Annotated in this window: 99 protein-coding genes and 1 tRNA gene (1 of these 100 only partly in view); 40 read left to right on the plus strand and 60 right to left on the minus strand. The window is 63.0% G+C overall.

Annotated elements, in window-relative coordinates; translation table 11 throughout:
* The 10 genes from HNE_RS17155 to HNE_RS17200 form a co-directional block, all read right to left on the minus strand.
* Positions 1-143, minus strand: the 5' portion of a protein-coding gene (locus tag HNE_RS17155; RefSeq protein WP_011648435.1) for a 3-hydroxybutyryl-CoA dehydrogenase. 736 nt of this gene lie to the left of the window's left edge; only the first 143 of its 879 coding nucleotides appear in the window; it begins with the start codon at positions 141-143; its stop codon lies beyond the left edge, outside the window.
* Between the two features lie 153 nt (positions 144-296).
* Positions 297-1,226, minus strand: a complete 930-nt coding sequence (locus tag HNE_RS17160; protein ID WP_011648436.1) for an electron transfer flavoprotein subunit alpha/FixB family protein — start codon at positions 1,224-1,226, stop codon at positions 297-299.
* The gene (locus HNE_RS17165) at positions 1,226-1,972 is read right to left on the minus strand and encodes an electron transfer flavoprotein subunit beta/FixA family protein (RefSeq protein WP_011648437.1); all 747 of its coding nucleotides are present in this window, start codon (positions 1,970-1,972) and stop codon (positions 1,226-1,228) included. The genes HNE_RS17160 and HNE_RS17165 overlap by 1 nt, the downstream gene beginning before the upstream one ends.
* Positions 1,973-2,100: 128 nt before the next feature.
* The gene (locus HNE_RS17170; protein WP_011648438.1) at positions 2,101-3,354 is read right to left on the minus strand and encodes a bifunctional folylpolyglutamate synthase/dihydrofolate synthase; all 1,254 of its coding nucleotides are present in this window, start codon (positions 3,352-3,354) and stop codon (positions 2,101-2,103) included.
* Positions 3,351-4,331, minus strand: coding sequence for an acetyl-CoA carboxylase carboxyl transferase subunit beta (locus HNE_RS17175; protein ID WP_011648439.1), 981 nt, complete (start codon positions 4,329-4,331; stop codon positions 3,351-3,353). The genes HNE_RS17170 and HNE_RS17175 overlap by 4 nt, the downstream gene beginning before the upstream one ends.
* A 30-nt stretch (positions 4,332-4,361) precedes the next feature.
* Entirely contained in the window at positions 4,362-5,189 is an 828-nt protein-coding gene (trpA, locus tag HNE_RS17180) for a tryptophan synthase subunit alpha (RefSeq protein WP_011648440.1), read from the minus strand.
* 2 nt (positions 5,190-5,191) lie between these two features.
* Positions 5,192-5,512, minus strand: coding sequence for a divalent-cation tolerance protein CutA (cutA, locus tag HNE_RS17185; protein WP_011648441.1), 321 nt, complete (start codon positions 5,510-5,512; stop codon positions 5,192-5,194).
* Complete coding sequence (trpB, locus tag HNE_RS17190) at positions 5,509-6,720, minus strand: tryptophan synthase subunit beta (RefSeq protein WP_011648442.1); 1,212 nt, start codon at positions 6,718-6,720, stop codon at positions 5,509-5,511. Before trpB ends, cutA begins: the two co-directional genes overlap by 4 nt.
* Before the next feature lie 38 nt (positions 6,721-6,758).
* The gene (locus HNE_RS17195; protein WP_011648443.1) at positions 6,759-7,394 is read right to left on the minus strand and encodes a phosphoribosylanthranilate isomerase; all 636 of its coding nucleotides are present in this window, start codon (positions 7,392-7,394) and stop codon (positions 6,759-6,761) included.
* A gap of 56 nt (positions 7,395-7,450) precedes the next feature.
* Positions 7,451-7,538 (minus strand) — tRNA-Ser (locus tag HNE_RS17200).
* A 118-nt stretch (positions 7,539-7,656) separates the two neighbouring features.
* Here HNE_RS17200 and msrA (HNE_RS17205) point away from each other — a divergent pair.
* Positions 7,657-8,307, plus strand: coding sequence for a peptide-methionine (S)-S-oxide reductase MsrA (gene msrA, locus HNE_RS17205; protein ID WP_011648444.1), 651 nt, complete (start codon positions 7,657-7,659; stop codon positions 8,305-8,307).
* 15 nt (positions 8,308-8,322) lie between these two features.
* On the opposite strand, the gene HNE_RS17210 is transcribed toward msrA (HNE_RS17205), so the two are convergent.
* Positions 8,323-9,384, minus strand: coding sequence for a hypothetical protein (locus HNE_RS17210; protein ID WP_035591300.1), 1,062 nt, complete (start codon positions 9,382-9,384; stop codon positions 8,323-8,325).
* Positions 9,385-9,464: 80 nt separating this feature from the next.
* On the opposite strand from HNE_RS17210, the gene gluQRS reads away from it, so the two are divergent.
* The 3 genes from gluQRS to HNE_RS17225 all read left to right on the plus strand — a co-directional run bounded on the left by gluQRS (position 9,465) and on the right by HNE_RS17225 (position 12,896).
* Entirely contained in the window at positions 9,465-10,310 is an 846-nt protein-coding gene (gene gluQRS / locus HNE_RS17215; RefSeq protein WP_011648446.1) for a tRNA glutamyl-Q(34) synthetase GluQRS, read from the plus strand.
* Positions 10,307-11,239: a DMT family transporter gene (locus HNE_RS17220; RefSeq protein WP_011648447.1), complete on the plus strand. Its 933-nt coding sequence runs from the start codon at positions 10,307-10,309 to the stop codon at positions 11,237-11,239. Before gluQRS ends, HNE_RS17220 begins: the two co-directional genes overlap by 4 nt.
* A 67-nt stretch (positions 11,240-11,306) precedes the next feature.
* Positions 11,307-12,896 carry an alkaline phosphatase gene (locus HNE_RS17225; protein ID WP_011648448.1) on the plus strand — a complete coding sequence of 530 codons (1,590 nt, stop codon included), beginning with the start codon at positions 11,307-11,309 and terminating at the stop codon, positions 12,894-12,896.
* A gap of 8 nt (positions 12,897-12,904) precedes the next feature.
* On the opposite strand, the gene HNE_RS17230 is transcribed toward HNE_RS17225, so the two are convergent.
* Positions 12,905-13,348, minus strand: coding sequence for a hypothetical protein (locus HNE_RS17230; protein WP_035591303.1), 444 nt, complete (start codon positions 13,346-13,348; stop codon positions 12,905-12,907).
* 99 nt (positions 13,349-13,447) lie between these two features.
* Here HNE_RS17230 and HNE_RS17235 point away from each other — a divergent pair, with 99 nt between their 5' ends.
* The 3 genes from HNE_RS17235 to HNE_RS17245 all read left to right on the plus strand — a co-directional run bounded on the left by HNE_RS17235 (position 13,448) and on the right by HNE_RS17245 (position 16,219).
* Positions 13,448-14,263 carry a helix-turn-helix domain-containing protein gene (locus HNE_RS17235; protein ID WP_011648450.1) on the plus strand — a complete coding sequence of 272 codons (816 nt, stop codon included), beginning with the start codon at positions 13,448-13,450 and terminating at the stop codon, positions 14,261-14,263.
* Between the two features lie 85 nt (positions 14,264-14,348).
* Positions 14,349-15,449: a Zn-dependent alcohol dehydrogenase gene (locus HNE_RS17240; protein WP_011648451.1), complete on the plus strand. Its 1,101-nt coding sequence runs from the start codon at positions 14,349-14,351 to the stop codon at positions 15,447-15,449.
* A 59-nt stretch (positions 15,450-15,508) separates the two neighbouring features.
* The gene (locus tag HNE_RS17245) at positions 15,509-16,219 is read left to right on the plus strand and encodes a class I SAM-dependent methyltransferase (RefSeq protein WP_011648452.1); all 711 of its coding nucleotides are present in this window, start codon (positions 15,509-15,511) and stop codon (positions 16,217-16,219) included.
* On the opposite strand, the gene HNE_RS17250 is transcribed toward HNE_RS17245, so the two are convergent.
* Genes HNE_RS17250 through HNE_RS18250 form a run of 3 tightly spaced genes read right to left on the minus strand, consistent with a single transcriptional unit; the run spans position 16,216 to position 19,609 of the window.
* The gene (locus HNE_RS17250) at positions 16,216-17,265 is read right to left on the minus strand and encodes a quinone-dependent dihydroorotate dehydrogenase (protein WP_011648453.1); all 1,050 of its coding nucleotides are present in this window, start codon (positions 17,263-17,265) and stop codon (positions 16,216-16,218) included. The two genes, HNE_RS17245 and HNE_RS17250, sit on opposite strands and share 4 nt — an antisense overlap.
* A complete protein-coding gene (locus tag HNE_RS17255; RefSeq protein ID WP_011648454.1) occupies positions 17,262-17,606 on the minus strand; it encodes a DUF952 domain-containing protein in 345 nt (114 codons plus the stop codon). The genes HNE_RS17250 and HNE_RS17255 overlap by 4 nt, the downstream gene beginning before the upstream one ends.
* A gap of 44 nt (positions 17,607-17,650) precedes the next feature.
* Positions 17,651-19,609: a hypothetical protein gene (locus tag HNE_RS18250; RefSeq protein ID WP_011648455.1), complete on the minus strand. Its 1,959-nt coding sequence runs from the start codon at positions 19,607-19,609 to the stop codon at positions 17,651-17,653.
* 174 nt (positions 19,610-19,783) lie between these two features.
* On the opposite strand from HNE_RS18250, the gene HNE_RS17265 reads away from it, so the two are divergent.
* A complete protein-coding gene (locus HNE_RS17265; RefSeq protein WP_011648456.1) occupies positions 19,784-21,025 on the plus strand; it encodes an argininosuccinate synthase in 1,242 nt (413 codons plus the stop codon).
* Between the two features lie 80 nt (positions 21,026-21,105).
* Here the strand turns inward: HNE_RS17265 and HNE_RS17270 are convergent, their stop codons facing one another.
* The 3 genes from HNE_RS17270 to cobS all read right to left on the minus strand — a co-directional run bounded on the left by HNE_RS17270 (position 21,106) and on the right by cobS (position 25,045).
* Positions 21,106-21,669: a hypothetical protein gene (locus HNE_RS17270; RefSeq protein ID WP_011648457.1), complete on the minus strand. Its 564-nt coding sequence runs from the start codon at positions 21,667-21,669 to the stop codon at positions 21,106-21,108.
* A 370-nt stretch (positions 21,670-22,039) separates the two neighbouring features.
* A complete protein-coding gene (cobT, locus tag HNE_RS17275) occupies positions 22,040-24,031 on the minus strand; it encodes a cobaltochelatase subunit CobT (RefSeq protein WP_011648458.1) in 1,992 nt (663 codons plus the stop codon).
* Between the two features lie 30 nt (positions 24,032-24,061).
* Positions 24,062-25,045: a cobaltochelatase subunit CobS gene (cobS, locus tag HNE_RS17280; RefSeq protein ID WP_011648459.1), complete on the minus strand. Its 984-nt coding sequence runs from the start codon at positions 25,043-25,045 to the stop codon at positions 24,062-24,064.
* A 156-nt stretch (positions 25,046-25,201) separates the two neighbouring features.
* On the opposite strand from cobS, the gene HNE_RS18255 reads away from it, so the two are divergent.
* Positions 25,202-26,485, plus strand: coding sequence for a sel1 repeat family protein (locus HNE_RS18255; protein WP_011648460.1), 1,284 nt, complete (start codon positions 25,202-25,204; stop codon positions 26,483-26,485).
* A gap of 12 nt (positions 26,486-26,497) precedes the next feature.
* Here HNE_RS18255 and msrA (HNE_RS17290) read toward each other — a convergent pair whose 3' ends face one another.
* From msrA (HNE_RS17290) to rpmB, 3 genes are all read right to left on the minus strand, one after another.
* On the minus strand, positions 26,498-27,115 hold the full coding sequence (gene msrA, locus HNE_RS17290) for a peptide-methionine (S)-S-oxide reductase MsrA (RefSeq protein WP_011648461.1): 618 nt from the start codon (positions 27,113-27,115) through the stop codon (positions 26,498-26,500).
* 116 nt (positions 27,116-27,231) lie between these two features.
* Positions 27,232-28,887, minus strand: coding sequence for an amidohydrolase (locus HNE_RS17295; protein ID WP_011648462.1), 1,656 nt, complete (start codon positions 28,885-28,887; stop codon positions 27,232-27,234).
* 231 nt (positions 28,888-29,118) lie between these two features.
* Positions 29,119-29,403 carry a 50S ribosomal protein L28 gene (gene rpmB, locus HNE_RS17300; protein ID WP_011648463.1) on the minus strand — a complete coding sequence of 95 codons (285 nt, stop codon included), beginning with the start codon at positions 29,401-29,403 and terminating at the stop codon, positions 29,119-29,121.
* Between the two features lie 278 nt (positions 29,404-29,681).
* On the opposite strand from rpmB, the gene HNE_RS17305 reads away from it, so the two are divergent.
* A complete protein-coding gene (locus HNE_RS17305) occupies positions 29,682-30,575 on the plus strand; it encodes a DUF3108 domain-containing protein (protein ID WP_011648464.1) in 894 nt (297 codons plus the stop codon).
* Between the two features lie 21 nt (positions 30,576-30,596).
* Here HNE_RS17305 and HNE_RS17310 read toward each other — a convergent pair whose 3' ends face one another.
* Positions 30,597-31,622, minus strand: coding sequence for an RluA family pseudouridine synthase (locus tag HNE_RS17310; RefSeq protein WP_011648465.1), 1,026 nt, complete (start codon positions 31,620-31,622; stop codon positions 30,597-30,599).
* Between the two features lie 93 nt (positions 31,623-31,715).
* Between HNE_RS17310 and HNE_RS17315 the strand changes: the two genes are divergently transcribed.
* Positions 31,716-33,401: an alkaline phosphatase D family protein gene (locus HNE_RS17315; protein ID WP_011648466.1), complete on the plus strand. Its 1,686-nt coding sequence runs from the start codon at positions 31,716-31,718 to the stop codon at positions 33,399-33,401.
* Here HNE_RS17315 and HNE_RS17320 read toward each other — a convergent pair.
* From HNE_RS17320 to HNE_RS17330, 3 genes are all read right to left on the minus strand, one after another.
* Positions 33,398-34,156, minus strand: coding sequence for an SDR family NAD(P)-dependent oxidoreductase (locus HNE_RS17320; protein ID WP_011648467.1), 759 nt, complete (start codon positions 34,154-34,156; stop codon positions 33,398-33,400). The genes HNE_RS17315 and HNE_RS17320 overlap by 4 nt on opposite strands.
* Positions 34,157-34,263: 107 nt before the next feature.
* The gene (locus HNE_RS17325) at positions 34,264-34,431 is read right to left on the minus strand and encodes a YdcH family protein (protein ID WP_035591309.1); all 168 of its coding nucleotides are present in this window, start codon (positions 34,429-34,431) and stop codon (positions 34,264-34,266) included.
* 101 nt (positions 34,432-34,532) lie between these two features.
* The gene (locus HNE_RS17330) at positions 34,533-35,219 is read right to left on the minus strand and encodes a GGDEF domain-containing protein (protein ID WP_011648469.1); all 687 of its coding nucleotides are present in this window, start codon (positions 35,217-35,219) and stop codon (positions 34,533-34,535) included.
* Positions 35,220-35,352: 133 nt separating this feature from the next.
* On the opposite strand from HNE_RS17330, the gene purE reads away from it, so the two are divergent.
* From purE to HNE_RS17365, 7 genes are all read left to right on the plus strand, one after another.
* On the plus strand, positions 35,353-35,847 hold the full coding sequence (purE, locus tag HNE_RS17335; protein WP_011648471.1) for a 5-(carboxyamino)imidazole ribonucleotide mutase: 495 nt from the start codon (positions 35,353-35,355) through the stop codon (positions 35,845-35,847).
* Positions 35,844-36,923 carry a 5-(carboxyamino)imidazole ribonucleotide synthase gene (locus HNE_RS17340; RefSeq protein WP_011648472.1) on the plus strand — a complete coding sequence of 360 codons (1,080 nt, stop codon included), beginning with the start codon at positions 35,844-35,846 and terminating at the stop codon, positions 36,921-36,923. The genes purE and HNE_RS17340 overlap by 4 nt, the downstream gene beginning before the upstream one ends.
* A gap of 4 nt (positions 36,924-36,927) precedes the next feature.
* A complete protein-coding gene (locus HNE_RS17345) occupies positions 36,928-37,683 on the plus strand; it encodes a creatininase family protein (RefSeq protein ID WP_011648473.1) in 756 nt (251 codons plus the stop codon).
* Positions 37,684-37,781: 98 nt separating this feature from the next.
* Positions 37,782-38,513 carry an ABC transporter ATP-binding protein gene (locus HNE_RS17350; protein WP_011648474.1) on the plus strand — a complete coding sequence of 244 codons (732 nt, stop codon included), beginning with the start codon at positions 37,782-37,784 and terminating at the stop codon, positions 38,511-38,513.
* Positions 38,510-39,268 (plus strand): ABC transporter permease subunit, encoded by a 759-nt coding sequence (locus HNE_RS17355; RefSeq protein ID WP_233351949.1) that lies wholly within the window; start codon positions 38,510-38,512, stop codon positions 39,266-39,268. Before HNE_RS17350 ends, HNE_RS17355 begins: the two co-directional genes overlap by 4 nt.
* Before the next feature lie 3 nt (positions 39,269-39,271).
* Complete coding sequence (locus tag HNE_RS17360; RefSeq protein ID WP_035591312.1) at positions 39,272-41,167, plus strand: Gldg family protein; 1,896 nt, start codon at positions 39,272-39,274, stop codon at positions 41,165-41,167.
* Positions 41,164-42,216 carry a DUF4340 domain-containing protein gene (locus HNE_RS17365; RefSeq protein WP_011648477.1) on the plus strand — a complete coding sequence of 351 codons (1,053 nt, stop codon included), beginning with the start codon at positions 41,164-41,166 and terminating at the stop codon, positions 42,214-42,216. Before HNE_RS17360 ends, HNE_RS17365 begins: the two co-directional genes overlap by 4 nt.
* Here the strand turns inward: HNE_RS17365 and HNE_RS18260 are convergent, their stop codons facing one another.
* Together HNE_RS18260 and acnA are read right to left on the minus strand one after the other, a co-directional pair.
* A complete protein-coding gene (locus HNE_RS18260) occupies positions 42,217-42,867 on the minus strand; it encodes a DUF1223 domain-containing protein (protein ID WP_049755208.1) in 651 nt (216 codons plus the stop codon). It abuts the gene before it with no gap.
* 104 nt (positions 42,868-42,971) lie between these two features.
* Entirely contained in the window at positions 42,972-45,734 is a 2,763-nt protein-coding gene (gene acnA / locus HNE_RS17375; protein ID WP_011648479.1) for an aconitate hydratase AcnA, read from the minus strand.
* A gap of 171 nt (positions 45,735-45,905) precedes the next feature.
* Between acnA and ccmA the strand changes: the two genes are divergently transcribed.
* The 5 genes from ccmA (at position 45,906) to HNE_RS17395 (ending at position 48,584) form a co-directional block, all read left to right on the plus strand.
* Positions 45,906-46,487 carry a heme ABC exporter ATP-binding protein CcmA gene (gene ccmA / locus HNE_RS17380; protein ID WP_011648480.1) on the plus strand — a complete coding sequence of 194 codons (582 nt, stop codon included), beginning with the start codon at positions 45,906-45,908 and terminating at the stop codon, positions 46,485-46,487.
* A complete protein-coding gene (ccmB, locus tag HNE_RS17385) occupies positions 46,484-47,149 on the plus strand; it encodes a heme exporter protein CcmB (RefSeq protein WP_011648481.1) in 666 nt (221 codons plus the stop codon). Before ccmA ends, ccmB begins: the two co-directional genes overlap by 4 nt.
* 101 nt (positions 47,150-47,250) lie before the next feature.
* Positions 47,251-47,901 carry a heme ABC transporter permease CcmC gene (gene ccmC, locus HNE_RS17390; RefSeq protein ID WP_407637693.1) on the plus strand — a complete coding sequence of 217 codons (651 nt, stop codon included), beginning with the start codon at positions 47,251-47,253 and terminating at the stop codon, positions 47,899-47,901.
* A gap of 3 nt (positions 47,902-47,904) precedes the next feature.
* Entirely contained in the window at positions 47,905-48,063 is a 159-nt protein-coding gene (locus tag HNE_RS18480; protein WP_011648483.1) for a heme exporter protein CcmD, read from the plus strand.
* Positions 48,060-48,584, plus strand: a complete 525-nt coding sequence (locus HNE_RS17395; RefSeq protein WP_011648484.1) for a redoxin family protein — start codon at positions 48,060-48,062, stop codon at positions 48,582-48,584. Before HNE_RS18480 ends, HNE_RS17395 begins: the two co-directional genes overlap by 4 nt.
* A gap of 22 nt (positions 48,585-48,606) precedes the next feature.
* Here the strand turns inward: HNE_RS17395 and HNE_RS17400 are convergent, their stop codons facing one another.
* Positions 48,607-49,245: a MarR family winged helix-turn-helix transcriptional regulator gene (locus HNE_RS17400; protein ID WP_011648485.1), complete on the minus strand. Its 639-nt coding sequence runs from the start codon at positions 49,243-49,245 to the stop codon at positions 48,607-48,609.
* Between the two features lie 140 nt (positions 49,246-49,385).
* On the opposite strand from HNE_RS17400, the gene HNE_RS17405 reads away from it, so the two are divergent.
* On the plus strand, positions 49,386-49,952 hold the full coding sequence (locus HNE_RS17405) for an NUDIX hydrolase (RefSeq protein ID WP_035591317.1): 567 nt from the start codon (positions 49,386-49,388) through the stop codon (positions 49,950-49,952).
* Here the strand turns inward: HNE_RS17405 and HNE_RS17410 are convergent.
* Positions 49,942-50,712, minus strand: a complete 771-nt coding sequence (locus HNE_RS17410; protein WP_233351950.1) for an inner membrane-spanning protein YciB — start codon at positions 50,710-50,712, stop codon at positions 49,942-49,944. The genes HNE_RS17405 and HNE_RS17410 overlap by 11 nt on opposite strands.
* Before the next feature lie 70 nt (positions 50,713-50,782).
* A complete protein-coding gene (locus HNE_RS17415; RefSeq protein ID WP_011648488.1) occupies positions 50,783-51,643 on the minus strand; it encodes a DMT family transporter in 861 nt (286 codons plus the stop codon).
* 289 nt (positions 51,644-51,932) lie between these two features.
* Here HNE_RS17415 and HNE_RS17420 point away from each other — a divergent pair, with 289 nt between their 5' ends.
* Positions 51,933-52,796 (plus strand): hypothetical protein, encoded by an 864-nt coding sequence (locus HNE_RS17420; protein WP_011648489.1) that lies wholly within the window; start codon positions 51,933-51,935, stop codon positions 52,794-52,796.
* A 100-nt stretch (positions 52,797-52,896) separates the two neighbouring features.
* Entirely contained in the window at positions 52,897-54,636 is a 1,740-nt protein-coding gene (locus HNE_RS17425) for an N-acyl-D-amino-acid deacylase family protein (RefSeq protein WP_011648490.1), read from the plus strand.
* 3 nt (positions 54,637-54,639) lie between these two features.
* Here the strand turns inward: HNE_RS17425 and ftsY are convergent, their stop codons facing one another.
* The 9 genes from ftsY to HNE_RS17470 form a co-directional block, all read right to left on the minus strand.
* Complete coding sequence (gene ftsY / locus HNE_RS17430; protein WP_011648491.1) at positions 54,640-55,884, minus strand: signal recognition particle-docking protein FtsY; 1,245 nt, start codon at positions 55,882-55,884, stop codon at positions 54,640-54,642.
* Positions 55,881-57,158 carry a tRNA (N(6)-L-threonylcarbamoyladenosine(37)-C(2))-methylthiotransferase MtaB gene (gene mtaB, locus HNE_RS17435; protein ID WP_011648492.1) on the minus strand — a complete coding sequence of 426 codons (1,278 nt, stop codon included), beginning with the start codon at positions 57,156-57,158 and terminating at the stop codon, positions 55,881-55,883. The genes ftsY and mtaB overlap by 4 nt, the downstream gene beginning before the upstream one ends.
* A gap of 71 nt (positions 57,159-57,229) precedes the next feature.
* Entirely contained in the window at positions 57,230-57,688 is a 459-nt protein-coding gene (locus HNE_RS17440; protein WP_011648493.1) for a DUF3617 domain-containing protein, read from the minus strand.
* 78 nt (positions 57,689-57,766) lie between these two features.
* Entirely contained in the window at positions 57,767-58,576 is an 810-nt protein-coding gene (gene dapF, locus HNE_RS17445) for a diaminopimelate epimerase (RefSeq protein WP_011648494.1), read from the minus strand.
* Between the two features lie 54 nt (positions 58,577-58,630).
* Positions 58,631-59,047: a hypothetical protein gene (locus HNE_RS17450; RefSeq protein ID WP_011648495.1), complete on the minus strand. Its 417-nt coding sequence runs from the start codon at positions 59,045-59,047 to the stop codon at positions 58,631-58,633.
* Positions 59,048-59,078: 31 nt separating this feature from the next.
* Entirely contained in the window at positions 59,079-60,131 is a 1,053-nt protein-coding gene (locus HNE_RS17455) for a MaoC family dehydratase (protein ID WP_011648496.1), read from the minus strand.
* Between the two features lie 47 nt (positions 60,132-60,178).
* Positions 60,179-60,448 carry a hypothetical protein gene (locus tag HNE_RS17460; RefSeq protein ID WP_011648497.1) on the minus strand — a complete coding sequence of 90 codons (270 nt, stop codon included), beginning with the start codon at positions 60,446-60,448 and terminating at the stop codon, positions 60,179-60,181.
* An 85-nt stretch (positions 60,449-60,533) separates the two neighbouring features.
* Complete coding sequence (locus tag HNE_RS17465; RefSeq protein WP_011648498.1) at positions 60,534-60,881, minus strand: ArsC/Spx/MgsR family protein; 348 nt, start codon at positions 60,879-60,881, stop codon at positions 60,534-60,536.
* Between the two features lie 63 nt (positions 60,882-60,944).
* Positions 60,945-61,823: an HpcH/HpaI aldolase/citrate lyase family protein gene (locus HNE_RS17470; protein ID WP_011648499.1), complete on the minus strand. Its 879-nt coding sequence runs from the start codon at positions 61,821-61,823 to the stop codon at positions 60,945-60,947.
* A gap of 53 nt (positions 61,824-61,876) precedes the next feature.
* Between HNE_RS17470 and HNE_RS18265 the strand changes: the two genes are divergently transcribed.
* The gene (locus tag HNE_RS18265; protein WP_011648500.1) at positions 61,877-62,353 is read left to right on the plus strand and encodes a GNAT family N-acetyltransferase; all 477 of its coding nucleotides are present in this window, start codon (positions 61,877-61,879) and stop codon (positions 62,351-62,353) included.
* Positions 62,346-63,479, plus strand: coding sequence for a serine hydrolase domain-containing protein (locus HNE_RS17480; protein ID WP_011648501.1), 1,134 nt, complete (start codon positions 62,346-62,348; stop codon positions 63,477-63,479). Before HNE_RS18265 ends, HNE_RS17480 begins: the two co-directional genes overlap by 8 nt.
* A 118-nt stretch (positions 63,480-63,597) precedes the next feature.
* Here HNE_RS17480 and rarD read toward each other — a convergent pair whose 3' ends face one another.
* The gene (gene rarD / locus HNE_RS17485; RefSeq protein ID WP_011648502.1) at positions 63,598-64,509 is read right to left on the minus strand and encodes an EamA family transporter RarD; all 912 of its coding nucleotides are present in this window, start codon (positions 64,507-64,509) and stop codon (positions 63,598-63,600) included.
* Positions 64,510-64,641: 132 nt separating this feature from the next.
* Complete coding sequence (locus HNE_RS17490; protein ID WP_233351951.1) at positions 64,642-67,116, minus strand: TonB-dependent receptor; 2,475 nt, start codon at positions 67,114-67,116, stop codon at positions 64,642-64,644.
* Positions 67,117-67,371: 255 nt separating this feature from the next.
* Here HNE_RS17490 and HNE_RS17495 point away from each other — a divergent pair, with 255 nt between their 5' ends.
* The 3 genes from HNE_RS17495 (at position 67,372) to HNE_RS18800 (ending at position 70,333) form a co-directional block, all read left to right on the plus strand.
* A complete protein-coding gene (locus HNE_RS17495) occupies positions 67,372-68,916 on the plus strand; it encodes a tetratricopeptide repeat-containing sulfotransferase family protein (RefSeq protein WP_011648504.1) in 1,545 nt (514 codons plus the stop codon).
* A gap of 61 nt (positions 68,917-68,977) precedes the next feature.
* A complete protein-coding gene (locus tag HNE_RS17500) occupies positions 68,978-69,994 on the plus strand; it encodes an aldo/keto reductase (protein WP_011648505.1) in 1,017 nt (338 codons plus the stop codon).
* A 165-nt stretch (positions 69,995-70,159) separates the two neighbouring features.
* On the plus strand, positions 70,160-70,333 hold the full coding sequence (locus tag HNE_RS18800) for a hypothetical protein (protein ID WP_156950308.1): 174 nt from the start codon (positions 70,160-70,162) through the stop codon (positions 70,331-70,333).
* Between the two features lie 660 nt (positions 70,334-70,993).
* On the opposite strand, the gene HNE_RS17505 is transcribed toward HNE_RS18800, so the two are convergent.
* Both HNE_RS17505 and HNE_RS17510 read right to left on the minus strand, forming a co-directional pair.
* Positions 70,994-73,507 (minus strand): DNA translocase FtsK, encoded by a 2,514-nt coding sequence (locus tag HNE_RS17505; protein WP_011648506.1) that lies wholly within the window; start codon positions 73,505-73,507, stop codon positions 70,994-70,996.
* 215 nt (positions 73,508-73,722) lie between these two features.
* Entirely contained in the window at positions 73,723-75,084 is a 1,362-nt protein-coding gene (locus HNE_RS17510) for an ammonium transporter (protein WP_011648507.1), read from the minus strand.
* A 219-nt stretch (positions 75,085-75,303) separates the two neighbouring features.
* Between HNE_RS17510 and HNE_RS17515 the strand changes: the two genes are divergently transcribed.
* Positions 75,304-76,539, plus strand: coding sequence for an FAD-dependent monooxygenase (locus HNE_RS17515; RefSeq protein WP_233351952.1), 1,236 nt, complete (start codon positions 75,304-75,306; stop codon positions 76,537-76,539).
* On the opposite strand, the gene HNE_RS17520 is transcribed toward HNE_RS17515, so the two are convergent.
* From HNE_RS17520 to HNE_RS17535, 4 genes are read right to left on the minus strand one after another with little or no spacing between them, the layout of a single operon-like run.
* Positions 76,536-76,841: a gamma-butyrobetaine hydroxylase-like domain-containing protein gene (locus HNE_RS17520; RefSeq protein WP_011648509.1), complete on the minus strand. Its 306-nt coding sequence runs from the start codon at positions 76,839-76,841 to the stop codon at positions 76,536-76,538. The genes HNE_RS17515 and HNE_RS17520 overlap by 4 nt on opposite strands.
* Positions 76,838-77,095: a Trm112 family protein gene (locus tag HNE_RS17525; protein ID WP_011648510.1), complete on the minus strand. Its 258-nt coding sequence runs from the start codon at positions 77,093-77,095 to the stop codon at positions 76,838-76,840. The genes HNE_RS17520 and HNE_RS17525 overlap by 4 nt, the downstream gene beginning before the upstream one ends.
* A 19-nt stretch (positions 77,096-77,114) precedes the next feature.
* The gene (locus HNE_RS17530) at positions 77,115-77,759 is read right to left on the minus strand and encodes an LON peptidase substrate-binding domain-containing protein (protein WP_011648511.1); all 645 of its coding nucleotides are present in this window, start codon (positions 77,757-77,759) and stop codon (positions 77,115-77,117) included.
* A 40-nt stretch (positions 77,760-77,799) separates the two neighbouring features.
* Positions 77,800-78,687, minus strand: coding sequence for a thioredoxin family protein (locus HNE_RS17535; protein ID WP_011648512.1), 888 nt, complete (start codon positions 78,685-78,687; stop codon positions 77,800-77,802).
* Between the two features lie 176 nt (positions 78,688-78,863).
* Here HNE_RS17535 and HNE_RS17540 point away from each other — a divergent pair, with 176 nt between their 5' ends.
* Both HNE_RS17540 and HNE_RS17545 read left to right on the plus strand, forming a co-directional pair.
* On the plus strand, positions 78,864-79,526 hold the full coding sequence (locus tag HNE_RS17540) for a LolA family protein (protein WP_011648513.1): 663 nt from the start codon (positions 78,864-78,866) through the stop codon (positions 79,524-79,526).
* Positions 79,527-79,766: 240 nt separating this feature from the next.
* Positions 79,767-80,576 (plus strand): exodeoxyribonuclease III, encoded by an 810-nt coding sequence (locus HNE_RS17545; RefSeq protein WP_011648514.1) that lies wholly within the window; start codon positions 79,767-79,769, stop codon positions 80,574-80,576.
* Here the strand turns inward: HNE_RS17545 and HNE_RS17550 are convergent, their stop codons facing one another.
* A complete protein-coding gene (locus HNE_RS17550; protein WP_011648515.1) occupies positions 80,577-81,263 on the minus strand; it encodes a response regulator transcription factor in 687 nt (228 codons plus the stop codon).
* 100 nt (positions 81,264-81,363) lie between these two features.
* Here HNE_RS17550 and HNE_RS17555 point away from each other — a divergent pair, with 100 nt between their 5' ends.
* Positions 81,364-81,870 carry a L,D-transpeptidase family protein gene (locus HNE_RS17555; RefSeq protein WP_011648516.1) on the plus strand — a complete coding sequence of 169 codons (507 nt, stop codon included), beginning with the start codon at positions 81,364-81,366 and terminating at the stop codon, positions 81,868-81,870.
* On the opposite strand, the gene HNE_RS17560 is transcribed toward HNE_RS17555, so the two are convergent.
* Positions 81,867-82,535, minus strand: a complete 669-nt coding sequence (locus HNE_RS17560; RefSeq protein WP_011648517.1) for a YggS family pyridoxal phosphate-dependent enzyme — start codon at positions 82,533-82,535, stop codon at positions 81,867-81,869. The two genes, HNE_RS17555 and HNE_RS17560, sit on opposite strands and share 4 nt — an antisense overlap.
* A gap of 4 nt (positions 82,536-82,539) precedes the next feature.
* Here HNE_RS17560 and HNE_RS17565 point away from each other — a divergent pair, with 4 nt between their 5' ends.
* On the plus strand, positions 82,540-83,178 hold the full coding sequence (locus HNE_RS17565) for a thiamine phosphate synthase (protein ID WP_160162635.1): 639 nt from the start codon (positions 82,540-82,542) through the stop codon (positions 83,176-83,178).
* 52 nt (positions 83,179-83,230) lie between these two features.
* Here the strand turns inward: HNE_RS17565 and HNE_RS18270 are convergent, their stop codons facing one another.
* Together HNE_RS18270 and HNE_RS17575 are read right to left on the minus strand one after the other, a co-directional pair.
* Complete coding sequence (locus tag HNE_RS18270; protein ID WP_011648519.1) at positions 83,231-83,683, minus strand: NtrZ family periplasmic regulatory protein; 453 nt, start codon at positions 83,681-83,683, stop codon at positions 83,231-83,233.
* 73 nt (positions 83,684-83,756) lie between these two features.
* Positions 83,757-84,950, minus strand: a complete 1,194-nt coding sequence (locus tag HNE_RS17575; protein ID WP_160162636.1) for a porin — start codon at positions 84,948-84,950, stop codon at positions 83,757-83,759.
* 122 nt (positions 84,951-85,072) lie between these two features.
* Here HNE_RS17575 and HNE_RS17580 point away from each other — a divergent pair, with 122 nt between their 5' ends.
* The 4 genes from HNE_RS17580 to holA are packed head-to-tail and all read left to right on the plus strand — an operon-like array spanning position 85,073 to position 89,614.
* Complete coding sequence (locus HNE_RS17580; protein ID WP_233351954.1) at positions 85,073-85,495, plus strand: DUF3576 domain-containing protein; 423 nt, start codon at positions 85,073-85,075, stop codon at positions 85,493-85,495.
* 50 nt (positions 85,496-85,545) lie between these two features.
* Positions 85,546-88,113 (plus strand): leucine--tRNA ligase, encoded by a 2,568-nt coding sequence (leuS, locus tag HNE_RS17585; protein WP_011648522.1) that lies wholly within the window; start codon positions 85,546-85,548, stop codon positions 88,111-88,113.
* Entirely contained in the window at positions 88,110-88,583 is a 474-nt protein-coding gene (locus tag HNE_RS17590; RefSeq protein WP_011648523.1) for an LPS assembly lipoprotein LptE, read from the plus strand. Before leuS ends, HNE_RS17590 begins: the two co-directional genes overlap by 4 nt.
* A complete protein-coding gene (gene holA / locus HNE_RS17595; RefSeq protein WP_011648524.1) occupies positions 88,583-89,614 on the plus strand; it encodes a DNA polymerase III subunit delta in 1,032 nt (343 codons plus the stop codon). Before HNE_RS17590 ends, holA begins: the two co-directional genes overlap by 1 nt.
* Positions 89,615-89,621: 7 nt before the next feature.
* Here the strand turns inward: holA and HNE_RS17600 are convergent, their stop codons facing one another.
* The 9 genes from HNE_RS17600 to hemE form a co-directional block, all read right to left on the minus strand.
* Complete coding sequence (locus tag HNE_RS17600) at positions 89,622-90,587, minus strand: ParB/RepB/Spo0J family partition protein (protein WP_011648525.1); 966 nt, start codon at positions 90,585-90,587, stop codon at positions 89,622-89,624.
* Entirely contained in the window at positions 90,584-91,390 is an 807-nt protein-coding gene (locus HNE_RS17605; protein ID WP_011648526.1) for a ParA family protein, read from the minus strand. Before HNE_RS17605 ends, HNE_RS17600 begins: the two co-directional genes overlap by 4 nt.
* Positions 91,383-92,006 carry a 16S rRNA (guanine(527)-N(7))-methyltransferase RsmG gene (gene rsmG, locus HNE_RS17610; protein ID WP_011648527.1) on the minus strand — a complete coding sequence of 208 codons (624 nt, stop codon included), beginning with the start codon at positions 92,004-92,006 and terminating at the stop codon, positions 91,383-91,385. Before rsmG ends, HNE_RS17605 begins: the two co-directional genes overlap by 8 nt.
* A gap of 3 nt (positions 92,007-92,009) precedes the next feature.
* The gene (gene mnmG, locus HNE_RS17615) at positions 92,010-93,875 is read right to left on the minus strand and encodes a tRNA uridine-5-carboxymethylaminomethyl(34) synthesis enzyme MnmG (RefSeq protein ID WP_011648528.1); all 1,866 of its coding nucleotides are present in this window, start codon (positions 93,873-93,875) and stop codon (positions 92,010-92,012) included.
* A 64-nt stretch (positions 93,876-93,939) separates the two neighbouring features.
* Complete coding sequence (gene mnmE, locus HNE_RS17620) at positions 93,940-95,265, minus strand: tRNA uridine-5-carboxymethylaminomethyl(34) synthesis GTPase MnmE (protein WP_011648529.1); 1,326 nt, start codon at positions 95,263-95,265, stop codon at positions 93,940-93,942.
* 12 nt (positions 95,266-95,277) lie between these two features.
* Positions 95,278-96,567, minus strand: coding sequence for a transcription termination factor Rho (rho, locus tag HNE_RS17625; protein WP_035591326.1), 1,290 nt, complete (start codon positions 96,565-96,567; stop codon positions 95,278-95,280).
* A gap of 142 nt (positions 96,568-96,709) precedes the next feature.
* Positions 96,710-97,153: a CopD family protein gene (locus HNE_RS17630; protein WP_011648531.1), complete on the minus strand. Its 444-nt coding sequence runs from the start codon at positions 97,151-97,153 to the stop codon at positions 96,710-96,712.
* 13 nt (positions 97,154-97,166) lie between these two features.
* The gene (hemH, locus tag HNE_RS17635) at positions 97,167-98,240 is read right to left on the minus strand and encodes a ferrochelatase (protein ID WP_011648532.1); all 1,074 of its coding nucleotides are present in this window, start codon (positions 98,238-98,240) and stop codon (positions 97,167-97,169) included.
* Positions 98,241-98,256: 16 nt separating this feature from the next.
* Positions 98,257-99,291: a uroporphyrinogen decarboxylase gene (gene hemE, locus HNE_RS17640; RefSeq protein WP_011648533.1), complete on the minus strand. Its 1,035-nt coding sequence runs from the start codon at positions 99,289-99,291 to the stop codon at positions 98,257-98,259.
* Positions 99,292-99,375: the final 84 nt, after the last annotated feature.

Consider the following 99,375-nt stretch of genomic DNA (forward strand, 5'->3'; position numbering starts at 1 on the left):
TCGATCGAGTCCATGCCCGCCTTGAGCGCCGCTTCAGACACATCGCTGAGGATTACATCATAGCCTGCCAGCGCGCTCACATGCGCAATGCCGTTGCCCATCTGGCCGGCACCAATGACGCCGACGGTCTTGATCGCTGTCATGCCCATCACTTCCCTGATTTCCAATGCTGGGGGTTGGATATACCTCATTGTGCACTGCGTCAAAGTCCGGCTGGCAGGTGCGGGGCAGCCCCAAAGAAAAAGCCCGGCACCCCAAGGGCACCGGGCTTTTTTGTTCGTTACCGTGGCTCCGGATCAGAGCGCTTTGGTCAGTTCCGGAACGATGTTGAAGAGATCGCCGACCAGGCCGTAATCGGCCACCTGGAAGATCGGGGCTTCTTCGTCCTTGTTGATCGCTACGATGATCTTGGAATCCTTCATGCCGGCAAGGTGCTGGATGGCGCCCGAGATGCCGATGGCGATGTAGAGTTCCGGCGCAACGATCTTGCCGGTCTGGCCGACCTGATAGTCGTTCGGAGCATACCCTGCGTCCACAGCAGCGCGCGAAGCGCCCACAGCGGCGCCAAGCTTGTCGGCGAGCGGGAAGATGACTTCCTGGAACTTCTCAGACGAGCCGAGCGCGCGGCCACCCGAGACGACGCGCTTGGCGCCGGCGAGTTCGGGACGATCCGACTTCACCATCTCTTCCGACACAAACTCCGATTTGAACGGACCGGCAGGCGCCGCCACGTCTTCCACCGAAGCCGAGCCACCCATCTCTGCGGCGCCGAAAGCCGTACCGCGAACGGTGATGACTTTCTTGGCATCAGACGATTTGACGGTCTGGATGGCGTTACCGGCATAGATCGGACGCACAAAGGTCGACGCGTCTTCAATACCGATGATTTCAGAGATCTGCATCACGTCGAGCTTGGCCGCGATGCGCGGGGCAACGTTCTTGCCCGTGGTGGTGGCGGCAAAGAACACCGCGTCATAGCCTGACATAAGCGGCACAACGAGCGCTTCCATGGCTTCGGCAGTCTGCTTGCGCAGGCTCTCGCCTTCGGCTTTCAGCACTTTACGAACGCCGGTGATCTTGGCCGCTTCAGGCGCAACCGTACCGGCATTCTCACCGGCGACCAGCACGTCCACATCGCCGCCAAACTTGATTGCTGCGGTGACGACCTTGTGGGTCGCATCCGACAGGGCGCCGTGATGATGTTCTGCAATTACGAGGACGGCCATTAAACAGCTCCCGCAGTCTTGAGTTTCGAAACCAGCGTCGCGACGTCTTCAACCTTGATACCGGCGCTGCGTGTCGGCGGCTCGGTGACCTTCACAACCGTGAGGCGCGGCGAAATGTCAACACCGTAAGCGTCAGGCGCTTTCTCGTCGATCGGCTTCTTCTTCGCCTTCATGATGTTGGGCAGCGAAGCGTAGCGCGGCTCGTTGAGGCGCAGGTCAACAGTGACAACCGCCGGCAGGGCAAGTTTCACAGTCTGCAGACCGCCATCGACTTCGCGGGTCACCTTCAGCGCGTCGCCGTCTTTCTCGACCTTGAACGCGAAGGTGCCCTGCGGCCAATCCAGCAGCGCGGCCAGCATCTGGCCGGTCTGGTTGGAATCGTCGTCAATCGCCTGCTTGCCGACCAGAACCAGGTCAGGCTTTTCTTCTTCGGCGACCTTGGCGAGCAGCTTGGCAACCGCCAGCGGCTCAACCGTCGCGTCAGTCTTGATCAGGATGCCGCGATCGGCACCCATGGCGAGGGCGGTGCGGATCGTTTCCTGCGCCTGTTGCGGCCCGATGGAGACAACCACGATCTCGGTGGCAACGCCTGCTTCTTTCAGGCGAACGGCCTCCTCGACGGAGATTTCGTCGAAGGGGTTCATGGACATCTTGACGTTGGCGAGATCGACGCCGGTCTGGTCCGGCTTGACGCGGACCTTCACGTTATAATCGATGACGCGCTTGACGGGCACGAGGACCTTCATGCGGGCGCTCCCAGGTTGGCTACGGTTTTTGGCACTTTAAAGTGCGCTGTCCCTACATATAGGGCGCCCCGCGCGCAAGGCTTGACGCTTACGTGAGGGTCAAATTGGCGCGGTTTATGCGCCCTCCCCTACTCCGGCGCTTCTCCGTTCATGGCCAACACTTCACCTGCCAGGTAGAGCGAGCCGCAGATCAGTAACCGGTCCGGGCGGCTGGCAGCGGCGGCCCGCATGGCGTCCTGAAAGCTAGTACAGGCCGTCACACGCAGGCCAGCCCGCGAGGCCGCCTGCGCAAGTTCAGCGGGCGGCATGGCCTGATGGCCCGGCGCATTTGGGCAGGTGAACACCTCGACGCCCAGCGGCGCAAACGGCACGAAAAACCCCGCCGAATCCTTGCTCGCCAGCATCGCCGAGACCAGCGCCGTCTTCCCGCCGAGCCCATCGAGATGCAGCGCAATTGCCCGCGCCGCATGGGGATTGTGTCCGCCATCGAGCCAGACCGGCAATCCGCCCGCCAGCGCCGTCACCGGCCCGTCCTTCAGCCGCTGCATCCGCGCCGGCCACACAGCCTCACGCGCGCCCTTGAAGATCGCCGCCTGATCAATCCGCACAGACTGCCCGAACAGCTGCATTGCCATCGCCGCCAGCGCGGCATTGGCCCGCTGATGGCGCCCACTCAGCGCAACCTCCTCAGGCATTGCCTCGATGAAATGCGGTTTCAGCCGGTAAAGTGGCGCGCCCACTTCTGCCGCCCGCGCTGTAATCACGGCGTCGGCCACATCCTGCTGGATAGATGTCAGCGCCGGGCGCCCGGCCTTGATGATGCCCGCCTTCTCCGCCGCGATCCCGGCAAGATCAGTCCCAAGAAATTGCGCATGATCGTAGTCCACCGGCGTAATCACCGAGAGCGCTGGCGCGCCGATCACATTCGTCGCGTCATATTTCCCGCCAAGGCCCACTTCCAGGATCAGCACATCCGCTGGCACTTCCGAGAAGGCCAGCAACGCAGCCGCTGTCGTCGCCTCGAAATGCGTGATCTGCCCGCCCCCGATGGCCTCAAACGTCCGGTCAAGCCAGCCGATCAGCGCCGCGTCTTCCACAAGCTTCCCGGCGAGCCGGATACGTTCATTGAACCGCACCAGATGCGGGCTGGTGAACACATGCACTTTCAGCCCCGCCGCTTCGGCCATCGCACGCATGAAGGCGCAGGTAGACCCCTTCCCGTTCGTGCCCGCTACATGGATTACCGGCGGCAGACGGTCCTGCGGACGGCCCAGCGCGTCGAGCGCATGCTCGATGCGCCCGAGCGAAAGCTCGATAGTATCGGGATAGAGGCCTTCAAACCGCTTCAGCGCGGCATCAACGGCCGGTGAATTGCCGCTCAATCAGGCTTGACCTTCGGCTCGGGCGGCTTGGGCGCATGCGTTTTTGGCGGCGTCAGCTGCAGCGTCGAGCGATCATCCCGCCGGCGCGACATCGGCAGCAGATGGCCCAGCACACGCGCAACCGTTGCTTTCAGTTTGCGCCGGTCAACGACAATATCCACCTGGCCTTTTTCGCGCAGGAATTCAGACCGCTGAAAGCCCTTAGGCAGGCTCTCGCGGATCGTCTGCTCAATCACGCGCGGCCCGGAAAACGCAATCATCGCGCCCGGCTCGGCAATGTGAACATCGCCCAGCATCGCATAAGAGGCCGACACCCCGCCCGAAGTCGGGTCCGTCAGCACCACCACATAGGGCAGCTTCGCGTCGGCCAGATCATTGATCGCCAGCGTGGTGCGCGGCATCTGCATCAGGCTCAGCGTGCCCTCCTGCATCCGCGCTCCGCCCGAAGCGGTGCAGACCACAAAAGCAGATTTCCGCGCCAGGGCGAGCTGCGCGGCGGTAATGAACGCCTCGCCCGCTGCCATGCCGAGCGATCCGCCCATGAATTCGAAATCCTGCACCAGCACGACCGCGGGAACCCCGCCAATCTTGCCATACGCGGCCACCATGCAGTCTTCCTGCAAAAGCGGCGCGCCGCCGTCTTCGGTTTCCTTGATGTCGCGATTGAGGATCTTCGCCTTGGCCGCCTTCAGGCGCGCCGGATAAGGCTTGTCATCCTTGAATTTCAGCGGGTCGAGCGGCACCTGCGGCAGCGAAATCGGCTCCCAGCGCTCGTCATCAAACAGAATGCGGAACCGCATGCGGGGCGAGATGCGAAGATGCGCGCCCGCCGGCGTCACATACCAGCTCTGCTCAAGATCATTGCGATAGATCAGCTCGCCCGAAGCAGGACATTTCACCCACAGATCGTCCGGCGTGTCCTTCTTGGACATCATCGTCTTGAGGCCGGGCGGCGTTACCTTGTTGATCCAGTTCATCTGAAGATGTCTCCCGATTTCCCGGCGGTATCAGCCTTTGGACACGCCTGCGAGCGCGCGGCGCAGTTCTCCTGCAAGCTCGCCCATTGCGGGTGCCGCCGTCTCAAACTTCCCAGATTCATGCGCATCCTGCGCCTTTTCCACAAAAGCCGAACCAACCACCACCCCGTCGGCAATCTTAGCCATTTCTACGGCTTGTGCACCATTTTTTACACCAAAACCGACACAAACCGGCAAACCGGACACCTTCCGGACCATCGCCACTTTCCCAGCAATGGCTGCAGGATCAGCGCTTCCCGACCCCGTCACACCCGTCACCGCTACAAAGTAGATAAAGCCCGACGCCCCATCGGCAACCTTTGCAGCGCGCGCCTCGTCGGTCGTTGGCGTCGCCAGGCGGATCACCGAAAGACCGCGCTTGCTGTAGATCTCGCGCAGACCCGCATCTTCCTCGGGCGGAAGGTCCACGATGATCGAGCCATCAATCCCGGCGTCCGCGGCGGCCTCGGCAAAAACCTCATACCCCATGGAATGGATCGGATTGGCATAGCCCATCAGGATCAGCGGCGTCGTCTGATCATCCTTCCGGAAACGCGCAGCCAGCGCCAGCACATCGGTCAGCTTCGTGCCGTTGGCCAGCGCGCGAAGGCCCGCCCGCTGGATGGCCGGGCCATCCGCCATCGGATCGGTGAACGGCGCGCCCAGCTCGATAATGTCAGCGCCATTGTCACGCAGCGCGCACATCGCCGTATAGCTCTCTTCAAGGCTCGGATCGCCCGCCATCAGATAGGTGACAAGCGCAGCCCGGTTTTCGCCCTTCGCTTTGGCGAAGGCGGCTTCAATTCTTTCCCGGCCCATTTTCAGCTTTCCGTATTCTCGATCGCCCACGCTTCGTAGGCGGAACTTACATGTGTGAGCGGCATCGCCACGATCGCCGGCACATCATAGGGGTGAACGCGCTGGACCAGCGCATCGATCTTGCCCCAGTTTGCCTCGGGCGCCTTGAGCCAGAGAATGAACTCGAAAGACTGCTCGATCACACCCTTCCAGCGATAGGTGGACGAAACCGGCCCCTCCAGATTGGCGCAGGCCGCCAGGCGATGCTCAAGGGCCACTTCTGCAATATCTTCAGCCACGCGGCGCGAAGGGCATGTAATGCGCACAAGGATGAGATTGCTCATACATCCACTCCCAGCGCCTTGGCGACGGAGAACACATCCTTGTCCCCGCGCCCGCACATGTTGAGGATCAGCAGGCCGTCCTTGCCCAGATCCTTTGCCACCTCGCCGACCCGCGCGATCGCGTGCGAAGGCTCCAGCGCCGGAATGATGCCTTCAAGCCGCGTGCAGAGCTGGAACGCATCAAGCGCCTCCTTGTCCGTACACGACAGATATTCAGCCCTTCCCGCATCGCGCAGGAAGGCGTGCTCCGGGCCAATGCCGGGATAATCCAGGCCTGCCGAAATCGAATGCGCGTCAATGATCTGACCATCATCGGTCTGCAGCAGATATGTCCGGTTGCCATGCAGGATGCCGGGCTTGCCACCGTTCAGCGCAGCGGCATGCTCTCCGGTCTCGATGCCATGCCCGGCCGCTTCCACGCCAATCAGGCGCACGCCCTCATCCTCGATGAAAGGATGGAAGAGGCCAATCGCGTTGGAGCCGCCCCCGATGCACGCCATCACAGCGTCCGGCAGGCGCCCTTCCCGCTCGAGAATCTGCGCGCGCGCTTCCTTGCCGATGATGGACTGGAAATCACGCACCATCTCCGGATAGGGGTGCGGGCCGGCCGCCGTGCCGATGCAATAGAAGGTGTCATCCACATTCGTCACCCAGTCGCGCAGGGCTTCGTTCATCGCATCTTTCAGCGTGCCCGTGCCTGAGGAAACCGGAACAATCTGCGCGCCCAGAAGGCGCATCCGGAACACGTTGGGTTTCTGGCGCTCCACATCGGTCTCGCCCATGAACACCACGCAATCGAGGCCAAAGCGGGCACAGATCGTGGCTGTTGCCACGCCGTGCTGGCCCGCGCCGGTTTCGGCAATGATACGCTTCTTGCCCATCCGCCGCGCCAGCAGCACCTGACCCAGGCAGTTGTTGATCTTGTGCGCGCCGGTGTGATTGAGCTCATCGCGTTTGAAATAGATTTTCGCTCCGCCGAAATGCTCGGTCAGGCGCTCAGCGAAATACAGCGGCGACGGGCGGCCCACATAATGGGCCCACAAATCGTCCATCTCCGCCTTGAAAGCCGGGTCCTGCTTGGCCGCGCGATATTCACGCTCCAGATCCAGGATCAGCGGCATCAGCGTCTCGGCCACATACCGTCCGCCAAATTCACCAAACCGGCCATTTGCGTCCGGCCATTGATCCCAGGTATTGCGCAGGTCCATCACTTTTCCTCTGATTCCCGCTGCGCGATGAATCGCGCTCAGGGCTGCTCACTTGCCTTCGCAGCGCGGATGAACGCGCGGACGAGTTCCCTGTCCTTTAGCCCCCGGATACGCTCGACGCCAGAGGACACATCCACGCCGGGCGCACCCGTCGCAGCAATGGCTTCCGCCACATTCTCCGGTGTCAGACCGCCTGCCAGCAGCCAGGGCTTGGGCGCCGTCCAACCCTTGAGGATCGACCAGTCAAACGCCGCGCCATGCCCGCCGGCAATGGTGGCGCCTTCTGGCGGCTTGGCGTCCAGAAGAAGTCCGTCGATGTCCGGAAATGTCCCGATTTGTCCCAGATTGTCACGGGTTTGTACGCCGATGGCCTTCCAGATGGCGCATCCTGTCAGGCTTTTGAGCTCTGCAGCGCGGGCCGGCGTTTCCTGCCCGTGCAACTGAAGAATGGGGAACCCCAGGGCGGCAACCGCCTGCGCCTCAGCGTCAGACGGGTCAACCATCAACGCGACAGGGGTGGCCTTCCCCACTGAAAGTAAAAGGGTTTCTGCCGCCGCCAGCGTCACCTGCCGCACACTCGGCGCAAACACAAAGCCGACCCAGTCCGCCCCCTCACGGGCAGCAAACGCCACCATATCCGGATCTTTGAGCCCGCAGATCTTAACCTTCGCCATAACAGCCCGTTACGCCAGAGCCCGGCGGCCGTCCACGTGCATTTCAGCAGAATGACTGGCGGAGAGACAGGGATTCGAACCCTGGAGACGTTGCCGTCTACACACTTTCCAGGCGTGCGCCTTCGACCACTCGGCCACCTCTCCATTCCAGCCCGCGAGCAGGAAGCGAGCGAGATACCGGATGACCCGCCGCCCCGCAAGCGTGTGATTGCCATAAAACTCATCAATCCCCATATCCTGGGTCAGAGAAGGAACCCCGCCCATGCTCTTCATGAAGAAAAACCTCGACCTGCCGACCGCCGAAACCGCCCTGAAAGGCCGCAGCATTGCGATTCCGACGGCAGACACCCACTTCGTATTTGGCCGGCCGCTGAATGCGCCCCCACCCGAAGGGATTGAGACGGCGATCTTTGGCCTCGGCTGTTTTTGGGGCGCCGAGCGCATTTTCTGGAAAACGCCCGGCGTCTGGCTCACCCGCGTTGGCTATGCTGGCGGCATCACGCCCAACCCCACCTATGAAGAAGTCTGCTCCGGCCGCACTGGCCATACCGAGATTGTGGAGGTCCAGTTCGACCCCAAAGAGGTCAGCTTTGCGGCCCTGGTCAAACTCTTCCTCGAAAGCCATGACCCGACCCAGGGCATGCGTCAGGGCAATGACATCGGCACCCAATACCGCTCCGCGATCTATTTCCGCTCCCCTGAGCAAGAAGCCACTGCAAGGCAGATGATCACCGAGTATGAAAAGGCGCTCGCCGCCTCCGGCCACCGGGAAAAGGTCACCAGCGAAGTCAAACCGCTCGATACGCTGTATCTGGCCGAAGATTACCACCAGCAATATCTGGCGAAGAACCCCAACGGCTATTGCGGCATCGGCGGCACAGGCGTCAGCTGCCCCCTGCCCCAGACCGCTTAGGGGCGGCCTGAAGTATCAGGAGCCGAAGTTAAGCGAAAACCGCTTGCGGGACTCAATCATCGACTGCGCCTTGAACAGGGCGTCGGATGCGGATTGGGCCCGCAGGATCATCGGATCAGCGCGCAGACCTTCAACAGCCTGGGAAAGCTGTGTGATCGCTTCACGCACCACATTCTGATCGAACTGCTTCTCCGCGCGCACAATCAGCGCACGGCCCAGCTCCAGCCGCGCCTGCAGCACGCGGCCTGTGTCCGCCGCCTCACTGGCAGCCTCCAGATGCTTGCGGCGCATCACGATCACCTTGTCGAGCGCGGAGACATCGCCAAGCTCCTCGGCAACCCGCACGCCCGAAGCGCAGAAATCGGCCTCGATCTCGGCGCGAAGCGCTTGAGAAATGGCCGGATCGCCCGCCAGCAGGGAATCCAGGTCATTCGCCAGCAGCCGGATTTTCTCCGCCCGGAAGGCCTGAGGATCGCTGAGCGCGGGCTGAAGCTGCTTGGTCACGAGGTAGGCCACAGCGCGGGCGAGGTCATCGGTGCGCACTTTGCGGGAGCCAGGAAGCGCCAGGGTAAACAGGCGCGCCTCGCTCGCTGTAAGCCCGCCGCCCCGGCTGAGACCATGCAGTTCAAGGCCGCGCTCACCATTACCGGTCCGGCTTGCCCAGAGGAACATGTCTGCGTCCGCTGTCGCCATCCGCTTGCGCGCGCGGACGATGGCGCGGCTTTCAAGCCCGCCCTTCATCGTACCCATAGGCACAAGGCTGAATGGCGCGCCAAAGCTGAAGATGGGAAGATATTGCGACAGCGCGCTTTCAAGCCATTTACCGGCTGCGCGGTCCTTTGGCGGCGATGAAATCAGGATGCGGAAACCCGGCGCATTGCGCCGGCGCGCGCCACGCGCCTTGCCTTCGTTGGCAAGCGAGCCGACGGCGCGGATTACCAGCCGCAGCAACCAGATCAGCAGCGCCAGACCGGTGAGCACAACCATGGCCGCGCCAAACAGCATGAGCCAGTCGGCGCCCGGCACGTGCGTCATCAGCCAGGTTTCTGCGGTTTTCGCCCATCCTGAGATCGACATCAGAGTTTACCTTATCTGGTTCAAGGCGATACGTTTCCTGCCAGTTCCTTGCAACAGGGAAACGCCGCTAAAGGACGCCGATGTCTGACTATATCACGCGTTTCGCGCCGTCACCCACCGGCCGCCTTCATCTTGGGCATGCCGTGTCGGCTTTCAATGTCTGGGCTGCGGCCGCCGAGGCAGGCGGCAAGGTTTACCTTCGAATTGAAGACATCGACCAGACCCGCTGCAAAATCGAGTTTGAGGCCGGAATTCTGGAAGACCTCGCCTGGATGGGGCTCTCCTGGGACGGTCCGGTCCGGCGTCAATCAGAGCATTTTTCAGAGTATAGTGCCGTTCTGGACACACTCCGTGCCAGGGGGTTGATCTATCGCTGCTTTCGGACACGGCGTGAAATTGCCTCCAGCCTGCCCGCCGGGGCTGATCCCGACGAGACGGGCTTTGTCAGCCGCCCGCTTTCACCCACCGAAGAGGCCGCACGCCTAGCCCACAATGCCGCCTTTGCCTGGCGCCTGTCTCTCGCCGCTGCCCGCGCGGCGCTCGGCGATGCCTGGCGCGCCCTCCACTATACGGAAGAAACGCCGATAGGCCTGCGCCGCGTCCCGGCTGACCCCTCCCGCTTCGGAGATGTCGTGCTGGCGCGCAAGGACACCCCTGCCAGCTATCATCTGGCCTGCTGCCATGATGATGCCTTGCAGGGCATTACCCATGTCGTGCGCGGCGAAGACCTGCGCGCCGTCACCGCCATCCACGCCCTTCTTCAGACGCTCATGGGCTGGCCCCAGCCCGTCTATCGTTTTCATCCGCTGTTGCTGGGGCCGGACGGAAAGAAACTTTCCAAACGCAATGCTGACAAAAGTCTGGCTGCCTGGCGCGCAGAGGGGATGACGCCGGAAGATATTCGGGCCATGACAGCGCCCGCATGACCCAGACACCCCCGGCCACAGCGCCCCTCCCAGTTTCCCTGCCCCCGGCCCGCAGCTGGATTGGCCCGCTTATGGTGCTGGGCGGCGGCGTTGCCATAGGCTTTGCGCCAATCGGTCTGCGCATCGGCCTCCAGGAATATGGCGGCGAGCTTGGTCCGCAGGCCATCGCCATGTGGCGCTATATCTTTGCCACCCCGATCCTCTTCGGGCTGGTGCTTCTGATCCATCGCCGCCTGCCCCGGCCGCCCAACCGGTTCATCATCCTGGCGGGCACCTTCTTCGCCATCGACATTGCCCTCTGGCACTGGGCGCTGACCATGACGAGCGTTTCCAACGCCACCTTCATCGTCAATCTCGGCAATGTCGGCGTCGGCATCGTTGCGTGGCTGTTCCTGAAGGAACGCCCCGGCATGCACTGGTTTGTCGCCGCCAGCCTCGCCATCTGCGGCGCCGCTGCCCTGTCCCTGGGTGGCGCGGCGCTGCACACCGGCGGCCTGAAAGGCGACCTCTTTGCCTTGGCGGCGGCCGGTTTCGTGGCCGGATACATGATGTTCTCAAAGCTCGGGCGGCGGAACCTCAGCGGCATTGAAGCCATCTTCTGGCTCAGCGTGGTGGAATCCCTCGTGGCCTTCCTCATCGTTCTCCTTGCCGGGGAGCGGGTGCTGCCAATGACCGCCAATGGCTTCATTGTGCCGGTGTTCCTTGCCATCGTCGCCCATGTGATGGGACAGGGGCTTATCGTTTCCGGCCTTGGATGGACGAATACCGCCGTGGCAGGAATCCTGGTTCTGGCCCAACCGGTCGTCGCCGCTGCCATTGCCTGGAAACTGTTTGAGGAACCCCTCACCGCCCTACAGGCGGCGGGCGCTGCCACCATTCTGGTCGCGGTCTGGCTGGCTCAGCGCCAAACCGTCCCGCCAGCGGGATAAATTCTCGCAACTGTCACAGGATTGAGTTAAGCGCGGGAGACGTAATCATCGCCTGAAGGAGGCTCTCATGCGCCTGGCTGTTGCTGCCCTTGTTTCCACGCTAGCCCTTGCCGCCGCCTGCGCCGCAGCCGTTGCCACAAGCGCAGCGCCCTCGACAAGCACAGCGCCACGCCACGAGCCTATCCTCCCGGTTCAAGCCGAAGATACCTACTATAAATCTGCCGCTGAAGCGGTCGACATTCGCATCGCGGAACGCGGCATCAAACCGGCCAAGAACGTCATCCTGTTCGTCGGCGACGGGATGGGCGTTTCCACCATCACCGCTTCGCGCATCTATGCCGGCCAGTCTGCTGGCGTCGACGGCGAGAGCTTCCGCCTCGCCATGGAATCCCTGCCCTGGTCAGCCCTCTCCAAGACCTACAGCCACGACTATCAGGTCTCCGACTCGGCGGCGACCGCCACAGCCATGACCGCCGGCCTCAAGACCAAATCGGGCTTCCTCGGTGTCTCCAGCGCTGCTAATTTCGGCAACTGCGCCAGCGCTCAGGGAACCGAAGCCGATACGCTGTTCGAGATCGCCCAGCGCGCGGGCCTCGCCACCGGCGTCATTTCTACCGCGCGCATCACCCATGCCACGCCGGGCGCCACCTATGCCAAGGTTCCCCACCGCAACTGGGAGGCCGACGCTGACATGCGCGGGGCCTCATCCGACACGTGCAAGGACATTGCCCGCCAGCTGATCGAAGGCCCCTCCAGCGACTTCGACGTGATCCTTGGCGGCGGCCGCGCGAAATTCCTGCCTGCCGAAACGCCTGACCCGGAATATCCCGATCAGACCGGCGAGCGCGCTGATGGCCGCAACCTGATGGAAGAATGGGCCGCCAAGGACGGGACGCGCAAGACCGTGTTCGATCGCGCAGGCTTTGCCGCGATCGACTTTGCCTCTGATGTGAAGGTCTTCGGCCTCTTCGAACCCTCCCACATGCAATACGAACTCGACCGGGAGGCCGACACCGCGGGCGAGCCTTCACTGGAAGAGATGACCCGCGCCGCCATCACCCGCCTCTCGCGCAATGAAGATGGCTTTGTACTGATGGTGGAAGGTGGCCGGATCGACCATGCCCACCACGCTGGCAACGCCATCCGCGCGCTGGAAGATACCCTCGCCTTTGACGCGGCCATCGCGGCGGCGCTGGAAATGACGAACGCGGAAGACACGCTGATCATCGTCACCGCCGACCATTCCCATAGCCTGACGATCAATGGTTATCCCCAGCGCGGTAATCCGATCCTCGGCCTTGTCACCGCCGGCGCCTCATCCGAAGGCGGATCACTCGGCGCCGACGGCCTGCCCTACACCACGCTGTCTTACGCCAACGGCCCCGGTGCCTGCCGCGAAACCGACAAGGACGCCGAGGGTAAGCCGGAATATGACTGCAAGCGCTACGACCTGACAGGGATCGACACCGGCGCGCCGGATTTCCGCCAGCAATCCCTCGTTCCGCTCTATTCGGAAACGCATGGCGGCGAAGACGTTGCCGCCTTCGCCTCCGGGCCGGGCGCCAACCTCATCTCCGGCGTGATCGAGCAGAACGAGATCTTCCACGTCATGGGCCGGGCCGTTGGTCTGATCCCTGCCCCAGCCGCCGAAGAATGAGCTGACAGTTATCGGCCAGCCGGGCGCAAAACCCCGCTGGCCATGACGGGCACGAAATAGGCAATCGCCAGCGCTGTGTTCGGCACAATGTTCAGCGCAAAGCCTGTCGCCGCCGACAAGGCGCCGTCGATCACATACCAAATGACCAGCGCTGCCGTCAGTCCGCGCCAGGCCGATGCCCCGGCCGCGTGGATGGCCGGCAGCAGAAACAGGATCGTCAGACCCCAGCCGATCGTCACCGCGCCCATCAGCGCAATCGAAAAGCGCATCCCGGGCGCGCCCAGCTGAAGCGCATCAACACTGAGATTGCCGAGCAGGCTGTAAAGAAAGGTCACGGCACCATCTGTTCCCGGCAAGCCGCCCGCCGCCAGCACGGCGCCAAAGAGGATTACGCCCCAGCACCAGACGGTCATCCATGTTTTCCAGAAGCCCTGCATCGTCATCTCCATCATCAGGGGGTTGATGCGGCCATCATGAGCGCTGAGAGGTAGGCGCCTCAATTACCTCAGAGGTCATGGACCCCGGATTTGCGAAATGGCAGGATCGCGCCGATGCCAGCGCGTGATGTGACCCCTTTACCCGAGGCCGGAAGCTTTCCCGGACTTCTGCGCCGCTACCGGACGGCAAGGCGTCTCAGCCAGCTCGACCTGGCCCTCACCTGCGAAATCTCCGCCCGCCACCTCTCCTTCCTCGAAACAGGCCGCGCGAGCCCCAGCCGGGAGATGGTGCAGCAGCTTTCCGAAGGCCTCCTCCTGCCGCTCGGCGCGCGCAACGCGCTGTTACAGGCGGCCGGCTTTGCGCCGGTCTATCCTGCTTCACCGCTCAGCTCTCAGGCTCTCGGCCCGTTCCGCCAGATCCTCACTGAAATGATGGACCGGCACGCGCCTTATCCAGCCTTGCTCTGTGACCGGCACTGGAATGTGCTGGACGCCAGCCCTGTGGCGAGGCGCCTCCTCGCCGCCCTTCAGGACGATCCCGGCGAGACAAACCTCATCCGGATGCTGACAAGCAGTCGCGCCGCTGAAGCGGCCATCGCCAATCTGGCGGAGATGCTCGCCGAAATGCAAGGCCGGATACATCTTGAGGCGCTGGAGGCGGCCGATGATGATGTGCTCTCTGGCCTCCTGTCAGCCCTGGAAGAAGCCATGGCCCGCCATCCCCTGCCCGGTGGCCAGAGCGCCCGCAGCCCGCTTGTACCCCTCACGCTCCGCACGCCCGGCGGCGAACTGCGCTTCCTCTCCACGGTCGCCCATTTCGGCACCAGCGAAGACGTAACCATCCGCGACCTGCGCCTGGAACTCCTCTTCCCGGCCGATGACGCGACCCGAACCGCCATTGCAGAAATTGCCGCCAGCCTCGGCACCTGACACTTCCCCTCGCGTCACACTGGCCAAAGCCCGCGCGCTGCGTAACACTTCGCGCAAAATACATACCGGGAGGAAAGAGACCGCCATGAAAGCTGCTGTGATGCGGGCGCCCAAGGCGCCGCTGTCGATCGAAGACGTCACCATCTCCAAGCCAGGCCCGCGCGAAGTGCTCGTCCGGCTCAAAGCCATCGGCGTTTGCCATTCGGACGTTCACTTCTGGGACGGCGCGTTCCCGGCTGAGCTTCCCGTGATCCTCGGCCATGAAAGCGCCGGCGTGGTCGAACAGGTCGGCTCGATGGTCTCGGCGGTGAAGCCCGGCGACCATGTGATCTCGATCCTTTCGCCCTTCTGCGGCACCTGCGAATATTGCCTCACGGGCCATATGTCGGTCTGCCATACGGTGAACCGGGAGCTTTTCCAGCGCGATCTGACCGAGGCGCCGCGCCTCTCGATCGGCAAGGAAAAGGTCGGCCAGTTCTTGAACCTCTCTTCCTTTGCCGAGCAGATTCTCGTGCACGAAAACGCGCTCTGCGTTGTCGACAAGGACATGCCGATGGACCGCGCCTGCCTCATCGGCTGCGGCGTGATCACCGGCGTCGGCTCGGTGTTCCATTCCGCGCAGGTGGAACCGGGCTCGACCGTCGCCGTGCTCGGCTGTGGCGGCGTGGGCCTTGCCGCGATCAACGGCGCCGCGATTGCCGGGGCAAGCCGCGTCATCGCCGTCGACCTCTCTGACGAGAAGCTGCAACTTGCCAAGCGCTTCGGGGCGACCGATCTGGTCAATCCCGGCAAGGTCAACGCCATTGAAGCGGTCAAGGAGCTGACCAAAGGCGGGGTGCATTATTCCTTCGAATGCGTCGGCCTGAAACAGACCGCCGAGCAGGCCTATCACATGCTCCGCCCGCGCGGCGTGGCGACGATCATCGGCATGATCCCGCCCGGCGTGAACATCGAGATTCCCGGCATCGAACTGCTCGTCACCGAGAAGCGCCTACAAGGCGCCGTGATGGGCTCCAACCGCTTCCGGGTGGATTTCCCGCGCCTTGTCGAACTCTACAAGCAGGGCCGCCTGCACCTGGACGATCTGATCTCTGACCGGATTGGCCTGGATGGCATCACCGCTGCCATGCAGAACCTCAAGGACAACAAGGGCACCGTTGCCCGCCAGGTGGTTGTACTCGACTGATTGCGGCCCCGCCCGCACCCCGCTAGACAGGGCGCTTCGCATCATAACGGAGCGCCCTGATGGCCCGCACCTCGCCCGCCAAACCCAAACGCTCGCTTGTCCAGCGCCTGCTCCGCCGGGTGGTGTACAAGAATTATGGCCGCAACCTGCTCTACCAGCTGCAGCTGCGCGCGTTGAATGAAGCGGCCGATTACGTTCAGGCGAACATGCCTGAGGCGATGATCTTCGAGAACTATCCCGCCTATATCGCCTTCCTGATGGAGAAGGCGCCGGCAGACGGTCTCGTCATGGAATTTGGCGTGGCGGGCGGCAATTCCATCCGCCAGATTGCGTCGCGCACCTCAAAGACCGTTCACGGCTTTGACAGCTTTGAGGGGCTGCCCGAAGACTGGGCCGGGCATCTGGAACGCCGCGGCGCCTTCACTCAGAAGCGCCAGCTTCCTGAGGTTCCGGCAAATGTGAAGCTGCATGTCGGCTGGTTCGACGCGACCCTTCCCGGCATGCTGGCGGAAAATGCCGGCCCCGTCAGCCTGCTGCATATCGACTGCGATCTTTATGGCGGCACAAAGTACATTCTCGATACGGCCGGCGACCGGCTTCAGCCCGGTTCCATCGTGATGTTCGACGAGTATTTCAATTACCCCAGCTGGCGCCATCACGAGTACAAAGCCTGGCAGGAATTCGTCAGCGCCCGGAGCGTGAAATACACCTATCTTGCCTTTACGGCGATGGATGGCTGTGTTGCCGTCCGCATCGACGCAATCGGCTAGAGGTCCTTGCCTACCGCGTCCGCGATGGAAGAAAACCCATCTTCGGCCAGGCAATGGGAGAGCTCGCGCGCGACACGCGCCGCAATGCCGGGGCCATCATACACCATCAGCGAATAAAGCTGCACGGCCGAGGCGCCTGCGCGGATCTTGGCATAGGCATCCCTCCCCGTACCAATCCCGCCTGCTCCGATCAGATCGAACGCGCCATCCAGCTTCCTTGCAAACTGACGCAAGACTTCCGTAGACGGCTGAAGCAGCGGCACGCCAGAGAGGCCGCCGGCTTCGGATTTGTCATCACTGCGAAGGCTTGGCGGCCGGGCCAGCGTGGTGTTTGACACGATCAAGCCCGAAAGCCACGCGCCTTGTGCGCCGACCACGCCGCAGATGTCGGCAATTGCATCTTCATCAAGATCCGGCGCCACCTTCAGGAACACCGGCAGGTCTTTCCGGTCCGCCTCGCCGCAGCGGGAAAGCAACTCGGTGAGCGACGCCTTGTCCTGAAGACCGCGCAGGCCCGGCGTATTTGGCGATGAGATATTGATGGTTATATAGTTGGCATACGGCGCAACGGCTTCGATACCGGTTACGTAATCAGCGATACGGTCTTCGGTATCCTTGTTGGCGCCGACATTGGCGCCGATCGGAACATCATGAGAATATTTCTCCAGCCGGCGGACGAAATAATCGAGCCCGAAATTGTTGAATCCCATCCGGTTGATCACCGCGCGGTCTTCACTGAGGCGGAAAAGGCGCGGCTTGGGGTTTCCCGGTTGGGGCTTCGGCGTCACCGTTCCGCATTCGACAAAGCCGAAGCCAAACCGCGCCATGGCCTCTGGCACTTCGCAATTCTTGTCAAAGCCCGCGGCAAGCCCGACCGGCGAGCAAAGCCGGAGACCGGACCGGGGCAGCTCAACCCGCGTCGAGACCGGAAGCTGCGGCGCATGGGCGGGTACACCCGCGCCATATGTCAGCATACGAAGCGTCAATGTATGGGCTGCTTCGGGTGGCAGCATACGGACGAGCCTTGCGCCGGCAGCAGCAATCATTGCAAATCCTCCGGCAGGCCCGGCGCGCCATCTTTGTCAGGCTCCAGCCACCAGCCCGCCTGCGCCTTGCCGATTTCCAGCGGTCCGTAGAGATGTGGAAAGATATCGCCTCCCCGGCTCGGTTCCCAGCGCAACGGCGCCAGCACCGCGCTGTCGAATTCCAGCAGCCTGATCCGGCCCCGGCCCGAGAAATGGCGCCGCGCCGTTTCTGCCAGCTGCGCGCGCGTGGAGAGATGGATATAGCCATCGGCCTGATCCAACGCGCTGGCGGCATGGCCGACCGATTCGGCAGCCTGCCATTCTTCTTCCGTCAGCAGCTTATAGACAAAGGCGCGTTCCATGATGTCTGCTTTTGCAGGCTTTCCGCCGGCAGGCAACCACTGCCTCAAATCGCGCCCTGAGAGAGCGCTTCTGTCTGGCGCGCCAGCATCCATTGTCCGTCTGCGCCCTGGCAAGCCGAGAACCGTCCCCGCTCCTGCCCCGGAATGGCATAGGCCACATCCCGGCACATGACCGAGACATTTACCACCGGCTGCTCTGCGTATCCGCGGGTTATGGGCGCCGGCGCATCGGCTGAATAACCAACCGTCCGCACATTGGCCTCACCGGCGGCGACAAGCTGCGTCCGCTCGAAGCTGACTTCAACGCTGCGGCCATCCGGGGTCGTCAGGGCATGGCGCGTGCCGTCCGGGCTGGTGGCGACCAGGCGGATGAATTCTTTTTGCAGGCTGGCCATCGCGTCGGCGCTGATCGCATCGCCGGAAGTAAGCGCCACACGCTCCCCGAGGAACACGTCTGCGCCGCGCATTGCCGCGGCAGGACCAACCCTGAACGGACGAACTTCAGGCGGGCGCGCCGTGAGGATGGTTGGGGCCGCGCGCGTAACGGGCGCCGGATCGGCGCTGACGACCGGCTGCACGCGAGGCTTGAGTGACGCAGCGCTTGGCGGCGCGGCAGGTTTGAGGGCTGGAGGCGCAGGCGCAACTGTCGCCGCAGCGAGCGTCAACGTGCCCGGTTCGGGTTTCTGTACGGCTTGAGTCCGGGCTTCGAGATTTGCCAGACGTTTGGCCTCAAGGTCGGCCAACCGGCGCGCCTCGGCGGCATCGCCAGCACGCCTTGCGTCCAGCGCCGCAAGGCGGCGGGCCTCATCTTCGGCGGCGCGCTTGGCGGCCAGGTCAGCAAGGCGTTGTTGCTCCGCCTGAGCGGCGGCTTTCCGAGCCTCAATTTCTGCAAGCCGCTTGGCTTCCGCTTCAGCGGCAACCCGGCGCGATTCGATTTCGGCGAGCCGCTTGGCTTCAGCGGTGGCAGCACGCTCGGCTTCAAGTTCGGCAACGCGGCGCTGATCGGCGAGCGCGGCAGCGGCGCGGTCTGCTTCCATCCGGGCCAGACGGTCTGCCTCTGCGCGCGCGGCGGCGTCTGCTTCCGCTTGAGCGGCCAGACGAGCGGCTTCTTCATTCGCTATCCGCTCAGCCTCCTGCCGCGCCAGGCGCTGGCGTTCGGCGTCAATCGCCGCGTCGCGGGCGGCCAGCGCATCCGCTTCAGCCTGGGCCGCCGCTGCGAGACGGCCGGCTTCAGCGTCAGCAATCGCGGTCGAAGCAAGGCGCTGGGCCTCTGCCTGCTGACGGCGGGCGGCATCGCGCTCTGACGCCTCGAAGGCATCCACGCGCGATTTGAGATAATCGGCCACGCCGCGATAGTCGAACCAGGGCTGAACGTCCGCGCCCGCCGGCATAGCCGCTTCCTGAACCGCAACGGCTGAAACCGAGGCGGGCAACACAGCGGGACCAGGGTCAGCGGCGGTGCGGCGGTTGGCGTCTTCGCCATCATCCGGAAGCGTGCCAGGCTTGCCCTTCAGCGCGCTGTCAATCGCCAGCAGCGAAAGGCCCGCCAGACCGAGCACAGCGAGTCCCGCAAAAGCGAGCTGGGAATATTCGCCGAACCGGCCAAGACCGGTGGCGCGTTCATCTTCCTCTGCGTCCGTTTCCGGGGCTTCTTCAACCGGCGGGACGATGACGACCGGCGCCTTGCGGATTTCCTCGCGCGGGCGGATCGGTTCCGGGCGCAGTTCTGGCTTTGCTGGGGGAGCCCAGGCCTCAGGCCGGCCGGCGGGCGGAATGCGCCGGGGCTCAGGGCGGGCCTGGGGGACGGCCGCAGCGCTGGATATGGCGGCGATCGGGCGGGCCGGACGCTCGCGGGCCAGCACATCGGCCCCTTCCCCGTCCTTTGGCTCGTACCCGGCGAGAATAGCCAGCGTGGATTGGGGCCGCATGCCGTCACGGGCGCGCAGTCGGGCGCGGAACGGGGCATCGCCCCTCTCGGCTGGTTTCAGCGGCTCCTGCAGCATCCGCCCATCTCCTGAACGCAAAAGGTTAACACGCGTCTATCTGGCATTTACTATAAAGGAGCTAACAGAATGAAACCATAAAATTCCCTGTAAGCCGCCGCCTTGTCAGGGCGGGTGCGGGACTTTAAGGCAACAGGTCTCCGTTTCCGCCCCAGAAAGACGACAGAAAATCCCATGTCCAACGCTGCTTCCGCCCCGAAAAAGGTCGTTCTCGCCTATTCCGGAGGTCTCGACACCTCGATCATCCTCAAATGGCTGCAGGTTGAGTTTGGCTGTGAGGTTGTCACCTTCACCGCCGACCTTGGCCAGGGCGAGGAACTGGAACCGGCCCGCAAGAAGGCGCTGGCCGCCGGGGTGAAGCCGGAAAACATCTTCATCGAGGATGTGCGCGAGGAATTCGTGCGCGATTTCGTCTTCCCGATGTTCCGCGCCAACGCCGTGTATGAAGGCGTCTATCTGCTGGGCACCTCGATTGCCCGGCCGCTGATCGCCAAGCGCCAGATCGAGATTGCCGACATGGTCGGCGCGGACGCAGTCTGTCATGGCGCCACCGGCAAGGGGAATGATCAGGTCCGGTTTGAGCTGGGCTATTATGGCCTTAATCCGGACATCAAGGTGATCGCGCCGTGGCGCGACTGGGCGTTCAAATCCCGGACCGACCTTTTGAAGTTCGCCGAGGAACACGGCATCGAGATCGCCAAGGACAAGCGCGGCGAAGCGCCGTTCTCGGTGGACGCTAACCTGCTGCACTCTTCCTCCGAGGGCAAAGTGCTGGAAAACCCGGCCGAGCCTGCGCCGGAATTCGTGCACATGCGCACGGTCAGCCCGGAAGATGCGCCTGACCAGGCCGAGGTGATCACCATCAGCTTTGAAAAAGGCGACGCGGTGGCGATCAATGGCGAGGCGATGAGCCCGGCGACGCTGCTCACCGCGCTCAACGCTTACGGCAAGAAGCACGGCATTGGCCGGCTCGACTTGTTGGAAAACCGCTTCGTCGGCATGAAGTCGCGCGGTATTTACGAGACGCCGGGCGGGACGATCCTGCTGGTGGCCCACCGGGGCATCGAGCAGGCGACGCTCGACCGGGGCGCGGCCCACCTTAAAGACGAGCTGATGCCGAAATATGCCGAGCTGATCTATAACGGCTTCTGGTGGAGCCCGGAGCGCGAGATGCTGCAGGCGGCCATCGACCATTCGCAGCGCTGGGTGACCGGCGATGTGACGATGAAGCTCTACAAGGGCAACGCCTATCTGATCGGCCGTTCGTCTCCCTACAGTCTGTACTCGGAGAAGATCGTGACCTTCGAGGACGACCACGGCGCTTACGACCAGAAGGATGCGGCCGGCTTCATCAAGCTCAACGCGCTGCGTTTGCGCCTTCTGGCGGGCCGCGACCGGAAGTTCGGCAAGAACTGATCGCTTTCACGCCAACACAAACACCGGCGCCCTCCCCTGACCTTCAGGGGAGGCGCTTTTTTATGGTCCGGCGTTCAGCATCAGGACGTGTTGATCCCGGCCCACGCCTCTGGTCTTGCCTCTTCATCCAGCCGGCAGAGCAGCGCGTCGGTCCAGGGGGGTAGACGGCGGAGAATGTGGCCGGGGACGGGCATGGGTTTGAGCGTTTCGCCTTTACGCTTGCGCAAGAGGCGGGCGAGGCGGAGGGCGTGTTTCTGGGGGGTGGCCAGGACGGCATTCAGGCGCCGGGCTGCTTCGAACATCAGAGCCCATTGGATGAACGGGGTGTCGGTGCCTTCGCTGGCGGATGAGCCTTTGGGCGGGCTGATCAGTTCCGTGAGGCGGAACGGGGCTTCGCGGCGCGGTTGGAGTTTTTCAGAATTACTCTTGGAGTTTTCTTTGGGAACTCCAACCGCGAGCGGCGGAAGGCTCAGCTCAGCGGCAAGCACGTGGATGTAGCGGCGCACCAGCGATGTGACGGCCACGAGCTGGGCGCGGGCGTCGCCTGCGATGGTACCGAAGAGTTCGGGGACGGCCTCGCGCAGGAGGGTCCGCAGCGCGCCGAGGAGGGCGAAGATGCGGGTCCAGAGTTCCGGGCGGGGCATGTGATCGAACATGGCGCTAGGATGACGGCGCGGGGGACCCCGGCGGATAAGTTTTGTTATTCCGTGTCATCCCGGACGGCCCCATGGGCCGATCCGGGACCTTGGTGAGGGTCGGGCGAGAGCGGAGGGAAGGTCCCGGCTCTACAGCCGCTGCGCGGCTTTGGCCGGGATGACACGGGAGTGAGGAGGGGTAACTGATTTCCGCATAGTTGCTCTCGCAAATTCCCAGATGATGTGTTGAGGGAGTGTGCGGAACAGGGATAGGGCAGCACTTGTCCGCAGGTTCCCTGTAGGGTGCATTAAGGCCGGAGGCCGCAATGCACCGATGGGGCGGCGGCAGGATGGTGCATTGCGCTGCGCTTAATGCACCCTACGATTTTTTCTTCACCGCCTGCAGCGTCGTGGTTTTCACGTCCCTGCCCGTTCCTACCTTCCGGCCGTAGCTCGGCGCGCCGGCGGCGGCGCCGGTGATGGCGGAGCTGCCGCGGACGGTTTTGTCCGAGAGCGGAGGGATGGACATGGCGCGGGGGTTGGGTTCGTTTTCGTCGAACAGCGAGGCGAGCTGTTCGGTCATGGCGCCGCCGAGCTGTTCGGCGTCCACGATGGTGACCGCGCGCTTGTAATAGCGCGTCACATCATGGCCGATGCCGATGGCGATAAGTTCGACCGGCGAGCGGGTTTCGATTTCCTCGATCACCTGGCGCAGATGGCGTTCGAGATAATTGCCGACGTTTACATTCAGCGTGGAATCGTCGACCGGGGCGCCGTCTGAGATCACCATCAGGATCTTGCGCTGCTCGGGCCGGGCGAGCAGACGGTCATGCGCCCAGAGGAGGGCTTCGCCGTCGATATTCTCCTTGAGCAGACCTTCGCGCATCATCAGGCCGAGATTGCGGCGCGCGCGGCGATAGGGCGCGTCGGCCTGCTTGTAGAGGATGTGGCGGATGTCATTCAGGCGGCCGGGCGCCTGGGGCTTGCCCGCTTTCACCCAGTCTTCCCGCGCCATACCGCCCTTCCAGGCTTTGGTGGTGAAGCCGAGGATTTCGGTTTTCACCGCGCAGCGCTCCAGCGTGCGGGCGAGAATGTCCGCGCACAGAGCGGCGACCATGATCGGGCGCCCGCGCATGGAGCCGGAATTGTCGAGCAGCAGCGTGACAACCGTATCGCGGAATTTGGTGTCGTCTTCCTGCTTGAAGGAGAGCGGCGCGGTGGGGTCTGTGATCACGCGGGTGAGGCGGGCGGTGTCGAGCACGCCCTCTTCCAGATCGAAAGACCAGGTGCGGTTTTGCTGGGCCATCAGGCGCCGTTGCAGCTTGTTGGCGAGCTTGGAGACCGCCCCCTGCAAGCCCTGAAGCTGGTGGTCGAGATAGGCGCGCAGGCGCGTCAGTTCTTCAGCGTCGCAAAGGTCCTGCGCGTTGGCGATCTCGTCATGCGCGCGGCTGAAGACCTTGTAATTGAAGCGGTCCCGGTCGTCCCCGTCCTGGAAATTCGGGCGCAGCGGCTTGGTGCCGTCTTCGGTCTCGTCGGGCGTATCGTCCGCATCGAGATCAGCGTCCTGATCGACCGAGACATTGGCTTCTTCGCCTTCCAGGTCTTCGGTCTCGCCCGCTTCCAGCTGCTCGGCAGAGGCGCCCATCTGTTCTTCTGTCTGGGTGTCGTCATCCCCGGACTGGTTTTGCTGCTCATCGGTTTCTTCCGAAGGCGCATCGTCTTCGGATTCGGCCTCATCGCCGGGCAGGTCCGAGGCTGTCAGATCGCGGATGATCGAGCGGATGGTGCGGGCAAATTCGGCCTGGTCGTGAAGCTGGCCGGTGAGGGCGTCGAGCGCCTTGCCGGCATTCGCTTCGACCTTTTCGCGCCACACATCGGCCACGCGCTTTGCGCTCTCGGGCAACGGGCGGCCGGTGAGCTTTTCGCGCAGCAGGAATTCGAGCGCCGGGGCGAGGACAGCGTCAGGATCTTCCGCGCCCATTCCGAAATTGGTCGACCGGCAACGGAAATCGAGCACGGCTTCGAGATTTCCGGCGGTGCCCGCCATGGCATTGGCGCCGAGGCTTTCGATGCGCGCGGTTTCGGCCGCTTCATAGACGCGGCGGGGAATGTCTCCCTGCGGACGGTTTGCCAGATGGGCGTCGGCGTCGTGATGGGCGCGGCGCAGGGCGAGGGCGTCGGCCTCACCGCGGATGCGGGCGGCAAGCTCGGGCGCCAGCTCGACCGGCGGCGTGCGCAGGACGAGGCGCGTGCCCTGATCGCCGACATCGGGGCCGAAGCCGACCTCGATGTCACGCTCCGCGCTCATCGCCTTGGTGGTGGCGGCGAGCGCTTGCTTGAACAGCTCCTGGGGGCTCGTGTCCTTTGCCATTGCGTTATCCCGCGCGGGGAAAAGCCTTCCTTATGCGACCTTCACCATCAGCGGGCTCTCGGGCAGTTCCACCCCGAAGCAGCGCTGATACATTTCCGCCACCAGCGGACGCTCAAGCTCGTCGCACTTGTTGAGGAAGGTCATGCGGAAGGCGTGGCCGAGATCGCCGAAGATGGCGAAGTTTTCCGCCCAGGTGATGACGGTTCTGGGGCTCATGACGGTTGAGAGGTCGCCCGACATGAAGGCGTTGCGGGTGAGGTCTGCCATGGTGACCATCTTGGAAACCGTGGGCTCGTCCACGCCGGTGGATTTCGACTGGATGATCTCCACCTCGGCGTCATGGGTGAGATAGTTCAGTGTGGTGACGATGCTCCAGCGGTCCATCTGGCCCTGGTTGAGCTGCTGGGTGCCGTGATAGAGGCCGGTCGTGTCGCCGAGGCCGACGGTGTTGGTGGTGGCGAACAGGCGGAAGAACGGGTTGGGCGCGATCACGCGGTTCTGGTCGAGCAGGGTGAGTTTGCCGCTGGCCTCGAGCACGCGCTGGATCACGAACATCACGTCCGGGCGGCCGGCATCGTATTCGTCGAACACGATGGCGACGGGGCGTTGCAGCGCCCAGGGGAGAATGCCTTCGCGGAATTCGGTGACCTGAACGCCTTCCTTCAGGACGATGGCGTCCTTGCCGACCATGTCGATCCGGCTGACATGGCTGTCGAGGTTCACACGGATCATCGGCCAGTTGAGGCGGGCGGCGACCTGTTCGATATGGGTGGATTTGCCCGTGCCGTGATAGCCTTGCACCATGACGCGGCGATTGTGCTCGAAGCCGGCGAGGATGGCGAGCGTGGTCTGCGGATCAAACCGATAAGCGGGATCGATCTCGGGCACATATTCGGTGCGCGTCTTGAAGCCGTGGACGACCATGCTGGTGTCGAGGCCGAACACCTTTTTGACGTTCACTTTTTCGGTCGGCTTCATGCCTTCCAGGGCATTGGTGTCGGACATAACGGTCATGGGTTATCAGGCTCGCCAGCGGGAGGATTTAATTGAGACTCCGGGTTCTAGCACGGGATGGCCGCGCGCCTAGTGCGACGCAACGTAAAGTCTGCAGCTGGCCTGAACAGGGGGGTGACAGGCGCGGGGCCCGGCCATAGCCTTCCGGGGCAGGATATGAAGGGTGAAATCATGCTGTCAGTTGCCGCAAGGGCTATCGGCGCCGGGTGTTTCCTGTTGCTCGGTGTCTTCACGATGCCGGGCGCCCTGGCGCAGGGCAGTGGCGCGGAAACCGCCGCCGCAGCTCAAATCTCTGGCCTCGACCATCTCCGTCTCGGCCGGGACGCCAAGGCGGGCGGCCGGAGCGCCGAGGATTATGAAGCCGCCTATGTCCACTTCCTGGAGGCTGCCGATGCGGGCGTGCCTGAAGGATACGCCGAAGCCGCCGCGATGAAGGAGGCCGGGCTCGCCACAACGGGCGAGACGGCGCAGGACAATCTGGACGCCAGCTGGCTCTACACCATGGGCGCCGAGGCAGGCTGTTTCAGCTGCATGCTGTCGGCGGCGCGAATGTATGAGACCGCGCCCATCGGGGTTCAGCAGGACCTGGCGCTGGCGCTGACCTGGTATTCCAAAGCGTATGAGCGCAGCCCGCTGAAATCGGATGCCGAATTTGAAAACATCAAGCGCGTCTCCGCCCAGGCCTATGACAGGGCCGTCGCCCTGATGAATGCGGGCGAGCATTGGGATGCCTATCACCAGTTTGAAACGCTGTGCGAATTCAAAGGGCCCGCCGCCTGTTACAGGCTGGGTCTCTATCGGGGCGCGTTCAATTCCCCCTATGGCAAGGATGAGCCGGCGGCGCTCGCCCCGCTGGCCTTTGCCTGCGACCATCAGGTGCCCGGTGCCTGCAAGTCGCATGCAGAACTCACCGGCTTTGTCGGGCCAAGCGCAGGTTATTCCAATGGGTCGCGCGCCGAGCGGTATTTCAAATCGATGTGCGGCGCCGCCACCCCCGACTATGAAGCCTGCTTCAATGTCGCCTGGCTGAACTATTACACCGATTACGGGCTGAACAATTGGGAGACGATCCGCACCTACGCCACCACGGCATGCTTCCAGGGCGGCCACAGCACCTCGTGCAATCTCGCCATGAAGATGGCGCAGATGATGGGGCCGCCCCCCGGTTCGGTGCGCACCGAGTCCGGCGGAAACTGGGGCCGTAGTGTGGACAATGCCATCGGCGGCATCTTTGCGGCGCTGGCGAGCGGCGCGAGCACCTATGCGCAGACGGGCAGTGTCGGAGGCCCAGGCAATTACTCTTCGGGCAATGCGGGCAGCTCTACCGGCAATGTCGCCGCCTGGCAGGACAATCGCGACTGGAACGAAGCGCGCCGGGCCACCGCTAATATAGGCACGGCCTATTCCTCCTCCTGCAGGCCTGGGAATACCTACTGCTGAGGCAGCCCTGCCCTATTCGGTTTGCCAGACCTCTTTGAGGGTCTCTTCGCGGCGGCTGCCTTTCTTATAGGCTTCGTAGCGGTCGGGTTCTTTCAGGTAATAGTCCTGATGATATTCCTCGGCGGGATAGAATTCGGTGGCGGGAATAACTGCCGTGGCGATGGGCTGGTTGAGGCGCTTGGCGTTCGCCTCCAGCGAGGCGCGGGCGGCGGCGGCCTGGGCATCGTCCAGAACATAGATGGCGGTGCGATACTGGCTGCCGCGGTCATAGAATTGACCGCCTTCATCGGTCGGGTCGATATTCGACCAGAAGACTTCCAGTAGCTGGTCATAGGTGACTTCGGCTGGGTCGTAGATCACTTCGACCGCTTCGGCATGATCGCCCATGCGCTCATAGGTCGGGTCTGGCGTCGTGCCGCCGGTATATCCGGAGACGACCGTGCGCACGCCGGGCACTTCTTCCAGCTCCGCCTCGATGCACCAGAAACACCCGCCCGCGAATACGGCGATGGCTTCATTTTCGGCGGCCTGGGCGCGGGCAGCCGGCTCCGCGCTGGCAGCCTGAGGGAGGGCGGCATTGCTACAGGCTGTAAGACAGGCGGCAGCTGCCGCGAGAAGGAGAGTGCGCATAAGAGACCTTTCTAGCCCGCCGGAAGTACCGCGCGGTTACGAGGTCAAAGGTATGGGGCGCCGGGGCCACGTCCAGCCCGGCGCCTTTCACAATAGAGAGAGGCGCCGGCCCCTCCCTAGCGCCCGTCAAACACAATTTCGCCAGCCACAACCGTCATCACGGGTTTGGCTTCGAGAATCTCGGCTTCCGGAATTGTCATGAGATCGCGGTCAAATACGGTGAAATCGGCGATTTTCCCGGTTTCGATGGTGCCGAGATCATTTTCCTGGAAGCTGGCAAAGGCAGGGCCTGTAGTGAACAGCTTCAGCGCCTGCTGGCGGGTGACAGCCTCTTCAGGGTGCCAGCCTTCGCCGGAGAAACCCTTCAAATCCTTGCGCGCGACAGCGGCATAGAACTCGATGGTCGGGGAGCCGACTTCAACCGGCGCGTCTGAGCCGCCCGCGATAACAGCGCCCGCTTTCAGGAGGCTTGCCCAGGCATAGGCCCCGCGCAGCCGGTCGATGCCCACGCGGGCGGGGGCAAAATGCAGGTCGCCGATGGCATGGCTTGGCTGCATCGAAGGGATGAGGCCACTGGTTGCCAGCCGGTCGATGTCATCCGGGTGCAGCATCTGGGCGTGTTCGATGCGCCAGCGCAGATCGGCGCCGTAGCCCAGCTCCTCGAATTTATCGAGAATGTTGCGGTTGGCGAGATCACCGATGGCATGGATGGACAGCTGAACGTCGTTTTCCTGGGCATCCATCATCTCATTGTGCAGGCCGTAAATGTCTAGAATTTCCAGGCCGCTGGTTTCGGGCCGGTCTGAATAGGGCTCGATCAGCAGGGCGCCCCGGCTGCCGAGCGCGCCGTCGATATAGAGCTTCACCGCCCGGTTGGTGATCCTGGCGGTCTCATATTGGCGGCCTTCGGTGATTTCGGAGCCGTTGGGTTCAAAGGCGTTGTAGACGCGCAAGGGAAGGCGGCCGCTATCGTCCAGTTCTTTCAGTAGCCGGCCATGCTCGCGGTCAGCGCTCATATTGTGCACGCCTGTCCAGCCGCGCGACGCATAGGTCTTGGCGCCGATTTCCAGCGCCTGCTGCATCTGGTCATAAGTTGGCTGCTCGACGAGGGCCATCACAGGGTACATCGACTCGTCGATGACGATGCCTGTGGCTTTGAAATTCTCGTCACGCTCGGTGAAGCCACCGGGGGAATCCGCGCCAATATCGTAGATATTGGCGGCTTTCAGCGCCAGGGTGTTGGCAACAAGGGCGTGGCCGTCCGAGCGGACGAGGATTACCGGGTTATCCGGGCTGACCGCGTCAAGGTCTGCCGCCGATGGCATGCGCCCTTCCGGCCAGCCGGTTTCGATCCAGCCGCGCCCCAACAGAATCTCCCCGGGCGGTTTCCCCTGCAGCTCCGCTTCGACGCGGGTGACGAGTTCGTCGATGGAGGCCGTGCCCTCCAGCGTGAATCGCAATTCGCGCTCGCCAATGCCCTGAAGGTGGGCGTGGGCATCGGTGAAGCCGGGGAACATGACGGCGCCGGAAAGATCAATCGTTTCAACCTCTTCCTCGCTCCAGTCTTTGGAGAGCGGCGGGGTGGTGCCCAGGATGCGGCCGTCGGGGCCGACGACGATGGCGTCGACCGTGGCAGGGTCTTCCAGGCCGGTATAGATCGTGCCGCCGGTGAAGATGCGGATCTTGCCGTCTGCGCCGGGTGTGGCGGGCGACGGCTCTACGCAGGCCGCGAGGGCTATGGCGGCGAGCGCGGCGAGGGCGATGAAGCGCATGGAGGTCCCCTTCCCTGAGATTGCCTGAAATTCATGAACCGGTTCCGGACGTGGCGCCAGCCCCCTGAACGGGGCAGAACCGTGCCACCACGTGTCAATTCACGGACACTCCGGGTCAAATCAGCGACAGTTCGGGACAAACCGGGACACTTCAGGACAACAGAAAACGCCGGACCTGTGGAGGTCCGGCGTTTTGATTGGGTCAGCGGAAACCGCCGCAGAAGAAGCGTCTTAAGCGACGGCTTTCTTCGCGATGTCGCGCTTGATCTTGAGGGCCTTGGTGGACAGACCCTCTTCCTTCGCCTTGGCGAGGAAAGCGTCGAGGCCGCCGAGCTTGTCGACCGTGCGCAGGGCTTTCGCCGCGATGCGCATGCGGAAATTCTGGTCCAGAGCTTCCGAGCGGAGCGTAACCTGCACAAGGTTTGGCAGGTAGCGACGCTTGGTCTTGATCTGGGAGTGGCTGACAATATTGCCAACCATCGGCTTGGTGCCTGTAAGTTCACATTCGCGGGACATGGGCCTCGCTCCGAAAAAGAGGTGTTCTTTGATCTGAAGGCGCGCGTCTACAGTCTGCGGGGGCGCCCTGTCAACCGCCGCGATCAGGCTTGAGGACTGAGAAATGCGCTCCCATGTCATCCCCTGTCACTTTATGTCAGTGGGCAGGGCCGGGAGAATGCGGCAAGTTCGGGGCCGGAATGGGGACGCTTCGTTCAGGCAGCGTTGGGACAGGGCGACTATATAGACGCAAATGGCTGGCTTTTTGCCGGCCCGACCAAGAAGGACGACCCACCCTCATGAAGCGCCTCCTCCTCGCTGCTGCTGCAACCCTTGCCCTGGCCGGTCTCTCGACGGCCGACACCGCGCCCACGCCTGCCAAAGGCAGCCTGATGGCGAATGTGAAGGCGGGTGAGCCCATGCGCATGATCTACGAGCTGGACGCGCGGGCGATGATCCTGATCATTCCGGCGACCGGCCGGGCGAGCTTCAATGTGGAGCTCAAGCCCAACACCTACACGATCAAGTCGAAGGTGCGCACGACGGGGCTGGCCGACATCTTCGTGAACTATGACATGGAGTTGGCCGCCTCTGGCCATGTGCGCGGCGGGACGCTGAAAACCTCCGGCTATGTGTCTCAGAACCGCGACGGGAAGAAAAACCGGCGCGTCGAGCTGTCTATGAAGAAAGACGGGTTCACGATGAATGCGACGCCTCGCTTCGGAAATCTGGGCGAGCCGCCAGCGACGCAGGAACAGGCGATCCTGGCCAATGATCCGCTGACCGCGCTGATCACCTTCGCGCTGGAGCCGCGTGCCAAGGGCGCCGACCCCTGCGGCGGGCCGATCCGCGTGTTTGACGGGCGCCAGCTGACCTATCTGCATATGAAGAATGCCGGACGGGCAAATGTGAAAAGCCCCGCCTGGAGCGGCGAGGCGATCGAGTGCCATGTGACCATGGACAAGATTGCCGGCTATGACGCCGATGAGCTGGACAAGAATGACACGCTGACCGGAATTTCCGGGCCGCTGCGGATGTATCTGGCACCGCTGGAAAATGGCAGCCACGTGCCGGTGCGCATCGTCGCCGATACCGACAAGGTGGGTAAGGTGACCCTGCAGGCGCGCACCTTGCGGTTTGAACCGCTGGAGACGGCCGCCGCGCAGACCGGCGGCGCGGGCGGGGCGCGGTAGAGGGCGGCCAGCTGGCCTACCTTAATCTACGGGAAGTTTTCGCAGGGCGGCGATCAGTCCCGTCATATCCTCCGGCAGGGGCGCTTCATAGCGCAGGGTCTCGCCGGTGATGGGGTGGACGAAGCCGAGGACGGCGGCGTGCAGGGCCTGGCGGGAGAAGGCGCGGGCGGCGGCGAGGGCTTTGTCGTAGCGCGCTTCGCTGCCCGGCGCTTTCCAGGCCATGATGCCGGCCTGGCGGCCATAGACCGGATCACCGATCAGCGGGGCGCCGGAATGGGCCATGTGAACCCGGATCTGGTGGGTGCGGCCGGTTTCGAGGCGGCATTCGAGCAGCGCTGCGGCGGGGAGCCGGGTGGCGCGGTCCTTATAGCCGAAGGTTTCGACCGCTTTGTAATGGGTGACCGCGTGACGGGCGGCCGGGCTGTCAGGGTTCCGGTGAACCGACATTTTCTTCCGGTCGCTTTCCGAGCGGGCGATGGCGGCTTCGATGGTGCCGGAGAGAGGCCGCGGGGCGCCGCGTGTGACGGCGCGGTAGACGCGATCAATATCGTGACGCTCAAACAGGGCAGCGAGGCCGGTATGGGCGCTTTCGGTCTTGGCGGCGACCATGACGCCGCTGGTGAGCTTGTCGAGCCGGTGGACGATGCCGGGACGCTCGACCCCGCCAATGCCGGATAGCTGACCCTGGCAATGATGGAGGAGCGCGTTGACCAGCGTGCCGGTCTGGCTGCCGGGCGCGGGGTGGACCGCCATGCCAGCCGCCTTGTTGAGGATGACGAGGTGGGCGTCTTCAAAGAGGATTTCGAGCGGGATCGCCTCGGCCTCCGGCATGGCGGGCACCGGCGGCGGCATATTTACCGCATAGACGAGGCCTTTCTTCACCGGCGCGCGGGGATTTGTCTCCACCGCGCCGCCAACGGTAACGGCGCCTTCCTCGATCAGCGTTTTGGCCCGTGAACGGGAAATACCCTCGGCGCGGGCGCCAAGGAACGCATCGAGACGCTGGCCGGCATCGGCTGCCTCGGAAGTGATCACAATCTGGTTCATCGCCGCCTTATAGACGAGGGTTTCACTCCGCGTCATGCTGGTGTCGCAAATTCACGCCATGAGAGCGGCACGCAACCGGGGAGTCCTTGAGAGATGGTACAGGTAACACGTCGCAGCCTTCTGGGCGGAGCAGCATTGGGCACGGTGGCGCTGGCCGCTTGCGGCACAACGGGCCCGCAGACTTATAAAGGCGAAGCCGCCTTCAATCACGGGGTGGCCTCTGGCGACCCCCTGCCCGACCGGATGATCCTCTGGACCCGCGTGACGCCGCTATCGGGCGCCGGGCCGATCCCTGTGCGCTGGGAAGTGCTGCGCGCCGGGCAGGACACGCCCGTTTCCACCGGCGTGACCGAGGCGACCGAAGCAAAGGATTACTGCGTCAAGGTGGACGCTGCCGGCCTGCAGCCGGGCTCTGACTATACCTATCGCTTCACCGCAATGACCGATCACGGCAATGTGGTCTCACCCGAAGGGCGCCTGCGCACCCCGGCGGCAAGTGGCACGACCGCGGTGAACCTGGCGGTTGTCTCCTGCTCCAACTGGCAGTTCGGCCTGTTCAACGCCTATAAGGCGATTGCCGCCGAACCCGGTCTCGACGCGGTCGTCCATCTGGGCGACTATATCTACGAGTATGGCATTGACGGCTATGGCGGAGACATCGCCCAGAAGATCGGCCGCCTGCATGAACCGTCCACGGAGATTGTATCGCTGGCCGATTACCGCCGCCGGCATGCTCAGTACAAGACCGATCCCGACCTTCAGGCCGCCCACGCCGCCGCGCCCTGGATCTGCACCTGGGACGACCATGAAAGCACCAACAACGCCTATCGCACCGGCGCAGAAAACCACAATCCGGAGAATGGCGAAGGCGAATGGAGCGACCGGAAGATGGCCGCCGTGCAGGCCTATTTCGAATGGATGCCGATCCGCGACATCAAGCCGGGCGAAGTGACGTCTGCGGCCTGGCGCAGCTTCCGCTTTGGCGATGTGGCGACGCTGCACGCGCTGGAATCGCGTCTGACCGGACGCTCCGACGAGCTGAGCTGGGGCGACGCGCTGGCTGGCGCGGCTTCTCCGCAGGACGCCATGGCGAAGGCCCAGCAGACGATGCAGGCAGCCGCCGACCCGTCGCGCACGATGCTGGGCGCCGAGCAGGAAGCCTGGCTGAACGGCGAGTTGGCAAACTCGGTAGCCTCGGGCGCGGCCTGGCAGGTTCTGGCCAATCAGGTGATCATGGCGCGCGTGAAACTGCCGGATTTCTCCAAGCTTCTGACGCCTGAGCAGATGGCGGCGCAGGACAATCCGCAGGTTAACGCGTTCCTCGCCTTCACGGCGCTGGGCCTGCCGTTCAACCTGGACGCCTGGGACGGCTTCCCGGCGGCGCGCGAGCGGCTGTATGAGAGCGTGAGCAGCGCGGGCGCGCGGCTTGTGACGCTGACGGGCGACACGCACACTGCCTGGGCGAACGAGCTGTTTGATGCGAGCGAGCAGCGCCGGGGCATCGAGATCGGCTGCACGTCGATCTCCTCGCCCGGCATGGGCGCTTATGTGAAGGATGTGCCGGATCTGGGCGAGCAGATTGCAGACGCCAACAAGGACGTCGTCTGGCACGATCCGTTCGGGCACGGATATACGATGGTGACGCTGACGCCGTCGACCGCGCGCGCCGTGTTCCGCAAGGTGTCGGACATCCTTGCCGGTACATTCAGCACAGAGACGGTTGCCACCTTCGAGGCCAGTGCTGAAGCGGGCGGGGTCTCGGCGCTGAAGGCAGTCTAGTCGAGCACGCCTGACAGCGTGGCGCGGCCACCGTCCATGATCAGGCTTTGCCCGGTCATGAAGGCCGCGTCGCGAGAGGCGAGGAAGAAGGCGGCGCCGGCAATCTCATCGGCAAGCACCGCGCGGCCCAGCGGCACGCGGCCGAGGGACCAGGGCGTCGCCCGTTCCTCGCTGGGGCGCAGGGAGACGATGGCGTTCACACGGATCGTGTGCTCCGCCAGTTCCAGCGCGCCGGCGCGCATGACGCCCTGAATGGCGGCCTGGCTGACGGTATCGGTGAAGCGGCCCGGCATGGAGGCGGCAGCGGCGTAACGCAGCACGAAGGTGATGGAGCCTTTCTGCCGCTTTCGCTCCACCCCGGTTTCCGGGAGGTCTTCCTGTTCCAGAAGGCGCTCGGCGATGACGCGCAAGGCCATGGCGGCGCCGCGGGCGGATTTGCCGAGGGCTTTTTCAAACTTCTCCTGGGCAAAATCGAGCAGCGTGTCAGGGTCTTCATAGGCGGGCACGATGACCGCGTGATCGACGCGGCCGAAGGCTTCGACCGCGGCAGTCACCGCATTGCGCAGGCCGAGGCGGGAATGCAGCTCGCCATGATAGAACTGGACCGCGTCATCGAGCGTATCGCGCGCGGTGTCTATGCGTTCCTGGGAGGGGTCGGCGACAAGGACCTTGTGGCCTTCGTCTTCGAAGCGGCGGGCAATCGCCTCACCCACTTCGCGGCCGAGGCCGAGCACGAGCGTAACTGGCTGGCCCATGGCTCAGACCGCCTCTGAAAAGCGGCTGGATTGGTAGAGCGGCATATGTCCCGTTCCTCTTTTGAGACCTGTTGCGGCCTCCCGAGAAACGGGACTGCCGGAAAGGGCTAGCTGACCTTGAGGTGTCGCAGCTGCTCCTTAACCTTGAGTTTCTGTCGCTTCAAATCCTTGAGGACGAGGCCGTCGGCAGAGGGTCGTTTCTGTTCGTCGGAAATCTTCTCGTCCAGATTGCGGTGCTTCGCAGAGAGTTCACTGATGCGACCGTTGAGCGACATAGGCAGTCTCCTTTCGTCCCCGGCCCGGATTGACCGGTGATGCAAGAATGCCACACTCGTGTAGGGGTGTCATGGGCAGAACTACCTATCTTGCCGCATTTTCACCTTAATGCGCGTCCTTCGGCCTTCCGGCGCGATTTTTCGGCAAACATTGCCTGATCTGCGCGCGCGATGAGCGCGGCCGGGCTCTGGCCGGCATGCCATTCGACAATGCCGCAGGATGCGCCGATCTGGACGGGGGCGAGACCGCCCCCCTCTTCGCCGCGCACTTCCAGCGCATCAATGGCGGCGGCGAGCTGGGCCGCTTTGCGCCGGCTGTCTTCGAGGCTCGCATGGGCGAGCACGATGCCGAATTCGTCCCCGCCGAGGCGGCCGACAATGTCGGTTTCGCGGGTGCGGGCCAGGAGAATGTCGGAAATCTTCAGGAGAACGCTGTCCCCGGCGGCGTGGCCGTAGACGTCGTTCACCTGCTTGAAATTGTCCAGATCGATGAAAATCAGCGTCAAAGGCGTCTGGAAGCGGCCCGACAGCGCAATTTCGCGGCGCACTTCCCGCTCGAAAGCCCGGCGGTTGAAGACCGGGCAGAGCGCGTCATTATCGGCCAGCAGCGCGGCGTCCGCCAAGCTGGCCCGTAGCGTGTCGGCCTCTTCGCGCAGAACGATGACTTCTTCGGCGAGCGCCTCGATGGCCGCGCGGGCGCGCAGGTCCAGACGGGCAAGGTCAACCCCCAGCGCGTCCAGCAGGGCGCGCTTTTCAGCTTCGGTGAGCTCCGGGGTGTCAGTTGCCATGTGTTAACACTAACTTTGTTCGCTTCGCTTGTAGAGAGCCCGTTCACGGGGCGCGCCAACTTTCCCCTCACAGGAGCGGTTGACGGTCAGCAGCGCGCTCTTATGGTGCGCGCTTTCCAGCGGCGAGGCAGGCATGAACAAGGCGCGCTCTCCGGTCGTGGGCATCATCATGGGCAGCCAGTCGGACTGGCCGGTGATGCGCGAGGCCGCGAAGATACTCGAAGATATGGGCGTCGCTTTCGAAGCGAAGATCGTTTCGGCGCACCGCACGCCCCAGCGGCTGGTCGAATATGCGACCACTGCCAAGGATCGCGGGTTGAAGGTGATCATCGCCGGCGCGGGCGGGGCAGCCCACCTGCCGGGCATGGCCGCTTCGATGACGCCCCTGCCCGTTCTGGGCGTGCCGGTTCAGTCCAAGGCGCTTAAAGGCCTCGATAGTCTTCTCTCTATTGTGCAGATGCCCAAGGGCGTTCCGGTGGGCACGCTGGCCATTGGCGAAGCGGGCGCGGCCAATGCGGGCATTCTGGCGGCCTCGATCATTGCGCTGCAGGACGACGCGGTGGCCGCAAAGCTGGACGCGTTCCGCACGGCGCAGACCGAGAGCGTGAAAGAGGTTCCCGAGGAATGAGCCCGCTTCGCCCCGGCGCGACGATCGGGATATTGGGCGGCGGGCAGCTTGGCCGGATGCTGGCGAGCGCGGCCGCGCAGCTTGGCTTTGATGTGCTGATCTATTCGCCCGAAGATGATCCGCCGGCAGGTCGTGTCGCGGCGGGGGCCTTTCAGGCCGACTGGGACGACGCCGAGGCGCTGACCGAGTTTGCCCAGGCCTGCGATGTGATCACGCTGGAATTTGAAAATGTGGCGGTCGCGAGCGTTGAGGTGATCGAGAAGACCGGAAAGCGCGTGCTGCCGGGGGCGAAGTCTCTCTCCGTGTCTCAGGACCGGATGACCGAGAAGACCTTTCTCAACGCGCACGGCATCCCCACAGCGCCGTTCCGCGAGATTAATTCGGCGGCTGATATTTCCGCCGCTTTGGCGAGCCTCGGCGGCAAAGGCGTGTTGAAGACGCGCCGCGAAGGCTATGACGGCAAGGGGCAGGCCTGGGTTTACGATGCGGCCGAAGCCGAAAAGGCCTGGGCGAAGATTGGCGCGATGCCGGCGATCCTGGAAGGCGCCATCGCATTTGAGTGCGAAATCTCGGTGCTGGTGGCGCGCAGCGTTACAGGCGAAACGACCAGCTGGGCGCCGCCGCGCAACAGCCATGAGAACGGGATTCTCGCGCGCTCGGTTGTGCCGTCTGGCCTCAGCAAAGCGGTGGAAGACGAAGCGCGCGCCAAGGCGATGCATCTGGCCGATGAGCTGGGCCATGTGGGCGTTCTGGCGCTGGAGTTTTTTGTTTTGCCGGATGGCACGCTGCTGGCCAACGAATTTGCGCCCCGCGTGCACAATTCCGGCCATTGGACGCCTGAAGCCTGCCAGACCGGGCAGTTCGAGCAGCATATCCGCTGCGTGGCCGGTTGGCCGCTGGGGGATACGCACCGGCTGTTTGATGCCGAGATGGCGAACCTGATCGGTGACGAGGGGCTGGTTGACCCGGCAACGCTCAAGGCGAATGATGTTTTGACCCTTTACGGCAAGCGCGAAGCCCGGCCCGGACGCAAGATGGGCCATATCACGCGCCGCCTTGGCCCACGAAAGGACTAGACCCATGCGCCTTCCCGTTTCCACCTGGCCCGACATTGAAGCCTGGCTGACCAAATCAAAGACCATCGTGATCCCCATCGGCTCTTTCGAGCAGCATGGACCCAACGGCTTCATCGGCACCGATGCTCTGTGCCCGGAAATCATTGCCAATCATGCCGAAAGCCTGGCGCCCGATGACATTCTCATCGGGCCGACCTTTGCCGTGGGCTGCGCGCAGCACCACCTTGGCTTTCCCGGCACGGTGACCCTTCGCCCCTCGACCATGATCGCTTCAATGGTGGACTGGACCGAGAGCCTGATGCGGCATGGCTTTGAGCGGCTCTACTGGCTGAACGGGCATGGCGGCAACATTGCGACCATCGAGGCGGCGTTCTCCGAGATCCATGCGCGGCGCAGCTTTGATCCGCGCGGGGCGGACAATCGCCCCGGCCTGACGCTGAAGCGGCGGGACTGGTGGGATTTTCGCGACGTGATGAGCACGGTGAACCAGCTCTACCCCACAGGCCATGGCAGCCACGCGACGGCGTCGGAAGTCTCCGTCACCTATTGGGGATACCCGGAGCGGGAACGCAGCAGCACGAAGATGACCCCGAAGATTGCCCCGACAGGGACGATTGGCGACGCGGTGCAGTATCGCCGCGACTTTCCCGATGGCCGCATCGGCTCTGACCCGACCCAGTCGAACATCGAGGATGGCGGGAAGATCGTGGCCGTGGCGGCCAAATGCGTGCTGGAAGAGGTCGCGCGGTTTTCGGCGTGAGCGCCGCTGACATGAAACGCCCGTAATCTCTGAGGCTTCGGCTTTGACCTTGGCGCGATGCCCGCTATCAGGGGGAGACGTGAACGCGCGGGACATTCATGCTGGACGTCAGATCGCTCGAAAAAGCCTATGGCAGCAAACAGGCCGTGCGCGGCATATCCTTTGCCGTGGAGAAAGGCACCGTGCTGGGCTTTCTAGGGCCTAACGGCGCGGGCAAATCGACCACGATGCGGATGATTGCCGGGGTGCTGGAGCCGGATGTCGGCGACGTGCTGATCGACGGGAAATCCATCATTTCGGATCGCCGCGCCGCGCAGGCCGCGCTGGGATACCTGCCCGAAGGCGCGCCGCTGTATAATGACATGACGCCCCCCGAGTTTCTGGCCTTCCTGGCCAGCGCGCGGCAGATTCCCAAAGGCCAGCGCAAGAACGCCATTGAGCGCACGATTGCCGATGCGCGGATTTCCGGCGTGCTGGGCCAACGCATCGGCGCGCTTTCCAAAGGCTATCGCCGCCGCGTGGGACTGGCCGGCGCTATCCTGCACGATCCGCCCGTGCTGGTGCTGGACGAGCCGACCGATGGCCTCGACCCCAACCAGAAACGCGCCGTGCGTGCGCTGATCGCCCGGATGGCACCCACCAAGGCCATCATCATTTCCACCCACACCCTGACCGAAGTGCCCGCGATGTGTCACCGCGCCGTGCTGGTGGACCGGGGACAGCTTGTGGCCGATGACACGCCCGAAGGCCTTGCCCGGCGCTCTGATGAAGGCTCGCTGGAAAGCGCCTTTGCCCGCCTGACCGATCAGGTGGAGGAGGCAACGCTGTGATCAGCATCCTCCGCCAACAGATGAGCGGATTTACCGCCACCTATCGCCGTGAACTGAACGCCTATTTCGCCACGCCCATGGCATATGTGTTTCTTGCCGTGTTCCTGCTGGCGCTGGGCCTCTTCACCTGGGAAGCCGCGCGGTTTTTTGATTCGGGCGTGGCAGACCTGCAGCCCTTCTTTGCCTGGCATCCCTGGCTTTACATGATTTTCCTGCCCGCGCTCGCCATGCGCCTCTGGGCGGATGAACGCGCGGCCGGGACAGATGAGCTTCTCCTTTCCCTGCCCCTGGGTTTGCCGGGGCTGGTGCTGGGAAAACTCTGCGCGGCCTGGACTGTGGCGGGGACGGGCCTGCTGCTGACGCTGCCGATGTGGCTGTCTGTGAACTATCTGGGCAATCCGGACAATGCCGCGATCGCGCTGACCTATTTGGTCAGCCTGCTGATGGCGGGGGCGTATCTCTCCATCGGGGCGGCGGTGTCGGCCCTGACGGGCAGTCAGGTGACAGCGTTCGTGATCTCGGTGGTGATCGCCTTTGTGTTCACCGCAGCGGGCTGGCCGCTGGTGCTCTCCACGGTGCAGGCATTGTTCGGGACCGGCTTTGCCGATCTGATCGCGCGGTTCTCCTTCATCACGCAGTTTGAGAGCGCCCAGCGGGGCGTATTGGAGCTGCGTGTGGTGGCATACTTTCTGGGCTTTACGGCGACCTTCGCGTTTCTCAACTGCCTCTGGGCATCGCGCCGGAGGCTTGGCTGAAAGATGAAGGCGCGCCGCTATCTGGTTTTGATGACGCTGCTGGCGGGGATTGTCCTGCTGGCCGGGAACATTGCGGCGCAAAGACTGCTGGCGGGCGCGCGGCTCGATTTCACCGAGGGCAAGCTCTACACGCTTTCTGATGCGACCCGCGTGACGCTGCGCGATCTGGCCGAGCCGGTGGAGATCACCTACGTTTACTCCCGGCGCGTGGGACAGGACTATCCGGCGATCCAGGCCCATGCGGCGCGCGTGCGGGAGCTGCTGGCGACCTATGCAGCGGCTTCCGGCGGAAATGTCCGCGTGCGGGAGATTGATCCCAAGCCGTTTTCCGAAGCCGAGGACGAAGCCCTTGCCGCTGGCATCAGCGCCATTCCCGCCTCGGGCAATGATCCGCTCTATTTCGGCATCATCGGGCGCAACGCAATTGACGATCTGCGCCTCATCCCGTTCCTGGCGCCCGAGCGGGAAACGACGCTGGAATATGACCTGACACGGATGATTGCGCGGCTGGACAATCCCGAACCACCGCGTGTGGGCATCATCAGCTCCCTGCCCGGCATGAAGGCGCTGGACGGGGAAAGCGGCTATGTCGTTTTGCAGGACATCGGGCGCAGCTTTAGCGTGGAGCAGATCCCGGATGATTTCGGGTCGTTGCCAGAAATGGATGTGCTGCTTGTGGCCCATCCCGGCACGCTCACGGCGCGGCAGGAATGGCTGATCGACCAGTTCATTCTGCGGCAGGGGCGCGCGATCTTCGTGGTCGACCCCGCAGCGAAGACGGCGCTGTCCGGTGCGATGTTTTCGGCGACCGACTCGCTGGCGCGCTCCAGCCTCGGGCGGCTCGGCGCGGTCTGGGGTGTGGAACTTGCGCCGCAGGCGGTGGCAGACGCGGCCAACGCGCTTACCGTACCGGTGGAGTCGTTTACCGGGCGCGTGGATGAGGTTGCCCACCCGCTGTTTGTCGGCGTGCCCGCCGAAACGATGAGCCGGAACGATCCGATCACGGCAGACCTGATGCGCGTGGTGAATTTTGGCGCGCCGGGGGCGTTGATCCAGGGAAGCCTTCCTGAGGGCGTAATATTGGCGCCGCTGATCACGACCGGGCCGAGCCCCTCCTTCATCGATCCGGCACGCGCCGCGCGCGACATGGCGGCAGATGAGGTCTTACAAAGCTACATGACCGAAGCGGCGCCGCTGGTGATGGCGGCGCGCCTGTCGGGCCGCTTGCCGAGCGCCTTTCCCAATGGGGCGCCTGCGATGGACGAACCCTCCGACGCAAGCGACCTTGAGGCTGCAAAGGCCGAGGCCGCGAGCCTGCCCCCGCATATTGCCGCCAGCGAGACACCGGCCGAAGTGGTGATGATTGCTGACGCGGACTTTCTGGCGGATGATTTCTATGTGGTGCCGGGCTCGGGCATGGTGGTGGCGGACAATGGCGCGCTGCTGCTGAATGCCATCGACGCGCTGGCGGGCCGGGGCGAGCTGTCGCGGCTTCGCTCCCGCGCGGCAAGCCTGCGGCCGATGGTGCGTATCGAGACGATGCGTGACGCGGCAGAGACGCAATACTTCCGCCAGCAATCGGAGCTGGAAGCGCGCCTCTCCACGGCGCAGGCACGCTTGAGCGAGCTGCAGTCGAGCGCTTCAGGCGACGGTTTCTTCGCAGGCGATCCCGAAGCCGAGCTCACGGCCGATGAACGGGCGGAGCTGTCTACCCTGCGCGAAGACATTCTGACCATTCGCGCGAGCCTGCGCGATATTGAACGCGACTATCGCCGGGACATCGATGCGCTGGAGGCCACCCTCAAGGCGATCAATATCTGGGGCGGGCCTTTGCTGGTGACGCTGGCGGGCATTCTGGTCTGGCGCCGTCAGGCCAAAAAGCGGCGGGGCGCCGCATGACCGCGCTGAGAAACCAGCACAGGGCCTTCCGGGTCAAGGTGATGGGCGCGGTTGCCGGCGCGCTCGTGCTCGCCGCCATTGGCAGCCAGTTTCTGGGCGCGCCCGCGGCGCCACGCAGTGATCTCCAAGGCGAGCCCGTACTGCCAGGATTTGCCGCAACGCGTGCGGCAGCGGCAGAAATCCGCATCACGCTGGCTGACGAGAGCTATACCCTGTTTTCAACGCCGGGCGGCTGGCGCCTTGAGGGGACCGATGGCTATCCCATCCGCGCCGACCGGCTGGACGAGCTGGCCGGGGGCCTGGAAACGCTGGCCTGGGACGTGCCCCGCACGCGCGATCCCGGCAAGATGAACGCCATTGGTCTTGGCGACCCACGCGAAGGCGGCAATGGCGCCCTGGTGGAAGTGATCGGCGCCGACGGGAACGTCTCCGCAGCGCTTCTGACCGGCCGCAAGGATGAGTACATCTATGTGCGCCGTCCCGGTGAGATGCAGGCCTACCGGGTGACCGGCACGCTGCCACCGCTCTACACGGCTGAAGCCTGGCTCGATCTCGACATCATTGATCTCAATGCGGACGCAGTCTCTGCCGTGCGCCTGACGGATGCGACCGGCGCGTCGATGTTCCTTCAGCGGACAATCGGATCGGATGACCGGGCTTTCCTCCCTGCCCCGCCCTATGAGAATTACGAGCTGGTGAACCGGCTGGCGACAACCGGGCCTGCGCTGGCGCTCACGCGGTTTCAGCCGGTTGGCGTGCGCCCGGCAGGTGAGCTGAAGACGCGGCCGCGCGGCCGGCATATCACGCAGACGCATGACGGGCTGGAAGTGGAGGCGCGGCCCTATCGCGAGGCGGATGGCTATTATGTGACTCTGCGCGCGATCGAAGCCGGCGAAGGCGCCCATCGCGGCGCCGCCATCAATGAACGGGCCAAGGGCTGGGCGTTTCAGGTGTCAGAGATCGACTGGATGGATTTTGCCCCGGCCGTGTCGGAGATTGCGCGCCCGCCTGAAGATGTCACACCGGACGGCGAAACGCCCGAAGAGTGATCAGCGCACGTCCATGACGGTGAGGACCGGGCCAAAGCCGGCTTCCTGAACGATCAGCATGCAGCCCGATTCGCAGGCCGGCAGGTCGATGTCAGCGCGGCCGCCGAGCCAGGGGCCGATCTGACGGGCAGAGGTCACGGGATTTGGCATCTTGGTGGGATTGTCTTCGTCGGTCAGATAGGTGACCCACCAGAGATCAGTGAGGCTGGCGGTTTCCCCTTTCAGCGAGACCTTGCCGGTCTTGCTGACAAGGCGGATGCCGGATTCAGGAAGGGTCATCGCCTTTCCCAGCGCCGCGCCTACCTTGCTTGCCTTGTTGCCGGGCGCCTGCTCGGCGCCGTTGAAGACGGCCTGCGGCGTATAGGGCCCGCGCAGGGAGAACCGCTCGACATACCCGCGCTGGCGGTCTTTCGACTCCGGCAAGGCCATCTTTTCCTTGCTGCCGAGATAGTCCCAGTAATCGACCGGCCAGGTCAGCACCAGCACGTCATCGCGCTGCGCTTCCAGCTCGTCCATCGCCCGGTAGGCCGCCGGGCAGGACCGGCAGTTCTTGGAGGCAAAAAGTTCAACCAGAACCGGGCCGTCTGCATGCGCCGAAGGCGCCGCAAACGCAGCCAGTAGCAGGACGAACAGGGCGGGCAGTCGCATCATCACAGGCCGCTTATATGCTCTGGGGCAACATGCCGACAGTCACAGCCGCGTGAGAGGCTGTAAAAAGCCCGCCGCGGGCTGATCCTGCGGCGGGCCAATGTGTCTTACGAGGCGCGGACAAGGTCGCGCAGCACATAGTGCAGAACGCCGCCATGCTTGACGTAATCGACTTCGATCTCGGTATCGATCCGGCATTTGATCTGGATCGTCTTCACGGTGCCGTCGGCATAGGTGATCTTGCAGGGCACGGTGGAGAGCGGGCGAATGTCGTTGCCGAGGCCTTCGATATCGAAGGTTTCGGTGCCTTTGAGGTCCAGAGATTTGCGGCCCTCACCGATGAACTCGAACGGGATGACGCCCATGCCGACAAGGTTTGAGCGGTGGATACGCTCGAAGCTTTCAGCGATGACGGCCTTCACGCCGAGAAGGTTGGTGCCTTTGGCGGCCCAGTCACGGCTGGAGCCGGCGCCGTATTCGATGCCGCCGATGATGACGAGGGGCACGCCCTTGTCGATCCAGGCCATCGCCGCGTCATAGATCGAGGTCTGCTCGCCATCCGGGCCGAGGGTGTAGCCGCCCTCAACGCCGTCGAGCATCTCGTTCTTGATACGGATGTTGGCGAAGGTACCACGCATCATGATCTCATGGTTGCCCCGGCGCGAGCCGTAGGAGTTGAAATCCTTCACCGGCACCTGACGCTCGGTCAGATATTTGCCAGCCGGGCTGTTGGCCTTGAAGGAACCGGCCGGGGAGATGTGGTCGGTGGTGATCATGTCGCCCAGGAGGGCGAGCACACGCGCGCCCTTGATCGGGTGGATGTCGCCCTTCTCGGCCGACATGCCGCGGAAGTAAGGCGGGTTCTGAATGTAGGTCGAGCTGACCGGCCAGTCATAGGTCTCAGCGTCCGTGGTCTGAACGCCCTGCCATTTCTCGTCGCCTTTGAACACGTCGGCATATTTCGACATGAACATCTGCCGGGTCACCGTCGCGTGGACCATGTCGGCGATTTCCTTGGTCGTCGGCCAGATGTCCTTCAGATAGACAGGCTTGCCGTCTTTCGAGGTGCCAATGGCGTCCTTGGTGATGTCGATGTTCATGTCGCCGGCGATGGCATAGGCGACAACCAGCGGCGGAGACGCGAGATAGTTGGCGCGTACGTCCGGGCTGATGCGGCCTTCGAAGTTGCGGTTACCCGAAAGAACCGAGACGGCCACGAGATCATTCTCGTTGATCGACTTGGAAATCTCGGGCGCCAGCGGGCCGGAGTTGCCGATACAGGTGGTGCAGCCATAGCCGACGAGGTTGAAGCCGAGCGCGTCGAGGTCTTCCTGCAGGCCGGCAGCGTTCAGATACTCTGAAACCACCTGCGATCCGGGCGCCAGCGATGTCTTCACCCAGGGCTTGCGGGTGAGGCCGAGGGCGCGCGCCTTGCGGGCAACGAGACCGGCGCCGATCAGAACATACGGGTTGGAGGTGTTGGTGCAGGAGGTGATCGAGGCGATCACGACCGAGCCGTCGTTGAGAATATAGTCCTGGCCGTCCACGCGGCCGCGGCCGGGGCCCATCTCGTCACCCGGAATGCTGGCCGGCGCAGGCGCGCCGCCCTCTTCCGTCATCTCTGACTTCTGCAGCTCAGGCGCCTTGGCGGGCTTGCGCAGGCCGTGGATGTATTCGCCGAAAACCTGGGCGGCCGCGTCGAGCGCGACGTGGTCCTGCGGGCGTTTTGGGCCCGAGATCGCCGGAACGACATCGCCGAGATCAAGGTGAAGCGTCGAGGTGTAGACGGGCGCATAGTCCGCGCCGCGCCAGAAACCGTTCTGCTTGGCATAGGCTTCAACCAGCGCGATGCGGTCTTCATCGCGACCGGTCTGGCGAAGGTAACGGATCGTCTCGTCGTCGATCGGGAAGAAGCCGCAGGTCGCGCCATATTCAGGCGCCATGTTGGCGATGGTGGCGCGGTCTGCGAGCGGCATGTTGTCGAGGCCGGGGCCATAGAATTCGACGAATTTGTTCACGACGCCGTGCTTGCGGAGCATCTGCACCACTTTGAGCACCAGGTCTGTCGCGGTGACGCCTTCGGTCATCGCGCCGGTGACCTTGAAGCCAACGACTTCCGGGATGAGCATCGAGACGGGCTGGCCGAGCATCGCCGCTTCAGCTTCGATGCCGCCAACGCCCCAGCCGAGTACGGCCAGGCCATTGACCATGGTGGTGTGGCTGTCCGTGCCGACCAGCGTGTCCGGATAGGCGACGAGTTCGCCTGCCTCATTCGGGGCGGACCAGATAGTCTGGGCGAGGTATTCGAGGTTTACCTGGTGGCAGATGCCGGTGCCGGGCGGAACGACGCGGAAATTGTTGAACGCCTTCTGACCCCATTTGAGGAAGGTGTAGCGCTCCATGTTGCGCTCATATTCCAGGTCTACGTTGGCCTGGAAGGCGCGGGGCGTGCCGAATTCGTCGATCATGACCGAGTGGTCGATCACGAGATCGACCGGGACCAGCGGGTTGATTTTCTTGGCGCTGCCGCCCAGTGCCTTGATGCCGTCGCGCATGGCGGCGAGGTCGACCACGGCGGGCACGCCGGTGAAGTCCTGCATTAGGACGCGGGCGGGGCGGTAGGCGATCTCACGCGGGTTCTGGCCGCCTTTATCTGCCCATTCACCGAAGGCGCGGATGTCGTCTTCATTGACGGTCAGCCCGTCCTCGAAGCGCAGCATGTTCTCGAGGAGAACCTTCAGCGCGGCGGGCAAACGGGATACATCGCCCAGACCGCCGTTCTTCGCCGCTGCTTCCAGCGAATAATAGGTGTAGGTCTTGCCAGCTGCTGTGAGCGTGCTTTTCGATTTAAAGCTGTCCTTTGACGGCATGTCCGAGCCTTGCCTCCTGGTAAAGGGCCTCTCCTGCGGAGGCCCGCTTTCGTCGCTGGGGCCCTCATATAGGCCCTGCCCTTCCGGCGCAATTGGGACAAAGGGTCAAAGCGTTAATAGCGGCGCAAGGCCTCGTTTGCAGACACTGCCGAACAGGCTAAGCCTGCGCCGGTGACTGTCTCGACCGCCCCCCTGCTCAGCGCCAGCGGCCTCGCTATCCTGCGGGGAGAGCGGGTGCTGTTCCGCGGCATAGGGCTGACACTGCAACCGGGCGAGGCGATCGTGTTGCGCGGCGCCAATGGGGCGGGCAAGACGACGCTGCTGCGGATGCTGGCGGGGCTGACACGGCCGGAGGCCGGGGAGATCGCGCGCCCGGCCGCTCATCACTGGATTGGCCACAAGGAAGGCATCAAGCCGCAGGAAACCCCGCGAATCCATCTCGCCCTGTGGGCAAAGGCGTGGGGCTCGAGCGCCAGTATCGCTGATATTCTCGATCAGCTGGCGCTGACACGGGCGGCGGATGTGCCGGGGCGGTATCTCTCGGCAGGCCAGAGACGGCGCACGGCGTTCGCCCGGCTGCTGCTGGAGGCGCGCCCGCTCTGGTTGCTCGACGAGCCCTACACGGCGCTCGATGCGGCGGGCAAAACGATGCTCGATCAGGTCATTTCAGGACATTTGAGGACAGGTGGGGCCATTATCGCGTCGATGCACGACGCGGCCGGCTTCCCGGTGACTGCCGAGGTGACGCTTTGAACGCGGCGCCCATCTGGGCAGCGTTCCGGCAGGCGTTTGCCGAAGCATGGGCGGGCGGCGCAGGCGCGCTGCTGCCGCTTGGCTTTCTGGGCGGGGCGGCGGTGCTGGTGCCCCTGGGTATCGGAAGCGATACCGAGACCCTCAAGGCGGTAGGGCCAGGCATCATCTGGGTATCGCTTGCGCTATCCAGCCTGGTGACGCTGGAGCGGATCTTTCAGGCGGATGTGGAGGACGGCACGCTGGACCTCTGGCTGCAGACCGGCGCGCCGATGGCAGCGGTTGCGGCGGCCAAGACGCTGGCGCACTGGCTGGCGGCGGGATTGCCCCTCGCGCTGGCCTCTCCCCTGCTGGCGCTGATGTTCCAGGCGCAGGCGAGCCTGGACCTGATCGCACATCTTGGGCTCTACGCCCTTGGCAGCCTGGCGTTTTTCTTCTGGGGCGGGGTGGGCGCCGCCCTATCAGCCACCGTGCGCCGGGGCGGGCTGCTGATCTCGATCATCGCGCTTCCCCTCTATGTGCCCACCGCCATTTTCGGCAGCCTGGCAATGACCGGGGGCATCGGATCTGACGGGGCGCCGATGCTGCTGGCCGCTTCCACCCTCTTTGCCTGCGCTGTTGCGCCCTATGCCATGGCCGCTGCCTTGCGCTTGGCGGCGGACTGAGGGGAGGCTATCTCGATACCATCATGTGGTCTGCCTTTGCCAATCCGCACAAGTTTCTGAAATTCTCCGCTGTTGCGGCGCCCCTTTTCTATGGAGCGGGAATGCTCTGCATTCTGTGGGGCCTTTGGCAGGGGCTGTGGATCGTGCCCAAGGACGACTATCAGGGCGGGGACATCATGCGGGTGATGTTCATACACGTGCCCGCCGCCTGGCTGGCGATGGTGAGCTATTCAGGCCTAGCGGTGGCAAGTTTCGTCTGGTTCATCTGGCGCCATGAGCTCGCTGACATTGCCGCCAAGGCGATTGCCCCGCTCGGCGCGGTGTGGACGGCGCTGTGCCTGGCCACCGGCTCCATCTGGGGCAAGCCGACCTGGGGCACCTGGTGGCAATGGGATGATGCGCGGATGATGTCCGTTCTGTTCCTGCTGTTCCTGTTCCTGGGATACATGGCGCTGCGCGCCTCAATGGATTCGCGCCAGAAGGCCGCGCGCGCCGGGGCGATCCTGGCGATGGTGGGCGCAGTAAACGTGCCCCTGATCAAATTCTCCGTGGACCTCTTCACCTCGCTGCATCAACCCGCCAGCGTGATCACCGCAGACGGCCCGAAGATGGCGGCGGTTTACCTGACGCCCCTGCTGATCTCGGGCCTTGGCCACGCGTTGCTGTTTGGCGGCCTCGTGATGACCCATATGCGCACCGAAATCCGTGAGCGGCGGATTGCCCGCCTCACGGCGCAGGCGCTGGAAGGATAGGCGATGCCCGAATTCGACAAGAACGCCGCCTATATCTGGGCCTGCTACCTGATCGGCGCGGCGCTGATTGCCGGGGCCTGCCTTCAGGCCTGGCTTGCCGCGCGCGCGGCAAGAAAGCGGCTGGAGGCGCTGGTCGCCAATGACGAGGACCTGCGCGTATGAAGCGCTGGATCTATGCCTTGCCCGTTCTGGCGTTGGTCATCGTCGCCGGGTTTGGCGGATGGCAGATGATGCGCCCGTCCAAGGGCGAGTTTGAGCGCCTCTCCCGCGCCGCGCCGGAACATGTCTTTCCGCTGATGGATGGGAGCGGCGAGATTTCCTTCGCTCCGCCTCCGGGTGGACAGACGGTTGCGGTGAACCTCTTTGCCAGCTGGTGCGCGCCGTGTGAGGCCGAGCACAAATATCTGGTTGCCCTCGGCGAAAAACATCCCGGCCAGGTGTATGGCATTCTCTACAAGGACAAGGTGGAGGACGGCGCCGGCTTTCTGGAGCGGCTGGGCAATCCCTACACGCAGGTGGCGCTGGACCCGGAAGGGCGCGGCGGGCTTGATTTCGGCCTGACAGGCGTGCCGGAAACTTTTGTCATCTCCGGTGACGGAGAAATCATCCTGCATATCGGCGGGCCGCTGGATGACGCGCTGGCCCAAAAAGTAAGCGGGGCGCTCGAAGCGCCCCGCTCATGACTTCATCGAGAAGGAAGCGTGATTACTTCGCTTTCTTCTTTGCAGCCGCTTTCTTGGCGACCGGGGCCTTTTTGACAGCGACCGGGGCTTTTTTCACTTCAGCCTTGGCCGTCTTCTTTTTGGCAGGTGCCTTTTTGGCCTTCGGAGCAGCTTTGGCAGCCTTAGGCGCTTTTGCAGCCTTGGGCGCAGCTTTCGGGGCCTTGGGGGCTTTCGGAGCGGCCGGAGCGGCTTCTTTCTTCTCCGAATCGTCGACCAGGCCGGTCAGGCCTTGCAGCAGGGCGTCCTGCTTGGCTTTTGCCAGGGTCGAGAACAGGGCATCGTCAGCCTTGGTGACAGCCGGGAGGGCCTTGTCATAGGCTTTCTTGCCTTTTGCCGTCAGGCTGACGGATTTGGCGCGGGCGTCGGTTTTGGAATCAGCGCGCTTGATGAGGCCAGCGGTTTCCATACGGGCGACCATGTCGGCCAGCGTGGAGCGGTCGATGCCGGTAGCATTGACAAGATCGGACTGGCTGACGCCTTCATTGCCCGACAGGGCAGCAAGGACAGAAAACTGACGCAGCGTGACGCCGGCCGATTTCAGAGCAGCGGCCGAATGATTGGCAGCGATCTGCTGGGCGCGGTGCAGAAGGTGGCTGGGCGAAGAATTGAGATTGAAGCTCATGATTAGGGTTCCTAAAGGTTGTTAAGGTGTCCGGGGAAGGACGGGATTGAAAAAGGGCCGATCCATGTTCCGGGGCGTTAACAAGAACCCCGTGGGCGGATCAAACACATTCTCCATACAGGCGACAGGATAAAGATTGGATGACTGATCAATTGCCAACTCCTTTCCAGAACACAGATTTTCGGCTCGATGTGCCAGATGGGGACGATCGGATGCGGCGAATTTGCAATCGCTGCAATTTTGTTGATTACGTGAATCCTAAGATTGTGACCGGAGCGGTCGTAATCAAGGACCGTAAAATCCTGATCTGTAGGCGTGCAATCGAGCCACGCAAGGGATTCTGGACCCTTCCGGCAGGATTCATGGAAGAAGGCGAGAGCGTGGAGGAAGGCGCCCGGCGCGAAGCGCGCGAGGAAGCGATGGCCGAAATAGAGATCGATGGCCTGCTCGGCGTGTATTCCGTGCCCCGCATTTCGCAGGTTCAGATCATGTTCCGCGCCAAACTATTGTCAGACATCGCGCCAGGACCGGAAAGCGAGGAAGTGAAACTCGTATCCTGGGCGGACATTCCCTGGTCTGAGATGGCATTCCCCACGGCGGTGTGGGCCCTGACGCACTATGCCGAAACGAGACACCTGAAGGCGTTTCCACCTTTTGGTAACCCACCGGGTACGGATAAGGTCACGCGGGAAGTGATCAGGCTGTAGCGGAGGCTTCTTCGGGTTCGCGCAGATGCTTCAAGGTATACGGCGTGTTAAGCGCGCCGAAGAGGAAGACGATGACCATGTTGCCGAGCTTCCAGTTGGCCCAGACATCTTCGGCATTCTTTGCGCCGAATGTCAGGCCAAGGAACTCATATGTGCCTGCTGGCGCGACCGGGATGCCCGCGAGGACAAGTGGGCTTTCAAAGCCGGGCGCATAGGTGCGCCAGAGATATTCATTCCAGAACGCCATGGCGACGAAAAACAGCCCCCATCGAAACGCCAGTGTGCGCCACGCAAAATCCGGCAGGTCAAACACCTTGGCAAAGAGAGACTTCCAGAGGTTTTTTCCAAACATCAGCGGGATGAGGATCATACCGGCCATGAACAGCTGCTGGATGGTGGGCTTCACATAGATGAAGGCCTTCTCCTGGAGGAGGATGCCGATGAGACCGAAGCCACCGACGATGGCGGAGGAGAACACCATCATCTGCGAGACAGGCTGGCGCTGGATCAGCTGTTTGCCGAGGAAACCCAGCATCAGGACGATCAGCACCCCCGTCGCCCAGTAGATGGCGGTGTCCTTGTTGATCAGGCCGTCGAGCAGCTCCACCCGGCGGAAGATGTTATAGGTGAGGATGAAGCCGATGACGGGGATAAAGTCCCCCCAGATCTGGTTGGCTTTGCCAGCGGCAGTGCCGATACCATTAGCGGGGCCGTTGGCGGGCCCATTGGCGGGCGAAGGCGGCGGGGTCATCTCGGTCATGCTATTCCTTACGTGCTGGGACGTCTTCCGGTTCAGCTCGCTACCTTCTTGTCATGAATGAATTCTTCCGTCAGCCCGCAGCCTGCATCAGAACCAGCCCCGCCGCGAGTGTGGCGGCAGCCACAACCCGGCGCCGTCCGAAGCCTTCCTTCAGTAGCCAGGCGCCGAAACCGGCGGCGAAGACCACGGAGGTTTCCCGCAGCGCTGTGACCATCGCGGCATCGGTCATCGAATAGGCATAGATCGCCATGCCATAGGAGAGCGCCCCGGCGAGCCCGCCGATGACGCCCGCGCGCAACTCTTTGCGCAGGCAGGCGGCGACCCTCCCCTTCCGCTGCCAGAGGAGGACCAGCGTGACGCCCACCCAGTCGAACAGGAACAGCCAGACAACAAAGGTGAGCGGATTTTCCATCGCGCGGACGGCACGCGTGTCGGCCACCGCATAGAGGCCGACGCCGATGGCCGTCATCAGGGCCCAGAAGAGGGCGGCGCGGTCGAGGCGGCGGGCGGCTTCGGTGAGGCCGGTGGGCAGGGCGAAGACGAGGATGGACAGTGAGGCGGCGATCAGGCCCGCAATCTGGAGCGGGGAGAGACTTTCATTCAGCCAGAACACCGCCAGCACGGCTGTGGCGAGCGGGCCGAGCCCGCGCATGACGGGGAAGACGAGCGAGAGCGCGCCCCGATGCAGCGCCCGGATGGCGGAGAACTGGTAGAACCAGTGGACCACGACCGACACGGCAATCAACGGCCAGGTCTCTGGCGGTGGAAGCGGCGCGAAAGGCAGGAGCGGCAGGACGCTGAGCCCCATGACGATGGCCACGATGGCCCGCGCCGTCAGCACGTCGCCGCCCCGCTTCACCATGACATTGGTGATCGCGACCGTCAGCGCAGAGAGCAGGCAGAGAATGATGGGTAACAGCGTGGGCGACATGCCGGCCTCGCATACGCAGCTTTGCGGTCAAGCGAAAGACGGGGCCTAACGACGGGGCCAAAATTTGCGGCGGCGGCCCGAAGCGTCCTTCCCCGGAATATTGCGAGGGGAACCAATCAGGCGTTGCGGCGTTGGTTTTCTGATCCCCGGTAGCCTGCCCCAAAGCGGCAGAAGAGGGACCAAACCCCGCAAGGAGGCAGCGGACATGGGCAAAGGTATTCTACTCTGGTTTCTGGGCGTTCCGATTCCCGTCATCATTCTTCTTCTTTTGATTTTCTAGGAGGCGCACATGGTTGATGCACCCATCACGACTGCGCCACCGCGCACCGCCCCAGCCTCTGGCTGGACCGGACCGGCAATCAGCTGGTCCGCTGTTTTTGCCGGCGCATTTGCTGCGCTGGGTCTGACGATCGTTCTCGTCATCCTCGGTTCGGCTTTCGGCTTTGGCGCCATGTCGCCTTTTCCCGGAGACGGACTTTCCGCCATGACGATTGGCGCAGTCACCATCATCTGGCTCATCCTTACCCAGATTTTCGCCTCGGTCGCGGGCGGCTATATCGCCGGGCGCGTGCGGTTGCGCTGGTCGATCCACCGCGATGAGGTTTTCTTTCGCGACACCGTGCACGGCTTTCTGACCTGGGCGGTGGCGAGCGCACTGATGTTTGCCGTCGCAGGTGTGGCCGTTGGTGGCGGCTCGGCGGCCGGCGCGGCAGTCACTGCGGCAGCGGTGACGTCCGAAGAGGGCTCGCCCTCTCCTGCCAGCATGATCACAGACCGCTTGTACCGCGCCCCTGGCGCAAACCCCGAGGCGCTTGCCACATCACGGGATGAAGCAGAGCGGCTGGTGATCCTTGCCATTGGCGACGAAACCCTGGTGACGGAGGAAGACCGCGCCTGGCTGGTGGAAGATGTTGCCGAACGCGCATCGCTGAATGTCGATCTTGCCGAAGCTCGCGTCCAGATGGCGTTTACCGACATCGCCATCGCTGCTGAAGAAGCTCGCGAAGAGGTGGATCTGGCCCGCGCGGCGAGTGTTACTCTCGCCATAGCCACGGCCCTAGCCATGATGATTGGCGCCTTCGTTGCCTGCGGCGCCGCCGTATTTGGTGGCCGCGAGCGCGATGGCCTGGAAGACAAGCTCGTCACGGCGTAACACCGCCGGGCACGTATTTTGACAGAGGGGGAAGCGGCGTCAGGGTTTGACACCGCTTCCCCTTAAGGCATGCTCCCCCCAAACACCGGAGGACTTCGCCATGGCAACTCATGACCTGATCATTCGCGGCGGCACCATCATTGATGGTAGCGGCGGCCCGTCATTCGAGGGCGACGTGGCCGTTTCCGGCGGCGTCATAACAGACGTCGGCAAGATAAACGGCAAGGGCATCGAGGAAATCGACGCGCGCGGCCAGGTGGTGACGCCGGGCTTTGTGGACCTTCACACCCATTATGATGGCCAGGTCGCCTGGGGCGAGGCGATCAGCCCGTCATCGCTTCACGGCGTAACCACGGTTGTGATGGGCAATTGCGGCGTTGGCTTTGCGCCCTGCAAGACCGAGGATCACGACCGCCTCATCCGCCTGATGGAAGGCGTGGAGGACATCCCCTTCCCTGTTCTCTCTCAGGGTCTGCCCTGGGCGTGGGAGAGCTTTCCCGATTATCTCGACTTTCTCTCCACCCGCCGGTTCGACACCGATGTCTGTGCGCAGCTTCCCCATGCCGCGCTGCGTGTGTTCGTGATGGGCGACCGGGGCGCCAACCGTGAAGACGCAACGCCAGAAGATATTGCCGCAATGGCCAAGCTCGCCAAGGAAGCCGTGATCGCCGGGGCGATGGGCTTTACCACCTCGCGCACGCTCAACCACCGCACCTCGGATGGCCAGCCTACCCCGACACTGACGGCGTCTGAAGCCGAACTGACCGGCATCGGAATGGGCCTTGCTGAAGCCGGGCGCGGCGTGTTGCAATTTGTGTCTGACTTCGATGATCCGCAGAAGGAAGCGGCCATGCTGCGCCGGATCGTCGAGAAGACCGGCCGGCCATTGTCTGTGTCGCTGGCGCAGTCCGATGTTGCCCCCAATGGCTGGCGGCATCTGCTCGGCGCCATTGAGGCGGCGGCCGCTGACGGCATACCGATTCGCGCCCAGGTCGCCCCGCGCCCCGTGGGCGTGTTGCTGGGGCTCGACCTGACAATGAACCCGTTCAGCGCCCACCCCACCTATCGCGAAATTGCCGATCTTCCGCTCCCGGAACGTGTCGCACGCCTGCGCGACCCGGAGTTCCGCGCGCGGCTTCTGGCGGACGCGCCGCAGACGGATAATCCGTTTGCCAAATCCATGCTGCGCAATTTCGGCAAGATCTTCCAGCTGACCGATCCGGTGAATTATGAGCCCGGCCCGGAGCATACGCTGGCGGCGATGGCCGAAGCGCGCGGCGTCTCTCCTGAAGCGGTGGCGCTGGACCTGATGCTGGAGCGGGACGGCAATGGCATGCTCTACCTGCCCTTCCTGAATTATGCTCAGGGTACGCTCGATCCGATCATGGAAATGATGCAGAGCCCGGCCACTCTGCCCGGCCTGTCTGATGGGGGGGCACATGTCGGCATGATCTGTGATGGCTCGTTCACCTCAACGATGCTGACCCATTGGGTACGTGACCGGACGAAGGGACAGAAGCTCTCTGTCGAGAGCATTGTTCACCGCCAGGCCCGCAAGACCGCCGAATGGATCGGCCTATGGGACCGGGGCCTGATTGCGCCGGGCTACCGGGCCGATCTCAACGTGATCGACCTTGCCAATATGAAGCTTCACCTGCCCAACGTGATCCGCGACCTGCCCGCAGGCGGACGCCGCCTGATGCAGCGCGCCTCAGGCTATACCGCCACGATCCTCAAAGGTGAGATCACCCACCGGGACGGCGACCCGACCGGGAAACTCCCCGGCAACCTCGTCCGCGGGGCGCGCCAGGCCCCGGCGCAGGCGATGGCGGCGGAGTAGGCGTCAGCTCGCCTTGATACCAACCAACGCCTTGGCGAAGGCCTCCGCACTGAACGGGCGGAGGTCTTCGGCCCGCTCGCCAATACCAATGAAATGGATGGGCAGGTCGTGCGCTTCGGCAATCGCCACCAGCACGCCGCCTTTGGCGGTACCGTCCAGCTTGGTCATCACCAGGCCAGTCACCCCGGCAGTATGGCGGAAGGCTTCGACCTGGGAGAGCGCATTCTGACCGACCGTGGCATCGAGCACGAGGATCACATCATGCGGGGCATCGGGATCAATTTTCTTCATGACACGGACGATCTTGCCGAGCTCTGACATCAGCTCGGCCTTGTTTTGCAGGCGCCCGGCGGTATCGACCAGCACAAGGTCCAGATCCTCGGCTTTCGCCCGCTCCACCGCGCCATAGACGAGGCCCGCCGCATCCGCGCCATGGGCGCCTGCCATAACGGGAATACCGGCGCGCTCGCCCCACACTTTAAGCTGCTCGACAGCAGCCGCGCGGAAAGTGTCCCCGGCAACCAGCAGCGCCTTGGCGCCCTGTTCCTGAAGTTTCGAAGCGATCTTGCCGATGGTGGTCGTCTTGCCTGATCCGTTGACGCCGACGAACAGAACAATGCGCGGGCGCGGGCCGTCGGAGAAATCAACCACCTGTTCGCGGGGCTTGAGGATCTCCTCGATCTCCTCGGCCAATGCGAGGCGAATTTCCTCGCCGGAGATTTCCTTGTCGAAACGCCCCTTCGCGATGCCCTTGGTGACGCGCATGGCGACGCGCGTGCCCATATCCGAGGTGATCAGCAGATCCTGCAATTCCTCAAGGGTGGCGTCATCAAGCTTGCGGCGGCCCAGCGCGGCGAGACCTTCGGTGAGCTTGGCGGTGGAGCGGGCGAGCCCTTCGCCCAGACGGCCAAAGAGGCCGGGATCATTGGCTTCGGCCTCTGCGGCGAGACGGGCGGCCTCGGCCGCTTCGGCGCGCAGACGCTCATGCTCCCGGCGGTCTTCCAGCAGTTTAAGCTCGGCGGCCGCCTTGGCGCGGACGGCTTCGTCTTCGGCTTCCTGGGCCTCGCGGCGCTGGCGCGCCTCCCAGGCCTGGTTTGCCTCGGCGACCTTGCGTTCAATCTCTGCCTTCTCGCGGGCAGCGGCTTCCTGCGCGGCGATTTCTTCCGCGCTCAATTCCGGCGCTTTCATTACCTCGCCGGCGGCTTTGGCCTCGTCGAGTTTCTTCTTCTTGCCGAACCAGAGGATCATGAAAGGGGTGTTCCCAGAAGCTGCTTGCCGTCATGGCCGGTTATCTGCACAGGCGTCATCCGTCCACCCTCCCCTGCCGCGCGACTGAGTTTGACCTGGGTGAAATCGGGTAGGCGGGCGGCGGTATCGCGTTCAATCAATGCCAGGCGCACCTGACCGAGATGGCGTTCAAAATGCCGGAGGAGCGCGGCTTCGCCCGCTGCCCGCAAACGCGCGGCGCGGTCCTTGATCAGCGGCTTTGCCAGCTGGGGCATCTTGGCTGCCGGCGTGCCGGGGCGCGGGCTGTAGGGGAAGGCATGCAGGAAGGAGAGACCGCACTCATCAATGAGGCGGAGGGAGTTTTCAAAGTGCGCCTCGGTCTCGGTCGGGAAACCGGCGATTATGTCCGCCCCCAGAGCAATGTCCGGCCGCATGGCGCGAAGACGCTCTGTAAGCTGAATGGCCTGATCGCGGCTATGGCGGCGTTTCATCCGCTTGAGGATAAGATTATCGCCATGCTGCAGCGAGAGGTGCAGATACGGCGCCACGCGCGGATCGGCGAGCGCTTCGATGAGGGCATCATCCATCTCGATCGCGTCGATGGAGGAAATTCGCAGCGCGCGGAGTTCGGGCACAAGCTTCAGGATGCGCTGGACGAGATTACCGAGCTCGGGCGTCCCTGGAAGGTCTGCGCCCCAGCTGGTGAGGTCCACGCCCGTCAGCACGACCTCATAATGCCCGCTGGCAGCGAGGGCGCGCACCTGGGCCACCACTTCCCCTGCCGGAACCGAGCGGGAGTTTCCGCGGCCATAGGGAATGATGCAGAAGGTGCAACGATGGTCGCAGCCGTTCTGGACCTGCACATAGGCCCGCGCCCGGCCTTCCATGCCGTCGATCAGATGGGCGGCGGTTTCGCGCACGCTCATGATGTCGTTGACGCGGATCTTCTCTTCCCCGCCGAGCAGGTCTGCGGGTTTCCATGTCTCGGCTTTCATCTTGTCGTGATTGCCGATGACGCGGGTAACCTCCGGCATCGCCGCGAAGGCCTCCGGGTCGGTCTGGGCGGCGCAACCGGTGACGAGGATCGGCGCGCCAGGATTGTCGCGAGCCGCCCGGCGGATGGCCTGACGGGCGCCGCGCACGGCTTCGGAGGTGACCGCGCAGGTGTTGATGATGACAGCGTCGCCCAGCCCTGCCGCATGGGCATGGCGGCGCATCACCTCGGACTCGTAGGTGTTGAGGCGGCATCCGAGCGTGATGACGGTCGGGCTGGAAGGCGGGGCGGTATCAGCCATAAGCCCCGTCAGATCGCGCCGATGAGACCCAATTGCAAGCGGATACGCCTGTTTTGCCTCAGCCGGACGCCTCAGCCCGGACCCTGGCAGGCGCCCGTGCGGTGGCCGATCATGATGATATGGCTCTGAAACTTGACCGGATCACCAGCCAGGCTGGCAAGTTCAAGATTGGCAGCGAAGCTGTCCCGGCCATGGTTGACCGTGAAGAAGGCCGAGCCCTCCAATTCAAGACCGTCAAAATCGCAGGACAGGCCGATGTCGAGCCCGAACGGATGAGAAACAGCGCCAGTTGAGACGCAACCTTCGAACATTTCGACCATGCTTTCATCAATCAGCACTTCTTCATCCAGCGACCAGCATTCATCGATCGCTGTATGCTCGGGCGGAAGGTCAATGGCTTCGCCATTGACCGAGGCATCGTAATACATGTCCTGAGTGACATACCACTGGCCCTTGTTGACGCTGATGGGCTGAGCCTCGGCGGCAGCGGTCATCAGCAGGGCCGGGATCAGAAGCAGGGGCAGGCGCATGAGACAGTCTCTCCGTAAGGCAGCAGCAAGACTGGCAGAGTGCGGCGATGCGCGGGTAGCGGCAACCCCCTGAAGGGGTCAGATTTCGGCCTCGAATTCCAGCTCTACCGGGCCGGTCATGTAGACATGATCGTCGCTTTCGCGCCAATCGATGGTGAGATCACCGCCATCGAGGATCATCCGTGCCTTGCGGCCGGTGAGCCCGGCGCGGGCGGCGCAGACCAAGGCCGCGCAGGCGCCTGTCCCGCAGGCCCTGGTGAGGCCGGCGGCGCGTTCCCAGACGCGCAGACGGATGGTTTCGCGGTCAATCACCTGGGCAAAACCGACATTCGTGCCCTTGGGAAACAGCGGGTGCCATTCCACCAGCGGGCCGATGGCCGGGATGTCATAGGCAGCAACATCCTTGACGAAGAACACCGCATGGGGATTGCCCATCGAGACCACAGCAGGCCGGGAGAGGATGGGGGCGTCTATCGGGCCGATTTTCACGTCCACGCCGCGTACATCCATTTTCTCTGACAGGGGAATGTCTTCCCAACCCATCTGCGGGGAGCCCATGTCCACGGTGATCAGCCCTTCGCCGGCGCGGGTTGCGCGCAGCATGTCGGCCTCTGTCTGGATTGTGACGCGGTCTTTGCCCGTCTCATCGAGCATCAGCAGGCCGACGCAGCGGGTGGCGTTGCCACAGGCAGAGACTTCCGAGCCATCGGAATTCCAGATGCGCATGAACACATCCTTGGTGGCGTCGCGCTCCATCGCAATCACCTGATCGGCTTTCAGGTCTGCAGCGATCTTGCGGATCTGCTCCGTCGTCGGCGTGAAGGCCGTCGAGCGCGCGTCGAATATGGCAAACGCGTTGCCTGCGCCGTTCATTTTCCAGAGCTTCATCTGCGGTTCTCTAATGCCTTTCCCCTCTCACGGGAAGCGAAAGGCCCCTGCCCCTTATTTCGGGACGCGGGCGGAAACAATCCAGCCCGCCGTCTGAATGCCCAATGCCCCAAGAAGAAGCAGTGGAATAAGCGAATGATTGAAGAGCATGCCGATGATTGCCGCCAGTATGCAGGCATAGTCCACCAGATCGCTGGACATGATCCAGCCGGCGGGCGCGCGGGCCCGGCGGATGTCGAGCAGGGTGACGTTGCGCCAGACGCGGCCCATATCCGGCGGGCCAAAGACGGGAAACAGCTGTTTTGGGTCCAGTATCCCCGTCATTTCGGAGAGATCCTGCAGACGCGCTTCGCCCATGGCCACCATCCGCTTGCGGCTGGAGGTGCCCAGCAAGCTGACAATGGCCGAGAGGATCACGCCCAGCGCAATCGCAAACTCGGTGAAGCCCGTATAAGGTGGATAGCCGCCCATCGGCTGAATATAGGGTGCCCGAGACCTTGCGCTAGCGGGCGCGTGGAATGGCAGCCCAATAGTCGAAGTCGAGCAGGACGCGCGGATCATGCTTGCCAGCCCCATCCTTGTGGATGAAGGCGCCAGGGTCAGCATCCTTCACCGCCACCAGCCTCAGGCGCAGGGCGCCGCAGGTGTCCGACAGCTCGGCCTTGGCGAGCACTTCGCTCCAGGCATAGATCGTGTCACCGGCAAAGAGCGGGTTCACATGCGTGCCCGCATTGATGGCGAGGATCTGGCCGGCATTTTCGAGGCCGTTGAAGGCCAGCGACCGGGCAATGGAGATGACCACGCCGCCATAGACGAGGCGTTTGCCGAAACGGCTGGCCTTCTGGCCATGGGCATCGAAATGGACTTTGGCGGTGTTTTGATAAAGCCGGGTGGCAATCTGGTGTTCGGCCTCCTCGACGGTCATGCCATCGACATGGCTGATCTTCTCGCCCACCTCATAATCCTCGAAGACATGGCGGCTGCCTGACTGGGCGAAGGGCCAGGCCTTCATTTCGGGGAAGCCCACAAGATCAGCGGGCGCGACAGCGGCAGGAAGCTCCGGCACAATGGCTTCAGGTGCGGGCGAAGCCTCGTCGCGCTTGTTGATCATCACCCAGCGGACATAGGAGATGACTTCCTCTCCGCGCTGGTTGACGCCCTTGGTGCGGACCCAGACCACGCCGGTCTTGCCGTTGGAGTTTTCTTTCACGCCGATCACTTCAGAGCTGGCGCGGAGTGTATCGCCCGGCTCGACCGGGCGCAGGACGCGGCCATCGGCGTAGCCGAGATTGGCGACAGCATTGAGGGAGATGTCCGGCACGGTCTTGCCGAAAACGATATGGAAAGCGTGCAGCGGATCGGCGCAGAGGCCGGGCAGGCCGGCGGCCTTGGCGAATTCGGCGGAGGAATACTGGGCGTAGCGATTACCGGTCAGCGCGCGGTAGAGGGCGATGTCGCCCTCGGTGACGGTTTGCGGCGTGGCGTGGATCAGCGTTTCGCCGGGTTTGAAATCCTCGAAGAAATTGCCGGGATTGGATTTCGTGCTGGTCGCCATGGGTCGCCTCATCTTTTGATGGGCGAGCCTTTAGCCGCTTCTGGCGGTTAACTCCAGAAGCGCTCAGGGACGCCCAGAACGGTTTCGGCGAACACCTGCAACTGGGGGCCTGCCGAAATCAAGGCGGCATTGAGCAGCGGAAGGCAGGCAAGGGCCACGGCGGCTGTGCCCAGCACGCCGGCCATCATCTGCTGGTCGCGCCGCTCGGGAAATTCCTCAAAGGCCCGGTTCCCCATGACAAGCCAGGGCAGCCCGAAGGCAGCAAAGGCCGAAAAGGCAAGGAGGAGACCGGCAGTTGAGAGGGCGATGAACAACATGGACGCTGTTATCGCCGATCAGGGCTGAGAAAGGCTCAAGCCGTTCGATCAAATTTTAACGAATCCGGCCCCGGTTGCCCTCAAATCACATGATTTCGAGCAGTTTCTCGTTCGGGCGGCCAAGCGCGGCCTTCTTGCCGTTGATGCCGATGGGGCGCTGGATGAGTTTCGGGTTGTCCGCCATGGCGGCATAAACCTCGGCGTCAGAGGCCGTCTCGGAGAGGCCAGCCGCAGCAGCATCCTTCTCGCGCAGGAAAGCGCGCGGAGATTTGGCGCCCATCTTCCTGGCGATGTCTTTCAACTCCTCACCGCTGAGGCGTTCGGCGGCGGTCATGTATTTGCGGATCTGCGGTTCAACGCCATTGGCCTTGAGCAGCTCGAGGCCTTTCTTGGACGAGCCGCAGCCGGGATTGTGGATGAGAATATAGGTCATGGTCGGGCCTCCTGAGGTTTCCTGAGACTGACTTAGGATGACCCGGCAGCATGTCGAGAGGCGTCAGGCAAGCGCCCGGATCGCCTCATCCATCTCTACCGTCCGCCGCGCTTCCTCTAGGTGGAGCAGCTCAGTCATCTTGCCGTTGACCTTCAGCACACCCTTCCCCGCATTGGCGGGGTCGGCGAAGGCTTCGATCACGGCTTTGGCCTGTTCCACATCATGATGGCTGGGCGCGAAAATGCGGTTGGCCTCTTCCAGCTGGGACGGGTGGATCAGCGTTTTGCCGTCAAAGCCGAGATCGCGGCCCTGCTCGCACTCATCGCGGAAGCCGTTTTCGTTCTTGATGTCATTGTAGACGCCATCAATCGCAACGAGGCCGTAGGCGCGGGCCGCTGCGATCGAGAGCTGGAGCGCGGTCTGGAAGGCGAGCCGGTCGGGGGTCATCCGGGCACGGTATTCCTTGGCCAGATCATTCGTGCCCATAACGAAGGTGGTGAGATGCGTTCCGATGGAAGCGGCAGCGATGTCCTTGATGTTGAGAATTGCCAGAGGCGTTTCAATCATCACCCAGAGGGCCATCGTATCGGAGGCGCCCGCTTCCTTCAGCAGGGTGCTGAGGCGCTCGATGTCGCGGTGGCCGGTGACCTTGGGCGCAAGGACGGCATGAGCGCCGGAGGTGGCGATGGCTTTGAGATCGTCATGGCCCCAGGGCGTGTCGAGACCGTTCATGCGGATGACGATTTCGCGCTTGCCATAGCCGCCGGCCTTCACCGCGGCGAGGATTGCCGCGCGGGCTTCTTCCTTGGCGTCCGGGGCAACGGCGTCTTCCAGATCCAGGATCAGCGTATCGGCGGGCAGATCGCGGGCCTTTTCCAGGGCGCGCGTGTTGGCGCCGGGCATGTAGAGGCAGGAGCGGCGGGGACGGTGCTGGGTGGACATGGCTGGGGTGACCCTTACATCTGAGGCGGTTTCAGAGGGGAGCGATGCAACGCATGGGCGGAGATGTCCAGATCAGACGGGCAAACCCGGCCGATTTCGCCGCGCTGGGCGAGGTGTTTCATGACGCCGTGCGCCATGGCGCGGACCTTTACTCCCCGGCGCAGCGGGCGGCGTGGTCCCCTGCCCCGCGCGCCGGGCGCGATTGGGATGACACGCTTTCGGGCCAGCATGTGTGGATGGCGGAAGAAAACGGCCAGGCGCTGGGCTTTCTGACGCTGAGGCCGGACGGATATATCGACCTTGCTTACATTCGCGCGGCGGCGCAGGGGCGCGGCCTGCTCGGCCGCCTGTATCGCGAGGCAGAAGACGGCGCGCGCCAGCTCGGCCTGACCCGGCTATGGACCGATGCGAGCCTGCATGCGAAGCCGCCTTTTGAAAGTGTTGGATTTGCCGTGACGCTGCCGGAAACGGTGATACGCAATGGCGAGGCCTTCAAACGGTTCCAGATGGAGAAACGGCTCAATGGCTGACGATACAGCGCCCATTTCCGGATACATCGCACCAGGCTTCGAGCCGGTGCGCGAGGCGTTCGAGGCCAACTTTGCGGGCGGCGAAGAACACGGCGCGACCTTTGCCTTGCGCATTGGCGGCGAGACCCTGGTGGATCTGCGCGGCGGCTGGGCCGACCGGGCCAAGGAGCGCGTCTGGGCAGAGGATACCGTTGTACCGATCTATTCGGCCTCCAAAGGCATCTCGGCCCTGGTGCTGGCGATGGCGGTGGAAGCCCTGCCCGCGGGTTATGAAACGCCGGTCGCCGATGTGTGGCCGGAATTTGCCGCTGAAGGCAAAGGCGAGGTGACAATCGGCCAGATGGTGAGCCATCAGGCGGGGCTGCCGGGCTTTGAAAAGGAAATTGATCCGGCGCTGTGGCTCGATCCGCCGGCCTGCGCGGCCGCGATTGCCGCCCTGGCCCCGATGTGGCCGCCGGGCAGCGCGCATGGCTATCATCCCCTGACCTGGGGCTATCTTGTGGGCGAAGTGGTGAACCGGATCACCGGGCGGACTGTGGGTGCGATCCTGAAGGAAGACATCTGCGGGCCCGCCGGCATCGACTTCCAGATTGGTCTGCCGGAGAAAGACGAGCCCCGCGTGGGCGACATGCTGCGGCCCAAGGCGCTGGCGCCGCTGGGCGAGATTACCCCGCCGCGCCGGGCGGCGTTTGTTTCCAAATGGTCCTCGCCTGACCGGGCGGGGCGCCCGTGGCGGGAAATCGAGATCCCGTCTGCCAACGGCCATGGCGCAGCGCTGGGCGTGGCGAGCCTTTATGAAGCCTATGCCCGTGGCGGCCAGATTGCCGGCGGCAAAACGCTTCTTCGCAGCGATACGCTCGACGCGCTGATCCGCCCGCGGGTGGATGGGCCGGACCTGGTGTTGCCGATGCATACGAAGTTTGGCGCGGGCATCATGATCAACAGCCATGGCAAGTTCGGGCCGAACCCGGAGACGCTTGGCCATTCCGGCTGGGGCGGGTCCATGGCGATTGCCGACCCGGCGCGGGAGCTTTCGGCAGCCTATGTGATGAACCGGCAATCGGCCTCACTGGTGGGCGACCCGCGCGCCGTGCGCCTTGTCGAAGCGGCCTATGGCTGCCTCTGATTGGAAACTGGCACGGTGATTGCAACGACAGATGCGGAAATTGGAAGGCTCCATTTCCGTCATGCACTTTACCTTTGCAGCGGCTTCCAGGCGGAGGCCGCTGTTTTCTTTGGTGGGCTCAGGCAGGCCGCGCCGTGCGCGCGAGGCGCCGGGCCTTGGCGTCGCCCATCAGGCTGTCAGCGGTGAAGACAATCAGCGCCGTCCAGATGAAGGCAAAGGCGATGGCATGGGTCATGCCGAAGCCTTCCTTGAAAACGAGTACTGCGATCAGGAACTGAATGGTGGGGCCGATATACTGCATCATCCCGATGGTGGAAAAGCGCAGGCGCTTTGTGGCCAGAGCGAAGAAAATAAGCGGCACCGCGGTGATCGGCCCGGCCGCCATCAGCATCAGGATGTCCCAGCCCCCTTCCCCCAGCCAGCGGCCGCCGGGCTGGGTGGTGGCAAACCAGACGAGCCAGCCAAGCGCCACCGGCGCCAGCAACACCACCTCCACCAGAAAGCCCGCGCGGCTGTCGATTGCCACTTTCTTGCGGATCACCGAATAGCTGGCGAAGGTGGCACACAGCGCCAGCGCCACCCATGGGATGTGCCCGAAAGCAAAGGCCATCACGCCGACGCCGATGGCGGCAATGCCGACGGCCACCCATTGGGCCGGGCGCAGCTTCTCCGAAAAGATCAGCATGCCGAACAGCACATTGACCAGCGGATTGATGTAATAGCCGAGCGAGGCCTCCATCGTGCGATCGGCATTCACCGCCCAGATATAGATCGTCCAGTTCGCGCCGATCAGCAGGCCCGACAGGGCCAGCCATTTCAGATTGCTGCCGGAGAAGGCGGCGCGCACATCTCTCCAGTTGGCCGCAATCGCGATGAAGATAATAGCTGTGGGCACCGACCAGAGGATGCGGTGGGCCAGCAGCTCCAGCGCGCCGGTATGCTGCATGGCGCGGATGTAAAGCGGCAGGCTCCCCCATACCAGATAGGAGATGACAGCAGCGGGAAAACCAAGGCGAAGGGCGGGGCTCATGGCGGCGTCCTATATGCTTGGCTGAAGCCGCGCGCCACCCGGAATTTGCGCCGCGCCATCTTCATCCCGGCAATGTGAAAAGGCCGCCCCTGCAAAGGGCGGCCTTGCCGGTTGGGCATTCTTCCCCAGGAGTTATTCGCCGAACTTGTAGCTTGCCCGGATGCCGATGGCGCGGGGCGCCCCGACATAGGTGTAGTAGGAGCGGGTATAGACCGGCCCGCCATCCACATCGGTGAGCACCTGATTAGTCAGCGCCGAGCTGACCACGCCGGTTTCATAATACTCATCCAGCAGGTTGTTGACGAACAGCGTCGCCTGCCATTTGCCTGCATCATAGACCGCCGAGACATTGGCGACGCCGTAGCTGTCGAGCGTCAGACCATTTCCGCGATCTCCCGTCCGGCTGAGAACATCACCCTGCCAGGCGTATCCGCCATTGAAGGTCAGCGTGCGGCCCGATGGCAGATCGTAGACATAGGAGCCAAAGAGCGAGAACTGGTCTTCCGGGGAGCCCGGCAACCGGTCTCCGTCCTGACCATCAAGCAGGACCGAGCCGAAACCTGGCGGAGAGATGGTGCCGACCAGACCTGGCGCGAGCGCAGTGAGCGAAGCTTCAGAATGGCTGTAGCTGCCGCGCAGGGAGAAGTCTTCCGAGACCAGCCAGTTACCGCTGACTTCTACCCCTTTGGACTCGGCGCCTTCGGCGTTCACCGTGATCGGGATGGACGCATTGATCGTGGCTGAGGTCAGCTGCGGATCGACCCATTCGACATAATAGACTGCGCCGTTCAGCGTTACGCGCCCGCCCGCGAGCGTCGACTTGAAGCCAAGTTCGTAGTTGGTCGTGGTATCGGGAAGATACTGGCTTTCATCCCGCGTCGATACATCACCCGGATTGGGACCGAATTGTTGTCCCGGCAGCAAGGCGCAGGCACCCTGCTGGTTGTCGTCGGGGTCATAAGCCGGGCAAACGCCTACGCCGTTCTGGTTCCCGATCCGGTAGCCTTCAGACAAGGTGAAGTAGCCGAGCAGGTCTTCCGTGAACTGATAGGACGTATTGAACTTGAAAAGCGTGCCCTCATCCGACTGGCTGGTGCGTTCGGTGCCATTCGGGCTGCCGGCCGCGAAATCAGACCGCAGACTGGATTCAAGCGAACTTACGCCGACCGGAAGGAAGCTCGGATCAAACAGCGGGAAATCGACATCGCTGAAGGATTCAAGATCATACTGATAATAGCGCCCGCCCACGGTGACCGACCATTTATCGGTGATGTCATAGCCGACCTCCCCGAAGAAGGCCGATTCCTCAAGCTTTGAAAAACCCTGCGAATAATATTCAAGGTCGTCGGGGCGATCAAATCCGGCAAAGTCTGCATAACCCGGTGTATACTCTGCCGAGTAACCGCCGCCTTCGAACTGGTTGTAGAACGCGCCGACAATCCAGCTGAGCGGACCTTCCGTGGTCGAAACAAGCCGCAGCTCCTGATTGATCCGGCTCTCCTGGCCCTTCTCATGAGTGAAAGCCGTAAAGGTCGGGAAGGCTTCGTAGCTGTATTCCAGTGTGATCAGCAGATCTGTCTGATCGCGCTGGCCATTGTCATTGTAACGCGAATATCCGGTGGCGGATGTAAGCTCGGCAAAGCCAAGGTCGGCGACGACTTCCAGCGCCAGAAGCTGGTTGGTGATCTCGTTTGGTTCCTCGACGCGTTTGCCGAGTTCATAATCCCCCGCCGGAACGGTTGAGCGCGCACTGGAGCCGCGGCGGCCGCCAATGTCGGACTGCTGAAGATAATAGGTCAGGGTCGTGTCGAGCCAGGGCAATGGCTCCCACAGCGCGGCCAGGCGGGCGGAAACCGTTTCTTCGCTGTCCGCATCGGTGATCCGGCGCAGGTTTGCCGCCACGTCTGCCGGATCGCTGAAATCCGGGTCCGGGTCGGACACACCTATCTCACGCACTACAAAGGGATAATCGATGAACCCCGAATCATTCTCGAAATCGATTGAACCGCGAATGGCAAAGTTTGGTGCCAGCGCCTTGTTGAAGGTGAGCCCCGCCTCATAGGAGAGCTCGTCCGCTTCGGAATATTGATAGGCTTCGGTGCGCACTTCCAGCGTATCGCCTGCAAAGTCCGGCTTCTTTGGAATGTAGCGGATAGCGCCGCCGAGCGTGCCGGCTCCATACAGCGTCCCTTGCGGCCCGAGCAGCACTTCGACACGCTCAAGGTCGTTAAGCTTCAGGTCGAGATAGACCGGCACCTCGCCGATATAGGTTGCAACCGTTCCGCCGCCATTATTGTTGCCGTCACCCGAGCCGAGACCATCGGCGTTCAGACCCCGAACAATCAGCGGGTTACCCTGACGGGCGCCGCGGTCGACGATATTGATACCGGGAACATAGGCCAGCACATCAGCCAGTTCTTCAAATCCCTGCTCCTCAATCTGCTGATCTCCCACGGCGGAGATATTCAGCGGAATATCCTGAACGCTTTCAGCGCGCCGGGTCGCCGTGACCGTTACGGCTTCGACGCGAAGCTCGCTCTCCACATCTTCTTGAGCCTGGGACGGCATCGCCAATCCCGTGACCATGACAGCAGCACTCGCTGTCATTAGCAGGTGTTTCCGGATCATCTTTGTACCTCTGATTTGTCGTTTTCTGTCCCCTCGACGTGACCAGAAACTGTGCGGGACGCGCCGGGAGCAAGTCTGGCTGCAGACACCGGTTTGATTTTTCGGAAGTGTGCAGCAAAGTGCGCCGTGATTGCCCAAAACTGATGCAGCCTCGGGAGACTGACCCTGCAGAAGACATTTTCCAGCACGAGTTTACCCGATCCCAGACTCGCGGAGGCTGCACGTCTGTTGCGAATGCGGGCGTATGCCGAAGCGCACGCGCTGTGTCTGGATGTGTTGAAGGACGCGCCCCGGACCGGAGAGGTCTACTATCTGCTTGGCCAGCTGACACTGGATCACAACAATATCGGCAAGGCAGAGGAATTGTTCTCCGTCGCCGCCAGGTTCGACCCCGGCCATGCCGGCGCGTTGGCCCAGCAGGCCCGCTGCCTGCTTGCGCTGAACCGGCGGGCCGATGCCGCGCAGGCCGCGCGCGCAGCCGCAGCTCTGGAACCAACCGATGCCTTCACCTGTGACACAATTGGCGTGGTGATGAGCCGGGCAGGTCTCCACACCGAAGCCCTGCCCTTTTATGCCGCCGCGACGGCTGCTGAGCCCGGCAATGCCGGATACCAGTATAATTATGGCGCCGCCTTGCAGTTTGCCGGCAGCATAGAGCCGGCGCGGCGGGCCTATCGGCAATGCGCTGCAGCTGACGCAAATGATACGCGCGGGTTGCCATCCCTTGTTCAGCTGACCCGTCAGACAGCGGAAGAGAATGAGATTGGCATCCTGGAGGCGATGTTCGCCAAGCATTCGGAGGACCCTGATGGCGCGCTGCGGATTGGGCATGCCCTTGCCAAGGCGCATGAGGACCTGAAGCAACCTGAAGAAGCGCTCCGCTGGCTTGCCCGCGCCAAGGCGCCCAAGCGTGGCCGTATACGTCATGATGCGGCCGCCGACGCGGCCTTGTTCAAAGCAGCGCAGCGCAGTGCGGAAAGACTTTCATTCGCGCCAGGCGCAGGGCGCAGTGGCCCGGTCTTTATTTGCGGCATGCCGCGCACGGGAACCACGCTGGTTGACCGTATTCTTTCCAGCCACAGCGCGCTGGTGCCTGCCGGAGAGCTGACCGACTTTGCGCTGTGTCTGAAACGGCTGGCACGGACGCCGTCCAATCTTGTGCTCGATCCCGAAACACTTGACGCGGCCAGCCGGGTGGATCTCTCCGCCCTCGGAGCAGACTATCTGGAGAGCGTGCGTGCGTCGCTCGGGCTTGAGGGCCGGTTCACCGACAAGATGCCGCTGAACATTCTGCTGGCGCCCGTCATTCTGGCAGCGCTGCCGGAAGCGCGGATCATCTGCCTTCGGCGCCATCCCGCCGATACGGTGCTTTCCAATTACCGGCAGATGTTTGCCACCAGTTTTTCCTACTACAACTATGCCTACACGCTGGAGGACACGGCGCGCTACTATGCCGGGTTTGACCGGCTCGTGCGCCACTATGAAAAAACCCTGCCGCCGGAGCGGTTTACGGTGGTCCATTATGAGCAGGTGGTGACCGATCTGGAGACGGAGACGCGCAGGCTGCTGGCATTCTGCGGTCTGCCGTTTGAAGAGGGCTGCCTGGCCTTTCACGAGAATACGGCGCCGGTGGCGACTGCGTCTTCCGCCCAGGTGCGCGAGCCGCTCTATACATCAGCTTTGGCCAGGTGGCGGCGGTATGAGGCCGGACTTGGGCCAGCGCTTGACATTCTTGAAGCCGAAGGCTGCCTTCCGCGGGGAGAACGTGAGGCCCGGTGACTGGCGCTTGGCGCGCGCGGCGTTAGGGTGGGCGCCGATAAACTCTAAGGGAGCCAACGCCATGCAACATCGCCGCCTCGGTAAAAGCGCCATCTATGTTTCCGACATCTGCATGGGAACCATGACCTTCGGAACCCAGACAGATGAAAAGGAAGCGTTCCGCATTCTCGATGCGAGCCTGGACGCAGGGATCAACTTTTTCGACACGGCCGAGAATTATCCCGTACCGCCGGACCTAAAATATGGCGGGCTGACAGAGGAAATCTTCGGGCGCTGGATGAAAACCAAGGACCGGGATTCGATTATCCTGGCCACCAAAGTGTGCGGGCCTTCGCATGGCTGGATCAAGGGATCGCAGCGGGCGGGCATGACGGCGCTGGACCGGCACAATATCCGCCGCGCCGTGGAGGCGAGCCTGACCCGGCTGCAGACGGACTATATCGATCTTTACCAGACCCATTGGCCTGACCACGGGACCGAGTTCGATGAGACGATGGAAGCCCTCGATGATCTTGTGCGCGAGGGATACGTTCGGATCGTGGGCTGCTCGAACGAGGACGCCTGGGGCCTGATGAAATCCATTGAGACGTCCAATCGTCTCGGAACGGTCCGTTATCAGACGATCCAGAATAACTTCTCGCTCAACAATCGCCGGTTCGAGGACGCGCTGGCGAAGATCTGTGACCGTGAGGGCGTGAGCCTGATCCCTTATTCCCCTCTGGGCGGCGGCGTGCTGTCGGGCAAGTATCAGAACGGCGCGTTTCCGGAAGGCGCCCGGTTCTCGGCCTATGCCAACAAGGGCGGACGCCATACGGCGATGGCGCAGCGCTTCGTCAACGAAAAGTCCCTCGCCGCAACGGCGCGCTATATGGAGATCGCCAAGGAAGCGGGCATGAGCCCGGTGACGCTGGCGACGGCCTGGTCAAAGCAGCACAGCTTTGTGGCCTCCACGATTGTCGGCGTTTCGAAGTTTGATCAGCTCGAAGAGATTCTGGCCGCAGGCGACCTGGTGCTTTCGGACGATGTGATGAAAGCGTGTGAGAAGGTTACGCGGGAAATTCTCTATCCGATGGGGTGAGAGGTTCGGCAAGCACCTCCGGCCTCCCCTGCCTTGGCGGGGGAGGTAATGAGGCTGTGTTTGAACGCGTTTAAGAGCTGTTGATCCCGGCCCAGGCCTCTGGCCGCGCGGCTTCATCGAGCCGGCAGACGAGCGGGTCGGTCCAGGGGGTAGACGGCGCAGGATGTGGCCGGGGACGGGCATGGGTATGAGCGTTTCGCCTTTGCGTTTGCGCAAGAGGCGGGCGAGGCGGAGGGCGTGTTTCTGCGGATCGGCCAGGACGGCGTTCAGGCGCCGGGCGGCCTCAAACATCAGAGCCCATTGGATGAACGGGGTGTCGGTGCCTTCGCTGGCGGATGAGCCTTTGGACGGGCGGATCAGTTCCGTGAGGCGGAACGGGGCTTCGCGAACACGTTGGAGTTTTTCAGAGTTACTCTTGGAGTTTTCTTTGGGAACTCCAACCGCGAGCGGCGGCAAGGCGAGGTCTGCGGCGAGGACGTGGATGTAGCGGCGCACCAGCGATGTGACGGCCACGAGTAGCGCGCGGGCGTCGCCGGCTATGGTACCGAAGAGTTCGGGGACGGCCTCGGGCAGGAGGGTCCGCAACGCGCCCAGCAGGGCGAAGATGCGGGTCCAGAGTTCCGGGCGGGGCATGTGATCGAACATGGCGCCAAGGATGATGGAGCGCGGAACTCCGGCGGATAAGTTCGTGTTCAAACTTCTCAGGTCGTCATCCCGGTTTGGCTGGACGCCTAGACCGGGAGCCAAGGGAGGGCTTGGTTTTGCTGGGCTTCCTGGGTCCCGGATATTTGCTGCGTAAATTCCGGGATGACACTTTGAGGGGGTGTGCGGTGGGGGATAGGGGCGGGCTTGTCCTCGCTGTTGCTGCCCTCACCTCCCATCGCTTTGCGATGGGCGCAGTTCACGAGCACCCGGCAAAAACCAGAATGGCCCCCGCCTCCTTCTACGGAAGGCCGGGGGCCGCCCTTGGGGGCCCACCATGGCTGGAGATATTGGAAGTTAAGCTGCGCTGGCCTTGCCGTTGCCGCCGCCGCCCGCGAGGACTTCGCGTTTGCCGGCATGGTTTGGCGCGGAGATGACGCCTTCTTCTTCGAGGCGGTCGATCAGACCGGCGGCCTTGTTATAGCCAACCTTCAGACGGCGCTGGAGATAGGAGGTGGAGGCACGCTGGTCGCGGACCACGATCTGGACGGCCTGGGAGAAGAGGCCTTCATCATCATCGCTGCCACCGCCGGTGCCGAGGATCGCGTCCATCACGGCCGAGCCTGTGGAGCCATCGTCAGGCGATTCCAGGATGTCCATCACATAGTCGGGCTCACCCTGCTCGCGCAGCCAGTCTGCCACGGCGCCGACATCTTCATCGGCCACGAAGGGACCATGCAGGCGCTGGGATTTCTTGCCGGGGGCCTGATAGAGAAGGTCGCCCATGCCGAGGAGCTGCTCAGCGCCCTGCTCGTTGAGGATGGTGCGGCTGTCGACCTTGTTGGTCACCATATAGGAGATCCGGGTCGGGAAGTTGGCCTTGATCGTGCCGGTGATGACGTCCACGGACGGACGCTGGGTGGCGGTGATCAGATGGATGCCCGCGGCGCGCGCCATCTGGGCGAGGCGCTGGACGCAGCTTTCCACTTCCTTGCCGGCGACCAGCATCAGGTCGGCCATCTCGTCGATCACGACGACGATATTGGGGATGTGGTCGACGGGCAGGATTTCAGTTTCATAGACCGGCTTGCCCCGATCATCGAACGCGGTCTGGACCTTGCGGGTCATCTCTTCACCGGCGGTGCGGTATTTCGCGGCTTTCTCGTTATAGCCGGCCAGGTTGCGAACGCCGGCTTTCGACATCAGCTCGTAGCGGCTTTCCATCTCGCGCACGGTCCATTTGAGCGCATTGACGGCTTTGTCGGCTTCGGTGACGACCGGGGCCAGAAGGTGGGGGATACCTTCGTATACGGAGAGTTCGAGCTTCTTGGGGTCGATCATGATGAAGCGGCACTGCTCGGGCGTATGCCGGTAGAGCAGCGACAGGATCATGGCGTTGACGCCGACCGATTTACCCGAACCGGTGGTACCGGCGATCAGCAGGTGAGGCATCTTGGCGAGGTCAACGACCGTGGGCACGCCGCCGATATCTTCGCCCAGCGCCATGGGCAGGCTGGCGCGGTTGCCGGAATAGGCGTCCGATTCCAGCAGCGAGCGGAGCCAGACGGTTTCGCGTTCATCATTGGGCAGCTCGATGCCGATGGCGTTCTTGCCGGGCACAACCGCGACGCGGGCCGAGACAGCGCTCATCGAGCGGGCGATGTCGTCTGCCAGGGAGATGACGCGGGAGGATTTCACGCCGGGGGCGGGCTCCATCTCGAACAGGGTGATGACCGGGCCGGGGCGCACTTCCTTGATGCGGCCACGGATGCCGAATTCCTTGAGGACTTCGGAGAGGCGGGCCGCCTTGGCGATGAGGGCATCCTCATCAATGATTTCGCGGCGCTCCTCGACTTCCTGGAGAAGGTCGATGGGCGGCAGGCGGGTGGCAGCGGCGCGGCGGCGGTCGGGCTGGGCGACCTTCGGAACCGAAGCGGAGCGAGGCGCCTGGGCAGGCTTGGAGAAGGTGAAGCGCGGCGGACGGGCGGTGTCTTCGTCTTCATCATTGGCGGCGGCGTAGCCGTCTTCTTCTTCCTCATCGTCCCAGCGCTCGTCGTCCTCGTTGCGCGCATAGTCTTCGTCTTCCTCGTCTTCGAGGTTACGCAGATAGCGCGAGGTGGGGACGTAATCGTCATCGGTCTTGATGATGAGGGTGCGCTCTTCCCGGTTTGCCGCAGGCGCGGCGCCGGCTTCATGGGCGAGGGCAGGCTCGCGGGTGACGAGCTTCTGACCGATGCGCAGGAGCATGCCCCCTGCCCCGCGGGCCTGAAGGGCTGCGTTGCGGCCACCGCGCGTGGCGGTTTCCTGGAGCAGCTGGGCATCGCGGCGGCCAAAGCCGAGGGCGGAGAGCGCCGTCCAGAGCGCAAGGGCGCCCATCAGGAAGCCGGCCCAGGCTTCTGGCGAAGGCAGCATCAGCACACGGAAAGGCAATACAGAGAGATTGAACAGGCCATCGCCCGCCATGCCCCCGAGACCGGCGCTGAGCGGCCAGGATTCCGGAACCGGCCAGGCTGCAAAACAGGCGGCCGACAGGGGAACAGAAGCAGCGCCCATGATCCAGCGGCGCACGCGCGGGCTGCCGACGAGCACAGCGCGCATCGCGCCGCCGATCATCAGGGCGAGACCGGCAATCCAGCCCGACCAGCCAAAGGTCTGGCGGGCAAGGTCTGAAAACACAGCGCCGGCAGAACCGAACAGGTTTTGAACTTCCGCGCCGGTGGCGGCATTCCAGCTGGGATCGGTGGGCGTATAGGAGCCGACAGCGCCGCACACGAATACGCCGGCGCCGAACGCGGCGGCGCCTGTCAGAATTCTCCAGACGGGGTCACTTACCGTGCGGAGTTCTGTGTCGCGGCTGGCGTAATCTGTCATCGGTGAGGACGCTCCGTTTTAGGCTCTGGTGCGGGCCTTCACCATGACCCCGTTAGGCTTAACGCCCTGCAAACGGACTGCGTGAAATTTGAAAGAATCTGCAACGCCGTCAGCGGTTTCGCGCCAGCGTGGAATGTGAAAAGCCCCGGCGGATCGCTCCGCCGGGGCCCATGGTCTGTGGATTTCTACTCTGATTAGCGGCTGATGGCAGCCAATTACCGGTTCGAGAATTCCGGGTAGGCTTCCAGGCCGAGTTCTGCCCGGTCGAGACCCATTTCCTCGTCTTCCTCGCTCGGGCGGACGCCGATCGTGAATTTGAGGGCGAACCAGATGATCGAGGAGATGATGACCACGAACACACCGGTCAGGGCCACACCGACAGCCTGGCCTGCATAGGAGGCGCCGCTGTTGGTGAGGGGGACGATCATCGTGCCCCAGATGCCGCAGATAAGGTGAGCCGGGATGGCGCCGACGACGTCATCGATCTTGAACTTGTCGAGGAGCGGAACCGAGACAACCACCAGGACACCGCCGACTGCGCCGATGAGGACCGACATGCCCATGGACGGGGCCAGCGGTTCAGCGGTGATCGAAACGAGGCCACCGATGGCACCGTTGAAGATCAGCGTTGCGTCGAGCTTGCCCTTGTAGAGGACGGCCGTGGTGACCATCGCTGCGAGGACACCGCCGACTGCGGCCATATTGGTGTTGGCGAAGATCTGCGAGACCGAGTTGATGTCAGCTGCGGTGCCGGCAGCAAGCTGCGAGGCGCCGTTGAAGCCGAACCAGCCGAACCACAGGATGAAGGTGCCAAGAGCCGCGAGCGGGATATTGGAGCCCGGCATCGGGTTGACCGTCTTGCCGGAATATTTGCCGCTGCGTGCGCCGATGATGATGGCACCTGTCAGGGCTGCCCAGCCGCCGGTCGAGTGAACCAGGGTCGAGCCGGCAAAGTCGGAGAAGCTCCAGACGCTGTCGAGATAGCCGCCGCCCCACTCCCAGCTGGCCACAACCGGATAGATGAATGCGGTGAGGACTGCGGTGAAGATAAGGAACGGCCAGATTTTGACGCGTTCTGCCACGGTGCCCGAGACAATCGAGGCTGCGGTGGCAACGAACACCATCTGGAAGAACCAGTCAGAGGCCGGCGCGTAGCCGCCATCGGACTCGACGGACAGATCGCCGCCGCTCCAGGGACCGAAATTGGTCGGCAGCAGACCGTTGAAGAGGGTCGCGTCACCCGGATAGGCAAGATTGTAGCCCGTGATCCAGAACATCAGGCCGGCAACGGAGAACAGGGTGACGTTCTTCATAGATTGCATTGCTGCGTTCTTGGAGCGCACCAGGCCTGCTTCCAGCATGCAGAAACCTGCCGCCATGAACATGACGATCAAGCCGCCGATGAGGAACAGGTAGCTGTTATCCACATAGGCGCTGGCGCTTCCGCCGACCGCTTCTTCCAGCGCTGCCAGACGTGTCGCCACATCGTCTTCCTGCGCAAATGCCATACCTGCTGTGAGCAGTGCCAGCGGCGCGAGTGTCGCCCCGCGGATCCATCGTCCAATCAATTGGCCCATTGGCCCCTCCTTACTTGCCTTGTCGTCACGCAGAGCCCGGTATTCCCCCAGCGCTCTCCCATGGCGATATGATTGCGCCTGCCCGGAAAAGTCGCACATGACGCAAAGGCGGCATCCGATTCAGGCTTGAGGTGGTCAGAAAGTGAGCACAGATGCGGCCAATCGCCCAAACGGGCGCCATCGCTAGACCCGCAGGCCTCTCGGAGCTACCTGAATTACATGGCAGAAACCTCAAATCCCGCTCTTATGGAGGCTGACCTCGCCGTCATCGGTGCCGGGCCCGTCGGCACATCGCTGGCGGTGCTTGCCGCGAAAGCAGGCCTGCGTACCGTGCTGGTCGACATGCGGCCGGAGAATGCCGGGCCCGCAGCAGACACACGCAGCTTCGCGATTGTGCGGGGCAGCTGGCGCCTCCTCGGCGCAGCCGGGGTTCACAGCGATCTGGCGGGCCTGACCGAGCCCCTCAACGGGCTGGAAGCGATGGATGGGGGCACCCACTGGTTTGGTGCGCCGTGGGCGGCCTTTTCCGCAACGGATCTGCCCGGCGATGATCCCCAGCCGCTGGGCGAACTTGTGCCTGCCGGCGCGCTTCAGGCCGCCCTCGACCGGCAGGCCGGGGCAACCGGCGGTCTCTTCTGGATGCGGGGCGCCCGTTTTTCAGGCTACGAGGCCCAGGCTTCAGGCGCTCTGGTGCATCTTGAGGGCGGCGAAAGCTTCCGCTGCGGGCTGATCGCCGCGTGTGACGGCATTCATTCGGCAGTCCGGCAAGCGGCCGGGATCGGAACCGAGGGGCGCAGCTATGGAAAATCGGTCTTTGCCGCCGATGTGAAGCTTGCCCGGCCCCATGGCGGGATTGCCCGGCAATTGTTCACGCCCGAAGGCCCGTTTGCGACCCTTCCCCTGCCCGATAACCGGGCAAACCTTGCCTGGTATATGAAGACGGGCGCGGCCGAGACACTGGCGAAGCTCTCCAAAGAGCAGATCGAGGCGGAGCTGAACGCGCGGTTCTCAGAGTTTGCCGGGCCGATGACGCTGGACGGCCCTCCCCTCTCCTATCCGCTGGTGATGCAGATCGCGCGCGATATGACCGGCCCGCGCGTGGCGCTGCTGGGCGACGCTGCCCGGCGGATCAATCCCCTGGCCGGTCAGGGCCTGAACCTTGGCTTCAAGGATGCAGGCGCGCTTTATGATGTGATCCTGGAGGCGCGTGAGGTTGGGCTGGACCCCGGCAGCGAGACTGTTCTGGCGCGTTACCGCGAGGGGCGCCGGTTTGATTCTGCCTCAACGGCGCTGTTCATGGACGCGGTGGACCGGGCGTTCTCGAATGACAATCTGCTGCTGAAGCCCTTGCGGTCGCTCGCCCTGACGGCCGCCAACAGGATTGGCCCGATCCGGCAGGCCCTCGCCCGCCAGGCCAGCGCCGATCAGGATCACCTGCCGAGTCTGATGCGTTAATCGTTGATCGTCAGTGCGCGGAGAATATTCCAGGTGTAGAGACCGCTGGAATGGCCGTCTGAGAAATGCAGGCGCAGCGCGTAGCGCCCGATGGGCTCTGCTTTGGTGACGCGAATATCTTCGGGCACGACGGGCGGAGGCGGCTTTGGTCCGCTGCCATGGCCCTGGACTTCCGCAGACGGACTTTCCAGCCGCAGCGTGCGATAATCCACGCGGCCAGACTGGCCATCATCAAACACGGCAAACAGCTCCTGCGCCCCGGCGCGGAAGGTGAGTTTTACCGGCCAGGGCTGCGCGCTCATGCCTCGCCCCCGCCAGCTGTGCCTTCCGTATCATCAAGGTCGCGTGCTTCTTCTTCCAGCATGATGGGAATGCCCCCGCGGATGGGATAGGCGAGGCGAGCATTCTTCGAGACGAGTTCATGGCGCGCGCGGTCATAGGCCAGCGGTTGGCGCGTGGCGGGGCAGATCAGGATTTCGAGCAGGCGCGGGTCAACCCCGTTGGCCTCGAACAGGACGCTGTCATCCTTTGGAGTCTGGTCTGGCAAATCGCTCATGGCTGTTCCTATCGAGATCTTATTGAACCGGGCCTTCGCCGCCCGGCGCACTGCCGAACTCCAGCAGGGCCGTCAAGGCGTTGGCGCGCCCGAGCAGATCTGGCGCCTCCAGAAGCGCCTGCTTCTCCATCGGCGTGAACGGACACCCCGAGGCAAGGGCATGCACCAGCGTTTCCAGGGAGGCTTCCTCCATCGCCGACCAATCCGCCTCAAGACTGTTTGCGGCGGCATAATCGCGGAAGGCTGCAACCAGCGCGGCACGCTCGCGTCCCTCCCCTTCCGGAGCGGGGGCAAGATCCTGAGCAAAGCGGTCCCAGTCGGGCGTGACCTGCCGGTAGGGCGTGGTGACATCCAGCTCGCGCGAAATGCCAAAGCGGCAGACGCCGGTGAGCGTGATCAGATAGCGCCCGTCGGGTGTTTCGGAAAAGCCGGTGAGGCGGCCCGCGCAGCCGACATCTGCCAGACCCGGCGTCTGACGCGTGCCGCCCGCCGTCTGAACCATGCCGATAAGCCTGGAGCCGGCCATCGCATCATCAATCATGTTGAGATAGCGCGGCTCAAAAATATTAAGTGGCAGTTGCCAGCGCGGGAACACCAGTGCGCCGGGGAGCGGAAACACGGCAAGCGTCGCAGGCAGGTCGGCTGTCTTGCGATACGGCGCCATCTGATTTTCCTTTCGCCCGGCGCGGGCTGGGCCCTCGGGTTTATGCAAACATAAGAGAAGAAAGACGTCGGCGGCCTTCGATGGTGACGGCTTCGGTCGGACCAGCGGCTTCGAAGATCTTCAGCAGCTTGTCTTTTGCCTTGCCGCCTTCCCAGTCGAGCTTGGCCGACAGGATCATGAGCAGGTGATCGACCGCGTCCTGATATTTGCCGGCCGCGGCGTATTGTTCGGCCAGCTCAAACCGTTTGTCGTGATCGCCCGGCGACGCCATGACCGCGGTGAGGGCTGCGTCGAGCTCGCTGGGCGGGGGCGCATCGGCCATCATTTCGATGGCGAGGCGCACGCCCTTGATGACGGAGTCATTCTTCTTGGCTTCGGGCACCAGGGCGAGCGTGGCTTCGGCCTGATCCTTGTCCCCATTGGCGAGGTGGCATCTGGCAAGGCCGGCGATGGCGGCAATGTTTTCCGGTTCCTGCTGAAGCACGGCGGAATAGATTTCAGTTGCCAGGGCAATGTCGCCCTGCTGGCTGGCGGCTTCGGCCTGGCTGAGCGCTTCGGCGATCATTTGGGCGTCGTCCGTGCCGGAGAGCAGCTTGTCGACGAAGGCGCGGACCTGGCTTTCGGGCAGTGCGCCGAGAAAGCCATCGACCGGGCGGCCTTTATCAAAGGCGTAGACTGCCGGGATCGAGCGGACACCGAGCTGACCGGCATACGCCTGATGCTCTTCGGTGTTGATCTTGACGAGCTTGACCGCGCCCTTCTTGCTCTCGACGACCTTTTCAATGATCGGGCCGAGCGTGCGGCACGGGCCGCACCAGGGCGCCCAGAAGTCAACGATCACCGGCTGGGTCATGGAAGCTTCCACAACATCGGCCATGAAGGACTGATCGGTACTTTCCTTGGTGTGCTGAAGCGCAGCGTTGCTCATAAAAACTCCCTATGTTTCGCCGGAAAGATGGGACGCCCGCTGCGCCAGCGCAAGCGGGGTGGCCGCTGCGCCGCAGCGGCGAGGTGAAAATCTCCTGTCCGCCCTGTTTAGGCCCGGTTCAGGCGCCTAGATGTAGTCACGGTCCCGTATGGTCATGTTTAAAGGAGGCCAGAACGATGATGAATTTCTTTGCGCCCATTGCCGCTGCCGCGATGATTGCCGGGGCCTCGCCCCTGCTGCCTGCTCTGAAACAGGCGCCGGTGAGCCCTGCCGTGGCCGCGCCCGCAACCGCTGCGCAGCTTTCCAATGCCGAGCGCGCCACTATTTTGAAGCAAGCCTCCAGCGCGCTTGCCGGTGTAAAGACTGCGCGCGGGCGGTTCGAGCAATATTCGCCCGATGGCGCGTATTCGACGGGCCAGTTTGCCATGCAACGGCCGGGCAAGGTGCGGTTTGACTATGATGACCCTGTACCTCTGCTGATGGTCAGCGACGGGACGACCGTTGCGTTGCAGGACGCTGATCTCGAAACAACCGACCGAGTGCCCCTGGGCTCGACGCCGCTGTCCCTGCTGCTGAGCGACCGGCTGGACTTTGAAAGCCAGGCGAATGTGCTGGATGTGCGCCGCGCGAATGGCACGACCAACATCACGGTTCAGGATAAGGCGGGCGAGATGGAAGGCACACTGACGCTTGTGTTGTCCGAAGCAGACAACTCCCTTGTTGGCTGGCGATCGGTAGATGCCAATGGTGGAAATACGTCGGTTCAGCTGAGCGATATCGAGACCGGCGCGAAGCTCAATCCCCGCCTCTTCATCCTGCGGGACTTCGACAACAACTGAGTTTGGCGGCTTGATTGCCGTTACGGCGAGTTAATTTGAGTTTTTCGCGCGCCGTGACATAAAAGACACATCGACGGAACGGAACCCGCGTAGCAAAGACCCCCCGCTGCGATACCTTCCCTCGGTCGAACCGGATGCACGACATCCGGACATCAAGACGCATGCACCTGCGTCCGGCGCGCCCGAACTCCCCGCGTTCGGGCGCGTTGACGTTTAAGGGGCAGGTGTTAGCGAAGGGGCATGACCCGTCCGATCAAGATCACCACCTGGAACATCAATTCCGTTCGCCTGCGGGCCCCGAATGTCGAGGCTTTCGTCGCCGCTGAAAAGCCGGACGTGGTGTGCCTTCAGGAAACCAAATGCCAGGACGCGGAATTCCCGCTGAAGGCCTTCAAGGATATGGGCCTGCCCTATCTCGTGATCCGCGGGCAGCGCGGGGGCCATGCCGGGGTGGCGATCGCGTCGAGGCTGCCACTGGAACAGGTGGATGTGCCCGACCTCTGCCGGGAGAACCATGCGCGGGTGATTGCCGCGCGGCTGCCCTCGGGCCTTGAGGTTCACAATATCTATCTGCCCGCCGGCGGAGACACACCGGACCCCGATGCGAATGACAAGTTTGCCCACAAACTGGATTTTCTTGACCGGCTCGGCCCCGGCTACAAGAAGCTGAAGAAGGGGGTGAAGCGGGTTCTGGTTGGCGATCTCAATGTGGCGCCGCATGAAAACGATGTCTGGTCGCACAAGCAGCTTCTGGGGATCGTCTCGCATACCCCGCAGGAGACCGAGCGGCTGGAGGACTCGCGCAAATCCGCAGGGTTTGAGGACATTGCCCGCCTTGCCGTACCCGAGGAGCAGAAGCTGTATACCTGGTGGAGCTACCGCGCCGCCGACTGGGCCGCTTCCAATCGGGGGCGCCGGCTGGACCATATCTGGGCCAACAAGGCGGCGATGGAGGACGTGAAGGTCAGCTCCTACCGCATCCATCCAGCCTGGCGCAGTGGCTGGAAACCGTCCGACCATGCACCGGTATCGCTGACGCTGAAAGCCTGATCAGGGCCGAAGGCGATAGCCGCCGGTATCGGTCAGCAGGAGCTGGGCGTTCGACGGATCGGGCTCGACCTTCTGGCGGAGGCGGTAGATGTGGGTTTCGAGCGTATGGGTTGTGACGGCCGCGTTATAGCCCCAGACCTCAGACAGCAGCGTCTCGCGGGCGACCGACTTACCCCCTGCCCGGTAGAGGTATTTGAGGATTTCCGTTTCCTTTTCGGTGAGCCGGATGCGGCGGCCCTCCTTGGTGCGCAGCACTTTCATCGAAGGGCGGAACTCATAAGGGCCGATGTCAAAAGTGGCGTCTTCGGTCTGCTCGAAGCTGCGAAGCTGCGAGCGGACGCGGGCCAAAAGGACGGCGAAACTGAAGGGCTTGGCGACGTAGTCATTGGCACCTGCCTCGAGCCCGGCCACCGTATCGCTTTCACCGGACCGGCCGGTAAGCATGATGACGGGCACGCGGATGCCTTTTTCGCGCAGCTGGCGGCAAACCTCGCGGCCGTTCATTCCCGGCATGTCGACATCCAGGATCACCAGATCGACGCGTTCTTCGGCCGCCTTACGGAGCGCTTCTTCACCCGACGCCGCCACCATGGCCGTAAATCCGTCCGTCAGCTCGAACTGTTCGGCCAGTGTTTCCCGCAGATCCTCCTCGTCATCGACGATCAGAATGAATTTATTGGCTGTCATCTGCGTATCTCACCCTGTTGCCGCGCGGCACCCGCACCAACCGCTTGCATAGAAAGGTGGCGCCTGTTTATCCAATAACAAGAACGGGAGGCGCAGCCCGATGGCGCATTTCATAGCCTTTTCAGAGGGAAAACTGGAAAGCGACGGCTTTTCAGCGCGGTGTGCCCTGGGAAGAGGCGGGGTGAAAGCCGCCGCAGAGAAGCGGGAGGGGGACGGCACCTCGCCCGCCGGCATCTGGCCGGTTCGGCGCGTCTGGTATCGCCCGGACAAAGAACCGGCGCCGGAGACCGGCATTCCGGTTATCGCCATCCGGCCCGGCGATGGCTGGTGCGACGAGGCCGATCACCCCCTGTACAATCGTCCGGTGTCCCTCCCCTTCCCGGCGAGCCACGAGCGGATGTGGCGGGGCGACGATCTCTACAATCTTGTGGTTGAGCTTGGGTACAATGACGATCCCCCGCTTGCCGGATGCGGCAGCGCAATCTTCATGCATCTGGCCCGGCCGGGCTATTTGCCGACGGAGGGCTGCATCGCGCTGACAGATGGTGACCTTCGGGAGGTGGTAACGCGTCTGACGGGCCGTTCGGCGATCGAAATCCGGGTCTAGCCTGTGTTTCGCTCGCCAAAGAAGGCGGTTCCGACGCGGACATGGGTTGCGCCATAGCGGGCGGCGAGCTCGTAATCACCGCTCATGCCCATGGACAGGACGGGCAGGCCGTAATCCTTCGCGATCTTCTTCAGGAGCGCAAAATGGGGACCGGCCGGTTCATCGACCGGCGGAATACACATGAGGCCATCGACCTCAAGATTGGCGCTTTCGCGCGCGTAACGTAGCAATGCGCCCACCTTGGACGGGAAAACGCCGGCTTTCTGATCTTCTTCGCCCGTATTGACCTGGATCAACATCTTTGGACGACGGCCTTCCTTCTCCATGGCGGCGGCCAGGGCGTCCGCGAGTTTTTCGCGGTCGAGCGTTTGAATGACATCGAACAGGCGAACGGCGTCTGCTGCTTTGTTGGTCTGGAGCGGGCCGATCAGGTGCAGCGTCAGGTCGGCGTAAGTTTCGCGGCGGGCCTGCCAGTGTTGCTGGGCTTCCTGAACGCGGTTTTCCCCAAAGACACGCTGGCCGGCGGCCAGAGCAGCCTCGATGGCCTCATCCGGCTGGAATTTGGAAACCGCGATGAGCTCCGGCGGTGGCGCGTGCGCTGCAGTGAGCGCAGCAAGGATCGCGGCGCGGCGGTTGGCAATGTCCTGGTTCAGGGTATCAGTCATCTTGATGAGCGAGAAAGCCCAATACGCATCAAGGCGCAAGGCGCGGATGGCCGCGCGCGTGGCAGCCCGGCATTTGCCAGCGGGCCTGCCACCGGCGTTTTTCCTGACAGATCCAGAGCGCACGGCGCAGCCAGAGCGGATCGTTGCCGGGCTACCGGCTGGTTGGGGGGTGATTTACCGGCATTTTGGGGCCGAGGACCGGGAGGCCGTAGCGCGGCGCCTTTTGAAGCTCTGCCGGAAGCGGCGACTTCTGTTGTTGATCGGGGCGGATGCAGTGCTGGCGGCGAAGATCGGCGCACATGGTGTGCACTGGCCGGGACGGCTGGCAGGGGGCGCCCGCAAGTGGCACGGGCGGCTCCAAATCCAGACAATGAGCGGACACTTTCGGGACAATCCGGGACACTTCAGGACACTTCCGGTCAGTGCGGTGCTCTATTCGGCCGTCTTCCCGTCACGCAGTGCCAGCGCGGGCGCGGCGATGGGCGCGCTGCGATTCAGGCAGATTGCCAAGTCCCTCCCCTGCCCTGTCTATGCGCTTGGGGGGGTGAATCCGGATAACGGACTCCTGGTTGCGGACTCTGCGGGCCTTGCCGCAATTGACGGATGGCGTTGCTTTGAAGTGCGCGAACAAGACCCATCATAGCTTGATGGGCTTACGAGCGAGCCGGCAGAGATTTGCAGATGTCAGATAGGGATCAGAACTTGAAGGCGGACTTCAGGCGGATGCCGGCTTCGACTTCCTGGTTTTCCCAGCGGGTGGAGGAGTCGAGTTCTTCAGCGCCGATGCGCACTTCACCGCCAACCGAGAAACGGGGCGTGATGCGGAAGGTGGCGCCGGCCTGGACTTCCTCGCGCGGGAGGTAGGTCTCACCTGGGCGGGTGACCTTATCGAGATTGAGCTGCCAGCGGGAATCCTTGCCGATCTGGACCGAGAAATCCTGATTGGGCTCTGCCTGCCATTGGAGACGGGATTCCGGGGGCTTGCCTTCGGAGAACTGGCGATACCATTCGGAACGGGCCGAATTGGTTTCCGACAGTGTGGGGGCTTCAACACGAATCACGTCACCCGTCACGCGTTCCTGCGCAACCGCCGGCAGCGCAAAGGCTGCCGCCGCCAAGGCAAAGGAAAGGACGAAGCGAGTGTTCATGATAGCTCCCAACCATAGATGATAGTGAGCGCGCCGCCTTAAAGGAAGATTAACATTCTGATAAAGCGAGAAATTACAAGGATCGTGTGATTTCGATCACAATGCCCTTACGACTCCCCCCTGTGGAAGGAGGCGGGGCAGCTGAATTCAGGAAATCAGTATCCACATTCCGCCACCCGGCGGCAAGGCGCCAGGCGTCCAGGGGTTTCCACGCAAGGCCCAGCTGCCAGCTGTCACTGGTCAGACCGGCGAGTTCGTCTTCGGCCCCCGCAACTTCGGCGACGGCCTCAAGCTTGCCGAATGGGACGGCCGCAGAGACCGACCACGCCGAGTAGTCGCCCGCCAGACGGTCTGAGCCGTTGTTTGAGGCAAGATAGCTGCCGCCAATCCGGAATTTCGAAAACTCGGCGGACGCGCCCGCTGACCATGTTTCGACGGTCCCGTAGAGTGTGGGGTCTGGCAGGAAGCGCGTATCGGCCTGGCTGTAGGCTGCGCCGGCGCGCAACCGCACGCCGCTTTCAGGCAGCCGGCGAGAGAGATTGAGCGCGATTTCAAACGCGTCCTCGATTTCCGGGCGCGTCGTACCGGGAAAATCGCGGGCCGGGTCACGGTCGAGCCCCTGACGGTCGGCTTCAGGGGTGTAGGAAACACCTGCCCGCAGGCCAATGATGCGCGGGCTGGCATAGCTGACCTTCATCGCAGGCCCGGTCAGGTCATGATCGGTGCGGGCAATCACCTGCCCCGACGGGTCGAGCGCCGGATTGACCAGCCCGGAATGCGCAAAGAGCAACGGGCCGCCTTCGAAAAAGCGCGTGGCGATGCCGTCATCCAGACCAAGGCGGGCCTCGCCGTAACCGCCGTCTATATAAAGATAAGCCGTTTCGAGACTGACGCGGAGGTCGCGTTCTTCGCGGGCATCACCCCGGCCCAGGCCACTGAAGGCGCCGCCGGGAGAGGCCCCTGCCCCCGCTATTGGCGGGAATACGCCGGCAAACCCGGCGCGGGCCGGATTGTCATATTGCGCCTCCAGCCCGCCAGCAGCGCCGATGATGGCGCCGTTCGAGAGGACATAATTGGCCGAGAGGCCGCCCTTTGCCAGGCCGAGCACGACTTCATCGGCGTTCGGCGCGACAACCAGCGCGCCCTCGAAGGAGACGTCCGTTTCGACCCCGCCCGGATCGTCCCACACATCCTGCGCAGCGGCCGTAGGGGCGAGTGCGGCCAAGGGGGACGCAAGCGCAAGAAGGACGAAGCGGACGTTTGGCATCGGGGGAATCTCCATCACGGACATGATGTCTGTTTGCGCCATGCGCATAACAATACTGGCGAGGCCAGAACCCCCTTGTTATACACGGCCAGTCAACAAGGAATTGCACGCGGAAAATGAACATGATCAAGCCGATCCTCACTGCCGCCTTCGCCGGCCTGCTGCTCGTCTCGGGCTGCCAATCGCGCGGTAGAGCCAATGATGGCCCCCAAATGGTCCAGTCGGTCGGCGCGTCGAACCCCTATCTGTGGCGCGCCTCGCTGGACACGCTGGAATCCCTGCCTATCCAATCAACAGACCCGATCGGCGGCATCATTTCCTATGACTGGAAAAGCTTTCCGGACGCTCCCAATGAACGGGTGAAAGCCACGGTCTTCATTCTCGATTCGCGCCTGCGGGCCGATGGTGTGAAGGTAACGGTGTATCGCCAGGTGAACACCGAGGGCCAATGGGTCGATGCCGAGGCAGACCCGGAGACAGCCATCCAGCTGGAAAACAAGATCCTTGAACGGGCCCGTCTTCTACGGACCTCTCAGATCAGCTAAAGCCCCGGCACACGCCGGCATCTTCTCTAATCCATTCAAGGGAGCCGCGGATGGCCACCCGTTATGATCCGCAAAGCGCGGAACCCCGTTGGCGTGATGCCTGGGAAAAGGCCGACATTTTCCGGACGAAAGCTCCGAAGGACGCGCCCGGCGCGCCCAAGGCCTTCGTGCTGGAGATGTTCCCCTACCCTTCCGGGCGTCTGCATATGGGCCATGTGCGCAACTATGCGATGGGCGATGTTGTTGCCCGCCACAAGCGCGCCAAGGGTTATAATGTGCTTCACCCGATGGGATGGGACGCGTTCGGCATGCCGGCGGAAAACGCCGCAATGGAACGCAAGGTTCATCCCGGCAAATGGACCTATGCCAACATCGAGTCGATGAAGGCACAGTTCCGCAAGCTCGGCCTGTCGCTGGACTGGAGCCGGGAATTTGCGACCTGTGACCCGGACTATTATGGCGCCCAGCAGGCCCTCTTCCTGAAGCTGATGGACAAGGGCCTCGTCTACCGCAAGGCATCCAAGGTGAACTGGGACCCGGTGGACAATACCGTGCTCGCCAATGAGCAGGTGATTGACGGACGCGGCTGGCGCTCCGGCGCGCCCGTGGAGCAGCGCGAGCTGACGCAATGGTTTTTCAAGATTACGGCGTATGCCGATGATCTGCTCGAAGCCGTGCAGAAGCTCGAGCGCTGGCCCGAGAAGGTCCGCACGATGCAGGCCAACTGGATTGGCCGTTCCGAAGGGCTGGAGATGACCTTCGCGTTTGACGGGGAACGCCCCGCAGGCTTCGAGGACGGGATCAGCGTTTTCACAACGCGGCCGGACACGCTGTTCGGCGCAAGCTTTGTTGCTCTGTCTCCGGATCATCCGCTGACGCTCCAGCTGGCAGAAAAGTCTGATGCGTTGCAGGCGTTCCGCGCGAAATGCGCCCAGATTGGCACCAGCGAAGAGGCCATCGAGAAAGCCGAGAAGCTGGGCTTCGATACTGGCCTGACCGTTGCGCATCCGTTCGAGCCCGGACGGACGGTTCCGGTCTGGGTCGCAAACTTCGTGCTGATGGGATATGGCACCGGCGCCATCTTTGGCTGCCCCGCGCATGACCAGCGCGATCTCGACTTTGCGCGCAAGTTTGGCCTGGATGTATTTCCGGTGGTTCTGCCGCCGGGCGCGGACGCCGCCGCTTTTGAAGTTGGCATCGAAGCTTATACCGGGCCCGGACATATATATAAGTCAGGTTTCCTCGACGGGCTCTCCATTGATGATGCCAAGCGGGCCGCGATTGCGAAGATCGAGGCCGCCGGCCAGGGCGAAGGCAAGGTCAACTATCGCCTGCGCGACTGGGGCGTTTCGCGCCAGCGCTATTGGGGCTGCCCGATCCCGGTGGTCCACTGCGAGGATTGCGGCGTGGTCGGTGTTCCGGCGGCGGATCTTCCCGTTCGCCTGCCCGAGGATGTAACCTTTGACGTTCCGGGCAATCCGCTGGACCGGCATCCGGACTGGAAACATGTCGATTGCCCCAAATGTGGCAAGCCGGCCCGGCGCGAGACTGACACGCTGGACACGTTCGTGGACAGCTCCTGGTATTATGCGCGCTTTGCCAGCGTGTCTGATCCGGAAGAACGCGCCTATTGGCTGCCGGTTGATCAGTATATCGGCGGGGTAGAGCATGCTGTGCTTCACCTCCTCTATTCGCGCTTCTTCTCACGCGCGATGCGGGATGTGGGCGAACTGGACCTGCCGTCGGGCGAGCCGTTTGCCGGCCTCTTCACCCAAGGCATGGTGACGCACGAGACCTACAGGTCAGAGGGCGGAACATGGCTGGAGCCCTCTGCCGTCGAACGCAAGGATGGACAGGTTTTCGAGATTGCCACGGGCAAGCCGGTGAAGGTCGGCGCCATCGAAAAGATGTCAAAGTCGAAGAAGAACACCGTCGACCCTGACGCCATCGTCGCCACTTATGGAGCCGATGTCGCGCGCTGGTTTGTACTGTCGGACTCTCCGCCCGAGCGCGATGTGGAGTGGACGCAGTCTGGCGCGGAAGGCGCGGCGCGGTTTGTTCAGCGCGTCTGGTCCTTCGTGGACAGCCTTCCCGAGACAGGCCCCTTCCCTGCCCCCGGCAGCGATGATGTTTCCACCGCCTTGAGAAAATCCAACCACAAGGCCGTGGCCGCCATCGACCGCGCGATTGAGGAGTTTCGCTTCAACTCGGCCATTGCCACCATTCATGAATGGGTGAACGCGCTGAAGAAAACCGAGAGCGATCCGGCAACGCTTGGCGCACGGGCCGAGGGCGCGGACATGCTCGCACGCTGCCTCGTGCCCTTCATGCCCCACCTGGCGGAAGCCTGCTGGGAGCGGCTGGGCCAGACGAGCCTTGTTTCACAGGCGATGTGGCCGAAGATAGATGCTTCATTGGTGGTTGACGATACGGTGACGCTGGCGGTGCAGGTCAATGGCAAACGCCGGGCGGAAATCACCGTGGCCAAGGACATGGCACCCGATGCGGTGGAAGCTGCGGCCAAGGCTCTGCCCGACGTCGCATCCTTCATCGCGGGCAAGAGCGTGAAGAAAACGATTGTTGTGCCCGGCCGGATTGTGAATATCGTGGTCGCATGAAACACATTGTTCCTGCCCTTTTACTCATCGCGACGGCTGCCTGCGGGTTTCAGCCGGTCTATGCGCCGGTGGACGGGAAGTATGCCGAATCCGGCATGATCAGCGTTTCACCGATTGATGGCCGCCAGGGCCATATGTTGCGCCGGGCCTTGCAGCAGGAACTCGCCGTGGGTGTGCCGGGGCTGACCGAGAAGGTGACGCTGAGCGTTACCCTTGGCAGCAATCTCAGCCGGCTCGCCCTCCGGCCGGACGGGGCCGCATCCCGGTCCAGTATTGTCGCGAACGGTAGCTATCGCCTCGAAGGCGAGAATACCCGCGTGACCGGACGGTCGAATGTTGAGGCGGGGTTTCTGGTGCCTGATTCCCCCTATGGCGATATTGCCGCGCAGACGGATGCGGGCGACCGGGCAATGCGGGTTCTGGCCAAGCAGATTGCCGACGACATTCGCCTGAAGTTCGCAGGCTCCTGATGCTGCACAAGGGGCGCGCGGCCGAAGGCTTCGCCCGGCGGCCCGATCCGGAAGTCTGGGCCGTACTTGCGTTCAGCGAAGATGAAGGCCTCGCCTTCGATGCCGGCCAGGCGCTGATCGCCGGCTGGGGCGGAAAACCGGGCATGGATGTCACCGTGCTGGATGACGATGCCATCAAGAAAGAGCCCGCCCTTCTCTTCGATGCGCTCGAAGCTGTCTCGCTGCTGGGGGACTCCCGCGCGGTTCGCGTGCGCACGAGCGGGGACAAGATCGCGGCTTTGCTGGCCGAAGCCATCGCCGCCGGTGACAAGGATCCCAGGCGTTTTGCCGCCAAGCTGATCATCGAAGCGGGCAGCCTTCCGGGAAAGTCAAAGCTCCGGGCGGCAGCCGAAGGCGCAAAGCGCGCCGCCTGTCTTCAGTTCTTCGCCGAGGAAGACACCGATGTTGCGAGCCGGGTGAAGACGGCCCTGCTCGCAGAGGGCGCGGTTATAGACCCCCCTGCCCTGGACGCTTTCGTGGGCGACCTGCCGGGACATCGCGCACTCGCCAATTCCGAGATCGAGAAACTTGCGCTTTATGCCAGAGGCCTGGGACGCCCGCTAAACCTGGAAGACGTTCGGGCGCTGTCAGCGACGGATGTGAAACAGGCCATCTCCGGCGCCGTGAATGCGGCCCTTGATGGTCACCCCGGCGCGGCGCAGACCGCGCTCGACAAGCTTTCCGAGAACGGAACGAGCGGCATATCAATTCTGCGGTCCCTCCAGATGGAGGTTCTCCGAATGCTCAGCGCGCATGAAAAGATTGCCGGCGGAGACGGAAATCCGGGAAAGTACCTTCGCCCGCCGGTCTGGCCCAGCGACTGGCCCGCCTTCCGCGTGCGCCTTGGCAAGTGGCCCGCGCGGCGCCTGATGCGCGTGATGGAACGAATTCATGATGCCGAGCGCCAGACCAAACTGGCCGGACCAATCGGGGACCCTGTGGTCCGCCTGCTGATCAACGATCTGGCAAAGGCCGCTGAAAACGTTCGTTAACGGATTATTATTCCGCAGTCCGGCGCTTAGCGGTCAAGCGGCGGCAGACTTCATCGAGCTGTTCCAGATCACGATACTTGATCCGGATCTCCCCGCCATTCCTGCTGTGACGGATGTCGACCTCGAGCCCTAGGGTCCGGCTGATGTCGGCCTCCAATGCTTCGGTGTTGATGTCCTTGGCCGCTGGTGTGAGGCTGTCCATCGACTTGGTTTCAATCGGCCGGGTGTCCTTGGCCTCCCGCGCGCGGGCTTCGACCTCCCGGACGCTGAGCCCTTTTCCGACGGCAAGTTCGATCAGCGCTTCAGGGTCAGGCGCGCCGAGGGCGGCGCGCGCATGACCGGCGCTGATCCGGCCTTCGCGCACATGGACGCGCGCAGATTCAGGCAGCTGAAGCAGGCGGAGCGTATTGGTTATGTGCGCCCGGCTTTTGCCAACACTGGAAGCGAGGCTTTCCTGCGTGCGGCCGAAACGCTTCATCAGCGCGTCATAGGCTTCGGCTTCTTCGATCGGATTGAGGTCCGACCGCTGAACGTTTTCAATGATGCCGATCTCAAGCAGCTCGAGTTCGTCCACGTTCCGGATGACGGCAGGAATGGTGGAGAGGCCTGCCATGCGGGCAGCGCGCCAGCGGCGCTCCCCGGCAATGATCTGATACTTGCCCGCCTCTTTGGGATCGGGCCGGACGAGGATCGCCTGAAGCACACCCTTGGCCTTGAGGGAGTCTGCCAGCTCGCGCAGGTTCTCTTCGGTGAATGTGCGCCGAGGCTGCGCGGGGTTGCGGCGGATAAGGTCGATGGCGATCTCGTTTGTGCCACCGGATGAGGTTGCGCCAGATGCGGCGCCCGCCTCACCCGAAGGCGACGTCTGCGCCGCCGGGCGAACATTCATCGCCTCGACCTCGCCGATCAGTGCAGACAGACCCCGGCCAAGCCGGCTCGGACGCCCGCGATTGTCCTCTGCCGGATCACTCATGCCGCCCTCGCCCTTTCACGCTGCAACACTTCGGACGCGAGGCGAATGTAAGCCTCGCTGCCTGGGCAACGATAATCATAGAGCAGCGCCGGCTTGCCGAAGGATGGTGCCTCCGAAAGGCGGACGTTGCGCGGGATCACGGTGTTGTAGACCTTAGTGCCGAAGAAGGCCCGGACCTCATTGGCCACCTGATCCGACAGGCTGTTGCGCCGGTCGTACATGGTGAGCACCACGCCCTGGATTTCGAGGGTCGGGTTGAGGCCGGAGCGGACAACTTCGACAGTGCGCAGAAGCTGGGTCAGACCTTCGAGGGCCAGGAACTCGCATTGAAGCGGAACCAGAAGCGCATCGGCCGCCGTCATCGCATTCATCGTCAGCGCCGAAAGCGACGGCGGGCAATCGATCAGGACATAGTCATACTTAACCAGTCCGCCCTGTTCGACCCGGTCGATATAGGAGTGGAGCGATTCCTTGAGCCGGTAAGACCGGTGGGCATCCCCCGCGAGCTCTGTTTCCACGCCGGACAGGTTCTCGTCGCCCGGCACAATGTCGAGCCGCGGCACGATGGTGGAAAGAACGGCCTCTTCAAGCGGCACACGATCGACGACCAGATCGTAAGAGGTCATCAGGCGTTCGGCACGTGAAATGCCAAGGCCGGTGGAAGCGTTCCCCTGGGCGTCGAAATCGACGATCAGGACGCGGCGGCCAACGGCAGCAAGAGCTGTTCCGAGATTGATCGAGGTCGTGGTCTTTCCGACCCCGCCCTTTTGATTCACCACGGCAAATATTCTGGGTCTAGTCATTACGACGTGCGACCTCCCTGATAATCAAGATGACGCCTGACCCACCACTGCGACTTGGAATCGCTTCATAAGCGAAATTCCATCTTTGCCTAGCCGCAGTCAATTCCTCATTCCAGCGTTCGCCCTTTGGAAATACGCCGACCGCGCCTTTTCGGAGCCAAGGTGCAGCGTAATCAAGGAGTTCCGGCAGCGGCGCAAAAGCGCGCGCGGTAACGAATTCTGCCTTTATCGGAGGCGCGGCTTCGACCCGGCCCTGGTGAACCGCCGCACTGAGGTCCGCTTCTTGAATCGCAGCCCGTAAAAAGGCGCACTTCTTTCCCACGCTTTCGATCATCGTCACGTGGCCCAACGAGCGTGCCGCCGCAATGATCAATCCCGGAAAGCCCGCGCCCGATCCAAGATCGACCAGGTGGGCCGTTTCCGGAATATGATCGAGAAGCTGCCAGGAGTCCCCGACATGGCGTGTCCATATCTGCGGCCATTCCTTCGGCCCGATCAGATTGCTTTTCTGCCGCCAGACATCGAGCGTGTCGATAACCCGATCCAGCCGGTCCAATGTTTCACGTGAAACATCATTGGCGGCCAGAAAGGCCGCGCGGTCGTCTCGCTCACTCATATGTCACCCAGCTTTCCGGACGCGGCGGACATGACCGAGTAGCGCCGTCAGTGCGCCCGGTGTAACGCCTTCGATCCGCCCGGCCTGACCCAGCGTGCCTGGTCTGACCGATTTCAGTTTCTGGCGAACCTCGTTTGAAAGGCCGCCAATCAGATCATAGTCGAGATCCGAGGGAATACTCAGCGCCTCATCACGGCGGAGCGCAGCGACGTCTTCGGCCTGCCGATCCAGATACGCCGAATAGAGTGCTTCGATTTCGATTTGCGCGACAATCTCCGCCGGGATAGCCGACAGCTCCGGCCAGACCTGGGCGAGATGATCGAAACAGATCTCTTTGTAGGAGAGATACTCCCAAGCTGATCGAATGCGGCCGTCCTGGTTGACCGCCCATCCATTCCGGACGGCGGCGGCCGGACTGAGATTCAGCGTTTTGAGAAGATTTCGGGCCGATTCCAGCGCGCGATGTTTCACGTGAAACATTGCGGCGCGTGTTTCACACACCACGCCCGCATCAATCCCGCGCTGAGTGAGCCGCTGGTCGGCATTGTCTGCCCGCAAGGCGAGCCTGTATTCGGCCCGCGAGGTGAACATCCGATACGGCTCCGTCACGCCGCGCGTGACAAGATCGTCGATCAGGACCCCGATATAGGCTTCAGCGCGATCGAAAATGACGGGATCTTTTCCGGACGCGGCGCGGGCAGCGTTGAGACCCGCCATGAGACCCTGGGCGCCAGCTTCCTCATATCCCGTCGTGCCATTGATCTGTCCGGCAAGATAAAGGCCGGGCATGAGTTTGACTTCCAGAGCCGGGCTGAGCGCGCGCGGATCCACATAGTCATACTCGATCGCATAGGCGTGCTGGAGGATGACAGCGTCTTCCAGACCGGGAATGGTCCGGATGAACTTCTCCTGGACCTCTTCGGGAAGCGAGGTCGAGATGCCGTTTGGATAGACCGTATGATCGTCGAGCCCTTCGGGCTCCAGAAAGACCTGATGCCGGTCCCGGTCGCCGAACCGATTCACCTTATCCTCGATGGACGGACAATAGCGCGGTCCGCGTCCGGAGATCGCGCCGGAATAGACCGCCGACTCATTCATATGCGCTTCGATGATCGCGTGGGTTTCAGGCGTCGTCCACGTGATGCCGCACTGAACCTGCCGCACTGTGATTTCCGAATTGAGGAAAGAGAACGGGATTGGCTGTTCATCGGCCGGCTGCATCTCCAACCGGTCCCAATGGATGGTTCGGCCATCAAGGCGGGCGGGCGTGCCAGTCTTGAGCCGGCCCATCGGAAGGCCGATCGAATACAGCCGGTCCGACAGGCCGAGCGCAGGTGCCTCGCCAATCCGGCCTGCCGGAATGCGTTTGGCGCCGATATGGATTTCGCCCTTTAAAAATGTGCCGGTCGTAATGACGACCTTTGACGCGCCATAACGTTGGCCGGTCAGGCCGACGACACCCCGGATCAAGCCATCCTCGACAATCAGGTCTTCGGCGCCATCTTCTATGATCGTGAGGTTTGGATAGTCCGCGAGTTCGGACTGCATGGCTTCGCGGTAAAGCTTCCGGTCGATCTGGGAACGCGGCCCCCAGACGGCTGGGCCTTTGGAGCGGTTCAACATCCGGAACTGGATACCGGCCTTGTCAGCGAGCCGTCCCATGACGCCATCCAGCGCATCAATCTCGCGGACGAGGTGGCCTTTGCCGAGACCGCCGATTGCAGGGTTGCAACTCATCTCGCCAATGGTCGACCGCTTATGGGTGATGAGCGCCGTGCGCGCGCCAAAGCGGGCAGAGGCCGCCGCAGCCTCGCAACCTGCATGGCCACCGCCAATGACTATTACGTCGAAATCCGGGAAGTCCGGCATTAACCAACCCTTAAGCGCTGCTTGAGGCGGGTATATAACGCCGGAGGCCTTCAAACCCTAGGGGTCATTTTCCGATGCAGAATTTGGAAAAGACCGCGCCCAGAACATCCTCTACATCGACACGGCCGATGACGGAGGAGAGCTGGCGAAGCGCCATGCGAACGTCTTCGCCGGCAAGTTCGGCGCCCATGTCCGAAACCAGCGCGTCACGCGCCGCCGTCAGACTTGCCAGCCCGGCAACCAGCTTTTCGCGGTGACGCGCCCGCGTGATGACCGGCGCTTCGACCGAGGAGGCCCGCCGGGATACGAACGCGGCGATCCAGGATTCTAGTTTATCGATACCTTCGCCCGTTATGACCGAAATGGGCAGCGCGCCATCGGGCGCAAGAATTGCCGGGCGTTGATCGGCCTTGTTGAACACGATGATGTCCTGGGTCTCGACCTGCTCCGGGGGAGGGGAGGGGTCTGTCCCATCGATGACATGGATACGCAGATCAGCCTCCGCAGCGGCGCGGCGCGCCCGGCGAACACCTTCTGCCTCAACCACGTCTTCGGTCTCACGCAGACCCGCCGTGTCGGCGATCCAGACAACCTGTCCGCCCAGGACGAGCCGGACCTCGACAACGTCGCGCGTAGTGCCGGCGATGTCCGTGACAATGGCGGCTTCGCGACGGGCGAGGCGATTGAGGATGGAGGACTTGCCGGCATTTGGTGGGCCGACAATTGCGACGCGGAATCCGTCCCGGATACGCTCACCGACACCCCGGTCGCCCAACGCCGTTTCAATTTCGCTCATGATCTTTTCGAGCCGAGAGAGGATGGGCCGCGCGGTGTCCTCGGGCACATCGCCCTCATCGGGGAAGTCGATCATCACTTCGATAAGGGCGAGCGTGCCGGTCAGTTCCTCCCGCCAGCCATCGTAAATTTCGGTGAGCCCGCCTCCGAGCTGGCGGAGTGCCTGCGCCTTCTGGGCACCGGTTTCCGCCTCGATGATGTCGGCGACACCTTCAGCCTCGGTGAGGTCGAGTTTGCCATTTTCAAACGCGCGGCGGGTGAACTCTCCAGGCTCTGCCAGGCGCACGCCAGCTATGGCCGTCAGCCCACGGAGGGCATGGTCTATGACCGCCGGTCCGCCATGAAGGTAGAGTTCAAGCGTGTCTTCGCCCGTATAGGAATGGGGCGCGTTGGCATAGAGTGCGATGCCCTGGTCAATCAGCGCGCCATCAGAGTCATATATATATGTCAGCGCCGCGCGTTTGGGTTCGGGCAGGCCTGACGCCAAAAGCGACTTTCCGATCTCCGCAACTGCGGGACCGGAAATCCGGATAATGGCAATGGCCGAGGGCGGCGGGCCGGAAGCCAGAGCGCAGATTGTGTCGCGCGCGGCCATCCGGCCCAGCCTCTAGTTCTTCATCGCTTCGAAGAATTCGTCGTTCGTCTTCGTCTGCTTCAGCTTGTCGAGCAGGAAGTCGACGGCATCGTTGGCGCCCATCGGGCCAAGAATACGGCGAAGGATATAGATCTTCGAGAGCTGGTCGTGCGGGGTGATGAGTTCTTCTTTCCGGGTGCCCGACTTCATGATGTCGATGGCCGGGAAGGTCCGCTTGTCGGCAATCTTCCGGTCGAGGACGACTTCGGAGTTACCCGTGCCTTTGAATTCCTCGAAGATGACTTCGTCCATGCGGCTGCCGGTATCGATCAGCGCGGTGGCAACGATGGTGAGCGAGCCACCATTCTCGACATTCCGCGCGGCGCCGAAAAAGCGTTTAGGGCGCTGGAGCGCATTGGCATCCACACCGCCGGTCAGAACCTTGCCGGAGGAGGGAACGGTCGTGTTGTAGGCGCGGCCCAGACGGGTGATCGAGTCGAGCAGGATGACAACGTCACGCTTGTGCTCAACAAGGCGCTTCGCCTTCTCGATGACCATTTCTGCAACCTGAACGTGGCGGGTGGCAGGCTCGTCAAAGGTCGAGGCAACAACTTCGCCCTTCACCGTGCGGCGCATGTCGGTAACTTCTTCGGGACGCTCATCGATCAGAAGAACGATGAGATAACATTCGGGGTGGTTCTCTTCGATCGCCGCAGCAATGTTCTGCATGAGAACCGTTTTACCGGTGCGCGGCGGGGCAACGATCAATGCGCGCTGGCCTTTGCCGATCGGCGAGACAATGTCGATCACCCGGCCGGAACGGTCCTTCTTGGTCGGGTCGCGGCTCTCCATCTTGAGGCGCTGTTCCGGATAAAGAGGGGTGAGGTTGTCGAAGTGAACCTTCTTGTTGGCCTTTTCCGGTTCCTCGAAATTGATCTGGCTGACATCGGTCAGCGCAAAATACCGCTCGCTGTCCTGCGGCGCGACAATCGGGCCTTCGACGGTATCGCCGGTGCGGATGTTCGCCTTCTTCAGAACTTCCGGGCTGACATAGATGTCGTCCGGCCCTGGCAGGTAGTTGGATTCCGGGGAGCGGAGGAAGCCGAACCCGTCGGTCAGAACTTCCAGAACGCCCTGGCCCGTGATCTCGACTTCGCTGTCAGCCAGCTCCTTGAGGATCGCGAACAGCATATCCTGCGTCCGCATGGAGGAGGCGTTCTCGACCTCAAGCTCCTCTGCATAGGCGAGAAGTTCTTCAGGCGATTTCGCCTTGAGTTCGCGCAGAGTCACGCTGGTGAGGTTGTCGAGCATCGTGGAAGCCATTCGGGCAGTATCCGGACTGGAGAAGTACAAAAGGGGAGGGGCCGGGCGAAAATACATCGCAGCGCCAAAGGACTCGGCGACCAGCTGGGGTCTTATCTGTCAGAAAGGCCGGGCGCGTCAAGCAATACTGGCGGCGCCCCTGTCAGAAAGGCTTCACGATCACCAGGATCGCAATCGCGATCAACAAAAGGAAAGGGATCTCGTTCAGCATCCGCAGCGTCTTCGCCTGGACCGTGCCGGTTACGTTATCGACCTTTTTGCCGACGCCGATGAAATATCCGTGCATGCCGGAAAGAGTGAGCACGAGAAGCAGTTTCGCGTGAAACCACCCTTCCAGGTACAGCTGCCCACCGCGCTGCCAGTCGACAAACACCATTCCCAAACCGAACAGCCAGACGAGGATGAGGCTCGGATTGAGAATGATCATTCTCAACTGGCCGGACGATTTTTTCATCGCTTCAAAAAGGGGCTCTCCCGGCGTGCTGGAGAGCTGGTGGATTTTGTAGCGGGGATAAACAAGCAGGGCTGCCATCAAAGCGACGACAAAAATGACATGGCCAGCCTTCAGCCAGTTATACAGATCCACTTGGCATCTCCCCTCAGCCGGCGGTTTCAGTAATGCGCACGCCGGCTTTCTGTTTCAATTCGGCCTGCGGGCACCCACTCCAACCAGACGGGCAGAGACGCCCGCCCGCGCAGGAGCGGATGGTTTCTTTCATCCCGAGCGCCGCCAGGACTTCGCCCGTCAGCGTGCTGATAAATCCCGGATGCACACCAAGCGCTTCAACTCGCGTATAACTGGCGGCGCCATGTTTTTCTGCGACCAGCCGGTATTCTTCGCCCAGTTCAACCAGTGTCTCGATGTGCTCCGAAACAAAAGCGATCGGCGCAATCAATATATTACGGCCCTGGTCTGAAATGCGGGCAATCTCTTCTTCGGTCGGTGGCCCGATCCATTTCATGGGGCCAACACGGGACTGGTAGCAGACGCTCACCTCCCAATCGGCCGGTACGCGGCCCGCAATCATTTCGGCCAGCGCTTCACACTGCCACTGATACGGGTCACCTGATTTAACGACGCTCTCGGGCAGACCATGCGCCGACAGGAGCAGGTTTACGTTTCCCGGACGGCCGGCACGTTCCCACGCAGCCATGATCTGATCGACATGTGCGGAGACGAAGTTTTCTTCAAACGGATAGCAGCAGATCGTGCGGCTTTTGCCCTTATAGGCTTTATGCCAGGCGGAGAGGGAAGACCCCGTCGTGGTGGTCGAAAACTGCGGATAGAGCGGCAGCAGCACGACTTCGTCCGCGCCCCATTTCTGGACCTCAGCGGCGGCTTCTTCCGTGAATGGGTGCCAGTAGCGCATGGCGATAAAACAGCGGACTTCATCGCCGGGCAGCTTTTTGGCGAGCTCTGCCTGAAGGGCGTCGGCTTGCTTCTTCGTTTCCCGGAGCAGGGGAGATCCGCCGCCAGCATCCATCATGGCATAGTTTTGCTTCACGACTGGCGCGCGCAAGGTAGAAATTAACCGGGCAACCAGCCAGCGGACCGGTAAGGGTGCCCGGATGATGGCGGGATCACGGAATAAATTTTTCAGGAAAGGCTGAACATCGTTCCCTGTATCTGGTCCCCCCAGATTGAACAGCACCACAGCAATCCGGCGGCCCATATCGGCTTCTCTCTTCCTACGCGTTTCTGATCAGCTCCAGCACGCGCTCGACATGCGCGATGGGGGTCTCGGGGCGAACGCCATGACCGAGATTGAAGATATGGGGCCGTCCCCGGTAAGCGTCCAGCAATTCCCGGACACGTGCGTCAAGTCGCGCGCCGCCTTCGATGAGAAGGAGGGGGTCCAGATGACCCTGAACAGGGAAGCCTTTTGCCAGTTCCGCGTTGATGAACGCCGGTGAAGCCGCCGTATCAAGGCCTACGGCCGTCACGCCTGTCTCGCGGACATATTCGGGCAGCATGACACCCGCCCCGCGCGGAAAGCCGATAATGGGAACGGTAATCCCTCTTTCCCTCAGAAGGGCAACCAGCTTTCGGGTCGGCGCGATCACGACCTCGCGGAAGATATTATCCGGAAGACCTTCGGCCCAGCTGTCGAACAGCATCAGCGCTTCAGCGCCTGCCTCAACCTGGCGGGCGAGGTATTCAGCGGTCGCTTCCGCCACAAGATCCATGACAGCTGCGAGATCATCCGGCCGGCCATGTGCCCAGCGCCAGGCGGTGGACTTGTCGGTCTTGCCCCGGCCTTCGATGGCATAAAGGCTGACCGTCCAGGGCGACCCGGCAAATCCGATCAGTGTTGTCTGCGCGGGCAGGGCTGCCTTCACACGGGAGACAGTTTCATAGACAGGCGAAAGACGGTCAGCAGCCTTTTGAGGACTGACCCGTGCAAGATCAGAGGGTCCGTTGATCTGCTCCACCAGAGGGCCTTCGCCCTTCTCGAAAGCCACTTTCAAACCCATCGCATCCAGGATGAGGAGAATGTCGGCAAACAGGATCGCCCCGTCCATGCCATAGCGGCGGATGGGCTGAAGGGTTGCTTCGCTTGCGAGGGACGGCGTGTAGCAGAAATCGAGGAAGTCTTTTGAACGGGCTCTGGTCTCCAGATATTCTGGCAGATGCCGGCCTGCCTGGCGCATCATCCATACCGGAGGAACCTTGAAAACCTCGCCTGACAGCCCAGCCAGCAATTTCTTAACGGACGTTGCCACGCAGACCCCTTCCCAATCTCACTCAAATGCCCGTCAGGGCGCTTATGATTATAACCCCGAGGGATTCGAGGATAACCCGTCTGT

It is taken from the genome of Hyphomonas neptunium ATCC 15444, assembly GCF_000013025.1.
Classification (GTDB): Bacteria; Pseudomonadota; Alphaproteobacteria; order Caulobacterales; family Hyphomonadaceae; genus Hyphomonas; species Hyphomonas neptunia.

Bases quoted from the DNA above. Each gene is read 5' to 3' on its own strand.
- HNE_RS17160 (WP_011648436.1), bottom strand. From the start codon at position 1,226: ATGGCCGTCCTCGTAATTGCAGAACATCATCACGGCGCCCTGTCGGAT.
- HNE_RS17165 (WP_011648437.1), bottom strand. From the start codon at position 1,972: ATGAAGGTCCTCGTGCCCGTCAAGCGCGTCATCGATTATAACGTGAAG.
- HNE_RS17175 (WP_011648439.1), bottom strand. From the start codon at position 4,331: ATGAACTGGATCAACAAGGTAACGCCGCCCGGCCTCAAGACGATGATG.
- trpA (WP_011648440.1), bottom strand. From the start codon at position 5,189: ATGGGCCGGGAAAGAATTGAAGCCGCCTTCGCCAAAGCGAAGGGCGAA.
- cutA (WP_011648441.1), bottom strand. From the start codon at position 5,512: ATGAGCAATCTCATCCTTGTGCGCATTACATGCCCTTCGCGCCGCGTG.
- trpB (WP_011648442.1), bottom strand. From the start codon at position 6,720: ATGGACCTGCGCAATACCTGGGATCAATGGCCGGACGCAAATGGCCGG.
- HNE_RS17195 (WP_011648443.1), bottom strand. From the start codon at position 7,394: ATGGCGAAGGTTAAGATCTGCGGGCTCAAAGATCCGGATATGGTGGCG.
- msrA (WP_011648444.1), top strand. From the start codon at position 7,657: ATGCTCTTCATGAAGAAAAACCTCGACCTGCCGACCGCCGAAACCGCC.
- HNE_RS17210 (WP_035591300.1), bottom strand. From the start codon at position 9,384: ATGTCGATCTCAGGATGGGCGAAAACCGCAGAAACCTGGCTGATGACG.
- gluQRS (WP_011648446.1), top strand. From the start codon at position 9,465: ATGTCTGACTATATCACGCGTTTCGCGCCGTCACCCACCGGCCGCCTT.
- HNE_RS17220 (WP_011648447.1), top strand. From the start codon at position 10,307: ATGACCCAGACACCCCCGGCCACAGCGCCCCTCCCAGTTTCCCTGCCC.
- HNE_RS17225 (WP_011648448.1), top strand. From the start codon at position 11,307: ATGCGCCTGGCTGTTGCTGCCCTTGTTTCCACGCTAGCCCTTGCCGCC.
- HNE_RS17230 (WP_035591303.1), bottom strand. From the start codon at position 13,348: ATGATGGAGATGACGATGCAGGGCTTCTGGAAAACATGGATGACCGTC.
- HNE_RS17235 (WP_011648450.1), top strand. From the start codon at position 13,448: ATGCCAGCGCGTGATGTGACCCCTTTACCCGAGGCCGGAAGCTTTCCC.
- HNE_RS17240 (WP_011648451.1), top strand. From the start codon at position 14,349: ATGAAAGCTGCTGTGATGCGGGCGCCCAAGGCGCCGCTGTCGATCGAA.
- HNE_RS17245 (WP_011648452.1), top strand. From the start codon at position 15,509: ATGGCCCGCACCTCGCCCGCCAAACCCAAACGCTCGCTTGTCCAGCGC.
- HNE_RS17250 (WP_011648453.1), bottom strand. From the start codon at position 17,265: ATGATTGCTGCTGCCGGCGCAAGGCTCGTCCGTATGCTGCCACCCGAA.
- HNE_RS17255 (WP_011648454.1), bottom strand. From the start codon at position 17,606: ATGGAACGCGCCTTTGTCTATAAGCTGCTGACGGAAGAAGAATGGCAG.
- HNE_RS18250 (WP_011648455.1), bottom strand. From the start codon at position 19,609: ATGCTGCAGGAGCCGCTGAAACCAGCCGAGAGGGGCGATGCCCCGTTC.
- HNE_RS17265 (WP_011648456.1), top strand. From the start codon at position 19,784: ATGTCCAACGCTGCTTCCGCCCCGAAAAAGGTCGTTCTCGCCTATTCC.
- HNE_RS17270 (WP_011648457.1), bottom strand. From the start codon at position 21,669: ATGCCCCGCCCGGAACTCTGGACCCGCATCTTCGCCCTCCTCGGCGCG.
- cobT (WP_011648458.1), bottom strand. From the start codon at position 24,031: ATGGCAAAGGACACGAGCCCCCAGGAGCTGTTCAAGCAAGCGCTCGCC.
- cobS (WP_011648459.1), bottom strand. From the start codon at position 25,045: ATGACCGTTATGTCCGACACCAATGCCCTGGAAGGCATGAAGCCGACC.
- HNE_RS18255 (WP_011648460.1), top strand. From the start codon at position 25,202: ATGAAGGGTGAAATCATGCTGTCAGTTGCCGCAAGGGCTATCGGCGCC.
- msrA (WP_011648461.1), bottom strand. From the start codon at position 27,115: ATGCGCACTCTCCTTCTCGCGGCAGCTGCCGCCTGTCTTACAGCCTGT.
- HNE_RS17295 (WP_011648462.1), bottom strand. From the start codon at position 28,887: ATGCGCTTCATCGCCCTCGCCGCGCTCGCCGCCATAGCCCTCGCGGCC.
- rpmB (WP_011648463.1), bottom strand. From the start codon at position 29,403: ATGTCCCGCGAATGTGAACTTACAGGCACCAAGCCGATGGTTGGCAAT.
- HNE_RS17305 (WP_011648464.1), top strand. From the start codon at position 29,682: ATGAAGCGCCTCCTCCTCGCTGCTGCTGCAACCCTTGCCCTGGCCGGT.
- HNE_RS17310 (WP_011648465.1), bottom strand. From the start codon at position 31,622: ATGAACCAGATTGTGATCACTTCCGAGGCAGCCGATGCCGGCCAGCGT.
- HNE_RS17315 (WP_011648466.1), top strand. From the start codon at position 31,716: ATGGTACAGGTAACACGTCGCAGCCTTCTGGGCGGAGCAGCATTGGGC.
- HNE_RS17320 (WP_011648467.1), bottom strand. From the start codon at position 34,156: ATGGGCCAGCCAGTTACGCTCGTGCTCGGCCTCGGCCGCGAAGTGGGT.
- HNE_RS17325 (WP_035591309.1), bottom strand. From the start codon at position 34,431: ATGTCGCTCAACGGTCGCATCAGTGAACTCTCTGCGAAGCACCGCAAT.
- HNE_RS17330 (WP_011648469.1), bottom strand. From the start codon at position 35,219: ATGGCAACTGACACCCCGGAGCTCACCGAAGCTGAAAAGCGCGCCCTG.
- purE (WP_011648471.1), top strand. From the start codon at position 35,353: ATGAACAAGGCGCGCTCTCCGGTCGTGGGCATCATCATGGGCAGCCAG.
- HNE_RS17340 (WP_011648472.1), top strand. From the start codon at position 35,844: ATGAGCCCGCTTCGCCCCGGCGCGACGATCGGGATATTGGGCGGCGGG.
- HNE_RS17345 (WP_011648473.1), top strand. From the start codon at position 36,928: ATGCGCCTTCCCGTTTCCACCTGGCCCGACATTGAAGCCTGGCTGACC.
- HNE_RS17350 (WP_011648474.1), top strand. From the start codon at position 37,782: ATGCTGGACGTCAGATCGCTCGAAAAAGCCTATGGCAGCAAACAGGCC.
- HNE_RS17360 (WP_035591312.1), top strand. From the start codon at position 39,272: ATGAAGGCGCGCCGCTATCTGGTTTTGATGACGCTGCTGGCGGGGATT.
- HNE_RS17365 (WP_011648477.1), top strand. From the start codon at position 41,164: ATGACCGCGCTGAGAAACCAGCACAGGGCCTTCCGGGTCAAGGTGATG.
- HNE_RS18260 (WP_049755208.1), bottom strand. From the start codon at position 42,867: ATGATGCGACTGCCCGCCCTGTTCGTCCTGCTACTGGCTGCGTTTGCG.
- acnA (WP_011648479.1), bottom strand. From the start codon at position 45,734: ATGCCGTCAAAGGACAGCTTTAAATCGAAAAGCACGCTCACAGCAGCT.
- ccmC (WP_407637693.1), top strand. From the start codon at position 47,251: ATGCTCTGCATTCTGTGGGGCCTTTGGCAGGGGCTGTGGATCGTGCCC.
- HNE_RS18480 (WP_011648483.1), top strand. From the start codon at position 47,905: ATGCCCGAATTCGACAAGAACGCCGCCTATATCTGGGCCTGCTACCTG.
- HNE_RS17395 (WP_011648484.1), top strand. From the start codon at position 48,060: ATGAAGCGCTGGATCTATGCCTTGCCCGTTCTGGCGTTGGTCATCGTC.
- HNE_RS17400 (WP_011648485.1), bottom strand. From the start codon at position 49,245: ATGAGCTTCAATCTCAATTCTTCGCCCAGCCACCTTCTGCACCGCGCC.
- HNE_RS17405 (WP_035591317.1), top strand. From the start codon at position 49,386: ATGACTGATCAATTGCCAACTCCTTTCCAGAACACAGATTTTCGGCTC.
- HNE_RS17410 (WP_233351950.1), bottom strand. From the start codon at position 50,712: ATGACCGAGATGACCCCGCCGCCTTCGCCCGCCAATGGGCCCGCCAAC.
- HNE_RS17415 (WP_011648488.1), bottom strand. From the start codon at position 51,643: ATGTCGCCCACGCTGTTACCCATCATTCTCTGCCTGCTCTCTGCGCTG.
- HNE_RS17420 (WP_011648489.1), top strand. From the start codon at position 51,933: ATGGTTGATGCACCCATCACGACTGCGCCACCGCGCACCGCCCCAGCC.
- HNE_RS17425 (WP_011648490.1), top strand. From the start codon at position 52,897: ATGGCAACTCATGACCTGATCATTCGCGGCGGCACCATCATTGATGGT.
- ftsY (WP_011648491.1), bottom strand. From the start codon at position 55,884: ATGATCCTCTGGTTCGGCAAGAAGAAGAAACTCGACGAGGCCAAAGCC.
- mtaB (WP_011648492.1), bottom strand. From the start codon at position 57,158: ATGGCTGATACCGCCCCGCCTTCCAGCCCGACCGTCATCACGCTCGGA.
- HNE_RS17440 (WP_011648493.1), bottom strand. From the start codon at position 57,688: ATGCGCCTGCCCCTGCTTCTGATCCCGGCCCTGCTGATGACCGCTGCC.
- dapF (WP_011648494.1), bottom strand. From the start codon at position 58,576: ATGAAGCTCTGGAAAATGAACGGCGCAGGCAACGCGTTTGCCATATTC.
- HNE_RS17450 (WP_011648495.1), bottom strand. From the start codon at position 59,047: ATGGGCGGCTATCCACCTTATACGGGCTTCACCGAGTTTGCGATTGCG.
- HNE_RS17455 (WP_011648496.1), bottom strand. From the start codon at position 60,131: ATGGCGACCAGCACGAAATCCAATCCCGGCAATTTCTTCGAGGATTTC.
- HNE_RS17460 (WP_011648497.1), bottom strand. From the start codon at position 60,448: ATGTTGTTCATCGCCCTCTCAACTGCCGGTCTCCTCCTTGCCTTTTCG.
- HNE_RS17465 (WP_011648498.1), bottom strand. From the start codon at position 60,881: ATGACCTATATTCTCATCCACAATCCCGGCTGCGGCTCGTCCAAGAAA.
- HNE_RS17470 (WP_011648499.1), bottom strand. From the start codon at position 61,823: ATGTCCACCCAGCACCGTCCCCGCCGCTCCTGCCTCTACATGCCCGGC.
- HNE_RS18265 (WP_011648500.1), top strand. From the start codon at position 61,877: ATGGGCGGAGATGTCCAGATCAGACGGGCAAACCCGGCCGATTTCGCC.
- HNE_RS17480 (WP_011648501.1), top strand. From the start codon at position 62,346: ATGGCTGACGATACAGCGCCCATTTCCGGATACATCGCACCAGGCTTC.
- rarD (WP_011648502.1), bottom strand. From the start codon at position 64,509: ATGAGCCCCGCCCTTCGCCTTGGTTTTCCCGCTGCTGTCATCTCCTAT.
- HNE_RS17490 (WP_233351951.1), bottom strand. From the start codon at position 67,116: ATGACAGCGAGTGCTGCTGTCATGGTCACGGGATTGGCGATGCCGTCC.
- HNE_RS17495 (WP_011648504.1), top strand. From the start codon at position 67,372: ATGCGGGCGTATGCCGAAGCGCACGCGCTGTGTCTGGATGTGTTGAAG.
- HNE_RS17500 (WP_011648505.1), top strand. From the start codon at position 68,978: ATGCAACATCGCCGCCTCGGTAAAAGCGCCATCTATGTTTCCGACATC.
- HNE_RS17505 (WP_011648506.1), bottom strand. From the start codon at position 73,507: ATGACAGATTACGCCAGCCGCGACACAGAACTCCGCACGGTAAGTGAC.
- HNE_RS17510 (WP_011648507.1), bottom strand. From the start codon at position 75,084: ATGGGCCAATTGATTGGACGATGGATCCGCGGGGCGACACTCGCGCCG.
- HNE_RS17515 (WP_233351952.1), top strand. From the start codon at position 75,304: ATGGCAGAAACCTCAAATCCCGCTCTTATGGAGGCTGACCTCGCCGTC.
- HNE_RS17520 (WP_011648509.1), bottom strand. From the start codon at position 76,841: ATGAGCGCGCAGCCCTGGCCGGTAAAACTCACCTTCCGCGCCGGGGCG.
- HNE_RS17525 (WP_011648510.1), bottom strand. From the start codon at position 77,095: ATGAGCGATTTGCCAGACCAGACTCCAAAGGATGACAGCGTCCTGTTC.
- HNE_RS17530 (WP_011648511.1), bottom strand. From the start codon at position 77,759: ATGGCGCCGTATCGCAAGACAGCCGACCTGCCTGCGACGCTTGCCGTG.
- HNE_RS17535 (WP_011648512.1), bottom strand. From the start codon at position 78,687: ATGAGCAACGCTGCGCTTCAGCACACCAAGGAAAGTACCGATCAGTCC.
- HNE_RS17540 (WP_011648513.1), top strand. From the start codon at position 78,864: ATGATGAATTTCTTTGCGCCCATTGCCGCTGCCGCGATGATTGCCGGG.
- HNE_RS17545 (WP_011648514.1), top strand. From the start codon at position 79,767: ATGACCCGTCCGATCAAGATCACCACCTGGAACATCAATTCCGTTCGC.
- HNE_RS17550 (WP_011648515.1), bottom strand. From the start codon at position 81,263: ATGACAGCCAATAAATTCATTCTGATCGTCGATGACGAGGAGGATCTG.
- HNE_RS17555 (WP_011648516.1), top strand. From the start codon at position 81,364: ATGGCGCATTTCATAGCCTTTTCAGAGGGAAAACTGGAAAGCGACGGC.
- HNE_RS17560 (WP_011648517.1), bottom strand. From the start codon at position 82,535: ATGACTGATACCCTGAACCAGGACATTGCCAACCGCCGCGCCGCGATC.
- HNE_RS17565 (WP_160162635.1), top strand. From the start codon at position 82,540: ATGAGCGAGAAAGCCCAATACGCATCAAGGCGCAAGGCGCGGATGGCC.
- HNE_RS18270 (WP_011648519.1), bottom strand. From the start codon at position 83,683: ATGAACACTCGCTTCGTCCTTTCCTTTGCCTTGGCGGCGGCAGCCTTT.
- HNE_RS17575 (WP_160162636.1), bottom strand. From the start codon at position 84,950: ATGCCAAACGTCCGCTTCGTCCTTCTTGCGCTTGCGTCCCCCTTGGCC.
- HNE_RS17580 (WP_233351954.1), top strand. From the start codon at position 85,073: ATGATCAAGCCGATCCTCACTGCCGCCTTCGCCGGCCTGCTGCTCGTC.
- leuS (WP_011648522.1), top strand. From the start codon at position 85,546: ATGGCCACCCGTTATGATCCGCAAAGCGCGGAACCCCGTTGGCGTGAT.
- HNE_RS17590 (WP_011648523.1), top strand. From the start codon at position 88,110: ATGAAACACATTGTTCCTGCCCTTTTACTCATCGCGACGGCTGCCTGC.
- holA (WP_011648524.1), top strand. From the start codon at position 88,583: ATGCTGCACAAGGGGCGCGCGGCCGAAGGCTTCGCCCGGCGGCCCGAT.
- HNE_RS17600 (WP_011648525.1), bottom strand. From the start codon at position 90,587: ATGAGTGATCCGGCAGAGGACAATCGCGGGCGTCCGAGCCGGCTTGGC.
- HNE_RS17605 (WP_011648526.1), bottom strand. From the start codon at position 91,390: ATGACTAGACCCAGAATATTTGCCGTGGTGAATCAAAAGGGCGGGGTC.
- rsmG (WP_011648527.1), bottom strand. From the start codon at position 92,006: ATGAGTGAGCGAGACGACCGCGCGGCCTTTCTGGCCGCCAATGATGTT.
- mnmG (WP_011648528.1), bottom strand. From the start codon at position 93,875: ATGCCGGACTTCCCGGATTTCGACGTAATAGTCATTGGCGGTGGCCAT.
- mnmE (WP_011648529.1), bottom strand. From the start codon at position 95,265: ATGGCCGCGCGCGACACAATCTGCGCTCTGGCTTCCGGCCCGCCGCCC.
- rho (WP_035591326.1), bottom strand. From the start codon at position 96,567: ATGGCTTCCACGATGCTCGACAACCTCACCAGCGTGACTCTGCGCGAA.
- hemH (WP_011648532.1), bottom strand. From the start codon at position 98,240: ATGGGCCGCCGGATTGCTGTGGTGCTGTTCAATCTGGGGGGACCAGAT.